Origin of the sequence: Pseudomonas zeae, from assembly GCF_014268485.2 — a bacterium.
Lineage (GTDB): Bacteria > Pseudomonadota > Gammaproteobacteria > Pseudomonadales > Pseudomonadaceae > Aquipseudomonas > Aquipseudomonas neuropathica.
Map to the genome: position 1 here is coordinate 2212429 of NZ_CP077090.1, position 115343 is coordinate 2327771.

At 58.8% G+C, this 115343-nt stretch carries 102 protein-coding genes and 5 tRNA genes (2 of these 107 only partly in view); 50 read left to right on the top strand and 57 right to left on the bottom strand.

What is annotated here, in order from left to right; all coding sequences use genetic code 11:
• Positions 1-70: the end of an SEL1-like repeat protein gene (locus tag HU754_RS09835; RefSeq protein ID WP_186624892.1), read on the top strand. The gene continues 254 nt to the left of window position 1, outside the view; the window shows 70 of its 324 coding nt (coding positions 255-324); the start codon falls outside the window, past its left edge; the stop codon is at positions 68-70.
• A gap of 175 nt (positions 71-245) precedes the next feature.
• Entirely contained in the window at positions 246-1610 is a 1365-nt protein-coding gene (locus tag HU754_RS09840; RefSeq protein WP_186624899.1) for a DNA recombination protein RmuC, read from the top strand.
• A gap of 87 nt (positions 1611-1697) precedes the next feature.
• Here HU754_RS09840 and HU754_RS09845 read toward each other — a convergent pair whose 3' ends face one another.
• Positions 1698-5168, bottom strand: a complete 3471-nt coding sequence (locus HU754_RS09845; RefSeq protein ID WP_186624893.1) for a hybrid sensor histidine kinase/response regulator — start codon at positions 5166-5168, stop codon at positions 1698-1700.
• 222 nt (positions 5169-5390) lie between these two features.
• Entirely contained in the window at positions 5391-5933 is a 543-nt protein-coding gene (locus tag HU754_RS09850; RefSeq protein WP_186624894.1) for a TetR/AcrR family transcriptional regulator, read from the bottom strand.
• Positions 5934-6024: 91 nt separating this feature from the next.
• Here HU754_RS09850 and HU754_RS09855 point away from each other — a divergent pair, with 91 nt between their 5' ends.
• From HU754_RS09855 to HU754_RS09870, 4 genes are all read left to right on the top strand, one after another.
• Positions 6025-7212, top strand: coding sequence for an MFS transporter (locus HU754_RS09855; protein ID WP_186624895.1), 1188 nt, complete (start codon positions 6025-6027; stop codon positions 7210-7212).
• A 51-nt stretch (positions 7213-7263) separates the two neighbouring features.
• Positions 7264-7575, top strand: coding sequence for a cupin domain-containing protein (locus HU754_RS09860; protein ID WP_186624896.1), 312 nt, complete (start codon positions 7264-7266; stop codon positions 7573-7575).
• Between the two features lie 105 nt (positions 7576-7680).
• Positions 7681-8832, top strand: a complete 1152-nt coding sequence (locus HU754_RS09865; protein WP_186624900.1) for a TDT family transporter — start codon at positions 7681-7683, stop codon at positions 8830-8832.
• Positions 8833-8931: 99 nt separating this feature from the next.
• On the top strand, positions 8932-10806 hold the full coding sequence (locus HU754_RS09870) for an MFS transporter (protein ID WP_186624897.1): 1875 nt from the start codon (positions 8932-8934) through the stop codon (positions 10804-10806).
• 114 nt (positions 10807-10920) lie between these two features.
• On the opposite strand, the gene sugE is transcribed toward HU754_RS09870, so the two are convergent.
• The 3 genes from sugE to rdgC form a co-directional block, all read right to left on the bottom strand.
• Entirely contained in the window at positions 10921-11235 is a 315-nt protein-coding gene (gene sugE / locus HU754_RS09875; RefSeq protein ID WP_003223093.1) for a quaternary ammonium compound efflux SMR transporter SugE, read from the bottom strand.
• A gap of 119 nt (positions 11236-11354) precedes the next feature.
• Positions 11355-12320: a bile acid:sodium symporter family protein gene (locus HU754_RS09880; RefSeq protein WP_186624898.1), complete on the bottom strand. Its 966-nt coding sequence runs from the start codon at positions 12318-12320 to the stop codon at positions 11355-11357.
• Positions 12321-12468: 148 nt separating this feature from the next.
• The gene (gene rdgC / locus HU754_RS09885; RefSeq protein ID WP_064390914.1) at positions 12469-13389 is read right to left on the bottom strand and encodes a recombination-associated protein RdgC; all 921 of its coding nucleotides are present in this window, start codon (positions 13387-13389) and stop codon (positions 12469-12471) included.
• Between the two features lie 159 nt (positions 13390-13548).
• On the opposite strand from rdgC, the gene HU754_RS09890 reads away from it, so the two are divergent.
• The 4 genes from HU754_RS09890 to HU754_RS09905 all read left to right on the top strand — a co-directional run bounded on the left by HU754_RS09890 (position 13549) and on the right by HU754_RS09905 (position 14084).
• Positions 13549-13624 (top strand) — tRNA-Val (locus tag HU754_RS09890).
• Positions 13625-13643: 19 nt separating this feature from the next.
• Positions 13644-13720 (top strand) — tRNA-Asp (locus tag HU754_RS09895).
• Positions 13721-13912: 192 nt separating this feature from the next.
• Positions 13913-13988: transfer RNA gene (locus tag HU754_RS09900), tRNA-Val, on the top strand.
• A gap of 19 nt (positions 13989-14007) precedes the next feature.
• A tRNA-Asp gene (locus HU754_RS09905) sits at positions 14008-14084 on the top strand.
• Between the two features lie 114 nt (positions 14085-14198).
• Here the strand turns inward: HU754_RS09905 and HU754_RS09910 are convergent.
• Both HU754_RS09910 and HU754_RS09915 read right to left on the bottom strand, forming a co-directional pair.
• Entirely contained in the window at positions 14199-15368 is a 1170-nt protein-coding gene (locus HU754_RS09910) for a catalase family protein (RefSeq protein WP_186624401.1), read from the bottom strand.
• Positions 15365-17173 (bottom strand): di-heme-cytochrome C peroxidase, encoded by a 1809-nt coding sequence (locus tag HU754_RS09915; RefSeq protein WP_186624400.1) that lies wholly within the window; start codon positions 17171-17173, stop codon positions 15365-15367. Before HU754_RS09915 ends, HU754_RS09910 begins: the two co-directional genes overlap by 4 nt.
• 270 nt (positions 17174-17443) lie before the next feature.
• On the opposite strand from HU754_RS09915, the gene bamJ reads away from it, so the two are divergent.
• The 7 genes from bamJ to HU754_RS09950 all read left to right on the top strand — a co-directional run bounded on the left by bamJ (position 17444) and on the right by HU754_RS09950 (position 25582).
• Positions 17444-18160 (top strand): BamJ family beta-barrel-assembly machinery protein, encoded by a 717-nt coding sequence (gene bamJ, locus HU754_RS09920; RefSeq protein WP_007919751.1) that lies wholly within the window; start codon positions 17444-17446, stop codon positions 18158-18160.
• A 294-nt stretch (positions 18161-18454) separates the two neighbouring features.
• Positions 18455-18910 carry a YkvA family protein gene (locus HU754_RS09925; RefSeq protein ID WP_007919749.1) on the top strand — a complete coding sequence of 152 codons (456 nt, stop codon included), beginning with the start codon at positions 18455-18457 and terminating at the stop codon, positions 18908-18910.
• Between the two features lie 112 nt (positions 18911-19022).
• On the top strand, positions 19023-19364 hold the full coding sequence (locus HU754_RS09930; protein WP_186624399.1) for a helix-turn-helix domain-containing protein: 342 nt from the start codon (positions 19023-19025) through the stop codon (positions 19362-19364).
• The gene (locus HU754_RS09935; protein ID WP_003223109.1) at positions 19361-19732 is read left to right on the top strand and encodes a hypothetical protein; all 372 of its coding nucleotides are present in this window, start codon (positions 19361-19363) and stop codon (positions 19730-19732) included. The genes HU754_RS09930 and HU754_RS09935 overlap by 4 nt, the downstream gene beginning before the upstream one ends.
• Positions 19733-20140 carry a tetratricopeptide repeat protein gene (locus HU754_RS09940; protein ID WP_095051101.1) on the top strand — a complete coding sequence of 136 codons (408 nt, stop codon included), beginning with the start codon at positions 19733-19735 and terminating at the stop codon, positions 20138-20140.
• Between the two features lie 241 nt (positions 20141-20381).
• A complete protein-coding gene (locus tag HU754_RS09945; RefSeq protein ID WP_186624398.1) occupies positions 20382-25166 on the top strand; it encodes an RHS repeat-associated core domain-containing protein in 4785 nt (1594 codons plus the stop codon).
• Positions 25166-25582 (top strand): hypothetical protein, encoded by a 417-nt coding sequence (locus HU754_RS09950; protein ID WP_186624397.1) that lies wholly within the window; start codon positions 25166-25168, stop codon positions 25580-25582. The genes HU754_RS09945 and HU754_RS09950 overlap by 1 nt, the downstream gene beginning before the upstream one ends.
• 131 nt (positions 25583-25713) lie before the next feature.
• On the opposite strand, the gene HU754_RS09955 is transcribed toward HU754_RS09950, so the two are convergent.
• Positions 25714-27504 carry a bifunctional diguanylate cyclase/phosphodiesterase gene (locus HU754_RS09955; protein WP_186624396.1) on the bottom strand — a complete coding sequence of 597 codons (1791 nt, stop codon included), beginning with the start codon at positions 27502-27504 and terminating at the stop codon, positions 25714-25716.
• A 134-nt stretch (positions 27505-27638) separates the two neighbouring features.
• A complete protein-coding gene (locus tag HU754_RS09960; protein ID WP_175559678.1) occupies positions 27639-29723 on the bottom strand; it encodes a carboxy terminal-processing peptidase in 2085 nt (694 codons plus the stop codon).
• A 138-nt stretch (positions 29724-29861) separates the two neighbouring features.
• Between HU754_RS09960 and HU754_RS09965 the strand changes: the two genes are divergently transcribed.
• Positions 29862-30824: a zinc-binding dehydrogenase gene (locus HU754_RS09965; RefSeq protein WP_186624395.1), complete on the top strand. Its 963-nt coding sequence runs from the start codon at positions 29862-29864 to the stop codon at positions 30822-30824.
• A gap of 142 nt (positions 30825-30966) precedes the next feature.
• Here HU754_RS09965 and HU754_RS09970 read toward each other — a convergent pair whose 3' ends face one another.
• The 6 genes from HU754_RS09970 to HU754_RS09995 form a co-directional block, all read right to left on the bottom strand.
• On the bottom strand, positions 30967-31620 hold the full coding sequence (locus HU754_RS09970) for an HAD family hydrolase (protein ID WP_093441602.1): 654 nt from the start codon (positions 31618-31620) through the stop codon (positions 30967-30969).
• A 34-nt stretch (positions 31621-31654) separates the two neighbouring features.
• The gene (locus HU754_RS09975) at positions 31655-32644 is read right to left on the bottom strand and encodes an ABC transporter ATP-binding protein (RefSeq protein WP_099758418.1); all 990 of its coding nucleotides are present in this window, start codon (positions 32642-32644) and stop codon (positions 31655-31657) included.
• Positions 32641-33441, bottom strand: coding sequence for an ABC transporter permease (locus HU754_RS09980; RefSeq protein ID WP_007916333.1), 801 nt, complete (start codon positions 33439-33441; stop codon positions 32641-32643). The genes HU754_RS09975 and HU754_RS09980 overlap by 4 nt, the downstream gene beginning before the upstream one ends.
• Positions 33428-34264: an ABC transporter permease gene (locus HU754_RS09985; protein ID WP_178087434.1), complete on the bottom strand. Its 837-nt coding sequence runs from the start codon at positions 34262-34264 to the stop codon at positions 33428-33430. The genes HU754_RS09980 and HU754_RS09985 overlap by 14 nt, the downstream gene beginning before the upstream one ends.
• A gap of 5 nt (positions 34265-34269) precedes the next feature.
• Positions 34270-35076 carry an alkaline phosphatase family protein gene (locus HU754_RS09990; protein ID WP_186624394.1) on the bottom strand — a complete coding sequence of 269 codons (807 nt, stop codon included), beginning with the start codon at positions 35074-35076 and terminating at the stop codon, positions 34270-34272.
• A gap of 180 nt (positions 35077-35256) precedes the next feature.
• Complete coding sequence (locus tag HU754_RS09995) at positions 35257-36324, bottom strand: ABC transporter substrate-binding protein (protein ID WP_007916337.1); 1068 nt, start codon at positions 36322-36324, stop codon at positions 35257-35259.
• Positions 36325-36675: 351 nt separating this feature from the next.
• Between HU754_RS09995 and HU754_RS10000 the strand changes: the two genes are divergently transcribed.
• Positions 36676-37389 carry a UTRA domain-containing protein gene (locus HU754_RS10000; protein WP_064121017.1) on the top strand — a complete coding sequence of 238 codons (714 nt, stop codon included), beginning with the start codon at positions 36676-36678 and terminating at the stop codon, positions 37387-37389.
• 506 nt (positions 37390-37895) lie between these two features.
• Here HU754_RS10000 and HU754_RS10005 read toward each other — a convergent pair.
• The 8 genes from HU754_RS10005 to minC form a co-directional block, all read right to left on the bottom strand.
• Positions 37896-39230 carry an amidohydrolase gene (locus tag HU754_RS10005; RefSeq protein WP_186624393.1) on the bottom strand — a complete coding sequence of 445 codons (1335 nt, stop codon included), beginning with the start codon at positions 39228-39230 and terminating at the stop codon, positions 37896-37898.
• 64 nt (positions 39231-39294) lie between these two features.
• Complete coding sequence (locus HU754_RS10010) at positions 39295-41448, bottom strand: mechanosensitive ion channel family protein (RefSeq protein ID WP_186624392.1); 2154 nt, start codon at positions 41446-41448, stop codon at positions 39295-39297.
• A gap of 77 nt (positions 41449-41525) precedes the next feature.
• Complete coding sequence (locus HU754_RS10015; RefSeq protein WP_007919198.1) at positions 41526-41702, bottom strand: hypothetical protein; 177 nt, start codon at positions 41700-41702, stop codon at positions 41526-41528.
• Positions 41703-41914: 212 nt separating this feature from the next.
• The gene (locus HU754_RS10020) at positions 41915-43204 is read right to left on the bottom strand and encodes a M18 family aminopeptidase (protein ID WP_007919200.1); all 1290 of its coding nucleotides are present in this window, start codon (positions 43202-43204) and stop codon (positions 41915-41917) included.
• 116 nt (positions 43205-43320) lie between these two features.
• The gene (locus HU754_RS10025; RefSeq protein ID WP_007960625.1) at positions 43321-43956 is read right to left on the bottom strand and encodes an RluA family pseudouridine synthase; all 636 of its coding nucleotides are present in this window, start codon (positions 43954-43956) and stop codon (positions 43321-43323) included.
• A 90-nt stretch (positions 43957-44046) separates the two neighbouring features.
• Positions 44047-44301 carry a cell division topological specificity factor MinE gene (gene minE / locus HU754_RS10030; protein ID WP_003223146.1) on the bottom strand — a complete coding sequence of 85 codons (255 nt, stop codon included), beginning with the start codon at positions 44299-44301 and terminating at the stop codon, positions 44047-44049.
• Positions 44301-45113, bottom strand: a complete 813-nt coding sequence (gene minD / locus HU754_RS10035; RefSeq protein WP_007913953.1) for a septum site-determining protein MinD — start codon at positions 45111-45113, stop codon at positions 44301-44303. The genes minE and minD overlap by 1 nt, the downstream gene beginning before the upstream one ends.
• Before the next feature lie 169 nt (positions 45114-45282).
• Positions 45283-46020 carry a septum site-determining protein MinC gene (gene minC, locus HU754_RS10040; protein WP_026000431.1) on the bottom strand — a complete coding sequence of 246 codons (738 nt, stop codon included), beginning with the start codon at positions 46018-46020 and terminating at the stop codon, positions 45283-45285.
• A gap of 117 nt (positions 46021-46137) precedes the next feature.
• On the opposite strand from minC, the gene HU754_RS10045 reads away from it, so the two are divergent.
• Both HU754_RS10045 and HU754_RS10050 read left to right on the top strand, forming a co-directional pair.
• On the top strand, positions 46138-47070 hold the full coding sequence (locus HU754_RS10045) for a lipid A biosynthesis lauroyl acyltransferase (RefSeq protein WP_093441635.1): 933 nt from the start codon (positions 46138-46140) through the stop codon (positions 47068-47070).
• A gap of 35 nt (positions 47071-47105) precedes the next feature.
• Entirely contained in the window at positions 47106-48278 is a 1173-nt protein-coding gene (locus HU754_RS10050; RefSeq protein WP_186624391.1) for a patatin-like phospholipase family protein, read from the top strand.
• A gap of 89 nt (positions 48279-48367) precedes the next feature.
• On the opposite strand, the gene HU754_RS10055 is transcribed toward HU754_RS10050, so the two are convergent.
• The 8 genes from HU754_RS10055 to puuE all read right to left on the bottom strand — a co-directional run bounded on the left by HU754_RS10055 (position 48368) and on the right by puuE (position 56511).
• Entirely contained in the window at positions 48368-49153 is a 786-nt protein-coding gene (locus HU754_RS10055; protein ID WP_093441644.1) for an outer membrane protein OmpK, read from the bottom strand.
• A gap of 373 nt (positions 49154-49526) precedes the next feature.
• Positions 49527-50312, bottom strand: coding sequence for an outer membrane protein OmpK (locus HU754_RS10060; RefSeq protein ID WP_099758422.1), 786 nt, complete (start codon positions 50310-50312; stop codon positions 49527-49529).
• 162 nt (positions 50313-50474) lie between these two features.
• Complete coding sequence (locus HU754_RS10065) at positions 50475-51833, bottom strand: nucleobase:cation symporter-2 family protein (protein WP_186624390.1); 1359 nt, start codon at positions 51831-51833, stop codon at positions 50475-50477.
• Between the two features lie 168 nt (positions 51834-52001).
• Positions 52002-53315 carry a urate hydroxylase PuuD gene (locus HU754_RS10070; protein WP_186624389.1) on the bottom strand — a complete coding sequence of 438 codons (1314 nt, stop codon included), beginning with the start codon at positions 53313-53315 and terminating at the stop codon, positions 52002-52004.
• Positions 53316-53366: 51 nt separating this feature from the next.
• Positions 53367-53870 (bottom strand): ureidoglycolate lyase, encoded by a 504-nt coding sequence (locus HU754_RS10075; RefSeq protein ID WP_034151759.1) that lies wholly within the window; start codon positions 53868-53870, stop codon positions 53367-53369.
• Positions 53871-53989: 119 nt separating this feature from the next.
• Positions 53990-54985, bottom strand: a complete 996-nt coding sequence (gene alc / locus HU754_RS10080) for an allantoicase (RefSeq protein ID WP_007913974.1) — start codon at positions 54983-54985, stop codon at positions 53990-53992.
• Between the two features lie 87 nt (positions 54986-55072).
• Entirely contained in the window at positions 55073-55588 is a 516-nt protein-coding gene (gene uraD, locus HU754_RS10085; protein WP_064391195.1) for a 2-oxo-4-hydroxy-4-carboxy-5-ureidoimidazoline decarboxylase, read from the bottom strand.
• A complete protein-coding gene (puuE, locus tag HU754_RS10090) occupies positions 55585-56511 on the bottom strand; it encodes an allantoinase PuuE (protein ID WP_093441662.1) in 927 nt (308 codons plus the stop codon). Before puuE ends, uraD begins: the two co-directional genes overlap by 4 nt.
• A 421-nt stretch (positions 56512-56932) precedes the next feature.
• Here puuE and uraH point away from each other — a divergent pair, with 421 nt between their 5' ends.
• Complete coding sequence (gene uraH / locus HU754_RS10095; protein ID WP_003223171.1) at positions 56933-57286, top strand: hydroxyisourate hydrolase; 354 nt, start codon at positions 56933-56935, stop codon at positions 57284-57286.
• A 133-nt stretch (positions 57287-57419) separates the two neighbouring features.
• Here the strand turns inward: uraH and HU754_RS10100 are convergent, their stop codons facing one another.
• The 8 genes from HU754_RS10100 to HU754_RS10135 form a co-directional block, all read right to left on the bottom strand.
• Entirely contained in the window at positions 57420-59306 is a 1887-nt protein-coding gene (locus HU754_RS10100) for a hypothetical protein (protein ID WP_186624388.1), read from the bottom strand.
• Positions 59307-59356: 50 nt separating this feature from the next.
• A complete protein-coding gene (locus HU754_RS10105; protein WP_186624387.1) occupies positions 59357-61201 on the bottom strand; it encodes a response regulator in 1845 nt (614 codons plus the stop codon).
• Between the two features lie 80 nt (positions 61202-61281).
• The gene (locus HU754_RS10110; RefSeq protein WP_186624386.1) at positions 61282-62955 is read right to left on the bottom strand and encodes a hypothetical protein; all 1674 of its coding nucleotides are present in this window, start codon (positions 62953-62955) and stop codon (positions 61282-61284) included.
• A 247-nt stretch (positions 62956-63202) separates the two neighbouring features.
• Complete coding sequence (locus tag HU754_RS10115; RefSeq protein WP_186624385.1) at positions 63203-65047, bottom strand: hypothetical protein; 1845 nt, start codon at positions 65045-65047, stop codon at positions 63203-63205.
• A gap of 150 nt (positions 65048-65197) precedes the next feature.
• Entirely contained in the window at positions 65198-68743 is a 3546-nt protein-coding gene (locus HU754_RS29405) for a calcium-binding protein (RefSeq protein WP_225919971.1), read from the bottom strand.
• 234 nt (positions 68744-68977) lie between these two features.
• Positions 68978-69607 (bottom strand): LysE family translocator, encoded by a 630-nt coding sequence (locus HU754_RS10125; protein ID WP_186624384.1) that lies wholly within the window; start codon positions 69605-69607, stop codon positions 68978-68980.
• A 90-nt stretch (positions 69608-69697) separates the two neighbouring features.
• Positions 69698-71047, bottom strand: coding sequence for an NCS2 family permease (locus HU754_RS10130; RefSeq protein ID WP_007914003.1), 1350 nt, complete (start codon positions 71045-71047; stop codon positions 69698-69700).
• A 291-nt stretch (positions 71048-71338) separates the two neighbouring features.
• Complete coding sequence (locus HU754_RS10135) at positions 71339-71785, bottom strand: MarR family winged helix-turn-helix transcriptional regulator (RefSeq protein WP_093441687.1); 447 nt, start codon at positions 71783-71785, stop codon at positions 71339-71341.
• An 82-nt stretch (positions 71786-71867) separates the two neighbouring features.
• On the opposite strand from HU754_RS10135, the gene HU754_RS10140 reads away from it, so the two are divergent.
• On the top strand, positions 71868-73034 hold the full coding sequence (locus HU754_RS10140; protein ID WP_116256627.1) for an aminotransferase-like domain-containing protein: 1167 nt from the start codon (positions 71868-71870) through the stop codon (positions 73032-73034).
• 161 nt (positions 73035-73195) lie between these two features.
• Here the strand turns inward: HU754_RS10140 and HU754_RS10145 are convergent, their stop codons facing one another.
• From HU754_RS10145 to HU754_RS10165, 5 genes are all read right to left on the bottom strand, one after another.
• Positions 73196-73567, bottom strand: coding sequence for a glutathione S-transferase N-terminal domain-containing protein (locus HU754_RS10145; RefSeq protein ID WP_093441696.1), 372 nt, complete (start codon positions 73565-73567; stop codon positions 73196-73198).
• Between the two features lie 104 nt (positions 73568-73671).
• Entirely contained in the window at positions 73672-74217 is a 546-nt protein-coding gene (gene folE / locus HU754_RS10150; protein WP_003442011.1) for a GTP cyclohydrolase I FolE, read from the bottom strand.
• A 77-nt stretch (positions 74218-74294) separates the two neighbouring features.
• Entirely contained in the window at positions 74295-74852 is a 558-nt protein-coding gene (locus HU754_RS10155; RefSeq protein ID WP_186624383.1) for a Smr/MutS family protein, read from the bottom strand.
• Between the two features lie 74 nt (positions 74853-74926).
• Entirely contained in the window at positions 74927-75247 is a 321-nt protein-coding gene (locus HU754_RS10160; protein ID WP_007914024.1) for a hypothetical protein, read from the bottom strand.
• Positions 75248-75377: 130 nt separating this feature from the next.
• Complete coding sequence (locus HU754_RS10165; protein ID WP_007914026.1) at positions 75378-75968, bottom strand: cysteine hydrolase family protein; 591 nt, start codon at positions 75966-75968, stop codon at positions 75378-75380.
• Positions 75969-76207: 239 nt separating this feature from the next.
• Between HU754_RS10165 and prmB the strand changes: the two genes are divergently transcribed.
• Positions 76208-77116, top strand: a complete 909-nt coding sequence (gene prmB, locus HU754_RS10170; protein ID WP_186624382.1) for a 50S ribosomal protein L3 N(5)-glutamine methyltransferase — start codon at positions 76208-76210, stop codon at positions 77114-77116.
• A 100-nt stretch (positions 77117-77216) separates the two neighbouring features.
• Here prmB and HU754_RS10175 read toward each other — a convergent pair whose 3' ends face one another.
• On the bottom strand, positions 77217-78008 hold the full coding sequence (locus HU754_RS10175) for a hypothetical protein (RefSeq protein WP_093441710.1): 792 nt from the start codon (positions 78006-78008) through the stop codon (positions 77217-77219).
• A gap of 99 nt (positions 78009-78107) precedes the next feature.
• The gene (locus HU754_RS10180) at positions 78108-79061 is read right to left on the bottom strand and encodes an alpha/beta hydrolase (RefSeq protein WP_186624381.1); all 954 of its coding nucleotides are present in this window, start codon (positions 79059-79061) and stop codon (positions 78108-78110) included.
• A gap of 130 nt (positions 79062-79191) precedes the next feature.
• Here HU754_RS10180 and aroC point away from each other — a divergent pair, with 130 nt between their 5' ends.
• The 5 genes from aroC (at position 79192) to mtnC (ending at position 83414) form a co-directional block, all read left to right on the top strand.
• Positions 79192-80283 (top strand): chorismate synthase, encoded by a 1092-nt coding sequence (gene aroC / locus HU754_RS10185; protein WP_099758435.1) that lies wholly within the window; start codon positions 79192-79194, stop codon positions 80281-80283.
• A gap of 34 nt (positions 80284-80317) precedes the next feature.
• Positions 80318-81463, top strand: coding sequence for an MFS transporter (locus HU754_RS10190; RefSeq protein WP_093441720.1), 1146 nt, complete (start codon positions 80318-80320; stop codon positions 81461-81463).
• Positions 81460-82086: a methylthioribulose 1-phosphate dehydratase gene (locus tag HU754_RS10195; RefSeq protein ID WP_186624380.1), complete on the top strand. Its 627-nt coding sequence runs from the start codon at positions 81460-81462 to the stop codon at positions 82084-82086. The genes HU754_RS10190 and HU754_RS10195 overlap by 4 nt, the downstream gene beginning before the upstream one ends.
• Positions 82087-82180: 94 nt before the next feature.
• On the top strand, positions 82181-82726 hold the full coding sequence (locus HU754_RS10200) for a 1,2-dihydroxy-3-keto-5-methylthiopentene dioxygenase (protein ID WP_039763876.1): 546 nt from the start codon (positions 82181-82183) through the stop codon (positions 82724-82726).
• A gap of 4 nt (positions 82727-82730) precedes the next feature.
• Positions 82731-83414 carry an acireductone synthase gene (gene mtnC, locus HU754_RS10205; RefSeq protein WP_186624379.1) on the top strand — a complete coding sequence of 228 codons (684 nt, stop codon included), beginning with the start codon at positions 82731-82733 and terminating at the stop codon, positions 83412-83414.
• A gap of 184 nt (positions 83415-83598) precedes the next feature.
• On the opposite strand, the gene HU754_RS10210 is transcribed toward mtnC, so the two are convergent.
• The gene (locus HU754_RS10210; protein ID WP_008080936.1) at positions 83599-83877 is read right to left on the bottom strand and encodes a DUF3509 domain-containing protein; all 279 of its coding nucleotides are present in this window, start codon (positions 83875-83877) and stop codon (positions 83599-83601) included.
• A gap of 390 nt (positions 83878-84267) precedes the next feature.
• Between HU754_RS10210 and HU754_RS10215 the strand changes: the two genes are divergently transcribed.
• The 10 genes from HU754_RS10215 (at position 84268) to HU754_RS10260 (ending at position 93490) form a co-directional block, all read left to right on the top strand.
• A complete protein-coding gene (locus HU754_RS10215; protein WP_186624378.1) occupies positions 84268-86106 on the top strand; it encodes a long-chain-acyl-CoA synthetase in 1839 nt (612 codons plus the stop codon).
• A gap of 97 nt (positions 86107-86203) precedes the next feature.
• On the top strand, positions 86204-86722 hold the full coding sequence (locus HU754_RS10220) for an ankyrin repeat domain-containing protein (RefSeq protein WP_186624377.1): 519 nt from the start codon (positions 86204-86206) through the stop codon (positions 86720-86722).
• A 165-nt stretch (positions 86723-86887) separates the two neighbouring features.
• On the top strand, positions 86888-87418 hold the full coding sequence (locus HU754_RS10225; RefSeq protein ID WP_186624376.1) for a hypothetical protein: 531 nt from the start codon (positions 86888-86890) through the stop codon (positions 87416-87418).
• A gap of 77 nt (positions 87419-87495) precedes the next feature.
• Positions 87496-87687, top strand: coding sequence for a PLDc N-terminal domain-containing protein (locus HU754_RS10230; protein WP_007914053.1), 192 nt, complete (start codon positions 87496-87498; stop codon positions 87685-87687).
• Between the two features lie 240 nt (positions 87688-87927).
• Entirely contained in the window at positions 87928-88803 is an 876-nt protein-coding gene (gene speE / locus HU754_RS10235; RefSeq protein WP_186624375.1) for a polyamine aminopropyltransferase, read from the top strand.
• A gap of 237 nt (positions 88804-89040) precedes the next feature.
• Positions 89041-89274 carry a hypothetical protein gene (locus HU754_RS10240; protein ID WP_123449605.1) on the top strand — a complete coding sequence of 78 codons (234 nt, stop codon included), beginning with the start codon at positions 89041-89043 and terminating at the stop codon, positions 89272-89274.
• Between the two features lie 208 nt (positions 89275-89482).
• Entirely contained in the window at positions 89483-89830 is a 348-nt protein-coding gene (locus tag HU754_RS10245) for a ribonuclease E inhibitor RraB (protein WP_093441760.1), read from the top strand.
• A 487-nt stretch (positions 89831-90317) separates the two neighbouring features.
• Positions 90318-91727 carry a circularly permuted type 2 ATP-grasp protein gene (locus tag HU754_RS10250; protein ID WP_007914061.1) on the top strand — a complete coding sequence of 470 codons (1410 nt, stop codon included), beginning with the start codon at positions 90318-90320 and terminating at the stop codon, positions 91725-91727.
• A gap of 12 nt (positions 91728-91739) precedes the next feature.
• Entirely contained in the window at positions 91740-92690 is a 951-nt protein-coding gene (locus tag HU754_RS10255; RefSeq protein ID WP_016982907.1) for an alpha-E domain-containing protein, read from the top strand.
• The gene (locus tag HU754_RS10260; RefSeq protein WP_007914065.1) at positions 92687-93490 is read left to right on the top strand and encodes a transglutaminase family protein; all 804 of its coding nucleotides are present in this window, start codon (positions 92687-92689) and stop codon (positions 93488-93490) included. Before HU754_RS10255 ends, HU754_RS10260 begins: the two co-directional genes overlap by 4 nt.
• Positions 93491-93603: 113 nt before the next feature.
• On the opposite strand, the gene HU754_RS10265 is transcribed toward HU754_RS10260, so the two are convergent.
• Positions 93604-94425: a c-type cytochrome gene (locus HU754_RS10265; protein WP_186624402.1), complete on the bottom strand. Its 822-nt coding sequence runs from the start codon at positions 94423-94425 to the stop codon at positions 93604-93606.
• Between the two features lie 585 nt (positions 94426-95010).
• Here HU754_RS10265 and HU754_RS10270 point away from each other — a divergent pair.
• From HU754_RS10270 to HU754_RS10280, 3 genes are all read left to right on the top strand, one after another.
• Positions 95011-96216, top strand: coding sequence for an acetyl-CoA C-acetyltransferase (locus tag HU754_RS10270; protein ID WP_093441775.1), 1206 nt, complete (start codon positions 95011-95013; stop codon positions 96214-96216).
• Positions 96217-96240: 24 nt separating this feature from the next.
• Positions 96241-98385: a 3-hydroxyacyl-CoA dehydrogenase NAD-binding domain-containing protein gene (locus HU754_RS10275; RefSeq protein ID WP_186624374.1), complete on the top strand. Its 2145-nt coding sequence runs from the start codon at positions 96241-96243 to the stop codon at positions 98383-98385.
• Positions 98386-98477: 92 nt separating this feature from the next.
• Entirely contained in the window at positions 98478-99200 is a 723-nt protein-coding gene (locus HU754_RS10280) for an amidotransferase (protein WP_186624373.1), read from the top strand.
• Positions 99201-99308: 108 nt separating this feature from the next.
• Here HU754_RS10280 and HU754_RS10285 read toward each other — a convergent pair whose 3' ends face one another.
• The 3 genes from HU754_RS10285 to HU754_RS10295 all read right to left on the bottom strand — a co-directional run bounded on the left by HU754_RS10285 (position 99309) and on the right by HU754_RS10295 (position 102040).
• The gene (locus tag HU754_RS10285) at positions 99309-100280 is read right to left on the bottom strand and encodes a magnesium and cobalt transport protein CorA (RefSeq protein ID WP_093441790.1); all 972 of its coding nucleotides are present in this window, start codon (positions 100278-100280) and stop codon (positions 99309-99311) included.
• Positions 100281-100414: 134 nt separating this feature from the next.
• Complete coding sequence (locus tag HU754_RS10290; protein ID WP_077571798.1) at positions 100415-101137, bottom strand: lysophospholipid acyltransferase family protein; 723 nt, start codon at positions 101135-101137, stop codon at positions 100415-100417.
• Positions 101138-101350: 213 nt separating this feature from the next.
• Entirely contained in the window at positions 101351-102040 is a 690-nt protein-coding gene (locus HU754_RS10295; protein WP_034151725.1) for a crotonase/enoyl-CoA hydratase family protein, read from the bottom strand.
• Positions 102041-102335: 295 nt separating this feature from the next.
• Here HU754_RS10295 and HU754_RS10300 point away from each other — a divergent pair.
• A tRNA-Ser gene (locus tag HU754_RS10300) sits at positions 102336-102425 on the top strand.
• 143 nt (positions 102426-102568) lie between these two features.
• Positions 102569-102889, top strand: coding sequence for a YbjQ family protein (locus HU754_RS10305; protein WP_099758444.1), 321 nt, complete (start codon positions 102569-102571; stop codon positions 102887-102889).
• A gap of 61 nt (positions 102890-102950) precedes the next feature.
• On the opposite strand, the gene HU754_RS10310 is transcribed toward HU754_RS10305, so the two are convergent.
• Complete coding sequence (locus HU754_RS10310) at positions 102951-103355, bottom strand: hypothetical protein (RefSeq protein WP_225919972.1); 405 nt, start codon at positions 103353-103355, stop codon at positions 102951-102953.
• 119 nt (positions 103356-103474) lie between these two features.
• On the opposite strand from HU754_RS10310, the gene HU754_RS10315 reads away from it, so the two are divergent.
• The 4 genes from HU754_RS10315 to HU754_RS10330 all read left to right on the top strand — a co-directional run bounded on the left by HU754_RS10315 (position 103475) and on the right by HU754_RS10330 (position 105205).
• Positions 103475-103663 (top strand): hypothetical protein, encoded by a 189-nt coding sequence (locus HU754_RS10315; protein WP_093441821.1) that lies wholly within the window; start codon positions 103475-103477, stop codon positions 103661-103663.
• Between the two features lie 324 nt (positions 103664-103987).
• Complete coding sequence (locus tag HU754_RS10320; RefSeq protein ID WP_016983669.1) at positions 103988-104359, top strand: glycine zipper domain-containing protein; 372 nt, start codon at positions 103988-103990, stop codon at positions 104357-104359.
• Positions 104360-104496: 137 nt separating this feature from the next.
• On the top strand, positions 104497-104916 hold the full coding sequence (locus HU754_RS10325) for a glycine zipper domain-containing protein (protein WP_007914081.1): 420 nt from the start codon (positions 104497-104499) through the stop codon (positions 104914-104916).
• 121 nt (positions 104917-105037) lie between these two features.
• On the top strand, positions 105038-105205 hold the full coding sequence (locus HU754_RS10330; RefSeq protein WP_186624372.1) for a hypothetical protein: 168 nt from the start codon (positions 105038-105040) through the stop codon (positions 105203-105205).
• Between the two features lie 290 nt (positions 105206-105495).
• On the opposite strand, the gene HU754_RS10335 is transcribed toward HU754_RS10330, so the two are convergent.
• Positions 105496-105891 (bottom strand): Imm50 family immunity protein, encoded by a 396-nt coding sequence (locus HU754_RS10335; protein WP_158561689.1) that lies wholly within the window; start codon positions 105889-105891, stop codon positions 105496-105498.
• Between the two features lie 2 nt (positions 105892-105893).
• The gene (locus tag HU754_RS10340; protein ID WP_217827615.1) at positions 105894-110678 is read right to left on the bottom strand and encodes an RHS repeat-associated core domain-containing protein; all 4785 of its coding nucleotides are present in this window, start codon (positions 110676-110678) and stop codon (positions 105894-105896) included.
• Positions 110679-110921: 243 nt separating this feature from the next.
• Here HU754_RS10340 and HU754_RS10345 point away from each other — a divergent pair, with 243 nt between their 5' ends.
• Positions 110922-111617, top strand: coding sequence for an HAD-IA family hydrolase (locus HU754_RS10345; protein ID WP_186625687.1), 696 nt, complete (start codon positions 110922-110924; stop codon positions 111615-111617).
• Between the two features lie 73 nt (positions 111618-111690).
• Here the strand turns inward: HU754_RS10345 and HU754_RS10350 are convergent, their stop codons facing one another.
• Positions 111691-112437 carry a 3-oxoacyl-ACP reductase family protein gene (locus HU754_RS10350; RefSeq protein ID WP_186625685.1) on the bottom strand — a complete coding sequence of 249 codons (747 nt, stop codon included), beginning with the start codon at positions 112435-112437 and terminating at the stop codon, positions 111691-111693.
• Positions 112438-112563: 126 nt separating this feature from the next.
• Here HU754_RS10350 and HU754_RS10355 point away from each other — a divergent pair, with 126 nt between their 5' ends.
• Positions 112564-113487, top strand: coding sequence for a LysR family transcriptional regulator (locus tag HU754_RS10355; RefSeq protein WP_186625683.1), 924 nt, complete (start codon positions 112564-112566; stop codon positions 113485-113487).
• A 119-nt stretch (positions 113488-113606) separates the two neighbouring features.
• Here the strand turns inward: HU754_RS10355 and HU754_RS10360 are convergent, their stop codons facing one another.
• Together HU754_RS10360 and HU754_RS10365 are read right to left on the bottom strand one after the other, a co-directional pair.
• A complete protein-coding gene (locus HU754_RS10360; protein WP_186625681.1) occupies positions 113607-114335 on the bottom strand; it encodes an aspartate/glutamate racemase family protein in 729 nt (242 codons plus the stop codon).
• Between the two features lie 55 nt (positions 114336-114390).
• Positions 114391-115343: the 3' portion of an NCS1 family nucleobase:cation symporter-1 gene (locus tag HU754_RS10365; RefSeq protein ID WP_099758447.1), read on the bottom strand. Its footprint extends 586 nt past the window's final position; only the last 953 of its 1539 coding nucleotides appear in the window; its start codon lies beyond the right edge, outside the window; it ends in the stop codon at positions 114391-114393.

Consider the following 115343-nt stretch of genomic DNA (forward strand, 5'->3'; position numbering starts at 1 on the left):
TCTGCTGCGCCAGGCCGCGCGTGCCGGTGACCGTCGTGCGCAACAGGAACTCGGTCTGCTCGAAGACTGAGCTGTCCAAGACCTGACACCTTGGTTAACCTTCAGGCTTTATAAGATCGGCGGGAGTGGCTATGGCGATGGACTTGACCAGCGTATTGCTGGGGCTTGCAGGGGCGGGATTGCCACTGCTGGCGCTGGCTTGGCAACTGCAACGCCGGGCGAGTAACGGCCAGGCCGAGGTCGCCTTGCTCGAAGAGCGGCTGGCCATGGCGCAACTGGCGCAGGACGGACTCAACGCGCAGCTCGACGCCAGTCGCGATGAAGTCGCCGATCTCGGCCAGGCCAACGCCGCCAAGCAAGCTGATCTGGCAGCGCTGCGCCGGGAAGTCGAGCTGCTGCAGATCGAGCGTGATGACGCCCGCGATGCCTCCCACGCCTGGAACCTCGAACGCGCGAACAAGGAAGCTGAGCTGCGCCGCCTCGACGCACAAGCCGCTTCACTGAACGCCGAACTGCGCGAGCAACAGGAAAGCCACCAGCAACGCCTCAACGACCTGCAAGGCTCGCGCGATGAACTGCGTGCGCAGTTTGCCGAACTGGCCGGGAAGATTTTCGATGAGCGCGAGCAGCGCTTTGCCGAGACCAGTCAGCAGCGGCTCGGGCAGTTGCTTGATCCGCTCAAGGAGCGCATCCAGTCCTTCGAAAAACGGGTGGAAGAAAGTTATCAGGCCGAGGCCCGCGAGCGCTTCTCGCTGGCCAAGGAACTGGAACGTTTGCAGGCGCTCAATCTGCGCCTGAGCGACGAAGCCACCAACCTCACCCGCGCCCTCAAAGGCCAGAAAACCCAAGGTAACTGGGGCGAGCTGATTCTTGAACGTGTGCTCGAACACGCCGGTCTGGAGAAGGGCCGCGAGTATCAGACCCAAGTCAACCTTAAAGGCCCGGATGGCGAGCGCTTCCAGCCTGACGTGATCATTTACCTGCCCGGCGACAAGCAAGTCGTGGTGGACTCCAAGGTGAGTCTCACCGCCTATCAGCAGTACGTTGCAGCCGACGACGACAGCCTCGGGCAGATCGCGATCAAGCAGCATGTATTGTCGTTGCGCAATCACGTCAAAGGCCTGGCCGGCAAGGATTACAAACGTCTTGAAGGCCTGCACAGCCTCGATTTCGTTTTGCTCTTCGTGCCGATCGAGGCCGCATTTTCGGCAGCCTTGCAGGCTGAGCCATCGCTGTTTCAGGAAGCCTACGACCGCAACATCGTGATCGTCAGCCCGACGACGTTGCTGGCGACGTTGCGCGTGATCGACAGTCTGTGGAAGCAGGAGCGCCAGAGCCAGAACGCCCGGGAAATCGCCGAGCGCGCTGGGTGGCTGTACGACAAGTTCGTGCTGTTCATTCAGGATCTGGATGAGGTCGGCAATCGCCTGCAGCAGCTGGACAAAGCCTACAGCTCAGCGCGCAACAAGCTGACAGAAGGACGCGGTAATCTGGTCAGTCGCAGTGAGCAACTGAAATTGCTCGGCGCCCGGGCGAGCAAGAGCTTGCCGGCGGATTTGCTGGAGCGGGCGATGACCGATGTCGATGGTCTCGTTGAACTCCCTGAATAAAGATCAAAAGATCGCAGTCTCCGGCAGCTCCCACAGGATGTACGCCATACCAATGTAGGAGCCGCCGGAGGCTGCGATTTTTTGCTTCTACAGCGGTAAATACCGACTCAACAACGCCCGCAACGCCGCCGGCTTCACCGGTTTGGCCAGATAATCCAGCCCCGCCGCATGCACCTGGGCGACCATCTCCGGTCGCCCGTCAGCGCTGATCACCACCCCCGGCACCGGCTCACCCAGGCTCGTGCGCAACCACGCCATCAGCTCAGTGCCGGTATCGCCGTGGTCAAGGTGATAGTCGACCAACGCCAGTTGCGGTCGCACGCCGTCATTTAACAGTGCTGCACATTCTTCGCGATTGCGCGCTGTCCACACCTGACATCCCCAGCGACTGAGCAGGCTGTTCATGCCGATCAGAATGCTGTCTTCATTGTCGATGCACAGTACCCGCGCGCCGCTTGGCAACCTGCCATTCATTTCGGCTGCAGCGCTTGCCGGTTGGGCCTGCGAGTGAGTGAGCGGCACGCTGACGCTGAACACACTGCCGCGACCCGGCCACGAGCGCACCCGCAAGGTGTGACCGAGCACCCGGCACAAACCATCGGCAATTGCCAAACCCAGGCCGAGGCCTTTTTCAGCGCGGGTCTGATGACTGTCGAGGCGTTTGAACTCTTCGAAAATCACTTGCTGTTTATCTTCTGGAATCCCTGGCCCGCGATCCCACACCTCCAGGCACAGTTCGCCGCCACGTCGACGCACACCGAGCAACACCGGACCCTTGGCATAACGGAAGGCGTTGGTGAGGAAGTTCTGCAGAATCCGCCGCAGCAATTTGATGTCGCTGTCGATGCGCAAATGGCTGCTGCGCACACGGAAAGTCAGACCTTGTTCCTGTGCCAGTGCCTTGAATTCCGCGCCGAGCGTGTCAAACAGTTCATTGACCGCAAACGGCTTGCGATCGGGGTTGATCTTGCCGTTTTCCAGGCGGGAAATATCCAGTAGATCGCTGATCAAGTCCTCAGCCGAACGCAGTGAGCTGTCGAGGTGCTGCACCAGTTTCTGCGCCTCGCTGCTCAAGCCGTCGTCCTGATGGGAGAGGGCAGCGGAGAACAGTCGAGCGGCATTCAGTGGTTGCATCAAGTCATGGCTGACCGCCGCGAGAAAGCGGGTTTTCGACTGATTGGCGGCTTCGGCGGTGCCCTTCGCCTCGGTCAGCGCGACGTTGAGTTGCGACAGTTCCTGAGTGCGTTCGCTGACCCGTTGTTCCAGCCCTTCATTGGCTTCGGTGAGTGCCTGCTCGGCTTCGCGGAACGCGGTGATGTCGGTGAAACTCATGACGAAACCGCCCCCCGGCATCGGGTTGCCGATCAGCTCGATCACCCGGCCGTTGGGGAACAGCCGTTCAGAGGTGTGCGCGCGGCCCTGACGCATCCAGTGCAAGCGGCGGGCAACGTGGACTTCCGCTTCGCCGGGGCCGCACAGGCCGCGCTCGGCGTTGTAGCGAATGATGTCGGCAATCGGCCGGCCGACGCTGATCAGACCATCCGGGTAATTGAACAACTCCAGATAGCGCCGGTTCCAGGCCACCAGTTTCAGCGACTGGTCGACCACGCTGATGCCTTGGGTGATGTTCTCGATCGCACCCTGCAGCAAGGCACGGTTGAACTGCAGCACCTCGGAGGCTTCGTCGGCGATGCGGACGACGTCCTCCAGCTGCATTTCCCGACCTTCGATGGCGGCTTTTACTACAGCACGCGTCGAAGAAGCGCCGAGCACACCGGCCAACAACCGCTCGGTATGGGCGATCCATTCGCCGTCGGCATTCTGGTTGGGGTTGAAGCCTTTGCCTTGGCGATAGGCGAAGCGAATGAAGCTTTGGCGCGCACGTTCCTCACCGACAAAACGCGCGGCCAATTGCAGCAAGTCGTCGATTTGCACCGCCAGCATCGAGCGTGCGCTCGGCCGCGCACTGATCTCCTGACCGATGAAACGTCCGGCCTGCCAGTGTTCCGATACGCGGGTACGCGACAGCACCGAAACCCAGGCGAACAGGGTGAAGTTGCCGGCCAGCGACAGCACTACGCCTTGGGTCAGCGGGCTAATCGGCAGGTTCAGCGGATTGCTGTGCAACCATGCCAGCCCTGGAAAACTGCTTAACGACCAGCCGAGGCTGTGCGCGGCGATCGGCAGGATCAAGGTGTAGAACCACAGGAAAGTACCGGCGGCCAAACCGGCGAAGACGCCGCGACGGTTGGCCTGTTTCCAGTACAGCGCACCGAGCATGGCGGGCGCCAGTTGAGTCACGGCGGCGAACGCAATCTGGCCGATGGTCGCCAGGCTTGCCGTCGAGCCGAGCAAGCGGTAGCTGACATAGGCGAGCAACAGAATCACCACGATGCTGACGCGGCGCACCGAGAGCATCCACTGGCGGAACACCTCGAACGGGCGCTCGGCGTTGTTGCGCCGCAGCAACCACGGCAACAGCATGTCGTTGGACACCATGGTCGACAACGCCACACTGGCGACAATCACCATGCCGGTCGCCGCCGACGCGCCACCGATAAAGGCCAGCACCGCCAAGGCCGGGTGCGCCTGGGCCAACGGCAGGCTGATCACGAACGAGTCGGGCAAGACGTCGCTCGGCAGCAGCATCTGTCCGGCCAGCGCGATCGGCACGACGAACAGTGCGGCCAACGCCAGATAAGCGGGAAACACCCATTTGGCCAGCCGCAGGTCCTGCGGATCGATGTTCTCCACCACCGTCACGTGGAACTGCCGTGGCAGGCAAATGATCGCCATCATCGCCACGCCGGTCTGCACCACCATCGACGGCCAGTTAATGGTTTCTTTCCAGTATTCCTCAAGCCGCGGGGCGAGCATCGCCTGATTGAACAGGTCGTCGAAACCGTCATACAGGCCAAACGTGACGAAGGCGCCGACGGCGAGAAAGGCAAACAGTTTGACCAGTGATTCGAAGGCAATCGCCAGCACCATGCCACGGTGGTGCTCGGTGGCGTCGAGGTTGCGTGTGCCGAAGACGATGGTGAACAGCGCCAGCACCAGCGACACGATCAGCGCGGTGTCCTGGGCGCGGGTGCCCATGGCATCGGCACCGGCGCCGATCAGCAGGTTCACGCCGAGGACGATGCCTTTGAGTTGCAGGGCGATATAGGGGAGAACGCCGACCAGACAGATCAGCGCGACGACCACCGCCAGCGATTGCGATTTGCCGTAGCGCGCGGCGATAAAGTCAGCGATGGAGGTGATGTTCTCCTGTTTGCTGATCATCACCATTTTCTGCAGGACCCACGGCGCGCCGACCAGCAGCAGGATTGGCCCGAGGTAAATCGGCAGGAATGACCACAGTTGCTCGGCGGCTTGACCGACAGCGCCGAAGAACGTCCAGCTGGTGCAATAAACTGCCAGCGACAGGCTGTACACCCAGGCACGCACGCGCGGCGGCAACGGCGCGCTGCGGCGGTCGCCGTAGAAGGCGATGGCGAACATGATGGCCATATAGGCCAGGGCGACGGCGGCGATCAGCCCGGTGGACAGCGACATGCAACACTCCCGACAAAAGACTCCCCGGCACTCCTGCCCGGGCGGACAGTCTCGCATGCGCGGGGCGGTTAGTCAGTGTCGACCAAGGTCGTGGCGTGGTGGGGTGTCGCAGGCGGGGAAGCCCTCTGTTTCTGGGGTGACCGGGTGGGGCCCTTCGCGAGCAGGCTCGCTCCCACATTTGCGATGCATTCCGCTGTGGGAGTGAGCCTGCTCGCGAAGGCGTCAGTCCTGACGCAGCGCAATATCGATCAGCCGATGCAGTTCATCCACCTCCAGCGCCGCCGCCGAAAACAGAATCCGGAACACCACCGGCGCAACCACCAGGTTGATCAACCGATCAACACTCGGCGCCACTTCATCCGGATGCCGCTCAACGATCGTCTGCAATTGCGCACCAATGATCGTCACGCAATACCCCGGCGTAGCACTGGCCTGCACGTCGCGCATCATGTTGCGCCCAGGCTCCGAACTCATCTCGTCGAGATATTGCTCAGCCCACGCACGAATATCGCTGCGCAAACTGCCGGTTTGCGCCGGCTCGCTGTCGGGGCGCATGCGGGCGAGGGCGACGTCGGCCAACAATGCCGACAGGTCACCCCAACGCCGGTAAATCGTCGACGGCGTCACCCCGGCGCGTGCGGCGATTTGCGGGACGGTCACGCTCGAGCGCTCCTGTTCTTGCAGGAGAGCACGGACTGCCGAATGAATTGCATCTTGCACCCGGGCACTGCGGCCGCCGGGGCGTAAACCTTCTTTAATAGCCATGCGGCAGACCTTAACACAAAGAATTTGCTTTAAGCGCGAGGCAGTAGCACACTCCGCAAAAGCAAAAAATTAGCTTTTGCGGAGTGTGCCCATGACCAGCCTTGCTTCCAATCGATCCAGCCTGTGGTTTCTGGCGATGACTTTACTGAGTTTTCTCGCCGCCTCCACGGCGCCAACGCCGCTGTATCACCTGTATCAGGATCAGCTGCACTTCTCGGCAACCATGCTGACGCTGATCTTCGGCGTCTATGCGCTCAGTCTGTTGGCGGCGCTATTAACTGTCGGCTCGCTTTCCGACCACTTGGGACGCAAACCGGTGATCTTCGCCGCCGTGCTGCTCAACGCGTTGGCGATGCTGCTGTTTATCTACGCCGACAGCGTGGCGTGGCTGATCAGCGCGCGTGTTCTGCAAGGATTTGCCACCGGCATGGCCACCGCTGTTTTAAGCGCGACCCTGCTCGACACGGATCGTCAGCAGGGGCCGTTGATCAACAGTGTCGCGCCGTTGCTCGGCATGGCCTTGGGCGGCATGGGTTGCGGTTTGCTGGCGGAGTTTGCGCCGGCACCTATGCAGCTGACCTATTGGCTGCTGCTCGCACTGTTTGTATTGCAAGGCATTTATGTCTGGCGCTTACCGGAAAGCGTCACTCCGCAAGCGGGGGCGTGGGCCTCGTTGCGGCCGACACTGCACGTGCCGATTCAAGCGCGGGCCACCTTGTGGCGCGTGTTGCCACTGAACACGGCAACCTGGGCGCTCGGCGGTTTCTACGCCTCGTTGGCACCGTCATTGGTGCGCACCGCCACCGGTTCGACTTCCAATCTGATCGGCGGCGCAACCGTGGCCGCCCTGACAGTGACCGGTGCATTGATGATTTTCACGCTGCGCAATCGTCCCGCCGCACGGGCGTTGCAGTTGGGTGCGAGCCTGCTGCCGATCGGTCTGGTATTGATTCTGCTGGGCGTGCACAGCGCCAGCCTGTCGCTGTTTTTCCTCGGCACGCTGGTGGCCGGTTGCGGCTTTGGCTCGGGATTCCTCGGCGCCGTGCGCAGCCTGGTGCCGCTGGCCTTGCCCCATGAGCGGGCAGGATTGATGGCGGCCTATTACGTGCTCAGTTATCTGGCGTTCTGTCTGCCGGCGTTGCTCGCCGGGCACTTGTCGCGTAGCTACGGTTTGCTGGCAACCACCGATGGTTACGGGGTTGTGTTGATCGTGTTGGCCATTGGCGCGCTGTTACTCAGCCTGCGCCCAGCCGCAGCCAAAGTGTGCCGCGCTCCATAACCCCCTCGATTTCGGTTAGCCTTGCCCAGCCTTCTTCTCACGGATCGACTCATGAAGATTATTCGCAGCAAGACCTTCACCGCCGAGCGCGCCTGGGGCGCGCTGGACATTGCCAACATGAACGGCATCACCACGCGCCTGCACTGGACGGATCAGCCGTACAAATGGCACATCAACGACGGCGAGGAAGTGTTTGTGGTGCTGGATGGTCAAGTGCTGATGCATTACCGCGATCTGGGCGAAGAAAAACAGGTGCGGCTTGAGGTCGGTGACATCTTCTATGCGAGTGTCGGCACCGAGCATGTCGCCCATCCGCAAGGTGCAGCGCGGATTCTGGTGATCGAGAGCGAAGGCAGCGTCTGACTGCTTATTGGTAAAACAGATAACAGTTAGAGAAATTACCCGTTATATAGATATTCGATTCGGTTCTACCATGGACTCAACCTCACCAGAGGAGAGGACTCCATGATGACTTGCCCCAACAGCGCCAAACCCGGCATCAAACCGTTCCGCCAGCTTCAGCACCCGCGTGAAGTGATCCGCCAGTTCACCCCCAACTGGTTCGCAGCGACTATGGGCACTGGTGTGCTGGCGTTGGCGTTGGCGCAACTGCCATTGGCCATTCCAGGCCTGCACGCCATTGCTGAAGGTTTGTGGTTGTTCAACATTCTGTTATTCAGCCTGTTTACCGTTGCCTACGCCGCGCGCTGGATTCTGTTCTTTGATGAAGCGCGGCGGATTTTCGGCCACTCCACGGTATCGATGTTCTTCGGCACGATTCCCATGGGCCTGGCGACGATCATCAACGGCTTTCTGCTGTTTGGCCTGCCGCGCTGGGGTGACGGCGTGATTCACCTCGCCGAAGTGCTGTGGTGGATTGATGTGGCCATGTCGCTGGCTTGCGGCGTGTTGATCCCTTACATGATGTTTACCCGTCAGGAACACAGCATTGATCAGATGACCGCCGTCTGGTTGCTGCCGGTCGTGGCGGCAGAGGTGGCGGCGGCCAGCGGTGGTTTGCTCGCACCGCATCTCACCGATGCCCACTCACAACTGGTGGTACTGACGACAAGCTACGTGCTCTGGGCCTTTTCGCTACCGGTAGCGTTCAGCATTCTGACCATCCTGCTGCTGCGCATGGCCCTGCACAAACTGCCCCACGAAAATATGGCGGCCTCGAGCTGGCTGGCCCTCGGCCCGATCGGCACCGGTGCGCTGGGCATGTTGCTGTTGGGCGATGATGCGCCGGCGATATTCGCGGCGAACGGTCTGCCCGGTATCGGTGAAATTGCCTCGGGTGTTGGGCTTATTGCCGGGATAACCCTGTGGGGCTTCGGACTGTGGTGGATGCTGATGGCGCTGCTGATCACCGTGCGTTACTTGCGCGACGGCATCCCGTTCAACCTTGGCTGGTGGGGCTTCACCTTCCCGTTGGGCGTGTATTCGCTGGCAACCCTGAAACTGGCGAGCACTCTGAACCTGACGTTTTTCAGTGTCGTCGGCACGCTGTTGGTGATGTTGCTGGCGCTGATGTGGCTGATCGTCGGCAAACGTACCGTGCAAGGCGCCTGGCGGGGCGAGCTGTTTGTCTCGCCGTGCATCGCAGGTTTGAAGAAATAACCGGAAAAGTTTAGGTAAGGTGTGGCCTGGATCGCTGTTCGAGAATCCAATAAGCAGTACCCAGGCCTCTCTACCTTAAACATCAGGGAAACACGGAAGATGAGTCACCCCTCACAGTTCAACCTGCTGCGCACCCGGCGCTTCCTGCCATTCTTCATCACGCAGTCGCTCGGCGCGTTCAACGACAACGTGTTCAAACAGTCGCTGATCCTCGCCATTCTCTATCGGCTGACCATCGAGGGTGACCGTTCGATCTGGGTCAACCTGTGTGCGTTGCTGTTTATCCTACCGTTTTTCCTGTTCTCGGCACTGGCCGGGCAGTTTGGCGAAAAATTCGCCAAGGACGCGCTGATCCGTCTGATCAAACTCGCGGAAATCGCGATCATGGCCGTAGGATCGATCGGTTTTCTCTTCGATCACTTGTCGCTGATGCTGGTGGCGCTGTTCGCCATGGGGACCCATTCGGCGCTGTTCGGGCCGGTGAAGTATTCGATCCTGCCGCAGGCTTTGCGCGAGGATGAGCTGGTGGGCGGCAACGGCCTGGTGGAAATGGGCACGTTTCTGGCGATTCTCGCCGGGACGATTGGTGCCGGGGTCATCATGTCCTCTTCGCACTATGCACCGTTGGTGTCCTGCGCCATCGTCGGGATCGCCGTGCTGGGTTATCTGGCCAGCCGCAGCATTCCGCGCGCGGCGGCATCCTCCCCGGAAATGCGCCTGAACTGGAACATTTTCAGTCAATCCTGGGCCACGCTGAAACTCGGTCTGGGCCAGACGCCAGCGGTGTCGCGCTCGATTGTCGGCAATTCGTGGTTCTGGTTTGTCGGGGCGATTTACCTGACGCAGATTCCCGCCTACGCCAAGGAATGGATGCACGGCGATGAGACCGTGGTCACCCTGATTCTCACCGTGTTCTCGGTCGGGATTGCGCTGGGTTCGATGCTTTGCGAGAAGCTGTCCGGGCGCAAGGTCGAGATCGGTCTGGTGCCCTTCGGTTCGTTCGGTCTGACCGTATTCGGTTTGCTGCTGTGGTGGCATTCCGGCGGGATTCCCGACAGCGTCAGCGGCCACAGCTGGATTGAAGTGCTGGGCTTCGTGCACACCTGGGCGGTGTTGGTCGACATCCTCGGCCTCGGCATTTTCGGTGGTTTCTACATCGTGCCGTTGTATGCCTTGATCCAGTCGCGCACCGCCGAGAACGAGCGGGCAAGGGTGATTGCCGCCAACAACATTCTCAACGCATTGTTTATGGTGGTCTCGGCCATCGTCTCGATTGTGCTGTTGAGTGTGGCCAAGCTGTCGATCCCGCAGTTGTTCCTGGTGGTGTCGCTGCTGAATATTGGCGTCAACGCCTACATCTTCAAAATCGTCCCCGAGTTCAGCATGCGCTTCATGATCTGGCTGCTCAGCCATTCCATGTACCGCGTCGAGCACCGCAACCTTGAAGCCATTCCGGATGAAGGCGCGGCATTGCTGGTGTGCAACCACGTGTCGTTCGTCGATGCGTTGTTGATTGGTGGCGCGGTGCGTCGGCCGATTCGCTTTGTCATGTACTACAAGATCTACAACCTGCCGGTGCTGAACTTTATCTTCCGCACGGCGGGGGCGATTCCGATTGCCGGACGGAATGAAGACATCCAGATCTACGAAAAGGCTTTCACCCGGATTGCTCAGTATTTGAAGGACGGTGAGCTGGTGTGCATCTTCCCGGAAGGCAAGTTGACGGCGGACGGCGAGATGAATGAGTTCCGGGGCGGTTTAACGCGGATTCTTGAAGAGACGCCGGTGCCGGTGATTCCGCTGGCGTTGCAAGGGCTGTGGGGGAGTTTCTTCAGCCGCGATCCGAACAAAGGGTTTTTTCACCGATTGTGGTCGCGGGTGACACTGGTGGCAGGAGCGCCAGTGGGCGTTGATGCTGCTGAGCCGGCGACGTTGCAGGTGTTGGTCGGGGAGTTGCGCGGGGCAGTCAGATAGCCGGCGATTTTAAGGGCCTCTTCGCGAGCAGGCTCGCTCCCACATTCGATCGCGTTTCGTCAGAGGAGTACGATCAACTGTGGGAGCGAGCCTGCTCGCGAAAGCGGTAGTGGCCTAAGCGCTGACCTTGAGGCCAATCAGCCCGGTAATGATCAACGCCACACTCGCCAGGCGAATCAACGCCATCGACTCGCCAAACAGGATGATTCCGGCAATCACCGTGCCCACGGCACCGACGCCGGTCCAGATCGCATAGGCGGTGCCCAACGGCAATTCCTTCATCGCAAGGCCGAGCAGGCCAAGGCTGATGGCCATGGCCGCAACGGTCAGAACGGTGGGGAGCGGGCGGGTGAAACCGTCGGTGTATTTCAGGCCGACGGCCCAGCCGACTTCAAACAGGCCGGCGAAAAACAGAATGATCCAGGACATGAAAGACCTCCATCGATAGACGGGGTCGTCCCCAGATTAATAACTCGATCGAGCCGCAGGGTCGTCCCCGCGTTGCGCAATAGTGTGACGAGCATTAACCCGGGGATCAAGTTTGCGCCTCAGTCGGCCGCCTGTTGCGCCAGTGCCTCGCGGTCTTGTTTTTCACTCATGCGCCGGAAGTACGTCGACAGCAACGCGCCGGAGATATTGTGCCAGACGCTGAACAGCGCGCTCGGCACCGCCGCCAATGGCGAAAAATGCGCACTGGCCAGCGCGGCGCCCAACCCGGAATTCTGCATGCCGACTTCCAGCGCCAGCGATTTGCGCTGGGCCAACGGCAACTTGAACAGGCGCCCGGTGAAATAACCCAGCAGATAACCGAAGCTGTTGTGCAGCATCACCACGGCCATGATCAACAGGCCGGATTCGGCGATTTTCGCCTGACTGGCGGCTACCACGGCGGTGACAATGATCACGATGCTGACCACCGATACCAGCGGCAATACATCTACTGCGTGGCGCACTCGGTCACCAAGCACACGCTGGGCAACCACGCCGAGAATGATCGGCAGCAGCACCACTTGCAGGATCGACCAGAACAGCTCCATGAACGACACCGGCAACCACGCCGAAGCCAGCAGCCAGATCAGTGCCGGGGTCAGCAGCGGGGCGAGGAGGGTGGTCACGGCAGCAATGGCCACCGACAACGCCAGATCACCTCGGGCCAGCCAGGTCATCACGTTGGACGAGGTGCCGCTCGGGCAGCAACCGACCAGAATCACCCCGACGGCGATTTCCGGCGGCAGGTGAAACACTTGGCAGAGCAACCACGCCACACCGGGCATGATCACGAAATGTGCAACCACGCCCAGCGCTACGCGCCATGGATGGCGGGCGACAGCAGCGAAGTCGTCGAGTTTGAGGGTCAGGCCCATGCCGAACATCACCAGCCCGAGCAGCGGCACGATCGCGCTTTTCAGGCCGAGGAACCACGCCGGTTGCAGGAACGCAATCACCGCGAAAAGCAGAACCCAGTAAGCGAAGGTATTGCCGACAAAGCGGCTGAGTGCAGCCAGTGCGCGCATGGCCTGTTCCTTATTATTAAATGAACACCACAAAACAAATGTAGGAGTGAGCCTGCTCGCGATAGCGGTCTTTCAATCAACACATTAGTTGAATGTCAGTCCCTCATCGCGAGCAGGCTCACTCCTACAGTTTTGACATCACAAGGCTTTAGATGCCTTGGGGAGTCTCTTCCCCACCCAACGCTTCAACCAGCGCTGGCAGGAAATCACCGAAGGTCAGCATCATCAGCGTGAAGCTGGCATCCAGTTGACCCAGCGCCTCGTCGCCACCGTCCTGCTCCGCCTGATCCTGCAACAGATCTTCGAACTTCAGACGTTTGACCGTCATCTTGTCGTCGAGCATGAACGACAGTTTGTCCTGCCAGGCCAACGACAATTGAGTGACGACTTTGCCAGTGCTCAGGTGCAGCTGGATTTCTTCGCTGGTCAGATCCTGACGCTTGCAACGCACGATACCGCCATCTTCGTGGGTGTCGCGCAGTTCGCACTCGTCCAGTACATAGAAGTCATCAGCGGCTTTTTGGGTGGTGACCCAGTCAGTCATGACCGCAGTCGGTGCCATTTTCACGGTCAACGGACGGACGGGCAGGGTGCCGATCACTTCACGCAGGGTCGACAGCAGGTCTTCGGCACGTTTCGGGCTGGCCGAGTTGACCAGGATCAGGCCCTGTTTCGGCGCGATAGCGGCAAAGGTCGACGAGCGACGGATGAAGGCGCGCGGCAGGAACGCCTGGATGATTTCATCCTTGATCTGATCGCGTTCCTTCTTATAGACCTTGCGCATCTGTTCGGCTTCGATCTCTTCGACCTTTTCCTTGACCGCGTCACGCACGACGCTGCCCGGCAGAATGCGTTCTTCTTTACGCGCGGAAATCAGCAGGAAGTCACCGCTGACGTGTACCAGTGGAGCATCTTCGCCTTTGCCGAACGGCGCGACGAAACCGTAGGTGGTCAACTCCTGGCTTGCACATGGACGCGCCAGTTTGGTGGCCAGTGCAGTTTCCAGCGCCTCGGCATCGACAGGCAGGTCTTGGGTCAGGCGATAGATAAGCAGGTTTTTGAACCACATGGGGTGAGTCTCTCCTTTATACAAAGGGGGGCATTATTGTCTTCGCCGTCCCATAGGCCAACCCTTCTCTAAGCCTTTGGAAGGCCTGAGAAAATTATTTAAAAAAGTGCTTGCCAGAGGTTGGGTCGCTCCGTAGAATGCGCGCCACACCGAAGCGAAGGGTGATTAGCTCAGCTGGGAGAGCGTCTGCCTTACAAGCAGAATGTCGGCGGTTCGATCCCGTCATCACCCACCATTCGTTTCAAGTGTTTAGCGCAGCGGTAGTTCAGTCGGTTAGAATACCGGCCTGTCACGCCGGGGGTCGCGGGTTCGAGTCCCGTCCGCTGCGCCATATTCGGTAACCTGGACCACTGAACGCCAGGTCACCACGGAAAAACCCGCCAAGGCGGGTTTTTTTCTGCTCCAAGGTTGTACCCGCGGGATGTGTCGTTTTATTGGTTTTCGGATTTATTTGAAAAAAAACTTCAATTAAATCAACACTTTACGAAAACTTGTGGCATAATGCGTCCCGTAACGAAGCGAAGGGTGATTAGCTCAGCTGGGAGAGCGTCTGCCTTACAAGCAGAATGTCGGCGGTTCGATCCCGTCATCACCCACCATTCGTTTCAAGCGTTTCGCGCAGCGGTAGTTCAGTCGGTTAGAATACCGGCCTGTCACGCCGGGGGTCGCGGGTTCGAGTCCCGTCCGCTGCGCCATATTCGGAATCTGGAACACTGAACGCCAGATTCCACAGAAAGCCCGCCTAGTGCGGGCTTTTTGCTGTCCGGGATTTATTGATCCCATGTCCTCAAAGGTGCTTTGACACCGTTCTACTGCGCGGCATTCTGGCTGTGCCGATAGTCGCTCACCGCCTCATACACCGCTTTACGCAAGCGGTTGATCCCGCCAATCGGCCGATGCGCCTCAATCCCGAACCACGGATTGAACGAAAGATTGTCACACGCCAGATTCAGCGCCGGTGTATCGAAGTCCTGCGGTGGCAGAGTGATCCGCGCCACGGTTTCAAACGGCGATTCCTGCTCGCGCCATTCGATGCTGGTGTCTTCGATCGGCATGTACTTGTTGGCATCCTGACGCTGGATCTGCAGGACGAAACACGCCGGTATCCGGTCCGTCGACAGTTGCTGGTTTAAGGCGCTGCGCAAGAAGTTCGGTAAATCATGATTCTGTTTTGGCAGTGTGTAGTCCGGGCAGTTGTCCGGGGCGGGCGCCACCCGAAACTTTGCATTGGCTTCACCAAATTTGTACGGCGATACCGAAAAATAAGTGGTCGCGGTCGGACTGTCCGGCGGCGGTGACAGGGTTGCCAGTGCAATAAACAAATGGCGGACCTGCCATGTGCGCGGGTCCCATCCCGGAAAAAATGCCATGACCTTTTTGCCGTCAGCCTGCGCCGACACGTTCTGACGATACTCGGCGACGTCACTGACAAAAAAGTTCGGGTGGCTAAACATCACAAAATCCTGCTCAGGCTGTGACTGGCGGTTGCCGAGCAGTTGTTTTCCCGAAACGTCCAGCAGTTTGATCGCCATCCCCCGGGCGTCGCGCAGGCTGTCGAACTGTGGATAGGCATTGCCATTGGACAGGCGAATCATCGCTTGCCAGGTTTTTCCGGGCTCACTGAACACGCCTTGTCGCAGCGACTGCGCCAGTTGCGGCAACACCTGCACCTGAGCTTTTACACAACCATGAGCCTTGGCATGGGCGTCGCGCAGATAACGGGTGCTTTCTCGGTGTTGATCGACGATGCGTACGGCGGTCTGGATCACGTCCTGGGTCATCGCCGCTTCGCCGGGCGGAACCTGCTCCAGCGCTGACACCGGGCCGCGGTGATGCCAAGTAAACCATGCCGTGGCAATGGCCCAGCCGAGCAAGGCAATGGCGAGTAATACCAGCAACGTCTTGCCGAGCAAACGTCCCAGCCACAACCACACCCGGGCCAACAACGGCAGTTCCTTTTTAAAGGTCGGCATGATCATGGCAGTTGCGCCTCCAGTGGGCCGCCGAGGACTTTCAGGTACTCAAGAAGTGCCCAGCGTTCTTCGGGCTGCAATAGCCGGCCAATAACGCCGTTGCCACGTTCGCCGGCACGGAATTCATGGCCGCTGTTGTGGTTGCCGGTGATGCGCGTGTCGAACAGGAAGCCATTGGTAAACGCTTCGGTGCGATACCCCAAATGTCGCGGATCGTATTCGAAGGTGCCTTTGAAAAAGGTCGTGACGCGTTCATCCTGCGGCGACAACAACTGATAAATACTCGGCACTGAACCGTTGTGCAAAAACGGCGCGGTGGCCCAGACACCCGCCAGTGGGCGCGCCTTGTAAGCGACTTTTTCGCGTACGCCGATGGGTAGGGCGAAGCCGTCCAGGCGTGGTTTTTCCTGCGGCGTGACGTTGGCTTCGCGATAGGCGCGGTCTTCGACGAAGGCGGTGACGTAAGCCAAGCCCTTGGCCACCGACATTTGGCTCAGATCCAGTGGCGCCTTGGGTGTCGGATGCAGTTTGACGTCCATTTTTTCCAGCTCTTTCAGATCCCACTGCAGGGCTGTCAGGTCGAAACGGTGGTTGGCGATATTGTCGGCAGCGGTCGGGTCGGTGCCGATGACAGCGACCGGCAGCATGTGCAAATGCTGCACCCAGCGCTCACCTTCCTGAGTCTGGCGCGGTACGTGACAACCGGCGCAGTTCTCGACAAACAGCGTGCGGCCCTTGGTTGCCAAGGGTTTGTCGATGGCGCCAAACAGATCCTCTGGCCAGGCTGGTGGCTTGAGCCTTTGCAGGGTTTCTTCGATTTTGTGCAGATCACGCACGCGCACACTTGAGGCATAGCGTGCTTCGCCTTGCAGTGGCTGGCCGTTGTCATCGAAAAAATTCAGGGTGGCGCCGACGCCCAACGCTTCACCGATATTGCGCGCCATCGGCTGCTGCGCCGAGCCGTTCCACTGCACCCAGTCGAATGACCACATATCCCAGAGCTGCGGATAATCCACCGGGGCATTGGCCACGCGGTAGTTGGCGGGGGAAATCGCATCGCCAAACGTCGCGTTGGCAATGCGTCCGAAGGCATCGGCGCGGCCGGGGCCTTCTTCGGTCGGGTAGAGGCCGCGATGGGTATCGTTCCAGGCGACTTTGAGGAATGTATTCAGTGAGGTTTTGAAGTCTTTGCGCAATTGCTCGTGACGCGCGTCGTATTCGTCGCCCAGCACGGTTCTGGCGAAACGTTCGAATTTCCATGGGTTGTAGTAAGTCGCGGTCAGACTTGCCACCAATGCCTGTCCGAAACTGCCGCCGCGCCAAGTCGGCACACTGGACGGCAGCACATGTTGCGCGGTACCCCCGTCAATTCGCACGGCCTGACCTTTGAAGCGCAATTCGCCGGTGTGGCAAGCGGCGCAAGTGATGTCCAGATATTGCTCGGTGCTGCCGGGATTCTGATGTCGGGCAAAACCGACGGGGAGGTTGCCGGGGTTGGTCGTCGTGGCTTTCTGCTGCGGGTCGACCAGAAAACCGAAACGCGCCAGGTAATCAGGCGAGGCGAAACGTTGCGCCGAGAAGGGCAGTTCCAGCGCCAGGAACCACTCATAGCGCAGGCCTTTGACCTGCGTACCCTGAGGCGTGAAATAGTAGGTTTGCCGGTCTTCGTCACTCCACTGATTGAGGTAATGCACCTGCTCGGCGGGGGTGTAGAAGGGCAGTTTCGGATTGGCGACGTAATACAGGACTACAGCGAGAACCAGTCCCAGCAGCACGATGATCAGGGTCAGCACACGGAATAAGAGGCGCAAGATAAACATCCTTGTCGATTTGTTCCGCTGTTATGCCTGAGCCTGGCCCTATGCGGCAAGTGGCCATTACGCCAGATGATGCGAGAAGAAACGACGCCGATTGCCGGGACGAGATGACAGAAGCTTCATCGTCGCTTCGCGCCAATGCGTTTTAATCCCTGAACTTATCGGAAGATTCCTGCTCTCATGCCGGTAGCCATTGGTCGTGGCGGCCTGATAAGCTCGCGGCTTTACTCGATTGCCCTTTCGGCGCATGAACAAGGAAATAGCATGAAACAGCATCGGTTGGCGGCGGCGGTTGCCCTGGTTAGCCTGGTCCTCGCGGGTTGTGATTCGCAGACCAGCGTAGAGCTGAAAACCCCGGCGCAAAAAGCTTCCTACGGTATCGGCCTGAACATGGGCAAGAGCCTGGCTCAGGAAGGCATGGATGATCTGGACTCCAAAGCGGTAGCCCAGGGCATCGAAGATGCCGTCGGCAAGAAAGAACAGAAGCTGAAAGATGAAGAACTGGTCGAAGCCTTCGCCGCGCTGCAGAAGCGTGCTGAAGAGCGTATGGCCAAGATGAGCGAAGAGTCGGCAGCCGCCGGCAAGAAATTCCTCGAAGAAAATGGCAAGAAAGCTGGTGTGACAACCACCGCTTCCGGCCTGCAGTATGAAGTCGTCAAGAAAGCTGATGGCCCACAGCCTAAGCCGACTGACGTAGTGACCGTTCACTACACCGGTAAGCTGACCAACGGCACCGTCTTCGACAGCTCCGTCGAGCGCGGCAGCCCGATCGATCTGCCGGTGAGCGGCGTGATCCCGGGTTGGGTTGAAGGTCTGCAACTGATGCACGTTGGCGAGAAGTACAAACTGTACATCCCTAGCGATCTGGCTTACGGCGCACAGTCGCCAAGCCCGGCAATCCCGGCCAACTCGGTTCTGGTCTTCGACCTGGAACTGCTGGCCATCAAGGATCCAGCCAAAGAAGCCGCTGCTGCCAAGTAATCGGTAACGGGTCTGTCAACAACGCCTCGCTTATGCGGGGCGTTGTTGCATCTGGACCTTGGCAAGGGTAAACAGAGCGAACCGATGGCGGTCGGGAGAGTCATAGCCAATGAGACTGCCATCGCTAGCCGCCCTGAGCAGCCAAGTCAATGAAATATTGGGGTTTTTTATGTGAGTAAAAAACGCCCGATCTGAGCGCAGCCCTTATGAAACGGGGCTTTCAGCGCTGAAATGCAGCTCTGTTCACAAGGTTATCCACAATTTGTGTGGATAACATTTCAACGGGAGGAATAGATGAAAGCTCCGTGGAATTTCGCTCGATTCCTGCCCTTGGCCGGCCGTCTGTTGGCGCGTGGCCGTTTACCGACCTTACTGTTTGCGGTTGCCAGCAAAGGCGCCGCGCAAGGCAATCGTCTCGGTAAACTCAAGGACGATTTACGCTTGCTTCAGGCATTGTGCCTGGCCTACTGGCGCGGCGAGTACCGCGCTATCAGTGGCAAAGCCCTGGTGTCGGTGGTGGCGGGTTTGATGTACTTCCTCAGTCCGGTGGATGCGATTCCGGATTTCATTCCCGTGTTTGGCATGCTCGACGACATCGCCGTCCTCGCCTGGCTGATGAAAACCCTCGACGATGAACTCAATGCGTTTCGCCTGTGGCGCAACCGTCAGCAACCGGAAAAACTGGCAGTCGTCGAACGCCTGCCGGATACCCCCGAGCAACTGCAACTGCAGGGGCCGAAAAAAACCTGATTCTCAGCACCCACCTACAGATAGATACCCCCCGCGACCTTGGCCGCTGTTAGGATTACACTTCTAGGGAAAAGTGCCGACTCGCTAAGTGTTGTTGTCCTACGGGGTAGTCATGGATATTCAGATAATTGCACGCGATGGCGAACCCGAATACGCGGTTCTGCCGTGGGCTCAGTATCAGGCTCTACTAAAAGCAGCAGGCATCAACGAAACACCGTCGCGTCCGGCAGCCAAGCCGCTCGCGGCCTCACCAGACGCGATTCTTCCAGGTCTGGATCAACTACGCAGTTTGCGCGAAGGGAAGGGCATCGCCATTGAGGCGCTGGCCCGCACGGTAGGCATCAGCCCGTCTTATCTGGCCATGATCGAAAGTGGCGAGCGTCAGCCCGACGCCGCGATTCGCCGCAGCCTGGCCTGGGAATTGACGGTGCCAGGGTGGAGGGATGAATCGTGAGCGTACGCATCAGTCGTCAACATTGGGACGGATTGCTCGGGGAACTTGATCAGGCGCGTCGCCAGCGCCATCTGCTGACTTATCGGGCCTTGCTCGAGCGGTTGCAATTGCCGACGCCGGCCATGCAAACCCTGACGGCCGCGCTTGAACATCTGGCCGCGCTGGATGCCAAGGCCGAACAACCGTTGCGCAGTTCGCTGGTGATCAGCCAGGGCGCGAGTCGCCTGCCGCGCACGGGTTTCTTTGAATGCGTTGAACGTCTGGGGCGTTTTTCCGGGCCATCCGACGGCGTTGCCGCGGCTTCCTGGCATGCCTCGGAAGTGGTCAGGGTCTTCGAGTACGAGTACCCGGAATCGGCAGAGGCCTGAGTGTTTTTACGACTCAAGGCGCGGGCCAGTTATTGGCTGGCGCGCAGGCTGTTTCACTGGTCGTGGTTTGTCCGCCAACCGCGAGGCTGGCGCTGGCTTGAAGGGCAGTTTGCGCGCATGGCCAACCTTGGCGATGTTGGTGCACAAAGCTTCTACGGGCACATCCTGACCTTTCGTGGTGTCGGCCTGGGTGCACGTGAAGAAGGTGTGCGCCTGTTGCGGCTGGCCGCGCTCGCGGGTGATGGCAAAGCGGCTTATCAGGTCGGCGTGATCAGTTTGGCCGGAACGCCGAGCAAACCGCCGGATCCTGTCGAAGCCGCCCGCTGGTGGGGCATGGCGGCCAAAGCCGGGCACCCGTTGGCGGAGCTCAAATTGAAAGAGCTGAGTACTCGCGACTCAACACTGTAAATCCATTTATGTCTGCCCGAACAAACGCGGCGTGAGGTTTTCCTCACGCCGCGTTTGCGTTTTTGCGCGGTTGTTTATCTGTGAGTTGTTTTTTACAGACAAGTCCTACAGTCATCGCCTACTTGCCTGACTTCTTTCCCGATTGATCCCCCGCACAGTTCCCGCGCCTAATTTTTTTGCGCGAGGGAACGCCCATGTTTGATCCGCTTATCCAGCCCACTTCGCCCACCCGCGTGCGTTGATGGACGCCGTCACCCGCATCGAGCAAGCACTCGACAGCTTTCCCGACACCCTCAGCGTTTACCGCGAACAGCTCAAGCATTGGGCCAGTCGCGCGGCGGACGAGGTCAGCCACGCGGCGGATCTGCCGTCACTGGTGGGCATGGAGCGGATCATTCGCTTCGGCTCCGATAGCACTGCCGTCAGCAGCACCGACAACGCGTTTTTCTCCGGTGTCGTCCAGTGCCCGAAGAGTGGCCCGATGCTGATCGAAAGCAAATTCGAGTCGGTCTACCACATTCCGCTGGGCAATATCGTGGTCGATGTGATCGCCATGGACAGTGGCGAAACCACCCCCATCACCCTTGATGCGCAAGGCAAGGGCTCATTCAAAGGAATACCTGGCAAATTCTACCGGGTGCAGGTGCACAGCGCTGTCACTTCGGGTCAGGTCGAGGACCTGTTCAAAGCCTATGACGGCCTGACTGCTGAGCTGGATGGCTGGCTGCGCAGTGAATGGCAGGGTTTAAAGCCGCAATGGTCGCAGTCGGTGGCGACGGCGGCGGGCAACGGCATGCTGGCCGGGAGTTGGGCGGCGATCGAGGGCGTGTGGGACAGCATTGGCTTGCTCTCGGACATTCTCAAGGATCCCGGTCAGTTTGCTGAGCGCTTGGGCAGTGGTGCGGCGGATCTGATCGAGCTGGCGAAAACCGCGCCCGAGGTCATGGAGAAGCTGCAACTGCTGGTCAGTGACGAGGCGGCGCTGTGTCTATTGCTGCGCACTGCCAGCCTTTGGCTGGAGATGCTGCCACCCAGTGAAATCGCCGGCAAAACTGCTGAAGCGGCGTCGATGATGATGGTGCAGTTGCTCATCGATGTGCTGATCAGCGTCGTCTTGACGTTCGTCAGTGGTGGCGCAGGCATCGCTTATCTGACGCTGCGTCTGGCGGATCGCGCCGTGCAATTGCTGTCGGCGGTAAAGCGTTTGGTGAAGGCGATGTTCGGCATCGTCGAAGGGTTCATCAAATACGTCGATCAATACAAAACCGTTGCCGCCCGTGGCATCGCCGCCGGGGTAAAAAAAGGCCGGATGCAATTGCGCTGGAATGCGCAGCGCAACACCTTGTTGAAGAAAGACGAGCATCACGACGACTCACCGGACCAGGCGAAAAACCCCAACGGCGACAGCGCCGATTGTGTGCCGCGTACCTGCGCCAATGGCTGCCCGGTGTCGATGGTCACCGGCGAAGAACTGCTGACTCTGAGCGACGCGGTGCTCGATGGCGTATTGCCGTTTGAGTTCACCCGTTTGTATCGCTCCAGCGCCGCCGAAATCGATGTTGGGTTGGGGTTTGGCTGGAGTCATTCGCTGGCGCATCGGCTGGCGTTTGAAGGCGACTTTGTGGTCTGGGTCGACCACGAAAACCGTCGCACCCGTTTTCCGTTGCCGAGCGTTGAGCGGCCGGCGATTCACAACAGTTTGTCGCGGGCGGCGATTTTTCTGGGCGATGAACCGGAAGAACTGATCCTCGCGCTGGCCGGGGACGCGGCGCGGTTTTATCACTTTCGTGCGGGAAGGCTGACGGCGATCAGCGATGCCTATGGCAATCGTCTGACGGTGCAGCGCGATCGGTCTGACCGGGTGCAGCGCTTGGACAACGGCGCCGGGCGTTCGCTGTTGTTGCGCTATGACCGCGCGCAGTTGGTTGGTGTGGATTACCAGGTGTTTCGCGACGGTGCCTGGAGCACTGAACAAGCGCTGGTCAGTTACCGCTACGACGCCTATCAGCACCTGATCGAAGCGAGCAACGCCGTCGGTGACAGCGAGCGCTACGACTACGACGACGCTCACGTGATTCTGCAGCGGCAACTGGCTGGCGGTGCGAGCTTCTTCTGGGAGTGGGAGCGTTCGGGGAAAGCCGCGCGCTGCGTGCGCCACTGGGCGTCGTTCTCGCAGATGGACACGCGTTACGTCTGGAATGACGACGGCAGCGTCGCAGTGCATTACGTCGACGGCACTGAAGAGACCTACGTTCACGACGAGCGTGCGCGACTAGTGCGTCAAGTCTCGGCGGATGGTGGCGAGCAGCTCAAGGCCTATGACGATGCCGGGCGCTTGATCGCCGAGCAGGATGCCTTGGGCGCTGTCACCGAATACCGCTACGACGAAGTCGGACGGCTCATCGCGCTGATTCCACCGGATGAGGCGCCCACGTCCTACGAGTATCGCAACGGTTTCCTGCATCGGCGTTCGCGTGGCGAGGCGGTGTGGATCTACCGGCGCAATGCCGAGGGCAATGTCACCGAAGCGGTCGACCCCGACGGTCAGGTCACCCATTACTACTACGACACCCGGGGGCAATTGCTGTCGATCCGCTACCCGGACAGCAGCCGGCATCGCTTGGTCTGGAATAGCCTCGGCCAGTTGACCGAAGAGACCTTGCCCGACGGTGGCGTGCGGCGTTTTTCCTACGACGCACTGGGGCGACGGACCACGACTGCGGACGAACACGGTGCAGTCACCCGTCAGCACTGGGACGCCGTTGGCCGACTGATTCAGACGACATTTCCTGGCGGCAGCACCCGCGCCTACAGCTACGGCGCCTACGGTCAGGTCACCGCCGAGCGCGATGAACAGGGGCACATCACCCGTTATGAGTATGACGACGATCTGCACCTGGTTTCGCGGCGGATCAACCCCGACGGCACGCGGGTGCAGTACCGCTATGACCATGCGCAACTGCTGCTCACCGAGATTGAAAACGAATCCGGGGAAAAGTACCGGCTGGATTACACCACCACCGGGCTGATTCGTCAGGAAAGCGGTTTTGACGGCCGCCGCACCGCGTACGCCTATGACCTCAACGGCCATCTGCTGGAGAAGACCGAGTTCGGCGATGACGGTTCACAGTTAGTCACTGCTTATGAGCGCGATGCTGCCGGCCGCCTGCTGGTCAAAACCCTGCCCGACGGGATCAAGGTCACCTACCAATACGACCGACTCGGTCGTTTGATTGGGGTCGATGACGGCCAGCAACATCCTTTGGCGTTCGAGTACGACCGTCAGGACCGGCTGATCACCGAGCATCAGGGCTGGGGCACCCTGCGTTACCGCTACGACGCCTGCGGCCAGCTCAAACGCATGCGTCTGCCGGACAACAGCGTGCTCGACTACCGCCACGCCAAAGGCGGCGCGCTGAACGGGATTGACCTCAACGGCGCGCCGCTGACCCGCCATGTCTACCAGTCCGGTCGCGAACTGCAACGCCAACAAGGTCTGCTGCTCAGCGAATATTCCTACGACGATCAGGGACGATTACTCGCCCACGCCGTAGGCCATCAGCGCGATGCGTTGTACCGCCGCGATTATGCCTACAGCGCCAACGGCAATCTCGCGCACATCGCCGACAGCCGCCACGGCCAGCGCACCTACGGCTACGACGCCCTCGACCGCCTCATCCGCGTACGCCACTCGCGTGACGAACTGCCGGAAAGCTTCGCCCACGACCCGGCCGGCAACCTGCTGATGCAGGACCGCCCCGGCCCCAGTCAGATAAAAGGCAATCGCCTGCTGATGCAAGGCGACCGCCACTACGACTACGACGCCTTCGGCAACCTGATCCGCGAACGCCGCGGCCGCGCCCAGACCCTCGTCACCGAATACCGCTACGACTGCCAGCACCGCCTGATCGGCCTGACCCGCCCCGACGGACAAACCGCGTCTTACAAGTACGACGCTTTCGGCCGACGCATCAGCAAAACCGTCAACGGCGAGACCACCGAGTTCTTCTGGCAAGGCGACCACCTCGTCGCCGAAAGCAGCGAACACGAATACCGCAGCTACGTCTACGAACCCGGCACCTTCCGCCCGCTGGCACTGCTCGACGGCAAAGGCCCGAAAAAAGCCTGCCCCTTCTACTACCAACTCGACCACCTCGGCACCCCGCAGGAACTCACCGACTACAGCGGCGACATCGTCTGGTCCGCGCAATACGACGCCTACGGCAAAGTCGCCACGCTGACACTGGCCGGCGAGGACTATCTGAACCAGCTGCTGCGCTTTCAGGGGCAGTACTTCGACGGCGAAAGCGGGCTGCATTACAACCGGCATCGGTACTACGACCCCCGGCTGGGGCGGTATCTGACGCCGGATCCGATCAAGTTGGCCGGTGGCTTGAATCAGTACCAGTACGTGCCGAATCCGACGGGGTGGGTGGATCCGTTGGGGTTGAACTCCAACTGCCCGCCGCCGAAGAAGCCTGGGTGTGAGGTGCCGGGTGGGATTGGTGGGGCTAAGGTTGACGAGGGTGAGCCCGCGCTGCCGAAGATGACGGCGCAGGAGCGTAGAGCGAGGATTGATGAACTAGCGGAGGAAAATGCGAAACGACGGGTAACTGAATATGAAGATCTTTATGACATGCACACTGTGAAAAAGCACAGTTCCGAAATTCCCGATCGAGCCCTAAAACAGCGAGCTATCAATGGGGCTGATCCTCACACTGGCGTCGTTCCAATACCACCCAGAGGAAACCCAAGCTCACAATTTCATAATTGGCGAATGCATTTAGGTGCATTAAACAAGGCGATGACTAGGGATAAAAATGGCTTAATTATGCATACGGGGCAGGATCAGAATGAAACTCCGATAGTCAGGTTCGAATTGCCTGGTGCAGGGCGAGGCTACAAACCGAACAGGAACGATCCGCAAAATCCGATTCTGAATGAGAATATGAACTGGTTTGAGGTTAAATTTGACAAGACAAACATGCAAGAGCCGTTTACAGGTTTTCCTTCGGAGAAAAAGTGATGTTGAAAGATCCGTATTTAAATAAGGCTTTCAATCCAAGATTTAGCTGGTTTGTTGGCGTTTTTGATGTCTATGACCGAGAGGAGACTCGAGGTGTTGAACTCGGAGTATATAATCCGAATATTTCTGATGATAGAGAGAAGCTTATAAGGAGCTATTGTCTAAATCTGCCATATCTATCATATAGGCATAAGCTGGTTTTATTTGAGGCTTTAGAGTCAGCGTTAGAAGATTCTAACTATGATTTCAGTAGTCTGTTTGAGATTGATGACTGCGAAACATCCAGCTGGCCTAGAGGGGAATGGTATTCTTTAAACAGTTCGCGTTGTTTTTTTGAAGAGATCTACCGCTTGGCGAAAGAGGTCTGGAGGGAAGATCTTGAGAAGGCTGCTGGTGAGGACAGATCTACTTGGTGAGGGCGATATTTTCATAAATATGGTCACTCTTGATTTTTCTCGTTTAACTAGTGTCAACGTAAGCAATTAGATGCGTCAACTTATCCTGCGGGGGGCAGTCTTGCCCCCATAGGGATATGGTCGCTATTTAATCAACGTTGTCCGATTAGCTGCGCAGGATGTAGCTCGGCAGAAGCGAGGCTATCAATCACATGCACGCTATACCCCGGAACATTCTTCGCATGATGCTTCGCCTGGGAAGCCATTTCCGCGAGTTGACTGGCATCGAGTTGTGCGCAGGCCTCAGGGTGAAGATGCACCACGCCAATGGAAAGCGACAACAAAGGAAACTCCTGCCGCACCCCTTGGCGATTCGGCGCAATAAAACATCCCGCCTCAAGGTGTTCAGGGCGATAGAAGCGTCGGCACTGACTCTGGAAGTCATCAAGCAGTTGATTGAGACGTTTGCGCCAGTCTTCCGGGCCGAGGACGAGCAGGAAGTCGTCGCCGCCAATATGGCCCACGAAGTCGCGGCTCGGGTCGACGCGCTCGTTGAGGCATTGCGCCAGACACAGCAGGACTTCATCGCCGCGCCCGTAGCCATAAATGTCATTGAAGGGTTTGAAACTGTCGATGTCGACGTAGCAGATGACCGACTCGCGACCCTGCTGTAACAGGCGAGTCAGGCATTGTTGAATCGGCACATTACCCGGCAGCAAGGTTAGCGGGTTAGCGTAACGCGCCTGTTGGATCTTCAGTTCGGTGATCAGTTTGAGTACGTCGATCACCCGGCCAAGACCCAGGTAGCCGCCGTTAAGAGTAATGATGAAGTCTTCTTCGATGCGTTGCCGCGCGCGGCTAGTGATCAGGCGGCTGACCTGTTGCAGTGACTGGCTCATTTCCACGGCGAGGAAATCGTCGTTCATCAGGCGGCTGATCGGTTTACGCGCGAACAGGTCGGTGGCGAACGGTTTGAGCAGGGCATCCGACAACGAGTGGCGGTGGACGATGCCGCAGGGTTGGCCTTGTTCGTCGAGTACCGCCAGTGAGTTGAGGTTGGCCTGGCGGCGGAAGGCCTCCAGGACGTTGGCGGTGGGTGTGTCGCGGTGCACGGCCGGTTGGTCGTTGAGCAGGGCGCTGAGGTCGCTGCCTTCGTCGTTCAGCGCAACGCTGCTGCTGTCGTGTTTGGGCATCAAGGCGCGGGCGTCGCGGGGCGGATGTTCCTGAGGACGACCGAGCAAGTAACCCTGCACCAGATCGACACCCATTTCCGTCAGCACCGCGAGCTCTTCCGGCAGCTCGATGCCTTCGGCGATGACTTGCGCGCGAGAGGCTTTGGCGATTTGCAGAATCGAGCCGACGAACTCACGCTTCAATGCGTCCTGATGAATGCCATCGATGAAGTGTCTATCGATCTTCACGTAGTCCGGGCGCAATTCCGACCACAGACGCAAGCTTGAATAGCCGGCACCGAGATCATCCAGTGCAATGGAAAAACCCATGGCTCGGTAGTGATGCAAGGCGGTTTGCAGCAACTGGAAATCGTCGATGGGCGTCTGTTCGGTCAGTTCGATGACCACCTGACTGGGCGGAATGCCGAAATCCTGCAGCAACTGCAATGTGCGCCCCGGTTGGTGGGCGGCTTCAAGCAAGGATTCCGGCGAGACGTTGAGGAACAGTTTGCCCGGCAGTTGTTGCTCGTTGAAACGACGGCAAGCGCTTTGGCGGCAGGCGATTTCCAGCTCGCTCAAACGCCCGGCCTGACGGGCCACGGCGAACAGCGCGATCGGCGAGTGAAGAGGGCTGTTGGAAGGGCCGCGCGTGAGCGCTTCGTAGCCGAGAATGCGCCGTTCCGAGAGACAAATGATCGGTTGGAACAGGCTGTGTAAACCGCTTTGAGTCAGGATCGAGCTCAAGGCACTCAGCTGTTCGGTCGTGGTCATGGCAATCTCTGGCGATAAAAAAAGGACTGGGAGCGTTCTCGATGAAGAGAATGGCTCCCAGTCCTTTATTGCACGACAGAATGATGACTGTTTGATGACGATCCGGGGATCGTCAGCACTAAATTGCCATCACCTTACTTCTTGGCCACCTGATTGCTCAGCTTCAGATAATCCAGCAGCACGCGACCGGTTTCGCTCAGGTAGGCATCGTCTTCCGGTTTGACCTTGTCCGGGTCAGCGGCCGCAAGGGCGTCTTCGTCTTCCTTCTTCAACTCTTTGAGCGGCTCTTCGCCTTTGGCCTTGCGACGGATGTTTTCCATCGTCAGCTGTTTGGCGTCGATATCGGCGTGCTGGGCACGGCGCTCGGCTTCGTTGAGGCTGACGGTTTTTTCTTCCATCAGTTTCTGCGCCAGGGCGAGCTTGTCACGGATGAACACGAACTCGGCATCCTTGGCGGTGCGCGTGTCATGTTCGGACTTGAGCTGAGCCAGGAACGGCTTGAACGGATCGGCCGCCGGTTTGATCGCTGCGCGGATGGTGTCCCACGGCATGGCTTCCGGCAGTGCGCTCTCGCCGATTTCCTTGGTGTCGATCAGCGACGGGTAGTCGATGTCCGGCAACACGCCCTGATGCTGGGTGCTCTGACCGGAAACCCGGTAGAACTTGGCCAGAGTCAGCTTCAGTTCGCCATGGTTCAGCGGCTGAATGGTCTGCACGGTGCCTTTACCGAAGGTCTGGCCACCGATGATCAGCGCGCGGTGGTAGTCCTGCATGGCGCCGGCGAAGATCTCCGAAGCCGAGGCGGACAAGCGGTTGACCAGCAACGCCATCGGACCTTTGTAGAACGCGCCCGGGTTTTCATCTTCGAGGACGTCGACACGGCCATCGGCATTACGCACGAGGACGGTCGGCCCCTTGTCGATAAACAGACTGGTCAGCTCGGTGGCTTCCTGCAGGGAACCGCCGCCGTTGTTGCGCAGGTCGATGACCACGCCGTCGACTTTGTCTTTCTGCAGTTCGGTCAGCAGTTTCTTGACGTCGCGAGTGGTGCTCTTGTAGTCCGGATCACCAGCGCGGAACGCCTTGAAGTCGAGGTAGAAGGCCGGGATCTCGATCACGCCGAGTTTGTAGTCCTTGCCGTCCTGTTTCAGGTTGAGCACGGACTTCTTCACGGCCTGGTCTTCAAGCTTCACCGCTTCACGGGTGATCGGCACGATCTTGGTGGTCTGGTCGTTCGGCGCATTGCTCGCCGGAATCACTTCCAGACGCACCACGGTGCCTTTCGGACCACGGATCAGTTTGACCACTTCGTCCAGACGCCAGCCGACCACGTCGACCATCTCTTTGTTGCCTTGGGCAACACCGATGATCTTGTCGGCCGGGGCAACCTGTTTGGTCTTGTCAGCCGGGCCTGCCGGCACCAGACGCACGACTTTCACCTGGTCGTTGTCGCTTTGCAACACGGCACCGATGCCCTCGAGAGACAGGCTCATGTTGATGTCGAAGTTTTCCGCGTTATCCGGCGACAGATAGTTGGTGTGCGGGTCGTACGACATGGCGAAGGTGTTGATGTACGCCTGGAAGATGTCTTCCGGACGGGTCTGGTCCAGGCGCGCCAACTGGTTCTTGTAGCGCTTGGTCAGGGTTTCCTGGATCTGCTTCGGCTCTTTGCCGGCGATCTTCATCCGCAGCACTTCGTCCTTGACGCGTTTGCGCCACAGGTCGTCGAGTTCAGCGGTGGATTTGAGCCAAGGTGCGTCCTTGCGATCGATCAGCAAGGTCTCCTTGGTGGTGAAGTCCATCTTGTCGACGCCTTTGTTCAGCTCGGCAAGGGCGAAGTCCAGACGCGCCTTGACGCGGTCCAGATAGCGCTTGTAGATGGTGAACCCGGCGTTGAGGTCGCCGCTTTTGAGGAAGTCGTCGAACTGGGTCTTCCACTTGTCGAATTCGGTGATGTCGCTGGCCATGAAGTAGCTGCGCGACGGATCCAGCAGCTTGAGGTAGCTGTCGTAGATGATCACCGAGCGCGCATCGTCGAGCGGCGGCTTGCTGTAGTGGTGACGCTTGAGCAACTCGACGACGTTCAGGCTGGCGATGACTTCATCGCGATCAGGCTGCAACTTGTCCCAGCTGTTGGCTGCGAATGTAGTGCCCGACACCGGCAACAAACCGATACCGATGAAAAGAGCGAGGGCGGTGCTGGGGAGCAAATGCTTCATGCTGATTCGACGCGGGGACAATTGATAACGCATATTAGGCCGTCTTTGAAGTCGCCGGTTCTACGAGAGCCGGTCGCATAATGCAAAAAGCCCGGCGCTACAGCTTCGGGCTCAGTCCAGACTCACTATGGAGGCACTGTGAAGGCATTGCAAGGCGTTGACGGTCAAGTGGCATGGGTTGAAGAGCCGAGTCCTACGTGCGATGTAGGACAAGTCCGCATCCGAGTGGCGGCAGCGGGCCTTAATCGCGCTGATTTATTACAGAAAGCGGGGCTTTATCCGCCACCACCAGGTGCCAGCCAAGTGCTCGGTCTTGAGTGCTCCGGGGTGATCAGCGAGGTCGGCGCGGGGAGTGCGTGGCAGGTCGGTGATCGGGTTTGCGCCTTGTTGGCCGGGGGCGGGATGGCCGAAGAGGTGGTCGTCGACGGGCGGCACGTGCTGCCGGTTCCCGAAGGCGTCTCGCTGATCGAGGCCGCCGCATTGCCTGAGGTTTATGCAACAGTCTGGCTGAATGTGTTTCAACTTGCGGCGCTCAAACCAGGTGAGAAAGTTCTCCTGCATGCCGGCGCAAGTGGAATCGGTTCAGCCGCCATTCAGTTGTGCAAGGCGTTCGGCAATCCGTGCTGGGTCAGCGTCGGTTCGGCCGAGCGTCTGGCCTACTGCGAAGCACTCGGCGCGCAGGGCGGGGTGGTGCGCACCGATGATCTGGAGAGCCTGCGTGATTTCGGGCCGTTCAATGTGATTCTCGATCCGGTCGGCGGTAATTATTCGGCGCTGAACCTGAAGCTGATGGCGCTCGATGGGCGCTGGGTGTTGATCGGTTTGATGGGCGGCCGTGAGGCCAAACTGGATCTGGCGCAGGTCTTGGCCAAGCGTGTGCAACTGCTGGGCTCGACGTTGCGCAGTCGTGACGATCAGTTCAAGGCGGATCTGTTGAGTGATCTGGGCCAGCAGGTGTGGCCGTTGTTTGCCGAAGGGCGGTTGAGTCCGCAGTTGGCCAAGGCTTTTGCGGTGAAGGATGCCGAGGCGGCGTTTGCGGAGCTGGCGAGCAACAAAGTATCTGGAAAGCTGGTATTGGTGATTGACGACAGCCTGAGCTAAGACCTGAAAAAGCCCCTCACCCTAACCCTCTCCCAAAGGGAGAGGGGACTGACTGAGTTGTTCTGTCGAGGTACATCGACCTGACACATGGTGTCGAACTCGGGTTCGGAATGTCAGCCTGCAATTGCAGATTAAATCTTTGTCATTTCCAGAGGTGGATTGGCCAGTTGGCCTTTTCGGCGTGTTCCAGCAGCACTGGGTCCGGATTCACCACGTGTGGGAAATCCACCTTCAGCAACAGCGGCAGATCATTGCGCGAGTCGGAATAGAAACTCGCACCTTCCAGGTTCTCTTCTTCAGCATCCAGCCATTCCAGCAAACGGGTGATCTTGCCTTCGCGGTAGGTCAGGGTGCCGACGGTATGGCCGCTGTAAACGCCATGGGCGACTTCCAGTTCGATCCCCAGAATTTCATCGATGCCCAAGCGCTCGGCAATCGGTTTGACCAGATGCGTGCCCGACGCCGAGATCACCAGAATCCGGTCGCCTGCCTTACGGTGGGCGGCGATGGTCTTGGTCGCGTCGCTGAAGATGATCGGTTCGATAAAGTCTTCCACCCACGGGCCGACCAGATGATCGACTTCTTCTGGCGTACGGCCGATCAGCGGTTCGAGGCTGAACTCCATGTACTCTTCCATGCGCAATTTGCCATGGCTGTAGGCGTCCATCAGCTCGTTGTTCTTGCGCATGAACGATTCGGGATCGACCCAGCCCAGGCGCCCCATCTGCTCGCTCCAGAGGGTGGCGCAGTCGCCGTGGATCAACGTTTCGTCCAGATCAAAAATTGCCAGGGCCATCAGTGCAGTTCTCTCTTCAACGTCAGCAAAGTCATCAGGCTACCTCACACAGGGCCGTTGGATCGATGGAAAGTGCCAGTCGCTGACCGTCGGGATGCAGATCGGCCGCCGAGCGGTTGAGCACATCCACCACCAGTTCGACACCGCGCGCTTCGATCCGGTAGCGGATGACATTGCCGAGCAGGCTGTGGCTGCGAATCTGCGCGTCGAGTTCGCCGTCAAGGCTCAGTTCGATGGCTTCCGGGCGAATGGCGATGCGGTGGTTGATCGGGCGCTGCAACAGCTTTGATGCATCGTCGGCATCAAGCAGGTTGTAGTTGCCGATGAAGCCGGCGGCGAACACATCGACCGGTGCGGTGTAGAGGGTTTCGGCATCGCCGCTCTGGACGATTTTTCCCTGATTCATCAGGAAAATCCGGTCAGACATGGTCAGCGCTTCTTCCTGATCATGGGTGACGAAAATCGTCGTCAGGCCGAGTTCGCGTTGAATCTGCCGGATCTGTTCACGCAAGTGTTTACGAATTCGTGCATCAAGGGCCGACAGCGGCTCATCCAGCAGCAGCAATCGCGGACGCGTCACCAGCGAACGGGCAAGGGCAACACGCTGACATTGGCCGCCGGACAACTGATGCGGATAGCGGCTGGCGAAGTCGTTCAGTTCAACCAGTTTCAACACTTCCGAAACGCGTTTATGGCTGTCGTCGGCATTAACCTTTTGCATGCGCAAACCGAAGGCGACGTTTTGCTCGACGGTCATGTTGGGGAACAGCGCGTAGCTCTGGAACACCATGCCGATCCCGCGTTTCTGCGGACTCAACGGCACGATATCGACACCATCGAGCAGGATCTTGCCGCCATCGACTGGCGTCAGTCCGGCGATGCAACGTAGCAGGGTGGACTTGCCGCAACCGGACGGGCCGAGCAGGGTGACGAACTCGCCCTTGTTGATCTCGCAATTGATGTCGCTGAACACGGTCGTGCCAGCGTAGTTTTTCTGCAGGTGTTGGACGCTGACATAGCTCATTCGCTTTTGTCCTTGTTCAAGATGTTGGCGATCCAGGTCAGGACCAGCACGAAAAAGAAATATGAGATAACCAGGGCACTGGTGAAGTGGCCGCTGCTGTTGCGCATGTTGTTCAGGTACACCTGCAGGGTTTCGTAGCGCGTGCCGACCAGAATGTTGGCAAACACGAACTCACCGAACAGGAACGAGAACGACAGCAGCAACGCGACCATCAGGCCTTTGCGCAGGTTCGGCAGCACCACCAGAAACGCCGCCTGAAAGGTGCTGGCGCCGAGCAGTTGTGCGGCGTCCATCAGGTCGCGCAGGTTGATCGCTTGCAGGTTGTTGGTGATTGCCCGGTACATGAACGGCAGTGCCACGGTGAAGTAGCAGCCAATCAGGATCCACGGTGTACCGACCATGGCCATCGGCCCGGAACCGTAAAGTTGCAACAGTCCCACCGACGACACCACCGGCGGCACCGCGAAGGGCAGCAGGATGAGGATGTTCATCAGCGCATCGAGTTTCGGAAAGTGGTAATGCACCACGAACAGCAGCGGCAGGATCAGCACCACTGAAAGCACCAGTGCGCCGACGCAGACCAGCAACGATTGACCGAAGGCGTGCAGGAAACGTGGATCGCTCCACAACTGGATGTACCACTTGAAGGTGAAACCGCTGGGCAGGATGGTCGCTGACCAACTGCTGGCGATCGAATAAACCAGCGTGCCCACGAGTGGCAGCAAGAGTATGGCGAACAACAGATAAACCACGACGCGGTGGTAGAGGCCGGCCGGGCCGGATTCAGCGCGAGACATGGTAGCTCCTCTTCAACAGCAGTTGATGCACGACAGTGACGATGGTCATCAGCGCCACCAGCACCACGGCCAGAGCGCTGGCCAGATTCGGGTCGAGGGAAATATCGCCGGAGACCATCGCTGCAATACGGATCGGCAGCACGTTGAAGTTGCCCGTCGTCAGCGCGTACACCGTAGCGTAGGCGCCTAGGGCGTTGGCCAGCAGGATCACGAACGTACCGAGCAACGCCGGGGTCAGCACGGGCAAACCGATGTGCCGCCAGAACTGCCAGCCGTTGGCGCCAAGCAGCGCAGCGGACTCGCGCCAGTCTTCACGCAAGGCGTCAAAGGCTGGGTAGAGCAGCAGCACGCCGAGGGGAATCTGGAAGTAGGTATAGAGGATGATCAGGCCGGTTTTCGAGTACAGGTTGAAGTCCTGAATGATCCCCGACTGCTTCAACATGATGGTGATGCTGCCGTTGAAACCGAGCAGGATGATGAACGCGAACGCCAAAGGCACACCGGCGAAGTTGCTGGTCATGTTGGCGAAGGCATTCACGAAGTTGCGCAATTTCGAATCGACCCGACGCAGGGAGTAGGCACCGAGAACGGCGATGACGATACCGAACACGCTCGACCAGAAACTGATTTCGAGGCTGTACTGGATCGCTTGCAAATAGAACTTCGAGCTGAAGATCTTGCTGAAGTTGGCCAAACCCCAGCCGAACTCTTCCGATTGCAAGCTGTTGATCATCACCCAGACCAGCGGGGCGATTTCAAAGACGATAAAGAACAGCGCGAAGGGCACCAGGCACAGCGCCGCCAGCCATTTGCCGCGAGTCATCGAGTTCACTTGAGCAACCCCCGGCACACAGGTTTGTCGTGGGGCACGCCGAGCAATTCGCAGACGGTGCCGCAGATTTCGGTCTGCTTGGGTGCGGCGCCAGCGTCGAGGCTGAACGCGTCACCGAGGACAAACAGCGGCACCTGGCGTTCTTCCGGCAACAGGCCGTTGTGCGAGCGATCGTTGTTCATGCCGTGATCGGCGGTCACCAATACCTGATAGCCAGCGTCGAGCCAGCTCTGCAAGTAGTCGGCGAGGATGATGTCGGCCGAGCGGGCGCTGTTGCGGTATTGCGAGCTGTCGAGGCCGTGCTTGTGCCCGGCGTCGTCGATGTTCATCGGGTGGATCAGCAGGAAATTCGGATCGTGGCGCAGGCGCAGGTTTTCGGCGTCGGCGAACAGGTGCGAATCCGGGTAGTGATCGCTCCAGTAGAAATGCCCGTGCTGGATCGGCAGCGACAGATTGTCGGTGTGGCGGTCGCGGGCGGCGACGAAGGGCGAGCGGTTGTACAACTCGCTGACCCAGTGATACGCCGCCGCAGCGGTTTTCAGACCGGCGTCGCGCGCGTAGTGATAAATGCTGCGCTGGTTGGACAAGCGCGAGACGTTGTTGTGGACGATGCCGCTGTCGATCGGCGGCACGCCGGTGAGGATGCATTCATAAAGCGGTCGGGACAGGGCCGGCAGTTCGCACTCCAACTGATAGAGCGCGGCGCGTCCTGCGCCAACATAAGCCTGCAGATGCCCCATGGCGTGACGTGCGACCTCGTAGTTGAGACCGTCGAGCACGACAAGGATGACGTTGTGCTTCATAGGGGCAAAAACTCCGCGAAATTCAAATATTCCGAAATCAACTCAATCCCCCTGTGGGAGCGAGCCTGCTCGCGAAAGCGTCATTTCAGTCACATGATTGTTGAATGACACACCGCATTCGCGAGCAGGCTCGCTCCCACATTTGGAACTCCAGCGGATCCCGAAGAGGGATCTACAGGCTTATTTCATCTCTACGATGACTTCCTCGTTCCACTGCTGTGGCAGGGCTTTCGAAGTTTTTTCCCACGCATCGGCGTCTTTGATCGGGGTGACCTTTTTGTACTGTTCGTTCGGCAGCAGTTTGGCCTTCACGTCTTCCGGCAGTTGCAGGTGTTCGGCGCGGATCGGACGGGCGTTGCCGCGCGCGAGGTTGGTCTGGCCGGCGTCGCTGAAGATGTATTCGCGGGTCAGCTTGGCGGCGTTCGGGTTTTTCGCGTACTTGTTGATGATCGTGGTGTAGCCGGAAATCACCGAACCGTCGGATGGGATCAGCACCACATAGTCATCCGGGTTGGCCATTTTGGCTTTGTAGCTCAGGCCGTTGAAGTCCCAGACCACGCCGACTTCGATCTCGCCTTTTTCCATGGTGGCGATGGTTGGGTTGGCCATCGACAGGCGACCTTGCTTGGCGATGTCGGCGAACAGCAGCAGCGCAGGCTTGATGTTTTTCTCGTCGCCACCGTTGGCCAGTGCCGCAGCCAGAACGCCGTTGGCGGCTTGGGCGGCGGTGCTCACGTCACCAATGGAGACCTTGTATTTGCCGCCCTTGAGGTCAGCCCATTTGGTTGGCACTTCGGAGCCGTGCAGCAGCTTTTTGTTGACGATGAAGGCGATGGTGCCGGTGTAGGCCAGCGCCCAGTTGCCGTCCTTGTCCTTGGCCCAGTCCGGGACTTGATCCCAGGTGCTTGGCTTGTACGGTTGCACCACGCCTTGCTTGACCGCGATCGGGCCGAAGGCCGCACCGACGTCGCCGATGTCAGCAGTGGCGTTGTCTTTTTCGGCGGCAAACTTGGCGATTTCCTGGGCCGAGCTCATGTCGGTGTCGATGTGCTTCAGGCCGTAGGTCTTGGCCAGGTCTTCCCAGGTGCCTTTCCAGTTGGCCCAGTCATCGGGCATGCCGACGCTGTTGACGGCGCCTTCCGCTTTCGCAGCGGCTTCGAGGGTTTTCAGATCGGTGCCGGCCGCCATGGCGGAGGTGCACATTGCAATGGTCGAGCCTAACAGTGTTGCCAGGAAAAGCTGTTTCATTCCGAAGCTCCTTGGTCGTGTTCAACGCTGCGATTGCGGTGTGTGTTGGTCTAGGTCAGCAATACCTGAGCCAATTTAAGGGGGCTGGATGACACTTTGATGTCGGCGGCCTTGTGTCAGGCCTTTTATTTGCCTGGTATTGGCGGCCGCCAGATAAGCGTAGACCATGCCCAAAGGCCCGCAGAGCAAGGGACTTGGCCGATGTATTGCAAGTCGTGAAGACGACCGTTCGGTAGTTTTGTCATCTCTTGGTCATCTGCACTGCCTAGGCTTGCAACATCAGGAAACGGCTTGATCGCCGTGCAGTTTTGCCCCGAAACAGTGCTGGTCTAGTCCAGATAGGTAACGTTGATGCGCGATGAGGCAACAAAAGCGGTGACAGCGATTGGCCAGGTGTTGCAGGAGCAACTCGATCACGGGTTGCTGGCGGCGGGCAGCAAGTTGCCGGCCGAGCGCAAGCTCAGTGAGTTGTTCGGTACGACGCGGATTACCGTGCGTGAGGCGTTGTTGCAGTTGGAGGCGCAGGGGCAGATTTATCGTGAGGAGCGCCGTGGCTGGTTCGTGTCGCCGCCGCGTCTGGCCTATAACCTGATGCAGCGCAGCCACTTTCACGCGATGGTCAGTGCGCAGGGGCGGGTGCCGTCGACCGAGGTGATTTCGGCGCGGTTGCAGCCGGCGTCGGCGGCGGTGTGTGCGTGGTTGCAGTTGCCGGCGTTGTCGAGCGTGATTCAGATTTGCCGGTCGCGGCGCATTGATGGGCGGTTGGTGTTGTATGTGGAGCACTATTTGAATCCGCAGTTTTTTCCGGGGATTCTTGAGTTTGATTTGAATCAGTCGATCACCGAGTTGTATGCGCGGCATTACGATTTGCACTATGGGCGGGTGCGCTTTGAGATTGTGCCGACGTCATTGTCGGTGGATGCGGCGGCGGCTTTGCGGGTGTCGGTGGGGAGTCCGGGGTTGCGGATTGCTCGGGTCAATTACGATCAGCATGAGCGGTTGATTGATTGTGATCTGGAGTTTTGGCGGCATGATGCGATTCACGTTGGGGTTGATGTGGTTTGATCGTTTTGGGGGCATATCCGTTGCTGCGGTAACGGCGGCTTAGGGTTTCGCCCTTACGGCGACTCACTTTTTTACAAACGCCTAAAAAAAGTAAGCAAAAAAACGCTTGCTCCTACGTGCGGCCCGCTCGCTGAGGCTCGGGGTTCCTTCGCTGCGGGATCGATCCGGGCAGCGCCTACGGTTTGCTTCGCTGCACCTCCTCTCGCTGTGTTTGGCTGCGCCAAACGGTCGCTGCGCTCCCACCCCCGGATCAATCCCTCCACTCAGCCTTCCAACGTCGCCCGTGGATCAAGATCAAAAGCGGTACTCGAGCTAACGCTCATTGTGTTGAGTGGGGCGGCTTTGCCGCATGGGTGTTCGAAAATTAAAACTGTGGGCGCTGCGGTGCGACGGTTCGACCTGCCAGCGATGACGGCCTGACAGCCGACCTGTTTCTGGCAGGCTGTACACGGTCCAAATGTGGGAGCGAGCTTGCTCGCGAAGGCGCCCCCACAATCACCTCATCCCTATTTGCCTGCCCCCGCATTGGCATACAGATAATCCGTCGCCAACGAGGCCAATGTTCTCACGCCTACCACCAGCGCCGACTCATCGACAAAGAACCCCGGATTGTGATTCGGCGCTGCCTTGCTCATGTCCTGGTCTCTTGGCGTCACGCCGAGAAACACAAACAGTCCCGGCACTTCCTTGGCAAAGAACGAGAAGTCTTCCGCGCCACCCACCAGCGGTGCATTCACCACATCATCCTTGGCCGCCCACTTCAACGTCGGCAGCATTTTTTCCGTCAGTGCCGGGTTGTTGATGGTCGGGTCGTATTTTTCGATGATGGTGACGTCGGCTTTGGCGCCGCCGCTTTCGGCGATTTTTTCCACGGTCTGGCGGACGTCGGCATGCAGTTTCTGGCGGATGCCGTAGTCGTAGGAGCGGATCGTGCCGGTCATGTCGACGGATTCGGGAATGATGTTGTAGCGCGTCCCGCCGTTGATGGTGCCGATGCTGACCACTGACGGATAAGACGAGATATCGGTGCGGCGGCTGACCACGGTTTGCAGGCCGACGATGGTTTGCGCGCCGACGGTGATCGGGTCGATGCCGTCCCATGGGCGGCCGGCGTGGGTCTGTTTGCCGAGGATTTTGATGCGCAGGTCGTCGGAGCTGGCGAGGGTCGCGCCGGGGCGGTAGGCGATCTGGCCGGCGGGGACACCGGCCCAGACGTGCAGGCCGAAAACGGCGTCGGGTTTCGGTGATTTCATCACGCCTTCCTCGATCATCATTTTCGCGCCCCAGGTGTTCTTGCCGTCGGGGATGAAGTCGCTTGGGCCTTCTTCGGCGGGCTGGAAGTAGAACACCACGGTGCCGGGCAGGGTGTCGCGCATACCGGTGAGAATTTTCGCTGTGCTCAGCAGGATGGCGGTGTGCGCATCGTGGCCGCAGGCGTGCATGACGTCGACTTCTTTGTCGAGGTAGGTGCCTCTGGCTTTCGAGGCGAAGGGCAGGTCGGCGACTTCCTTGACCGGCAGCGCGTCCATGTCGGCACGCAGGGCCACGGTCGGGCCGGGCAGGGCGCCTTTGAGGACGGCGACTACACCGGTGCGGGCGACGCCGGTTTTGACTTCGAGGCCCAGAGCTTGCAGTTGTTTGGCGACCAGTTCGGCGGTGCGCTTTTCGGTGTTGCCGAGTTCCGGTTGGGCATGGATATCGCGGCGGGTTTCGAGCAGTTCGGGCTCGAGCTTTTGCGCTTGTTCGGCGATCGTTGTGCGGGTGCTTTCCAGCGTCGCGGCGCCAGCGTGGCTGGCGAACAGGGTGAGTAGAACGGCTTGGGCAATGCGCGTCAGTTGCATCGGGTTCTCCTTGCTTATTGTTGTCGGGCTTCCCTGCCTGTGACTGCAACCGCGTGCCTGAGTGCTATTCCTTCGGCTGGCCGCCACCGGCAGTGATCACTTGCACGCTCATGCGCGGCGTTGCCAGATCGAGTCCGGCTTCGTCGAGGTGGCGTTTGAGCGACAGATTGAAGGCTCGGGACACTTCCCATTGTTTGATCGGCGCGGTCTTGAACCGGGCGCGCAGAATCGCGCTGCCGGATTCGAAACTCTCGACACCCTGAATCTCCAGCGGCGACCAGATGTTGCGCCGTTGCAGCGGATCGGTGCGCATCTTCTGGCCGACTTCGCGCATCAGTTTGATCGCGTCGTCGATTTCCATGTTGTACGGCACCGCGACACGGAAGATCGCGTAACCGAACTCCCGCGAGTAGTTCTTGATGCTTTTGATTTCGCTGAACGGGATGGTGTGGACGATGCCGTCGATATCGCGCAGGCGCACGGTGCGGATGGTCAGGCCTTCGACAGTGCCGAGGTGGCCGCCGACATCCACGTAGTCATCGATGGCCAGCGAGTCTTCGATGATGATGAAGAGGCCGGTGATCAAGTCCGCCACCAGCGACTGCGCACCGAAACCGATGGCCAGACCGATCACGCCGGCACCGGCCAGCAGTGGTGTGACGTTCATGCCCATGTTCGCCAGGGCGACGATCAGCGCGATGATGAAAATCGCCACGAACAGCACGTTACGGATCAGCGGCATCATGGTTTGCGCCCGCGCATTGGCCAGGCCTTTGCGTGAGCGGGTCAGGGCGTGATGCACGGCGGTGTCGGCGAGGATCCAGATCAGCCAGGAGAAAATCAGTGTGCCGATCAGGCTGAACAGTTTGACGCTGACATCATGCCCCTCACCTTCGGCGAAACCGATCAACGACTGGCCCCAGACGCGCAGGCCGAGTTCGATAAAGACCAGCCAGACCAGCAGGTGCGCGAGGGTATAAAAGAAGTTTTTCAGACGCTCGGAGTAGAGCGCGTGGCGTTTCGGCCCGCGTTGCGGTTTGAGCGAATGACGGCGCACGAGGCCGTTGATCACCATGCACAACACCAGCAGCACGGTGCAGATCAGCGACTGACGCAGTGCGGTGCTGGTGTCGCCGGCGGAGACGAACGTGGCGAACAGCGAGATGCCGACCAGCACCAGCGCCGGCACGTACCAGAAGGTGCCGAGGATTTCGATGGTATCGCTGAGGGCGCGGCGGGTCAGGCGTCGTGACAGCGGCTGGTTGCGAATCAAGTGCGCGATCGGCCGGCGGAAACGCAGGATAAACAGACCGGTCGACAGTGCCGCGAGGACATTGGCGATGGTCGCGGCGGTGTGGGCCAGGTGCACGCCGAGGCTTTCGATCAGGCGCGGATCATTCAGCGCTTCACCGAACGCGGCGAAGCTGCCGATCAGCCACAGCGGCCGGAAGGCCTGATGGCGCAGGATGTACAGCGCGCGATGGCGGTGCGGGCCGTCGAGCAGGGAAAACGCGATCACGCAGATCGCCGAGAAACAGGTGCCGACCACCAGCGCATAGGCCAGCACCATCGCCAGGCTTTTGCCCAGTGACGACGGCAGCGCGTAGCTCATGTAGACGGTCATTACCAAAGCGATCAGCCACGGCCCGAGCTTGCGTAAAGCGAAGCGCAGCATGTCGAGAGCCTTGGGGTGTTGCGGCAGTTCTTCGGTGAGGCCGAAGCGCATGCGTACCCGGTGACTGAGCCAGATCAGCGCGGCGGCGAGCAGGCTCCAGACCATCAGGATCATGGCGAAACCGAAAATGATCGGCAGCCACTCGTTGGCCGGTAGCAGCATCGCGCTCAGTTCGTCCTTGGCCAGGTCGAACTCGTTGCCCCAGCGGTTGAGCGGGCTGTCGGCACCGGTGAATTGCTTTTCGAAGTTGGCGAGGGTCCCGCCGATCAGGCCGAGTACGCCTTCTTCGGGGCTGGCCTGGGCCTTTTTGGTGGCGTCGCGCAGCTTCTTCAGGTCGGTCAGCAGTTGCGCGCGTTGCTTGTCGTTTTCCAGCGACTTGATGACTTCGTCGAGGGACTGGCCGAGCGGTTCCTGGGCTTCGGGTTGCGCTTTGTTGGTGTTGAGCAGGCCCGGCAGACCGACCGCGTGGGCGGGCGCCATCGGCAGCAGTGTCATCAGGCAGACAAGGAACAGACTGGGCAAAGCAAAAAGACGAGCGAACACTAGGCGGTCAACCTCGCAACGGGCGGATTCGCTGGAGTGTACGAGGCCCACCCATTCAATGCGAGCCGGGCGCGGATTTATTCGTTGAGTTTGGCGAGGATCTTGTAGACCACGGTGGCGAGGATCATCAGCATGCCGACCCACATGGCGAACACGCCGGCGTTCTTGTCACGGAAGTTGAACCCGATCGCCAGCAGGATCATTCCGCACAGGATGGGAATGAGCATGGCGTGGAACGAAGACATCGAAATCATGGAGACTGCCTTGTCGAAATGAATGATGTAAGTCTAGGTCGGTTTTGCTTGAGCTGTTCTGATGTGTATCAGAGTTGAGCCGGTTTCAAAATGAAATTTGTGCTGGCTGAACTGACGCTTTCGCGAGCAGGCTCGCTCCCACATTGGAATGCATTTCAAACTGTGGGAGCGACGGTGCGACGATTCGACCTGCTCGCGAAGCTTTTAAGCTTTTAGGGCAATTCGCGGCAGGCGTAGAACGCGCTCAGCACTTTGACCAGATGCGCCAGATCATGGCTGCCGCACAGTTCGCGGATCGAGTGCATGGCGAAGGTCGGCAGGCCGATGTCGACAGTGCGCACGCCGAGGTGGCTGGCGGTGATCGGGCCGATGGTCGAGCCGCAGCCCATATCGCTGCGCACCACGAAGCTCTGTACCGGGACTTCTTCGGCCATGCACAGATGGCGGAAGAAGCCGGCGGTTTCGCTGTTGGTGGCGTAGCGCTGGTTGCTGTTGACCTTGATCACCGGGCCGGCGTTGAGTTTCGGGCCGTGGTTGGCGTCGTGCTTTTCTGCGTAGTTGGGGTGCACGCCGTGGGCGTTGTCGGCCGAGACCAGCAGGGATTTCTGGATGGTGCGGACGAACTCGTCACCTTCCGGCAGCAGACGACGCAGGGTCTGTTCGAGCATCGGGCCATCGGCGCCGCAGGCCGAGCAGGAACCGACTTCTTCGTGGTCGTTGCACACCAGCACGCAGGTTTCGTCGGTTTCGGCGGTCAGCAAGGCTTGCAGGCCGGCGTAGCACGACAGCAGGTTGTCGAGGCGCGCGCCGGCAATGAAGTCGCCGTTGAGGCCGATCACTGCAGCGCTTTGCGTGTCGTAGAAACTCAGCTCGTAATCGAGCACGACGTCGGCGTTCAAGCCATGCTCGCGGGCCAGTTGATCGGTGAGCACGGCGCGGAAGTCGACGCGCTCGTCACCGGCGAATTGCGCGAGGATCGGTGGCAGTTCGGTCTGCGCGTTGATCGCCCAGCCCTGATTGGCTTCACGGTTGAGGTGAATGGCCAGGTTGGGAATGATCGCGATTGGCGCCTTGAAGTCGATCAACTGGCTTTCGACTTTGCCGTCGCGGCGGAAGGTCACGCGGCCGGCCAGCGACAGATCACGGTCGAACCACGGCGCCAGGAGGGCACCGCCGTAGACTTCAACACCCAGTTGCCAGAAGCCCTGACGCTGCAGTTCCGGCTGCGGTTTGACCCGCAGGCACGGGCTGTCGGTGTGCGCGCCAACCAGGCGGATACCACCGTGCAGTGGCGAGGTGCGGCCCATTTTGATCGCGACGATCGAAGAGTCGTTACGAGTGACGTAATAGCGGCCGTTCGGCTCGGTGGTCCATGGCTCGCGCTCGTCGAGGCGCACGAAACCGGCAGCCTCCAGACGCTGCACCAGACTGGCGGTGGCGTGGAACGGGGTAGGGGAGGCCTTGAGAAAGTCGATCAGGCCTTGGTTCAACTCTTCGCGCATAAGAAACTCCAGACAGCAGTGGGCGGGAGTTTAACGCATCGGCCGGGGAATTGAATCTGCACCGAACCCATGTGGGAGCGAGCAGGCTCGCTCCCACATGGGTTCGGTGGTGCTTGTCAGAACGGCGCAGGGCACTCGAAACGCAGGCGTTCGCCGGTTTGCGGATGGGTGAAGCTGAGCATGCTCGCGTGCAGGCACAGGCGTGGCCATGCCGCCAGCGCCTGCTCGTGGGCGTAGAGGCCATCACCGAGCAGCGGATGCCCGATCGACAGCATGTGCACGCGCAACTGATGCGAGCGGCCGGTGATCGGTGTCAGCTCAACGCGGCACCAGTCACCGCAACGCTCCAGCACACGCCAGAAGGTCAGCGCGTGTTTGCCGAATTCGTGGTCGACGACATGGCGCGGTTTGGTCGGCGGGTCGTAACGCAAGGGCAAATCGATGCTGCCACTGTCCAGTTCCGGCTGACCCCAGGCCAGCGCGGTGTAGGCCTTTTCAGTTTCGCGGTCATGAAACTGCCGCGACAGTTCGCGATGCGTATCGGCATCACGCGCCAGCAAAATGATGCCGGAGGTTTCCCAGTCCAGGCGATGGACGATGCGCGCTTCGGGGTAGCCGTTTTCCTGCAGGCGGGTAATCAGGCAATCCTTGTTGTCGTCGGCGCGACCGGGCACCGAGAGCAGCAACGTCGGTTTGTCGACCACCAGTACGGCGGCGTCCTGATGGATGATGCGGATGTTGGACAGCGGCATTAAAACAGCCTCGTAACAAATGCCAACGGCGGTTCAGGGCCATCCCGCATGGGGATGGCCCTGAACCGCCGTCGTACCTGCCGGATCGACTCAGCGATCAGGCAGGGTGATGTTGAGTTCCAGAATCGAGCAACTGCCCTGGCTTTCCAGTGCAACATGTACGTCGTCGTTGCCGATGTTGACGTACTTGCGGATCACGTCGACCAGTTCCTTCTGCAAGGCTGGCAAGTAATCCGGCGTGCTGCGCTGGCCGCGCTCATGCGCCACGATGATCTGTAGACGCTCTTTCGCTACCGAGGCGGTACTTGGCTTTTTGTTGGCACGAAAGAAGTCAAAAAGGTTCATTACCTACCTCCAAACAGGCGCTCGAAGAATCCCTTCTTCTCGACATCGAGGAAACGGTGGGCTTTTTCTTTGCCCAGCAAACGGTCGACGGTATCGCTGTAGGCCTGACCGGCATCGCTCTGGTCGTCGAGAATCACCGGGACGCCCTGGTTGGATGCCTTGAGCACTGCCTGGGATTCCGGGATCACGCCGAGCAGGGTTACCGAGAGGATTTCCTTGACGTCTTCAACGCCCAGCATTTCGCCCTTTTCAACACGCTCTGGATGGTAGCGAGTGATCAGCAAGTGTTCCTTGATCGGGTCTTCGCCACGTTCGGCGCGGCGCGATTTGCTGGCCAGCAGGCCCAGCATGCGGTCCGAATCTCGTACCGAGGACACTTCCGGGTTGGTCACGACGATCGCTTCATCAGCGAAGTACATGGCCAGGTGAGCACCTTTTTCAATGCCCGCCGGGGAGTCGCAGACGACGAACTCGAATTGTTCCTTGAGCTCCATCAGGACTTTTTCCACGCCTTCGACAGTCAGCGCGTCTTTGTCGCGGGTCTGACTGGCGGCCAGTACGTAGAGGTTTTCCAGGCGCTTGTCTTTGATCAGAGCCTGTTGCAGGTTGGCTTCGCCGTTGACCACGTTGACGAAGTCATACACCACGCGGCGTTCGCAACCCATGATCAGGTCAAGGTTACGCAAGCCCACGTCGAAGTCGACGATCACTGTTTTGTGGCCGCGCAGAGCGAGGCCGGTACCGATAGCGGCGCTGGTGGTGGTCTTACCCACACCACCCTTGCCGGATGTAACCACGAGAATCTTGGCCAAGGTGTTTCACCCCTAAGGAAGAAGGACTTTTTAGCCCCTGAAAAACATCTCTTGAAAACTACTGCAGTCGGACAGCCTTGGCTGGAATTCGGCGTTGAGCCTTTTTCCTACTTCGTTTGAGCCGTTTTCGCTACGTTTTAGAGATGCTTGGAAAATGCGGCAGTATCCGTTAAAGCCGAATGATGTTCAACACGTCGCCCGACAGGCTGACCTGTACGCCCGAGCCCCACATAGGGTCGCGGCGCAAATCTTCGGAAACCTTGTAATGACCGGCGATGGAGATCAGTTCAGCGCTCAATTGCTGACAGAAAATCCGTGCCTTGGTATCACCCTTCACGCCGGCCAGCGCACGGCCACGCATCGGGCCGTATACATGGATGTTGCCATCGGCGAGAAGTTCCGCCCCCGGACTGACCGAGGACACCACGACCAAATCGCCACCCTGGGCATATATCTGTTGGCCACCACGTACTGGCGTGGTGATGACGCGGGTCGGTTTGACCGTTGGCTCCGGCGGTTTTTCCGGCTTCTTTTTGACCTCGGCTTCGGGGGTTTCCAGCGGTCGTTCACGGGCGCCCGACGGCGGCAGCACCGGAATGTCGATAGCGATGGCGGCGGCGATGTCTTCGATACGGCTGGCGCGAATCGCCAGGGTGCGCAGGCCATGTTGACGGCAGACGCGCATCAGGCCTGGCAGATCGACGGCGCCTTCGCTTGGCGGCAGTTTGTCCAGCGCCAGAACCAGCGGCGCGTTGCTGAAGAAGTTCGGCGCCTGGGCAACTTTGGCGGCCAATTGCCGATCGAGGCTTTCGAGGTCGTTACGGGCCAGTTCCAGCACAGTAATGGCCAGCATGCTGCCCTTGAGCTGGAATACGGGATCTTGGTCTAACGGTTCGGTTTGGCTCATGTCGGCATACAACGGCTTGTCACTAAAAGTGCCGAGACTTATAACGAGAACGCCCGCAGGCCGCAAGCCGGGTCGAACGATGTAGAATGCGCGGCCACTGCATTTACGGAAGCTTTAATGGATCGCCCGCGTTTTCGAACAGCCTTTTTATCGCCACGCTTCTGGCCGCTCTGGTGCGGTCTGGGGCTTTTGTGGCTGATCGTCCAGTTGCCGTATCCGGTCTTGCTGACCATCGGTCGTGTTTTGGGTGCGTTGATGTATCGCGTGGCCGGCGACCGGCGGCGCATCGCCAAGCGCAATCTTGAACTGTGCTTCCCGGAAAAATCCGCCGCTGAGCGCAAACGCCTGCTCAAGGAGAATTTCGCCTCCACCGGTATCGCCTTTTTTGAAATGGCCATGAGCTGGTGGTGGTCGCGCGAGCGTCTGGCCAAGCTGGCCCACGTTGAAGGCCTGGAGCATTTGCAAAAGGCCCAGCGCGAAGGCAAAGGCGTGATTCTGATGGCCGCGCATTTCACCACGCTGGAAATCGGCGCGGCGTTGCTCGGTCAGCAGCACACGATTGATGGCATGTACCGCGAACACAAAAACCCGCTGTTCGACTTCGTCCAGCGTCGCGGTCGCGAGCGGCACAATCTCGACTCGCTGGCCGTGGAGCGTGACGACGTGCGCGGCATGCTCAAACTGCTGCGCTCCGGTCGCGCGATCTGGTATGCGCCGGATCAGGACTATGGCGCCAAGCAGAGTATCTTCGTGCCGCTGTTCGGCATTCAGGCGGCGACGGTGACAGCGACGACGAAATTTGCGCGTCTGGGCAAGGCGCTGGTCGTGCCGTTCACCCAGGAGCGTCTCGCCGACGGCAGCGGTTATCGCTTGGTGATTCATCCGCCGCTGGAAGATTTCCCCGGCGAAACCGAAGAAGCCGACTGCATCCGCATCAATCAGTGGGTCGAGAGTGCGTTGCGTGCCTGCCCCGAGCAGTACCTGTGGGCGCATCGACGCTTCAAGAGCCGGCCACCGGGCGAGCCGAAGCTGTACGCCAAACGCGGTTGATTCCCCCATCCTTTCAAGCACCATGGAGTGTTGCGATGAGCCCAACTGAACCGGTCACAGGTTTGATTCTTTCCGGCGGCGGGGCTCGGGCGGCGTATCAGGTGGGCGTGTTGGCGGCGATTGCCGAATTGCTGCCGTTGGGTGCGGACAATCCGTTTCCGGTGATCGTCGGCACCTCGGCCGGGGCGATCAACGCCGTCAGCCTCGCCAGTGGCGCTAGCGACTTTCGCGCCGCCATCGAACGCCTGACCTTGTTCTGGCAGGGCTTTCGCAGCGATCGCGTGCTGCGCAGTGACTGGCCCGGGGTTATCCGTCAGGCCAGCCGCTTTGTCAGCCACAGCCTGCTCGGCCTCGGTCGGCAACTGCCGGTGGCGTTGCTCAACAGTTCGCCGCTGCGCGCACTGCTCAATGAAAAACTGCACATGCCCGGTATCGCCGAATCGATCGCGCGCAAGCAATTGCATGCGGTGGCGGTGACGGCGTTCGGCTACGAATCCGGGCAAGCGGTGACGTTCTATCAGGGCGGCGGCAAGATCGATTCATGGCTGCGGCATCGGCGCATTGGCGTGCCGACGGAACTGACGGTGGAGCACCTGCTGGCCAGTTCGGCGATCCCGTTGCTGTTCGCGCCGGTCAAACTCGGCGATGAATATTTTGGCGACGGCGCGGTGCGGCAATCGGCACCGATCAGCCCGGCGCTGCACCTGGGCGCGAGCCGAGTGCTGGTGGTGGGCGTCAGTGGCAACCCGCGCGGGTTTGATCCGCAGCAGCCGCTGGAACGCGCTTATACGGGGCAACAGCCGACGCTGGCGCAGATTGGCGGGCACATGCTCAACAGCACATTCATTGACAGCCTGGAGAGCGACATCGAGTTACTTCAGCGTCTCAACCAGTTCAGCCATTTGATGCCCGCCGGCACGCCGACCCGTGAGTTGGGTGTGGCGCCGGTGGAGGTGCTGGTGATCTCGCCGAGCCAGCCGATCGATGAAATCGCGGCACGGCATCGCCAGGAGTTGCCGGCGGCGTTGCGCTTGTTCTTGCGCGGACCGGGCGCGACCAAGACCAGCGGGGCAGGGGTGTTGAGTTATCTGTTGTTCGAGGCGGGGTATTGCAGCGAGTTGATTGATCTGGGGCGGCGGGATGCGTTGGCCAAGCGCGAGGAGCTGTGCCGGTTTCTCGGACTATCCGAAGCGGTGGTTCCGGCCTGAAATCTGCGCTGAGGCCTTCGCGAGCAGGCTCGCTCCACATTGGAACTCGGTCGAATGTGGGAGCGAGCCAGCTCGCGAAGCTCTTGAAATCAGAAGTGGTACTTCACCAGGAAGCTGGTGTTGCTCTGATTGGTCTTGAACGCACCGGTATCGTCGATGCCGTACTTGTCTTTCCAGTAGTCGTATTCCACACCGACGTACAACTGCTTCTCGCCGAGACGCAGCGCTTTGCCCAGGTCATATTTGATCTGTGGGTTGAAGTGCAGGTTGGCGTGGTACTCGCCCTTTTTGTTGACGTCGTTGTCGCTGACCCAGTCCATGAAACCGTCGATCAGGATGTTCGAATTGCCGACCGGAATGGTGTACGACCACACCGGGGTGATCTGCCAGACGTTGTCGCCCGCACGTGGGCCTTCGGTGTGGCGCTGATAGAAGTTCAACTGGAAGTAGTCGAAGCCCGGGATGGCCAGGTCGAAACCAGGGCCGATCAGGTAAGACTCGACATCACCTTCACCGAACTCGTAGGTCATCGCCAGCAGTACGTCTTTGATCGGGCCGAATTCGATCTTCTGGTCGAGGATCTTGCCCAGCGACAGGCGCGGGCTGAACTCGCCGTAATACGTGTTGTTGCCGACGCCGCTGTCAGGCTTGCCGTTGTAGAAGATCTTGTCGACGAACAGGAAGTTGTCCCCGTACTTCCACGCATCGGCGTGCTCGAAGGTGACGGTCTGCTGGATGCGCGGGTTGACCTGGAAGTCCTTGCCATAGAGGTAGGTCAGGCTGTTGTTCTGCCACTGCAGCAGGCCTTCGGCCATGGCCTGGCCGCCGGCCAACATCGATCCCGCGAGCATCAGGCTGGTGCACATACGTTTCATTCGGTTGCTCCCAAAGTAGGTGTTCCACGTTATTTTTTTAAGATCGGCGCTCTGGTGTGGCGCCTTTTTTCGTTGCTGCAAAAACTCATCCGATCGGTCAGCTTCGTTGCTGTTAGCAAGAGCTGAGCCAAGGCTTTCGAAAAGCAAAAAAACACCCGCTCGGCTGCTGAAAAACAGTCGATTGAGTGTGTTTTCGGGATGCCTCGGTACTGACCGGGGCCGGGATATGTTGGCTTTTCGGTCAGGAATTAAATCCGGGCTTTTTTTTAGACCGAATTCAGAAGGCCGCGGAGAATACTGACTCCTCGGCCAGCTCTCAAGTGCCCCGCAACAGAGCACCGACGACAGGTATGGGGCACGGTTGCGGGCCATCTTAGAAATGCACCTTTACCAGCAGGCTGGCGGTGTTCTGATTGGTGTCGAAGTTGTGCGTGTTTTCGATGCCATATTTATTTTTCCAATAGCTGTATTCGGTGCCGACATACAGTTGCTTCTGGCTCCAGCCCAAAGCTTTGCCCAGGTCATATTTGATCTGCGGATTGATGTGCAGGTTGGCGTGGTAGGTGCCGCGTGAGTTCTCATCGTTGTCGACTACCCAATCGAGGTAGCCGTCGATCAGCACATCGGAATTGCCCAGGGGAAAGCTGTAGGACCAGCCGGGGGTGATCTGCCAGACGCCATCGCCGGGGCGCGGGCCTTCGGTCTGGCGGCGAAAGATGTTCAGGGTGACGTAGTTGAAACCGGGCACCTTGAGGTCGAAACCTGGGCCGATCAGGTAGGCCTCGCTGTCGCCTTCGCCGTACTCGTAAGTCATGGCGAGCAGGACGTCTTTGATCGGGCCGAACTCGAGCTTCTGGTCGAAGATCTTGCCGAACGAGAAGCGCGGGGTGAATTCACCGTAGAACGCGTGCGGGCCTTTGTTCGCGTCTTCCTTGCCGTTGTAGAAGATTTTGTCGACGAACAGGAAGTTGTCGCCGTACTTCCATTTGTCGGCGTGCTCGAAGGTCAGCGTCTGCTGGATCGATGGGTTGATTGCGAAATTCTTGCCGTACAGATAGCTCAGGCTGTTGGTCTGCCACAGCAGTAAATCGCCGGCCATGGCCTGACTCGCGGCCAGCAGGCCGCCACTCAACAGAACGTTGGTTTGCGTGCGAATCATCTGTTGCTCCCTCTTGTTTTTATTGTTTGAGGCGCAGAGCTGTTGCGCGCCCTTGTAGGAGTGAGCCTGCTCGCGATAGCGGTGAATCAGTCAACGAATCTGTTGAATCTGATAACGACATCGCGAGCAGGCTCACTCCTACAGGGGGATAGCGTTTTTCAGTTAATGCTGGTGCGCGTGGCAGTCATTGATCGCCGCGCGCTCTTTGCCGCCGAGAATGTTGAACAGCAGGTTCAGCGTCAGCGCACTGAGCGTTGCCATGGCGATGCCGCTGTGGGTAATCGGGCTCATCCACATCGGCAAATGCGCAAAAAACTCCGGACGCACCACCGGGATCAGGCCCATGCCGATGCTCACCGCGACCAGCAACTGGTTGCGCCGGTCACCGATGTCGGCTTCCTGGAGAATCTTGATTCCGGTCGCGGCGACCATGCCGAACATTGCAATCGCTGCGCCGCCCAAAACCGCTGGAGGAATAGATGCAACGAGGAATGCCGCTTTCGGCAGCAGGCTCAACACGATCAGCAAGCCACCGGCAACGATGGTCACCGAGCGGCAGCGCACGCCGGTCATCTGCACCAGGCCGATGTTCTGCGCGAACGAGGAGTGGGTGAAGGTGTTGAAGAAACCAGCGACAAACGAGGCGCCGGCATCACACAGCAAGCCGCGACGCAGCATGCGCGGGCAGACTTCCTGGCCGGTGATCTTGCCCAGCGCGAGGAACATCCCGGTGGATTCAACAAAGATGATCACCACTACCAGGCACATCGACAGAATCGGTGCCAGTTCGAATTTCGGCATGCCGAAATGCAGCGGAGTGACGAACTGAACCCATGGCGCGCTGGCCATGCCGCTCAGGTCGACCATGCCAATCGCGCCGCACAGGATGTAGCCGAAGCACATGCCGATCAGTACGGAAATGTTGACCCAGAAACCGCGCATGAAGCGGTGGACCAGCAGAATAGTGCCCAACACCAATGCGGCGATGGCCAGATAAATCGGTGAGCCGAATTGCGCAGCGGCAGCGCCACCACCGGCCCAATTCACGGCCACGGGGAACAGCGACAAACCGATCGAGGTGATGACCGTGCCGGTCACCAGCGGCGGGAAGAAGCGCACGACCTTGGACATGAACGGCGCGATGAGCATGCCGAAGAAACCGGCAGCGATCGTCGCACCGAAGATGCCTTGCAGGCCGATACCGGGCATGCCGGCCATGGCGACCATGCTGCCGACTGCAGCAAAACTGGCGCCCATCATCACCGGCATGCGAATGCCCATCGGGCCTATGCCCATGGATTGCACGATGGTGGCGATACCGGCGACCAGCAGGTCGGCGTTGATCAGGAAGGCAATTTCTTCACGACTCAGGCCAGCGGCCTGTCCAATGATCAGCGGCACCGCGATGGCACCGCCGTACATCAGCAGAACATGTTGCAAACCGACCAGGATCAGTTGCAAAAGGGGCAATCGCTGAATGGCGGGTGCGTCGGGGATGCGCGCTTTGGACAGCTCGGACATGCAACACCTCGGATCTTTTTTATTCTTGTGATTGAACAGCTGCCGGGTTGCTCACAGCTGTTTCTTTGCATCAGGTAAAACCGCGTTAAGGCGATTCGCGAGCAGGCTCGCTCCCACAGGAAATGCGCGATCTCTGTGGGAGCGAGCTTGCTCGCGAAGCTTTGTTGCTTAGTTGGTCTGTGCTCCCTGGGCGATCCATGCACCGATCAGGTCACGTTCCTGCTGGGTCATCTGCGTGATGTTGCCCAGCGGCATGATCTGCGTGGTGATGGCTTGCGCCTGGATGCGCGCCGCGTTCTGGCGAATTTGCTCTGGGGTGTCGAACATCACACCGGCAGGCGCCGCACTGAACAGCGGGCTGGTCGGTTTGGCCGAGTGGCAAACCGCGCAACGTTCCTGAATCACGTTGTGCACTTTGTCGAAGGCCGGACCTGCATTGGAGGCTTGCGCCGGTGCTGCTGCAGGGGCTGCGGGTGCAGCAGGTGCCACCGCTTCAGCCGGTTTCGCGCCACCGCCCAGTGCCGTTTCCGGCAGCGGTTGGTACTCGATTTTGGCTGGTGCCTTGGCCACTTCCGGTGCGGTCGACATCGGCGTTGGGCCGGTGACGTACGCCAGGGTGATCATGCCCACCGCTGCAACCGGCAGAGTCCAGGCAAACTTGTGGCTGTCATGACGGGTGTTGAAGTAGTGACGCACCAACACCGCCAACACCGCGATCCCGGCGAGGATCAACCAGTTGTACTGGCTGCCATAGGTGCTCGGGAAGTGGTTGCTGATCATGATGAACAGCACCGGCAAGGTGAAGTAGTTGTTGTGACGCGAACGCAGCAAGCCTTTGGCTGGCAGCGCCGGGTCCGGCGTGCGGTTCTCGGCAATTGCGGCAACCAGTGCACGCTGTGCCGGCATGATGATGCGGAACACGTTACCGACCATGATGGTGCCGATGATCGCGCCGACGTGCAGGTACGCACCACGACCGCTGAACACTTTGCTGAAGCCATACGCTGCGCCGATGATCAGCACGAACAGAATGAAGCCGAGCAGAGCAGGGCGTTTGCCCAGGGCCGAGTCGCACAGGAAGGAGTAGATGAACCAGCCGATAAACAGCGAGCCAATACCGATGGCCACGCCTTCAGGGCCGCTCAGGGTGCTGCCCGGAGCCAGCAGGTAGAGCGTTGGGTTGGAGTAGAACACCACGCACAGCAGCGCGATACCCGACATCCAGGTGAAGTAGGCTTCCCATTTGAACCAGTGCAGGTTCTCCGGCATCGCCGGTGGGGCCAGTTTGTATTTTTCCAGGTGATAGATACCGCCACCGTGGATCGCCCACAGGTCACCGGCCAGGCCGGTTTTCGGGTTGACGCGGTTGAGGTTGTTCTCCAGCCAGACGAAGTAGAACGACGCGCCGATCCAGGCCACGCCAGTAATCATGTGAACCCAGCGCACGCTCAGGTTCAGCCATTCCAACAGATGTGCTTCCACAGTCTTTACCTCTCGCCTGTCACTCTTGTTGTCGAGTGATCAGACCTTCTCTTATTGGTGGGGGGCGAGGATCAAACGCTCATCCTCTTTGAAAAAATGCTCATCGCAGTTATTGCCTGTGCCACTGCGATCAACCACCAGGAAGTCATCCCGCTTTTCGATCGTCAGCACCGGATGGTGCCAAACGCCGCGATGGTAATTAATGCCCTGCCTGCCGTTGGTGACGAAGGCGCGGACCAAGCCTGATACAGGTTCATCGCCAACTGGCGCGACCACGATCAGAAAGGGGTTGCCGAGCAGCGGAATGAAAGCCTGGCTGCCCAGCGGATGGCGTTCCAGCATGCAAACGGTCAGCGGCATGTCCTGCGCGTCGGCGCGGAAGATGCTGATGATCGCGTTGTCCTCAGGCTGAGCGGTTTCGACCGTCGCCAGTTTATGGAAGCGCATGGTCGAACCGTTGTTGATCATGAAGTGATCGCTGCCGTCGGTTTCGATCACGTCACCGAAAGGGGCGAAGGCTTCTTTGCTCAGCGGTTCAATCGTTAGTGTGCGCATGCTGTTCTTCTTATCCGAATTCTGTGTTGACTGTTCTGACGCCTTCGCGAGCAGGTTCGCTCCCACCTGTGGAATGCAATACCTTGTGGGAGCGAGCTTGCTCGCGAATGGGTTCAACCTTATTTAGCGACCTTGCCCAAAACGCGCAGGCGACTCACACCACCATCCGGGAACACGTTCAGGCGAATGTGGGTGATCGGGCCCAGCGCCTTGATCTGCTCGACGAAGGTGTGTTCGGCGTGCATTTCCAGCTTCTGGCTTGGCAGCAGTTCACGCCAGAACAGCGACTGGGTTTCGATCTGGCTGTCAGTACCACCTTTGACGAACGCACCCTGGATCGAGCAAGTGTCCGGGTAGTTGCCTTTGAAGTGCAGGGTGTCGACGACGATCTTCTCGATCTCGCCCGGGTGACCCAGCGCGACGATGACCCAGTCATTGCCTGGCGTGCGACGACGTGCAGTTTCCCAGCCGTCGCCCATGTTGATGCCACGGCCCGGGTTGAGGATGTTGCTCATGCGGCCGAAGTGTTCGTCGGAGCAGGCGAGGGCGCGGCCACCATTCAGGGCTGCTGCCAGATCGACTTGCTCGTTGTCACCCACAGCGGACCAATCGCGGAACGGAATGCCGTACACGCGCAGACGGGCGACACCGCCGTCCGGGTAGATGTTGAAGCGCAGGTGGCTGAACGCTTGGTCGTTGCTGATTTCGTGGTAGTGGTGGCTGTTGCCCTGCAGCTCGACGGCCGACAGCACTTCAGTCCACTGGGTGTTTTCATCAGGCTCGCCCGACGCCAGGAAGCACGCTTCCAGAGAGGCCGATGGCGGGAAGTTGCCGGTGAAGAATGAAGTATCGATGTCCACGCCTTTGATCGAGCCCGGTACGCCCAGACGGATTACGGCGCTGTCGAAGCCTTCGAAGCGCTTGCGGCGTGATTCCCAGCCGTCCATCCACTTGCCGTTGTCATCGAACACGCCCTCCTTCCATACGGCCGGGGTCGGTTGGAACAGACGATTGGCGTCTGCGAACCAGTCATCGGTGACCGAAATGATTTTGGTGCCCAGACGGGCATCGGCCAGGTTGACGAATTTTTCGAAAGGTACGGCGTAAGCTTTCATTCTTCTTGTCTGCCTTTAAAAAAGTGGCTGGGGATGCTTGCAGGACCCTGGGTACTCTCCGCGTTTGATGTACTCGGGTCAGGCTTGCTAAAGAGTCAGTAAACGGAACAGGGCGATCTTGTTGATCTCCGCCAGCGCGCATTTGAACTCGGTGTCTTGCGAGTTGTGAATGCGCGTTTCGAACGCCGCGAGGATCTGATGCCGGTTGCTGCCTTTTACCGCCATGATGAAGGGAAACTTGAACTTGGCTTTGTAGGCGTCGTTCAGCTCGGTGAAGCGTTGGAACTCTTCGGCCGTGCATTGGTGAATACCGGCGCCAGCCTGTTCATTGGTGCTGGCTTCGGTCAGTTGGCCCTGGACGGCCGCTTTGCCGGCCAGGTCCGGGTGAGCGTTGATCAGTGCCAGCTGACTGGCGTGATCAGCGCTCAACAGGATGTCGCTCATGCGCTGGTGCAGGGTTTCGATCTCGTCGATCGAAGCGTCCGCACCCAGGTCGTAGGCCTTCTCGGCCACCCATGGCGAATGTTCGTAGATGTCGGCGAAGGCGTTGACGAAAGCGTCGCGGCTCAGGGTCGACGGTTGCAGGGTTTGAAAGCGGCTCATTTCGCGGCCTCTTGGTACGGGTGGGTTTCGTGCCAGTGACGCGCGATGTCGACGCGACGGCTGAACCACACCTGTTCATGACTTTTGGCGTATTCGATAAAGCGTTTGAGCGAAGCGAGGCGACCCGGACGGCCGATCAGGCGGCAGTGCAGACCGATCGAGAGCATCTTCGGCGCTTCGGCACCTTCGGCGTAAAGCACGTCGAACGCGTCTTTGAGGTATTCGAAGAAGTCGTCACCCTTGTTGAAACCTTGCACCTGGGTGAAGCGCATGTCGTTGGTGTCGAGGGTGTACGGGATCACCAGATGCGGCTTGCCGGTCGGGTTGTTCGGTTCCCAGTAGGGCAGGTCATCGTCGTAAGTGTCGCAGTCGTAGAGGAAACCACCTTCTTCCATGACCAGGCGACGGGTGTTCGGGCCAGTGCGGCCGGTGTACCAGCCCAGTGGGCGCTCGCCGGTGATTTCGGTGAGGACGCGGATCGCTTCGAGCATGTGCTCACGCTCCTGCGCTTCGTCCATGTACTGATAGTCGATCCAGCGGTAGCCGTGGCTGCAGATCTCGTGGCCGGCATCAACCATCGCGCGGATCACATCCGGGTGGCGCTGAGCGGCCATGGCCACGGCGAAGATGGTCAACGGAATGTCGAATTCCTTGAACAGTTTCAGAATCCGCCAGACGCCGGCGCGGCTGCCATACTCGTAAAGCGATTCCATGCTCATGTTACGCGCGCCTTGCAGCGGCTGAGCGGCAACCATTTCGGAGAGGAAGGCTTCGGATTCTTTGTCGCCGTGCAGGATATTGCGCTCGCCGCCTTCTTCGTAATTGAGTACGAACGACAGAGCGATGCGGGCATTGCCCGGCCAGTGTGGGTGAGGAGGGTTACTGCCGTAACCGATCAGGTCGCGTGGGTAGTCAGCGCTCACTGCAGTCTTCCTTCTTATTCGTTGACAGATGGGTGTGGCGGCCTGGCAGGCTGGCGTCACAGCGATGGGCTGATTGTATACAACTTTATTCGCAATTTGTAAGCCTGAATTTTCGCATTTTTCGCCGACTGTCATCTTTTCCTGGTATTGGCGTGAGCCTGCAAGAAACCTGCCTGACCAGTCAGTTAATGGATAGGAGGTGCAATGTATAGGCGTGTTGCTGGCAGAACGCGGGGAAACCCCCGATTGGCGGGGGTGGTGTGAAAAATGTCGTTTTTATTGTGTACAATTTTTTTGAGAAGTGTCTTAATCAGTCGCTCGCCGCAGCTTTTCGTGCTCCGAATCGGTGCGGTCTCCTTTTTATCTGACTTCGGGAGGCGCGAGGTCTGACTGCTTCCACGCAGGCAGGCGCGCAGAATCAATGGGACGTTTGACAACACACGTTTTGGACGCTGCACACGGTTGCCCGGGCAGTTCGATCAAGGTCGAGCTGTACCGCGTTGAAGGTTCGCACCTGGAATTGGTCGCCAGTGCGATAACCAACAGCGATGGCCGGGTCGATGCGCCGCTGCTGCAAGGCGATGATTATCGTACCGGGGTTTATCAGGTTCAGTTCCACGCTGGCGATTACTACCGCGCCCGCGGCGTTCAGTTGCCGGAGCCGGCATTTCTGGACGTGGTTGTACTGCGCTTCGGCATCTCTGCCGAACAGGATCACTACCACGTGCCATTGCTGATTTCGCCTTACAGCTATTCCACGTACCGGGGCAGCTGACCCCCAAGCAGCTGCCCCCCACCGGGAAGCGACTGCGCATATAGCTTCTTTGGTCTTTCGCCCGCTCACACTGCGGGCTTTTTTATGCCTGAGTAATCTGCCCGCCTGTGCTGCAGAGAACTCCGGAGCTCATTCAGCTGTGTCGGGTGACAATAAGGTTATGTTCGTGAGTGGGGAGAGGCTCGTTGGTGCCCAGCAAAAAAACGATTCTGTTGGTGTGCAAATGCACCATCAACTCGTCTTTGACCTGTACGTCCATGTTGTCGACAAAGACTCTTTTCTTCAGCCAGGCAACTGGATCAGGGAGAAAAACAGTGTTGTTTTGAATCCTGTCCATGAACAGGATGAAAACAGGATCAACCCCCGTTCGCTTGATCAATAAGGCATTCCCCTGGTTGGCGCCGAAATCATGGGCAATGGAGTAGCCGTGTGCACTAAGAAGATCTTTGAACAGTGTTCGCGTTGTTCGGCGACCCCTTTGGTGTTGCGAGCCGGAGAACAGTTTCGGGTTGAAGTCGATTCTTCGCAGACCTTCAGCGGAAGGTAGCGGCATACGCATGTAACCATTTACGTCAGTCGCAAGCGGCGAGAGGAGCATCAGCGGGTCGCTCAAGTCTTGACGAGCGACTCTGTTATCACCCGTGAAAATAGAGCGATTTTCCCAGTACTTGAACGTCTCGAACAATGCACTGATCCCGGACCCTGTTATTTTCTCGGAGTGACTGGCTCGGTTGAACATCTCCCGTGCGGCTTTACTTGCAGAGTGATCGGAAAGATAGGGGAACTGATCGCTGACATATTGAGTCAGGCTTTTCTCAAATGGCCGACTCTCCACGATTCTCCATGCCTGACTGCCATGCCCCGTATTGCCCTCCCACTTCACTGCCGCCCTGGGTTGCAACTCAGGATTGCTCAGCAGCAACTGTTCGAAAGCATCGAAACGAGTAGCAGAAAACTGTGGCGGCTTGATGAAGGCAAAGGCGTCAATGGCGTGGCTCGGCTGGTCAAGTATCGCAAAGTGCTTGCCGCCGATTTCGATGGAGTCGCCGGCTGACGGTTTCGTCGTGGTTCCCCAGCCTTTCCATAATTCACTGATGCCCATGAGTACGAAGGGATTGAGAGGATCACTGTCTTCTGGCAGTCGAGGGCGTTTACTTGGACTCGGGCCGGGCTTTTGTGACCGGGGCAGGGCACGGGAACTGCCTGCTTGTGGAGCTTGTTGTGTCTCTGTAGTCGTCTGCAATTTACGGCGCCAGACGAATTGCCCGGGAATCTGCTCGAACGCTATATCCGGCACATTGATCGTTGTTGCTGAAGCCAGTTTGTATTCGCCTTGTTCGTTCCTGCGAACCAGGACGGTTCCTTCGGCGATATCGACATAGGTTTTCCCACGCGGCCCTTTGCGAATACCGTCCAGGGACTCCCGCGCGGCAGGCAGAAGGGTCGCCAGGTGCGGGTCGACGAGGATGATCGCTTGTAGTGGTTCGGCAGTCCGTGGCTGCGCAGACAGACTCCTCTGTCTGGAGTGAGCCGCGTACCACTGTGCCTCGATGCGCCAACGTGACTGGCCGTGGATTTTTTTCAGAATGGGTGGTGTCACGCCCGGAGCCGCGGGCCAGGGAATCTGGTAGTGACCGGCGGTGTTGAGTTCAACCCGGTAATGCCGGCCGTCTTCCAGGTGCGCGTAAATCTGGCCGCCCGGGGCCACGAATAACCCGTCGACGGATTTGTGCGGCTGTAGAAGAGCGGCTTGTAATATCGGCAGGGATATCTCGGCCAGTCTGGCATTGGTTTCGGTGAGCAGCGGATCCGTTATGTAACTCACCACCACGCGTGGGGCGCCTGCCATTTCACTGCCAGACGTACCGGGATTAGAAGTGTCGGGCAGTTGTTTCGTACCTGGCGCAAAAATGTCAGAACCCTGAGTGTTTTTGAGGCTGCCATTGCCAGCGGCAGATCTGTTGATCGCCGAGGTGTCGGGCGAAGCAGGGCGGACTGTAGTCTTTGTGGGTTTGGTCATTTGAAGTATCTCTAAGCTGTTCATGTTTTTTGGTTGACTGTCCTGCGCGGTCATTGGTCTTTGAAAATGAACAGCGTTGTCTGCCCCAGAACATCTGTCTGGGTGCCGCCGAGCAGGTAGCTGATCTTTTTTTCTGTGCGGTAAGTCGACAAAGGCTTTGGTTCGCTGCTGGATGTTTGCAGCACGACTTCATTGTTCTCAAAACGCTCAGGCCGAAATCGCTGCAGGCGCCCGTCGTTAACAGGTGGCAGTTTCAGTACGAACACGTGATCGATTTTCTCGCGGTAAAACAACAATTCGTTTTCCGCAAGCGTGTTTGTCGGGTTGCTCACCACGTAACCGTCATCCTCCAGAATCTGTCGGAACAGCCTGCGCAGATTGGCCGCAGTGGGCGTCGTGGCGTACTCGTTCCAGTGGCGAGAGAAGCGCCCGGGATCAAAATCCAGTCGCATCAGGCCTTCACCCAGCGAAGCAGGAATCGCCAAGGTGGGTTCCGGTCCGGACAGAGGGCGCAACATGAGGAGCGGGTCGGCCAGCTCTCGATTCGGTGCTCTGCGCCGATCCCTGTTGGCCCAGTAACCAAACACCTGGTTCATCAGCGCCAGACCTGGGGCAATGATGATTTCCGATCGGTTCGCCTGATTGAACATGGCCCGGGCGAGTGAATTGACGGATTGATCCGACAAGTATTTGAAGGTTCTGGCGATGTACCGGGTGATCGGCATCTCGAAGGGCACGACACTGTCGAGGACCGTCCATTGGTGGTTTTGTTTAACCGCCCACTTGGGCTGCAGCGACGGGTTGTCCCGCAGCATGTATTCGAAAGCGTCATACAGGGCGGGCGAGAACAACGGATGCTGCAGGTAAACCAGTCGCGGGTTGGCATTCAGGTCTTGTTGCATCACCCGGTAATACTGCCCGTCGATCTCGATATGCTGACCCAACGCTGGTCGGACACGGTGTCCCCAGTTTCGCCATAAACCGAAACTCAAGTTGATCGCGTCAGGGTTGTCCGAGAGCAGGCTTTCGGTCAGCGCCCGGGTGGCGTCTGTCCCTTCTTCCTGATGCGGGCGTTTGCTGGGGCCGGCCATGGGGTCCGACGTCTCGGTCGAGGTTTTGCGTTTTTCCTGCGGCGGGCGTTGCGCAGGCAAATCGGTTAGCCCGGTCTTGCGGCGCCACAGTCGCGTCCCGGGAATCTGTTCGAACAATAGAGCGGATACTTCGCGCGCCGTCGCGGAGGTCTGCTGATAGTGACCGTTGGCGTTTTTACGCACCATGACGGTTCCTTCTGCGGTATCGATATAGGTTTTTCGGTGCTTGTCGTAGCGAACGCCGTCCGGTGTTTGCAGGCGGGGGGAGAGCAGGGCGGCGGCATCGGGGGCGAGGTAGATCGGCTGTTCCCCGGGGATACGCTCAGCGGCTGCAGCTGGCCCGTCATTGTCTGGGTTGTGCGCCAGCCAACTGGGTCGTTCGAAGGTCCAGACTGGCTGGCGCTCGGTTTTGATCAGGAAAGGACCCGCCAGATGCGGAGTGAAGTTGAAGGGAATCCGGAAGCGGCCATCGTGATGGATTTCGACCAGCAGATGCCCCGCATTTTCAACATGGGCGTACAGTTTTCCCTCCGGGCTGGTGAACAATCCGCTGTCGGGATCCAGCCGTTGTAGCAGGTGCACTTGATCGGCAGGCCAGCTGATGGCGCGCAGAGCGGCCGCTACCGACACGGGGTAGACGGCAGATGCCTCGTGGACCTGCACTGGCTGTTGACGCCCGGAATTGCTCGGCAGGTCTGCAGAGGATTGCGTGGTTTCGCCGGGGATTCTGGGGACAATGCCAGCGGCATTTGGGCGTGTGTCAGGCGCAATAACACCGGCCACACGCTTTGGTGGTTTGACCATTAACTGAATCTCTTGATTTGGATTGTGGGGGTGCAGGTGTCCGGACTTGCGGACGTACCGTTCAGGCGTTCAGCAGCGGCTCAGCCCTCTCTCACAATGAACAGCGTCGGGTAATCAGCGGATATGGGTTGTATACCCCCCACCAGATGGATGACTTCGGTGTGAGCCAACTGGCCCTCCAGCATCTGTTTTTGCGACACGCTGAGCCTCGTCAGATAGGCGGGGTCGATGAGTTCGGTACCTGCGGGTGTGGTGCGAGTAACCTGATTGCCAGCGATGGGTGGCAGCTTCAACACGAATAGAGCGGCAACGCCTGGGCGGTAAAAAATCAATGCACCTTCACTGAGTCGGTGCGTGGTCGGATTAATGCTGTAGCCGTTGTGTTGCAGAATGGTCGCCATCAATCCGCGCAGGTTTCCTGGCGTCGGCGCTGCTGCATAGGAGGCCCACTCCTGAGGAAACCGTTGTGGGTCGAAATCCAGGCGCTGTAATACGGCTGAGTTGTGCGCAGGCAGTGTGAGCAAGCGGCCGCCTGCCAGATGGCCGGGCGATGTCGGCAGTTTTGGCAGCATCATCAAAGGGTCCGCCAGTCCGTGTAGCGGGGGCTCGTGATTCACCCTGTCCAGCCAGTGGCGGAAGGTCAGCGCCATCGCCGAAAGTCCATGGGCGTTGATGCCCTGAGGCAGTGAAAGCCGATCGAATACCGCCCGCGCGAGGTTGCTGGTCGCCTGCTCGGACAGATAGTTGCAGGCGGCGGAAACATATTGAGTGGCGGACATTTCGAACGGTGGAGCGTTGTCCAGAACCTTCCATTGGCCTTCGCGTTTCAGTGCCCATTTCGGTTGGCGCGAAGGCTCGTGACGCAGCATGTTTTCGAACGCGTCATAGCGGTCCGGTGCAAATCCCGGGTGTTGCAAATAGACCAGTTCGGTATCGGCACTGACACCTTGCGTGACGATCTGAAAGTGTTGCCCGTCGATCTCTATCGACTCGCCTGAATCGGGTTTTGTGGACTTCCCCCAGTTTCTCCACTGACCGGCGGAAAGATCCAGGGCGACGCCCGGCTGGGCTAACAGATGTTCGACCAGCGTGCTGGTACCGGTCGCAACATGGCTCTGTTCGTCCAGGCGTTGGCGCTTGCTCGGGCCGGGTACGGCATCGGGCCTTTCGGTGGACAGTGGATTGATTACGGCTGGGTCGCCTTGCTGCGGCGTGTCGATTTCACGCCAGAGTTTTGTCCCCGGAATCTGTTCCACTCTTTGTCCCGTCGGGGTTGATTCCCCGGCATGTGTCTGTCGCCAGCCTTCCGCAGCTTTGCTCACCATGACCATGCCGCCGAGCATTTCGACGTAGGGTTTCTTGCGTTTGTCGTAGCGAAACCCTTCTTCAGACCCTGGTTGCAGCTTCAGTCGGGTGGCCGATTCGGGGTCGATATAGACCGGATGCGCTGGCCTTTCGCTGCTGGAAGCACCGGCCAGCGCAGACTGTCCGGTTTCGATGGATTGCTGCCTCACCCAATCAGAGGTTCGCGCTTCGCTCAATTGGCGATGCCGGGTGAACGGACGACCGACGATGACGCTGGGGCGGTCGGCGGGCGCTTCTGGCAACGCGTGTGATGAAGTGGCTTCGGTGTGGGGAGTGGAATGACCCGGTTCACCGGGAAGTGCTGCCAGTGGAACAGGTAAAGGATTGGTTGCTCGGCCAGACGCCTCAGGTGACGCCGTGCGAGGAATTTTCCTGGGTGGTTTTGCCATGGATTTGCTCCGATGAATCGCTGATCAGTGATGCGGCCGGATATTCGGGAAGCGGATTCGATGTGCAATTGCGCGGCATCGTGTTTGCCCGACCCATTGGCTTCAAAGGCGTGATGTTCGGCAAAAACTCGCCACGGCGTGCGGTATATATGTATGGCGATGAGGGCAATTGCTGCAGGGTGTTTCGAGGCGTTCGAAAGTCATGCCGACTCGCGCCGGCAGGGCCGGTGCGAGTCGTAGCGGGATCTCAGCGCTCCCTGAGCACGAACACCGAATCCGGAGTCGACTCAACCTTCAATACGCCCCCGATGAGCCAGACCACTTTGTTTTCCATGGTCGCGGTGGCCAGGGCGTGAAACGCCTCGTTGCCTATCCTGGCCGGCAGGCTGGGTTCTGCCAGTTCATTGCCGGGGGTATGGGACAGGCCGACATGATCCACCACACCCAGTTTCATGAAATAAATCCGCTCACTGGTTCCGCGCCTGAATACCAGCGTTGGCATGCGGTGTTCGTATGTCAGGGGAAATATGTCATAGCCGCTGCGAACCAACAGGGCGCCAAGCAGGCGTCTGAGGTTCAGGTCGGTCGGGTAGGTTTTGTAGTGGTTCCACTCGACGGGAAAATGCTTGGGATCGAAGCTGAGTCGTTGCAGTTCGCCGTCGACCTGGGAGGGTATGCGGATGAGTTTTTTCCCGTTGAAATCGATGGCGGGTGCCACTGCCAGCATGTTCAGCGGGTCGGCATACGCAGGTGCGGTGGGAAATGGCCGTTGTTTCCACTGATGCAGGACTGCCTGAATGTTGACCAGCCCGGTGCCGGTAATCATCGGTGTGTTGTCCGCGAGTTCGAACAGCCTTCTGGCGACAGCCCGTGCCGTGTCATCAGAGAAATCAGGGAATGTCTTGGCTACCGACTGCGATATCGGTTCATCGAAGAAACGTTTTCCAGGGTGTATTTCTCCCGGATCGTTACCGATGCGAAATGTTGCAACAGGCTGCATCGAGGGCGCCGTACGGAGCATTTGTTCAAACGCATCGAAGTGTGTTGGCACAAAGTCAGGATGTTGCACAAAGAAGACTTTGGGGTTAGGGGTGGAACCCTTCGGCACCACCGGATAATGAAACCAGCCGAGCTGCACCGACTCCACCTGCGCTGGTTTGTTCAGATGGCCCCAGGGTAGCCAGAAAAACGGTGTTTGCTCGGCTGGAGCGCTGGCGCCTAAGGTTATTGGTGCTAGTGGTTGTTCGGGGACGTTGACCCGCGCGCGTTTGCTTGGGCCGGGTTGCGGTTCGTCTGCTTCGGCCATTGGCCGCGACCTGCCTGCAGCGGGATGGTCGGGGGTTGGCAAGTGCGGATGCTTGCGGCGCCAGAGCACCGTTCCGGGAATCTGTTGAAAAAATACATCGGGCAAGTCTCTGCTTGTTGCCGAGGTCAATTGATATTCACCTTGCTGGTTTTTCCGAACCATGACTGTGCCGTCTGCGGTATCGACGAAGGCATGTTTGAGTTTGTTGTATCGAAGTCCCCCCGTTGAGAGTTCTGCTCTGGTCAGCGTTTTTGCGTCATCAGGCGCAAGGTAGGAGAGGGACGGTGGCGTGGCAGGGGTGTCGGGGCGAGACTGTGTTGATTGCCAGCCGGGGCGCTGGATGTGCCAGCTGGCCTGGCCTTCAATCCTGGTCAGTACCGGGCCGGGAACACCCGGTGCAAAGGTCAGCGGAACGTAATAGTTGCCTTGCAGATCCCGTTCGACGACAAACCGGCCTTCGTTGCCGATTTGCGCGTAGGTTCGTTGATCCGGGCCGGTGAACAGACCCGTGTTTTCTCCGCTTGGTATCAGCTCGTGCAATCGATCCTGTGGCCAGGCGATTGCACTGCGGGCGGCACGGTAGGTATCGGGCATATCACTGACGATGACGGCGGGCGGGCGAGTGGTGGCGATACCGGGAGGTCCCGTGGTCGAGTCGACGCCCGGCAGCGCTGGGTCAGGCAGGTTTGCAGTGACGCGAGTCCCCGAGCCTGGCTGTGCAGGTCTGGTTGTAACAGGGGTATCTGCTGCCACTGTCACAGGAACTTTTTTGGGTTGTTTGGCCATGTGAAGTTACTCGTTGAGTGATGATGCGCGGGCACGTAAGTGCCTCAGCGCATTTTTCAGGCGCACTCGTCCGCATCCCTGTGGAGATGTTCGGTTACTGCACTTCGGAGTGCGCACGCGGTTATCGGTTTTTGACGGGTGTGTGGCGCGTCAAGCAGGGGGAACAGTCATCAACGGCGGCTGTGCAAAGAGGGTGAGGTCTTGATGGCTGCACCGATTGACCACTTGCAGTGCTGAGTATTCAACGCGAGATTTGTCTCTGCGCAGGATCCAGCCGTGTGCGGGAAAGTTGTAGCTCAGTGCCTCGGGACGATTGTCGGCGAGCACGATGTTTCTCACTTTGATCTCTTGATTGGCCATTGCTGCAAGGGCCTCGGGCAAGTCTTTTGCCGAGTCGGGGTCTTCAAAGAAGCGGGCATCCAGACCATCCAGGTAAACCCTGTCGAAAGAAAGATCGACGGTATGGACAACCCCTTTCTCGGTAATGACACGGACCTGATCGATCAGGTCTTCGCTTTCGTACTCGGGCAAATGAATAATGCAGGTGCCGATGTGCAGCTGGTTATTTTCCAGCCTGATCTCGACCTTGCCGAGTTTCGTCGCGTCGAGGTCCCAGGTGGAAGAGTAAGGCAGTCTGGCAGGGGCGTTTGCGAGTGCTCCCGGGGTAGACAATCTGATTGCTATATCGGCAACCAGGTGAATCAGGTAGGTGGAACCAGTACCTTCAAGATTCTGGATCGAGGTTTGCTCGGGATAGGAAAAAAGCGAACCGCATCCCGCCCTGTCGAATTTGAAGGGTTTGGTTTCAGGTAACTCAAAAGGCGTCTGATCTGTGCGCCGTGGCAGTGGTAGTGAGAGCTGCGTCGTCCAAGTATCAAAATCATTCGGATTATGGCTTTCAAGGGGGCAAACATCGGTTTCCGGTGTCAGCTGCAAATTGACCGTGACGCCACCTTTAAAAATGAGCACAACCCGGTAGTTGGGACGTGCGGCCATGGTTCGCAAGATCCTGATCATGTTTCTGGGATCAAATCCACCTTCCGCATAGGCGAACAAGCCAAATTTCAGTGTGTTTTGGCCGAAGTGATAAATCAGGTCGCATCCCGCAAAAAGTTCTCCATTTGACTTCTTCTCTCCCGAGGTAAAGTGCGCTTCAACCTGTGTCAGTTCGCTGATGTCGTAATCAAGATGCAGACGAACCACCGCTTCAGCACGTTTCACCAACCGGAGTGTCGTGTTTTTCCTGGACCTTGGCAGGTAGTAACTCGCATCACGCTGATGATCGATCAGGCACTCGGGAGCGTGGAGGATAAGGGGTCTTTCGGGTGTTCCTTTTTTTACAACGACGACTTCGATTTCGAGGTTGTGGCCATTTTCGATGCTGTCGGGCAGGTCGGGGACGTCAGGCAGTTTTAACGAGTAGCCGTCGCCGGTCATGAACGTGAATTTATTATTCTGCAATACGAAGTTGTTTGCGTCTTTCTTATACAGGCCTTGAATGATCACGACACTTTTCGGGTCGTCCGCAAATGCGAATCGGGAACTGATGATCAGCGCGCCATTCTCGATTGCCCAGCTTTCGATCAGTTCGTATTTCCAGTTGAGCAGAACAATACTTTCTTCTGTGCCGTCTTCGATGATGGCAATACGGCCTGGTTTGTGGTCAATGATGTATTCGTCAATGCCAGCCTCACCCGAGGCTGTTGCTCCGGGATACGTCAGATGGATTTGATCATTTCCGGGCCCCGCATTGATGGTGTCCTGGCCGCGCGAATTAATGATGTTGCGTTTATCCGAACCGGTCACAACACTGATGGCCCCGCTGACCGTTTCAACATTCTCGATACTTTCCAGAAGGCTGTGGAGAGTATATTTTTCACCCTCTTCGGCAGACGGATCGGTTGCGATTACCTGCAGGGTTTGGGCCAGCAGATCGACGTCATAGCCTTTTCTATCGGTGCGGCGGGTGTAATTGCTTCCAGCCAGAACAAGCGTGTCGTTGCCTGCGCCGCCTTTCAGTGTTGAATACTCAGAAATCTGGGCATCCTGTACAAGCAGATCCCCTGCACCCTCGAACACGAAGCGGTCGTCTTTCTCACCCCCGGTCAGCTGTTTTTTTCCCGATCGGTAGTGAAAGCTGTTGGGTTTGTTTTCAACGCCCTTGATTGAGTCCTGGCCCTCGCTGATGAACCAGAGAATGCCCTTGTTTTCGCCAACCGTACCCAACTCTGCACCAGGCGTATCCTTGGAAACCCCGTTGCGGGCGTCAATGATGTCATCGCCTCCCTTGATCTCGGGAACCTGGATCGTTTCCCAACTGTCTCGTTTGGTCCACCAGTTACGCTTGCGCACTCGGGAGGGTTTGAGGTGGACTTCAAACTTGCCATTAACGATGGCTTCGGTTGTGTCCTTTAGTTGCCCATCCAACAGTTTTCTGGCTGTTTCTTTCAATTGTTTCGCGTGTTGGAGCCTGGTTTTTGCCAGCAGATAGCGGTTTTGCACGGCCTGGTCAGGGTCCATCATGCAGAACGAAAACCAGCCTGTGCGCCAGCGCTCGTCCAGCGTCAGTTCGATGTAGTCATCAATGTCGTCGACCACGCGTACCGCGCCATAAATTTGCGATCCGATGGCCAGGATTGCTCCAGCTGCAAGCCCGACCGGGCCTGCAAATGAAAAGCCTGCCAACGCTGCCGCACCGAGGATGACCGTCATGGCCGCGCTGGTAATACTCAATCCAGCGCTCACGTAATGGTCCATGGCTTCTTTTCCGACGGCATTTTCAGCGGCATTGATCGATCTGACAGCGGTGAAGATATCGAACGGCAATGTCAGTGCGCCGCCGATCAAACCGCCGGAGCGACCCAGCCTCAGGGCAAACCGGGTTTTGGCAAAATCCATCAGGGCGCCTTGCCCGGCCGAGAGCATATTCGACGCAATTTTGCTGACGGCGATGTCAACAACAATGGAACCCACTTCCGTACCAATACCCAAGCTGTTGATGGCGACTTCGGTGGTGTTGTTTGCTTTGATAGCATCCACCACACCGCGTAAACCCATGAATATGCCGAAAGCCTGGATGCCGACACTCGAACCGAGCGCGGCGTAACTTTTCGCCAGGGACACCCAGCGAGGATTATGTTTGGGCAGGTTTGCGTGATACAGGTCCAGTTTCTGTGCGGAATCCAGTAGTTTTACCAATTTGCTACGGTAGTTACCTTCGTCTGTAGAGACTTGCGAACTTTCTCTTATCAGATGAGGGGCCGTCAGTGGGCGTTCGCTGGCCATTTCGAAAAGCAGTGTCGTCAACAAATAACTGTCCTTGCCTGTTGACGATTTCATATGGTGTTCAATGTCGACAGCACTGAACTGCAACGCGTTGATGAAAGATCGCTTGGGTACCCGGAAAAAGGTGCTTTTGCCGCTCAGTGGCTGGCCGTCAAACGTGGCGCCCAAGGCATCAAGTGACACTCGTGTTATTGAAATACTGCCGATTTGCAGCGGGCCGAATACGGAGTCGACTATTTTCAATTGATCGACTTTGCTTTTTACTTTGATGCTGGTTGTTTCATCAGTTTCGGGTTTGAAGTCAATGGTCGAAAGATGATGTTCATTGCTCTCGAAACGCATGTCGGCGATGACGACGGCGTCGGTGATTTCTGCAGTTTCCAATGACGCTTTACGTATCAGGGTGGCCATGTGAACTTCCTTGTTCTGGCGGGTTTTTATTTATTTGAGTCGTGATAGTACGGTCGCCTTTTGAACGATGTACATCAACGGGTTGTTGCTGTGTATTGCGCTTGAGGGATGCAGTTGTGGCGGCGGGGAGATGTCGCGAGCAACACGAGCGGTCGCTGCGAATGCCATCCCTGACCTGAGTTTTTCAAGTCAGGTATGGCTACAGATAAATAAAAAGTTTGTGATCCAAATGTCTCAGTGACTGCTGAGCAACGATGCTGCGCCGGCGCCTCCGAACAAGCCGGCACTGATCCGGTTGAACCAGCTCTGTCCTTTGCCACTGCGCAAGTAACGCGCTGCGCCGTGGGCTCCGAGTCCGTAGGCCAGCTTGCACAGCAGATCCAGCAGGGTCCAGGTGGCGATCATCACCAGCAACTGCGGCAGGAAGGGCTGTTCGGCGCTGAGGAATTGCGGCAGGAAAGCGGCGAAGAACAGGATGTCTTTCGGGTTGCTGGCGCCCAGTACAAAGGCGCGCCCGAACAACGCGCGAAACCGTGGAACGGCGGCAGCTTGTGGCACGACGGCGCCGACTGATGGCTGGCGCGATTGCTGCCAGCTCTGCCAGGCCAGATAGAACAGATAGAGTCCGCCGACGATTTTCAGGGCACTGAACAGTTGCTCCGATGCCAGCAACAAGGCACCCAGCCCCAACGCCGAAGCACTGAGCAGGCAGATAGAGGCGAATACGCCACCGAGAAATGCCGGATAAGAACGGCGCAACCCATAATTCAGACTGTTGCTGATCATCAACAACGACAGTGGCCCCGGAATCAGGATCACCACCAATGCAGCGCCGTTGAACAGCAGCCAGGTTTCCAGACTCATCACTTTCCTCCTTTTTTTGTTGTACTCAAGAATGTGCAAAAGCCCCACCCGATTGGGTGAGGCTGTGTTGAAGCTTGAACCGCGTGACGCTTACAAGAAGATGAACTTGGCGATGAAGATCGCGCAGAGCACCCACAGGCTCACGGAAATTTCCTTGTACTTGCCGGTACCGGCCTTCAACGCCACGTAGGTGATGAAGCCCAGCGCGATGCCGTCGGCGACCGAAAAGGTCAGTGGCATCATGATCGCGGTGACGATGGCCGGGATGGCGTCAGTGGCTTCGTCCCATTCGATGTGGGCCATGCCGCCCATCATCAGCATCGCCACATAGATCAGTGCACCGGCGGTGGCGTAAGCGGGAATCATGCCGGCCAGCGGTGCGAAGAACATCGCCGCTATAAATAGCACACCTACGGTGACTGCGGTAAGACCAGTCCGACCACCAGCGGCTACACCAGCGGCACTTTCTACATAACTGGTGACTGGCGGAACACCGACCACGGCACCGAACACGCTGGACGCACTGTCGGCTTTCATCGCGCGGGAGAGGTTTTCGATACGGCCGTCAGCATTCACCAGATTGGCGCGCTGGGCGACGCCCATCAGCGTGCCGGCGGTGTCGAACATGTGCACAAAGAGAAAGGCCAGTACCACGCTGATCATGCTGACGTTAAACACGCCGGCGACGTTCATGGCCATGAAGGTCGGAGCCAGACTTGGCGGGGTCGACATGATCCCTTCGTAGTGCACGATGCCCAGGCCCCAACCGGCCAGGGTCACGGTGATGATGCTGATGAGGATTGCGCCGAAAACTCGGTGGTAGCTGAGGATCGCGATCATCAGAAAGCAGATGGCCGCGAGCAGTGGGCCGGGTTCGCGCAGGGAGCCGAGTTTGATCAGTGTGGCCGGGCTATCGACGACGATACCCGCGGTTTTCAGGCCGATCAGGCCAAGAAACAGACCGACACCGGCACCCATCGCAAAGCGCAGGCTGACTGGAATGCTGTTCAGCAGCCACTCGCGAATCCGCGAGAAAGTCAGGATCATGAACAGCACACCGGAGACGAACACCGCACCCAGTGCAGTTTCCCAGTTGTAGCCCATGGTGCCGACCACGGTGTAAGTGAAGAACGCGTTGAGGCCCATGCCCGGCGCCAGACCCACTGGCCAGTTGGCGTACAGGCCCATCAACAGGCAGCCCAGCGCGGCGGCGATACAGGTGGCGACGAAGGCTGCACCATGGTCGATCCCGGCATCGGCCATGATGTTCGGGTTGACGAAGATGATGTAAGCCATGGTGATGAAGGTTGTCAGACCGGCAATCAGCTCGGTCTTCACCGTGGTGCCATGCAAGCTGAGTTTAAACAGACGTTCCAGCAAGCCACTGCGTAATGGCGGCGAGAGGTCCAGCGTCGATGCTTCGGATTTGCGGCTTTCCACAGCGAGTACTCCTCAAGAGTTTTATTGTTATTTCCAGGGCCGGACCCATGAGGGGTGGCAGCGGCCCTTTGAGGCATACGCGAATTTGTTGACCATGCGGTCAGGAACTCGCACGCTGTGGATTATGCTTTTGTGTACAAATAAAGCAAATATTGTTTTTGGTTTTGTTTACGAAAGTTCCGTCAATAGGGGTATATCGCCTGCACTGGCCCCTTCGCGAGCAGGCTCGCTCCCACGTTTGGAATGCGTTCCCCTGTGGGAGCGAGCTTGCCCGCGAAGAGGCAGTCCCATTCAATCGAGAGCCGTCTGACTTTTCCCCAGTGCCATATTCACCGCCAACCAGCCATTCACCGCCGCCTCGCCAGCCTCGGCAAACACTCGCTCCAGTAATTTCACCTGCTCACGCCGCAGCGCCTGTTCAAACTTCGCGCCTTCGGCCGTCAATTCCAGCAGACGCTTTCGCTTGTCGGCCTCGGACGCCACGCTGTCGACCAGATGCATTTCCTGTAACTGCCGCAACGGCATGTTCAAGGCCTGCTTGCTCACGCCAAGCAATCCCAGCAATTCCTTCACGCTCAAATTCGGGTATCGAGCGATGAAAAACACAATTCGCTGATGTACCCGCGACAGCCCGCGGCGCTCGAGCATTTCATCAGCCTTGGCGGTGAAGGCTTGATAGCCGAAGAAAAACGCTTCCATCGCCTGTTGTTGGCTCGCGGGGTTTTTAAGGTCAAGCATATTGACGTACTCGCTCAAGCTGTCGTAATTTCAGTCAACCAGTTTGACTCATTTTTCCCATGCCTCGCTACCGGTGACTTCCATGGCTTTTTCCGAACGTGTCGCGCGCCTTAAAAGTTCTTTGATCCGTGAAATCCTTGCCGCCGCCCAGCGTCCGGAGGTCATGTCGTTCGCTGGTGGCTTGCCGGCCGAAGCGATGCTGCCGAAGGTCGAGTGGGCTGACATGCCGCTGTCGCTCGGCCAATACGGCATGAGCGAAGGCGAACCGGCATTGCGCGAAGCCTTGGCAGCGGAGGCGAGGGCGCTGGGCCTGGAGTGCACCGCAAGTCAGGTACTGGTGGTCAGCGGCTCGCAGCAAACCCTCGATCTGGCGGCCAAGCTGTACATCGACAAGGGCACGGAAATTCTGCTTGAAGCGCCGACCTATCTCGCTGCATTGCAGATTTTCCAGCTGTTCGGCGCCGATTGCCTGACCGTGCCGCAAGAAGCCGACGGCCCGAATCTGGCGCAATTGCGCAGTCGTCTCGAACAGCACCGGCCAGCGTTCATTTACCTGATCCCGACGTTCCAGAATCCGTCCGCCGTGCGTTACAGCGAAGCCAAGCGTGCAGCCGTAGCGGCATTGCTCGACGAATTCGGCGTCACCCTGATCGAGGACGAACCCTACCGCGAGCTGACTTTCGATGGTGGCAGCGCCAAGCCGATTGCCGGGCGTCTGCAGAAGGCGAGCTGGATCTACACCGGCACCGTGTCGAAAACCTTGTTGCCCGGTTTACGCGTCGGCTACCTGATCGCCAGCCCGGACCTGTTCCCGCATCTGCTCAAACTCAAGCAATCGGCAGATCTGCATACCAACCGCATCGGTCAGTGGCAGGCCCTGCAATGGATCGGCAGCGACAAGTATCAGCAGCATCTGAGCGAGTTGCGCGGCTTCTATCGGCAACGGCGCGATGCCTTCCAGGCGGCGCTGGAAACGCACTTTGCTGATCTGGCCGACTGGAACATGCCGCAGGGCGGGCTGTTTTTCTGGCTGACGTTGAAGCAGCCGCTGGATACGCGAACGTTGCTCAATGAGGCGTTGGCCAATGACGTGGCGTTTATGCCGGGGGAGCCGTTCTTTCCGGATCCGGATAACAACCTTGGGCATTTGCGCTTGAATTTCAGCCACATCGATCCGGCACGACTGGATGAAGGGCTCAAGCGATTGGCGGCGGTGGTGCGCCAGGCGCTGCTAGAGAAAGCGGCCTGAAAACAAATAAACCGGCTCATGGGCCGGTTTATTTTTGTCTGGGATTTGCGGTGGCTGAGAGGGCCCCTTCGCGAGCAGGCTCGCGCCCACAGTGGAAATGCATTCCAAAGGGTGGGAGCGAGCCTGCTCGCGAAAGCGTCAATCAACCCACCACATAATCATCAGACCGCCGCAAACCGCTTATCCAGATAATCAATAATCACCTTGGACTCATACATCCAGGTTGTCTGGCCATTCTCTTCAATGCGCAGGCAAGGCACCTTGATCCGGCCGCCCTGATCCAGCAGCGTCTGACGATCCTGCTCGTTGTTCTTCGCATCCTTCAGCGCCACCGGCACATTCAGGCGACGCAGCGTGCGGCGGGTTTTCACGCAGAACGGGCAGGCATGGAACTGATACAGCGTCAGGCCTTGCGCGGCGGCATTGACCTGGGCCTGAGTTTCGGCAGGACGCTGTTTCTTGCCCGGGCGGGTGATGAAGTCGATGAAGATAACCAGTTGGCCGAGGCCGACACGAAGCGCTTTGACGAACACGTTTAAAGCCTCACGGTGGAAATTGAGAAAGGCGCGCAGCTTACCCGATTTTTCACGGACGAAAAAAAACCGGCGATGAATGCCGGTTTTCTTCGGGCAACGAATTACTTGATGAGGCTGAGGAATTCGCTGCGGGTCGCTGCGTTTTCGCGGAACTCACCGAGCATCACCGAAGTGATCATCGACGAATTCTGCTTCTCGACACCGCGCATCATCATGCACATGTGCTTGGCCTCGATCACCACGGCTACGCCCAGCGCGCCGGTGACTTGCATCACTGCATCGGCGATCTGGCGGCTGAGGTTTTCCTGGATCTGCAGGCGACGGGCGTACATGTCGACGATCCGCGCGACCTTCGACAGGCCCAGCACTTTGCCGCTCGGGATGTAGGCGACGTGCGCCTTGCCGATGAACGGCAGAAGGTGGTGTTCGCACAACGAGTACAACTCGATGTCCTTGACCAGCACCATTTCGCTGTTGTCGGAGCTGAACAGGGCACCGTTGGTGACCTCTTCGAGCGTCTGTTCATAACCGCGGCAGAGGTACTGCATGGCTTTGGCGGCACGCTTTGGCGTGTCGAGCAGGCCCTCGCGGGACACGTCCTCGCCCAATTGGCCGAGAATCGCGGTGTAATTCTGTTCCAGGGACATGAAACTACCTGTGGGGATTTTCGCAAAGGGCAAGGGTACGGTGGCGGACACAACCCTGCAAGTTCGGTGTAACGGGATTATTCGTCGCGGCCTTCCATCATGGTGCGTTTGAGCATCACGTAAACCGCACCAGCCCCGCCGTGTTTGGCCTGGCACGAGCAGAAGCCCAGCACTTGGGCATGCTGGCGCAACCAGGTGTTGACGTGGCTTTTGATCATTGGCCGCTTGCCGTCCAGGCGCACAGCCTTGCCGTGGGTGACGCGGACGCAGCGGATTTCGAATTTAGTCGCTTCGGCAAGAAAGGCCCAGAGGGTTTCGCGGGCCTTTTCCACGCTCATGCCGTGCAGGTCGAGGCTGCCTTCGAACGGGATCTGGCCGACCTTGAGCTTGCGTATCTGACTTTCCTGCACGCCGTCACGGGACCACATCAACTCGTCTTCCGGGCCGACGTCGATCACGAACTGGTCGGACAGACCGTCAACGGTGGTGGCATCGGTGCGCACGGTGGCGGACTGGCGCAGCTTGGCGATCTGTGCGCGGTCAGCCTTGGGTTTGCCGGTGTCGGCGCGGTCGTGCTTGATCGGCTTGACGCCTTGGATCGCACTTTTGAACAGGGAAAAATCGTCGTCTTGCATGTCAGCCTCCGCGAAGGGCGGCCAGTTTACCCAAGTCGAAACAAAACGGCCCGGCAAAAAGCCAGGCCGGTGATTCAGTCGTGTTTTTTCATCAGGTGCGGGGACATGTTCAGTTCCCGCGATTGCCGGGCGCGACGCCGGCAGCGACGCCACAAAGCGACACCAAAATACAGAAACAGCAAACCGACCGCCAGAATGATTGCCGAGCCCATTGGCGTGGCATTCAAGTCACCGAGCGCTGGTGGGCGCCCGAGCAGGCTGGCCGCCCCGGCCATCGCCAGCAGCACACCGAACGTCGCCAGAATGGCGGCAATCGCCGCGCCGAATCGAAAACGCCAGTTGCTTTGGCCTTTGGGCCGCAAGCGGCGTGCGTCAAATCCATCGGATAACTTCATTCCGACCTTCCTCAATGGGTATCGGCCCTTCGACCGGGAGTTGACCGGGTTGTTCCTGAGGCTATGGCATTTGCGGCAAATGAGAGGATTTTGCGGATGAGCGGCGCCGTGAGCCGCTCATCAGGGTCGATCAGATCAGGTCTTGCGTCAGCGCGAGGGTGGCGAAGTTGTCCGCCATGATCGCCATTTCGGCTTCCTGTACCACAGCGGCGCTGAGCACGCGGCCCTTGAACGGCAGGTCGCGGGTGGCGCAGGCGTCTTCGACCAGGGTGCAGCGGAAACCCAGATTCTTCGCCGCACGTACGGTGGTGCTGACACTGGAGTGGCTCATGAAACCGCAGACGATCAGGTCCAGTGAGCCAAGGTTTTGCAAACGGTCCAGCAACTCGGTGCCGTGGAACGCGCTCGGCAGCAGTTTGCCGATAATGGTTTCATCGCCCTGTGGCTCGAGGCCAGGGATGAATTCGCCGCGTTCGCCCTGCGGGTCGAACAGGCCGCCGACGGTGCCGAGGTGACGCACGTGCACGATCGGCCGACCGGCTGCACGGGCTGCGGCAACCACTTGCTTGATGTTTGCGACGGCCGCGTCCATGCCGCTCAGGGCCAGCGGGCCACTGAGATATTCTTTCTGGGCATCGATGATGACCACGGTGGCATGGCTCAGTGTGGCCGCTGCGTAACCGCGACCGCTGAGTTGAAACATCGTTTTTGGAACGGACATTCTGGGGCTCCTTGGGGTGGGGCTTTTGCGACATTGTCCTCTGGCTGAGCGGTTCTGTGAATCGCTACCATCGTAGGCACCGTCGTTATTGGCCTGCAGCCTTGTCAAGTTACACGTTCTGTTCAATAGCCGATGCAAAAAACAGAAAACTCCTACCGTCGGTGCGATGTTTTTCCTGCGTCGTCGTCGCGCGTTTTGGCTGCTAGAATCGCCAGTCGTTTTTTCTGGAGTTCTGCGCCGTGATCACTTCCCGCCTTCGTACCCTGCGTGACCATATCCGTTGGGCCGTCAGCCGCTTCCATGGGGAGGATCTGTTTTTCGGCCATGGCACCGACAATGCCTGGGACGAAGCCCGGCAACTCGTACTCGGCGCGTTGCACCTGCCGTGGGAAATCGCCGACAGCTACCTCGATTGCGCGCTGGAAGACGACGAGTTGGTTAACCTGCAACGCCTGCTCAAGCGCCGTATCGAAGAACGCATTCCCACCGCTTACCTGTTGGGTGAGGCATGGTTCTGCGGCATGTCGTTCATCGTCGATGAGCGCGTGTTGATCCCGCGCTCGCCGATTGGCGAACTGATCGAAAACCGTTTCGCCCCGTGGATCGGCAACGAGCCTGCGCGGATTCTCGACCTGTGCACCGGTTCCGGTTGCATCGGTATCGCCTGCGGCTACGAGTTTCAGAACGCCGAAGTGGTGCTGGCCGATCTGTCGTTCGAAGCGCTGGAAGTGGCCAACCAGAACATCGAGCGCCATGGCGTCGATGAGCGCGTCTATACCGTGCAGGGCGATGGGTTTGATGGCTTGCCGGGCCAGCGTTTCGACCTGATCGTGTCGAACCCGCCTTACGTTGATGCGGAGGATTTCGCCGACATGCCGGACGAATATCAGCATGAACCGGAGCTGGGTCTGGCTTGCGGTGATGATGGGTTGAACCTGGTGCGACGCATGCTCGCTGAAGCGGCGGATCACCTGACCGAGAAGGGCTTGCTGATCGTTGAAGTGGGCAACAGTCAGGTGCACGTTGACGCGCTGTACCCGGAAGTCGATTTCGCCTGGCTCGAATTCGAGCGCGGCGGGCATGGTGTGTTCATGCTGACGGCGGAGCAGTGCCGCGATCATCAGGCGCTGTTCGCTTCCCGCGTCTAAAGCCTAAAAGCTTCGCAAGCAAGCTCGGTCCCACCTATGGAATGCATTTCCCTGTGGGAGCGAGCCTGCTCGCGAATCGCCGCACTGCGGTCTCAAGCCATCAGCGATGCGTGGCAATCCAGATCAACAACCCCGCCTGAAACACCGCAAACGCCACCAGACAGGTGATGGTGAAACGCAGCCCGGCGTCTTCACGCTTGAACTTGCTGACCTTCTCTTCCTGTTTCTTCAGCTTCACTTCCTGCTCGGCCAGATTCTGTTCGGCCTGCTGAAGCATCTGCGCCGCTTCAAGAATCTCGACGATCTGCAGCTTCTCGCTGTTCCAGTCGCCGAGCAAATCGCCGACCAACACATCCTTGACGCTGCCCTTCAAGTGCTGGGCATCGGCGTACACCACATCAAAACCATGCACCCGCAGGAAATGATCGCGACGCAGGCGGGTGTCTTCGTTCAGCGCGTCCTTGTTGTTCAAGTCCATGCCGTCAACGGTGTAGGTCGGCCAGCGCTTTTTCGCCCAATTGATGCCTTGCGCGGCCATGTAACGGCCGATGCCACGGTTCATTGGTTCGATCTGCAAGCCACTGTCGGGGCCGAAGTGCACACGTTTGGTCGTGTGATCAACCCACACGTCCAGCTGATTCTGCTCTTTGCGCACACGCTGGCCGGGCAGCTTGATCGTCATGCGCATCAGGCTTTTTTCTTTGCTGTTGCGTTCGGCATAGCCGAATTCGACGAAGCGCAAGGGGCGGCCGCCAGTGTTGCGGTCAGTCTGCAGCGGGGCCAGGCGGAGCATCTTGTGGTGCTCGACGTGGACATCCGCCCACGGCAGCTCGACCGCTGGCGGTGCGTCTTTTTCAGCGGTGGTGTCGGGTGAAGTCGGGGTATCAGTCATAACGGCGAGATCCTGTCCAAGCCCTGCTTGTCGCCAGCCGTTGCGCTGGCGACAAAGGCTTATCGGCCGTTTTTTGCAGGACTAGAGGGCAAACAACCGTTAACGGGTGCGAAGTCCGTCAATAAACTCGATGATCTTCGCGCCAAGTTCCGCCGCCAGTGGCAAATTCGGATCCTTGTACGAAGCCAATTGCCGCTTCATATCGTTATGGACGATGCGCATGACGTGGTTCATGCCGTCGATCACCGCCAGTTCGGCGTCGGGTTTGGCAGCTTTCAGCGCCCGCGCATCGCCAACGCCGACCTGCATGTCGTTGCTGCCCTGGACGATCAGCGCCGGCATCTTCAATTGCGCGAAGGCTTTCGCGGGATCCTGACGGAACAGCGAAATCAAATACGGCTGCACGCTCGGGCGGAAAATCACCTGCAACGGTTGCGGCACATTGTCGTCAGTGTGGCCGGCCTTGAGGCTGTCGAGCAGTTCATTGCTGCGTAGCATCAGCGGAGGTGGGAGGCTGCGGGCCAGTTGCTCGCGGATCACCTGATCGACCGGGCGGGCGCTGCCGGACAGGGAGATCACCGCAGCGGCATCCACTTTCGGCGCGGCGAGGCTGGCAATCAGCGCGCCTTCACTGTGGCCGAGCAGGATCAATCTGCCGAAACGCGGATCGGCCTTGAGCTTCTGCCCCCATGCCACCGCGTCCGCCGCATAGGCCTCCACCGATAAATTGCGCTCATCCGGCGTTGCCGCCAGACTCGCCGCAACACCGCGTTTGTCGTAACGCACACTGGCAATGTTGTGTTTGGCCAGCACCCACGCCAGGCGCTTGAGGCTGTCGTTGCGCCCGCCGTCGGGGTTGTTTCCGTCGCGATCCGTAGGACCGGAGCCAGAAATAATCAGGACAACCGGCACCGGATTGTCGGACTTTGGCAGCAGCAGCGAACCGAAAAGTTCGCCGGTGCCGGTATCCAGAGTGACCGGGCGTTGTAGGACCGTCGCTTGGGCAAAGCCCGTAAAGAGGGTAAGACTCAAGATCAAAACTCGCAGCATCATCACGCCATCATTCGCCAAGGTGCCGGTTGGACTCGCCAGCACCACTAAGGTTCGAGGATGAACTACTCGGTTAGCCTGCGTATACTGGCGCGCATCACGAATTTGGGTTTGATTTCACGGAGCGTCCTGCATGTCCGGCAATACCTACGGCAAGTTGTTCACTGTCACCACCGCTGGCGAAAGCCATGGTCCGGCGTTGGTCGCCATTGTCGACGGCTGCCCGCCGGGCCTGGAGATCTCCCTCGAAGACCTGCAGCGCGACCTCGATCGCCGCAAGCCAGGCACCAGCCGCCACACCACCCAGCGTCAGGAAGCCGACGAAGTCGAAATCCTCTCTGGCGTATTCGAAGGGCGCACCACCGGTTGCTCGATCGGCCTGCTGATCCGCAACACCGACCAGAAGTCCAAGGACTACTCGGCGATCAAGGATCTGTTCCGCCCGGCCCACGCCGACTACACCTACCACCACAAATACGGTGAGCGCGACTACCGTGGCGGTGGTCGCAGCTCGGCGCGCGAGACCGCAATGCGCGTAGCGGCCGGTGCGATCGCGAAGAAATACCTGGCCACCCAAGGCATTGTCATTCGTGGCTACATGAGCCAGCTCGGCCCGATCGAAATCCCGTTCAAGACCTGGGATTCGGTGGAAGACAACGCTTTCTTCAGCCCCGATCCGGACAAAGTCCCGGAGCTGGAAGCCTACATGGATCAATTGCGCCGCGATCAGGACTCGGTCGGGGCGAAGATCACCGTCGTTGCCGAAGGCGTGATGCCGGGTCTGGGCGAGCCGATTTTCGACCGTCTCGACGCTGAGCTGGCGCATGCGCTGATGAGCATCAACGCAGTCAAAGGCGTGGAAATCGGTGCCGGTTTTGCCTCGGTCGCCCAGCGCGGCACCGAACACCGCGATGAAATGACCCCGGAAGGTTTCCTCAGCAACAACGCGGGCGGCATCCTCGGTGGTATTTCGTCCGGTCAGCCGATCGTTGCGCATCTGGCCTTGAAGCCGACGTCGAGCATCACCACCCCGGGCCGTTCGATCGACATCCACGGCAATCCGGTCGATGTGATCACCAAGGGCCGTCACGATCCGTGCGTCGGCATCCGTGCCACGCCGATTGCCGAAGCGATGATGGCCATTGTGCTGATGGATCACTTGCTGCGTCACCGTGGCCAGAATGCCGATGTGCGCGTGAGCACGCCGGTGCTGGGCCAGCTTTGATGGCAGGCCTTAAAGCCGTCGCGGCATAACCGGCGTGGCGGCGCTCCCTTACTGGCGGCTGTCCAGTTTCTATCTGTTCTATTTCGCCTTGCTCGGGTCGACAGCGCCGTTTCTGGCGCTGTACTTCGACCACCTCGGCTTCAGTCCTGCGCGGATCGGTGAGCTGGTCGCGATCCCGATGCTGATGCGCTGTGTGGCGCCGAACATCTGGGGCTGGCTCGGTGATTACACCGGCAAACGCCTGGCTATCGTGCGTTTCGGCGCGGTGTGTACGCTGTTGACGTTTTCACTGATCTTCGTCAGCAAGACCTACGCCTGGTTGGCGATGGTCATGGCCTTGCACGCGTTCTTCTGGCACGCGGTGCTGCCGCAGTTCGAAGTCATCACCCTGGCGCATTTGCAGGGGCAGACCTCGCGCTACAGCCAAATCCGCTTATGGGGCTCGATCGGTTTCATCATCACCGTGGTTGCACTCGGCCGATTGTTCGAATGGCTCAGCCTCGACATCTACCCGGCGGCGCTGGTGTTGATCATGGCCGGCATCGTCCTTAGCAGTCTGTGGGTGCCGAACGCGCAGCCGCCGCAAGGCAATCGGCCGAGCGGTGAGGGCTTTCTCACACAACTGCGCAATCCCGGCGTGCTGGCGTTTTACGGCTGCGTCGCGCTGATGCAAATGAGCCACGGCCCGTATTACACCTTTCTGACCCTGCACCTTGAGCGTCTCGGCTACACCCGCGGCACCATCGGCATGCTGTGGGCCGTGGGTGTCGTTGCCGAAGTGCTGATGTTCATGGCAATGAGCCGGATTCTCGCGCGGTTTTCCCTGCGCCGGGTGCTGATGGCAAGTTTTCTGCTGGCGGCGCTGCGCTGGTTGTTACTAGGTTCGTTCGCCGAGTTCCTGTGGGTGCTGTTGTTTGCGCAGGTGCTTCACGCGGCGACCTTCGGCAGTTTTCACGCCGCTGCCATCGCTTTCGTGCAACGTAGCTTCGGCGCGCGCCAGCAAGGGCAGGGCCAGGCGTTGTACGCCGCACTGGCCGGCACCGGCGGCGCCATGGGCGCGTTGTATTCCGGCTACAGCTGGAATGCCCTCGGCGCGACATTGACCTTTAGTATTGCCAGTCTCGCGGCGCTCGCTGCTGCCGTTATCATTGCCACACGTATGCAAGAGGACCGGCCATGAGCCTTACGCGTGAACAACTCGCCCAGCAAATCGTCGATGCCGGGCGCTTTCTTTATGGTCGCGGCTGGTCGCCGGCCACCAGCAGCAACTATTCGGCGCGCCTGTCGCCAAGCGAAGCGCTGCTGACCGTGTCGGGCAAGCACAAGGGCCAGTTGAGTGTGGACGATGTGCTCGCCACCGACCTCTCCGGCACTAGCCTGGAGCCGGGCAAAAAGCCGTCCGCCGAAACCCTGCTGCACACCCAACTGTATAGCTGGCGGCCGGAGATCGGCGCAGTGCTGCACACCCATTCGGTCAACGCCACGGTGCTGTCGCGCCTGACTCCGCAGGACTTTATCGAGTTCGAAGACTACGAGTTGCAAAAAGCCTTCAGCGGCATCTCGACCCATGAATCGCGGGTGCGCGTGCCGATTTTCGACAACGATCAGGACATTGCGCGCCTCGCCGCCAAGGTGCAGCCTTGGCTCGACGCCCATCCTGATTGTGTCGGTTACCTGATTCGCGGCCACGGCCTCTACACCTGGGGCGCGCAGATGAGCGACGCGCTGCGGCAGATCGAGGCCTTTGAATTTCTGTTTGAATGCGAGTTGAAAACCCGCAGCGTCATGAACCGCCAAGGCTGACTTCACCAGAAGTAGCCCATTTGCCTGATGAAATGCTGTGCCCGACCGGTCTGCAAGAACCGGACGGCAAGGCCGATACCGAGGAATTGCCCCAATGAGCAGCCTGTCCGTCTATCACGTCTCAAGCCCTGAGATTCCGAACAAGGTGCTGACCCACTTTGAAGACATCGCCTCGACCCTGGCCGAGCAGGGCGTGCGCTTCGACCGCTGGCAAGCCGCCGCGAAAATCCAGCCCGGCGCCACCCAGGAAGAGGTGATCAGTGCTTATAAAGAGCAGATCGATAAGCTGATGACCGAGCGCGGTTACATCACTGTCGACGTCATCAGCCTGAACAGCGATCACCCGCAAAAAGCCGAGCTGCGCGCCAAGTTTCTCGAAGAGCATCGCCATGGCGAAGACGAAGTCAGATTTTTCGTCGCCGGCCGTGGGTTGTTTACCCTGCACATCGACGATTACGTTTATGCCGTGCTTTGTGAGAAGAACGACCTGATCTCGGTACCGGCCGGCACCAAGCACTGGTTCGACATGGGCGAGCATCCGCACTTTGTCGCGATTCGCCTTTTCAACAACCCGGAAGGCTGGGTTGCCAATTTCACCGGCGAAGACATCGCCGGCCGCTTCCCGCGTCTGGAGGACTGATTCGATGTCGATCAAAGCCATCGTCACTGACATCGAAGGCACCACTAGCGCGGTAAGTTTCGTGTTTGACGTGCTGTTTCCGTACGCGGCCAAACATTTACCGGATTTCGTGCGGCAGAACGCCGAACGCGCCGATGTGGCCGAACAACTCGAAGCTGTGCGCCGTGACAGCAATGCGCCGCAGGCTGATGTTGAGCGGGTTGTCGAGATTCTCTTGAGCTGGATTGAGGAAGATCGCAAAGCCACGCCGCTCAAGGCCTTGCAAGGCATGGTCTGGGCGCAGGGTTATCACGCCGGGCAGTTGAAGGGGCATGTTTACCCGGATGCCGTTGAAGCACTGCAGCGCTGGCATGCTGCCGGTTATCAACTGTTTGTGTACTCGTCGGGATCGATTCAGGCGCAGAAACTGATTTTCGGCTGCTCGGAGGCGGGGGATCTGACGCCGTTGTTCAGCGGTTATTTCGACACGACTTCAGGGCCCAAGCGCGAGGCGCGGTCGTACACCAATATCCAGCAAGCCATCGGTGTTGAAGCGGGGGAGATCCTGTTTCTCTCGGACGTTGTTGAAGAACTCGACGCCGCGCAAGAGGCTGGCCTGCAAACCTGCGGCCTGGCCCGCGAAGGCGGGGAGTTGGGCAGCCACATCACCGTCGAAACTTTCACCGGCATCGAACCCGAAGCCTTCTAACCACACCAAAACCCAATGTGGGAGCGAGCCTGCTCGCGAAAGAGTCCGTTCAGCCAACCTATTCAGTGGCTGACACATAGCCTTCGCGAGCAGGCTCGCTCCCACAGGAATTGGCGTCAGGCATAAAAAAACAGGCCGTGAAGCGGAAGCTCCACGGCCTGTTTTGTTTAATGCGTTTGAAAAGTTACAGCGAGTGATATGTCGGCAGAGCAAAACGCTGCTGGCTCTGCAGCATGGCAATTTGCGGCAACTCACTGGCTTGTTCTGCCAGGTCACGACGAATTGCACTGATCGCCCACGACAGTTGGTCGCCGGCATGCAGTTGTTGATAAGTCAGTGCGCGTTTGAACACTTTACCGTCGCTGCTGCGCAGGGTCAGCAGGATCCCGCCATCGGGACGTGGCGCAGTGGTGACGTCGAAGTTGGAGAACAGGGAGGTAAATTTTTCTTGGATCAGGCTCATGTCTTTCAGCTCCGTATGCACTTGAATGGCAAGCATGCAGAGGAGGTTGCAGCGATTGTGCCAGCATTTGAAAATAAATAAATCGTTATAAATCAATGATTTAAAAATAATGAAAATTCAGGTGGTCGTGCAAACTGCATGAATGGCCATCGTGCATCCTGCATTTTGCGGGATCGATATCGATTCGATGGAACCAATCGCAGATCCGCAGATCCGCTGCGCTCGCTAAAGAGCAGCGGATACAAAACATTGCAAAAACCGCGTGTACAGCCCGAGAAGCGCTGACGTATTTTCGACCTCGACCCGTGCTCGAATGCGCCGGTTGGTTCAAGTCAAAGCCCGAAAAATAAAAACATCGACCTGCACGTCAAGGTTGAACGGGGAGCTTCCATGAGTCACGCGCCAAGCGACACGATTACCTGGGGCATGATGCTCCGCAAACTGCCGATGATTGCCAAAGCCATCCCGCGGGTGGTCAAGGGCATGAAGGTGGCCAACGTCACGGATCCGACCCAAAGCTGTGGCCTTGGCTGGACATTCGAGCAAGCGACGCTGCGCAATCCCGAGGGGCCGGCGCTATTGCACGGCGATGTGCGGCTGACCTATGCGCAGGTCAACCAGTGGGCCAACCGCATCGCTCACTATCTGAACGGGCAGGGTATCGGCAAGGGCGACGTGGTCGCAGTGTTCATCGAAAACCGCCCGGAACTGCTGGTGACCATTCTGGCGCTGGCCAAGGTCGGTGCGGTCAGCGCGCTGCTCAACACCTCGCAGACGCGTGACACCCTTGTCCACAGCGTGAATCTGGTGGCGCCGGTGGCGATCATTGTGGGCGAAGAACTGCTTGCAGCGTATGCGGCGATTCGCGATCAAGTAGCGATCACTGCACCGCGCACCTGGTTTGTCGCCGATCAGGACACATACAGCCATCCGGGCATTGCGCCCGACGGGTACGTCAATCTGATCAGCGCCAGTGCCGACGCCTCCAGCGAGAATCCGCCGAGCAGCCAGCAGATCTTCTTTGACGATCCGTGTTTCTACATTTATACCTCCGGCACCACCGGCCTGCCCAAGGCCGGGGTGTTCAAGCATGGGCGCTGGATGCGCAGCTCCGCCAGTTTCGGCATGATCGCTCTCAATATGAGCCCCGACGACGTCGTGTATTGCACCTTGCCGCTGTACCACGCCACCGGTCTCTGCGTGTGCTGGGGTTCTGCGGTCAACGGTGCTTCGGGTTTCGCGATCCGCCGCAAGTTCAGCGCCAGTCAATTCTGGAACGATGTGCGCCGCTATCGCGCGACCACCCTCGGTTATGTCGGCGAGTTGTGCCGTTATCTGGTCGATCAACCGGCCAGTGCCGATGACAGCCGTCACGATGTGCGCAAGATGATTGGCAACGGCTTGCGCCCCGGCGCCTGGGCCGAGTTCAAGACACGTTTCGCCGTCGAGCACATCTGTGAGCTGTACGCGGCGAGCGACGGCAACATCGGATTCACCAACATTCTCAACTTCGACAACACCATCGGTTTCTCCCTGATGGCCTGGGAATTGGTCGCCTACGACCATCACAGCGGCGAGCCAATCCGCAGTCCTGACGGATTCATGCGCAAGGTCGGCAAAGGCGAGCAGGGTCTACTGTTGGCGCGGATCGACGAAAAAGCCCCACTGGACGGCTACACCGATCCACAGAAAACCGCCAAGGTCGTGTTGCAGGACGTGTTTAGCAAAGGCGATCGTTTTTTCAACACCGGCGACCTGCTGCGCAACATCGGCTTCGGCCACGCTCAATTTGTCGATCGCCTCGGCGACACCTATCGCTGGAAGGGCGAAAACGTCTCGACCACCGAAGTCGAAAATCTTCTGCTGCAACACCCGCAGATTTCCGAGGCGGTGGCTTATGGCGTGGAGATCTGCAATACCAACGGCCGCGCCGGTATGGCGGCGATCACGCCAGCGGAATCCCTTGCGACGCTGGATTTCGCCGAGTTGCTGACTTTTGCCCGGGAGCGCATGCCAGCCTATGCCGTGCCATTGTTCCTGCGAGTGAAGGTCAAGATGGAGACCACCGGCACCTTCAAATACCAGAAAACCCGACTCAAGAACGAAGGCTTCGACCCCGGCCAGACGGGGGATGACCCGATCTTCGCATGGCTGCCCGGCACGCAGACTTACGTTCGGGTCACCGATGAAGTGTTGGCAGAAATTCATCAGGGCAAGCATCGTTATTGAATCTGGCTATGGCTCGACTTGAGAAAAAGGGGGTGACAGCCAGCGCCTCGCTCGGGAAACTGTCGGCTTTCCGATTGACCGAAAGTGGAGTTGCCCCATGTCCGACCAAAGCCGCCAGATGACCCCTGAAGAAGCTGCCGAATTCACCGAGCAGGTTTTCAACAAGGCGCGCGACGGTGATGCCGAGATGCTTGATCGCCTGGTCACGGCCGGTTTGCCAGTCAACCTGAAGAACAGCAAGGGTGACACGTTGTTGATGTTGGCCAGCTATTACGGCCATCTGGATGCGGTGCAGGTGTTGCTTAAACACAAGGCCGACCCGGAAATGCGCAATGGCAACGGCCAGAGCCCGATTGCCGGCGCCGCGTTCAAAGGCGATCTGCCGGTGATCAAGGCGCTGGTCGAAGCGGGCGCAGAGATTGAAGGCTCGTCGTTTGATGGTCGTACGGCGCTGATGATGGCGGCGATGTTCAACCGCGTTGAAATCGTTGATTACCTGATCAGCAAGGGGGCCAATGCGCAAGCCAAGGACGCCAATGGCGTGACGGCGCTGGATGCGGCCCGCACGATGGGGGCGGTTGATACCACCGCTCAGTTGGAAAAACTGCTGGCCTGACGGGCGTCAAAAGATCGCAGCCTGCGCCAGCTCCTCCATTGAACGCGTTGGCCTGCCATTCCGTGGATGAGCGCTGAGCGTAGGCGCTGCCGAGGCTGCGATCTTTTGCTTTGTGCGCTATCCTCCGCGCCCTCGAAATTCACCTTCGCCACAGGATCCGCCCTCATGAAAGCCGCACTCGTCGAACTCATCAGCAAAATCAGCTCCGGCTGCATGGGCGAGGACGAGATCCTGAAAGTGGCTGACGAAGCCGCGCAAGCTTACGCCGATGCGGGTGCCTTTCTGGCAGCCAACCCGGACATCAACTACGACGACACATTCCCGATTGCGTTGGGCGAATGGGTCGTGGTCGGCAGCCTGCCGGAAACCGTGCTGTTCCAGGCCGACACCTACGTTGACCTGTTTGCGCAGATCGTCGCCTCGTTTGGCCCGGGCGTGGATTTCAACCTCAAGCCCAAGCAACTGGCCAAGACCGAAGCGCTGACCGCGCTCAATCGCATCCAGGTGCAGATGAGCAGCATGAACAAGGAAAACGGCGGTTACACACTGATGAACTTCAGCCAGTTGCTCGACGACGAACTGCAGGTGGTGCTGGTCTACGGCAACGACGTGCCACGGGTGCTGGAGCTGTGCGCCGAAGTCGGTATCGCCGCTGCGCCATCGCTCGAAGCGCTGAAGATCGCTGTGCACGTCTGAGCGAGATAGCAATAAAAGGGAACCCTGCGCGCGACCGTCTATCCTAAAAGTGCATGCCACTATTCTGGAGCGACACCATGGGTTCCACGTTCAACGGTCTGATCGGTCTGATCATCCTCGCCCTCGACATCTGGGCCATCATCAATGTGCTGAAAAGCGGCGCCACCACCGGGATGAAAATCGTCTGGGTGCTGCTGATCATCCTCCTGCCAGTGCTGGGCCTGATCATCTGGGCGATTGCCGGACCGCGGGGCAACGTGCGGATCTGACGCTGATCCCGAGAACACCGCAATACCCTGTAGGAGTGAGCCTGCTCGCGATAGCTATCCTCCAGTCAATGAGTCAGTGACTGAAAAACCGCTATCGCGAGCAGGCTCACTGCTACAAGGGATTGCGATTTGCTGATGAAGGGAGGTTCTACCTGTCATCTTCGGCAACGTAGAATGCGCGCCTTTCCCGGGCAATCGCCCCCACGATTGGCGCCCGCGCATTCATCGGAGCACTTGACCATGACCGTCACCAAAACCAGCGAGTACCTGGAAACCCTCTACGAAGGTTACGGCCAGCGCTTTCGCATGGAAAAACTGCTGCACGAAGTGCGCACCGAACACCAGCACCTGGTGATTTTCCAGAACCGGCGAATGGGCCGGGTCATGGCGCTGGACGGCGTGATCCAGACCACTGAAGCCGACGAATTCATCTACCACGAAATGCTCACCCACGTGCCAATCCTTGCCCACGGCAGCGCCAAGCGCGTGCTGATCATTGGTGGCGGTGACGGCGGCATGCTCCGTGAAGTGAGCAAGCACGCCAGTGTCGAGCACATCACCATGGTCGAGATCGACGGCACCGTGGTCGATATGTGCAAAGAGTTCCTGCCGAACCACTCCAGCGGCGCCTACAACGATCCGCGCCTGAACCTGGTGATTGACGACGGCATGCGTTTCGTCGCCACCACCACGGAAAAATTCGACGTGATCATCTCCGATTCCACCGACCCGATCGGCCCGGGCGAAGTGCTGTTCTCGGAGAACTTCTATCAGGCCTGCCATCGCTGCCTGAACGAGGGCGGCATCCTCGTGACCCAGAACGGCACACCGTTCATGCAGATTGACGAAGTGAAAACCACTGCCGGTCGCCTGAGCAGCCTGTTCCCGGACTGGCACTTCTATCAGGCCGCCGTGCCGACCTACATCGGCGGCTCGATGACTTTCGCCTGGGGCTCGACCAATCCGGCGTACCGCAAACTGAGCCGTGAAACCCTGCAACAGCGCTTCATCGGCAGCGGCATCGTCACCCGCTACTACAACCCTGAAATCCATATCGGCGCGTTCGCCTTGCCGCAATACGTGCTGCAGGCGATCAACAAGCCAGGCAACGATTAAAGAACACTGCAATATCCCTGTGGGAGCAAGCTTGCTCGCGAAGGCGTCAGGTCAGTCAAAGAATATGTCGACTGGACAGGCCCCTTCGCGAGCAGGCTCGCTCCCACATTTGTTTGCTCCACACGATAGATGTCGTTTTTTTCATCTTCCCCCGCTGTAATCCTTTTGAACCAACCCTCTGCGTCTAAAGTCGAGATAGATGTAAGCCCATTTGCGGGTTTGATCGAGGAGGCACTGATGCAAAAGTGGAAAGTCACTTTCGTGGATGATCACGGTGAAATTCTTGATGAAGTCTTCGAACGTGAGGAATGCCCGTCCGATGATGAAGCAGCGCGGCTTATCAAGGAGCGGCTTCTTCCGGTCGCCGCCAAGCTGGATCTGAATGATCTGGAAGGGCGCACCGCCGATGCTGGGGTGAAAAACCTCAAAACCCAGAATGGCATCGAAATCCGCAGCATCACACCCGTCTGACAGTTCCTGTCATCTCTTGAAACCAGGCCTTGGCAGCAGCTCTATCTTGGGGCTACTCTGCAAGCGAGATCAGCGAACGGATCGCTAAGGTCTGGTCTTGTCAGCTACATGCTTGTTCCCGCGTGCAACCACGTTGCCGTCGTACTTTGGCCAAAGGCCCGGGGCGGGAATACGGAAAGTCTATCCATCTATGCGAGGGGGACGATTCATGAGCACAGCCTATCAAGAAGACATCAGCAGCAATGTTCTGCGCCGCATGAAAGAAGGCGGTTTCGATTTTTCCCGATTCCATCCCATCGAGTTCTACGCGATTTTCCCGGACGAGGAGCGGGCGCGCAGGGCGGCAGGCAAATTTCGCGGTGAATCCATCAATGCCCAGGTCAGTCTGCGTGATGACGGTGCGTGGGCGCTGGAATTGAGCAAAGTGATGTACGCGACATATGACGATATCGGCGACTTCGAGCAGGGATTCTCTGCCGTGGTCGAGCCGCTGGGCGGCATCATCGAAGGCTGGGGCGTGAAGCAGGAGGTGCGCAACCGCCATCGTTTGAACTGATCTCTGGTTTCATTTGTTGAGCAACGGCTGACCTTCGGGTTGGCCGTTGTCATTTCCGGCATAAGCAAAACGCTGTGGCAAAACCCTGAAACAAGAAACCGAGGCAAAAAAAAGCCACCGGAGAGGGTGGCTAAAAGGGAAGACCGATAAGGAGAGGAAACCGGTCAGGGTTGCAGCGGGGCGGGCCGCTGAGGCGATCCCAATCAGTTGAGCTGGCCGCTTCATGGCGCCGGGGCCGGTGAAGTTTTGCAGCGGATGTGCGGATTATCCGCAGGCAGCACCGGGCAGTGAAATCAACTCTGACTATGCTGGTGATAGGCGATGCAGTGCGTCGCAATGAAGCGGGGGCAATCCGGTTGGGGCATTTGCCGCACAGGAATGGTGCGGTGCCTGCGGCGTGTATTTCCAACCGATTGAAATCAAAGCGTTTATGCCGATGGCACGGGCCTTGCGAAGGCCTGTAGGTCCGGGTGACAAGGAGTACGGCATGATCCGCACCTATTTTGATGAGATGTACGATGCCGGCGGCCAGGTTCGCCCGCATTATCGGGAGTTCGCCCGATGGCTGGCCGACACGCCTGACGAGCTGCTGGCTCAACGGCGACGCGAGGCCGATCTGCTTTTCCATCGCGCCGGCATCACGTTCACGCTCTATGGCGACGAGCAGGGCACCGAGCGCCTGATTCCTTTCGACACCATCCCGCGCAGCATTCCTGCCAGTGAATGGCGAATCGTTGAGCGCGGCTGCATCCAGCGGGTCAAGGCGTTGAACATGTTCCTCGCCGACCTTTATCACGAGCAACGCATTATCAAGGCCGGGATCATTCCCGCCGAACAGGTGCTGGCCAACGAGCAATATCAGTTGGCGATGCAAGGCCTGGATCTGCACCGCGATATCTATTCGCACATCTCCGGCGTCGATCTGGTGCGCGACGGCGACGGCACTTATTACGTGCTCGAAGACAACTTGCGAACACCGAGCGGCGTCAGCTATATGCTCGAAGACCGCAAGATGATGATGCGCCTGTTCCCGGAGCTGTTCGCCGCCCAGCGTATTGCCCCGATCGATCACTACCCGAACCTGCTGCTCGACACCCTGAAAAGCTCAAGTCCGATCGATGACCCGAGCGTGGTGGTGCTGACGCCGGGGCGCTTCAACAGTGCGTTCTTCGAGCACGCATTCCTGGCGCGGGAAATGGGCGTTGAACTGGTCGAGGGCGCGGATCTGTTCGTTCGCGACGACAAAGTCTTCATGCGCACTACGGACGGCCCGAAAGCGGTAGACGTTATCTACCGTCGGCTCGACGACGCGTTCCTCGATCCATTGGCGTTCAACCCCGACTCGATGCTCGGTGTGCCGGGGCTGCTGTCCTCTTATCGCTCGGGCAACGTGGTGCTGGCCAACGCCATCGGCACCGGCGTAGCGGACGACAAATCGGTGTATCCGTTCGTTACTGACATGATCCGGTTCTACCTCGACGAAGAGCCGATTTTGAAGAACGTACCGACCTGGCAATGCCGCAACCCGTCTGAACTTTCTCACGTGCTGGCCAATCTTCCAGATCTGGTGGTCAAGGAAACCCAAGGCTCAGGCGGTTACGGGATGTTGGTGGGGCCGGCATCGACGAAAGCGGAAATCGATGCTTTCCGCGAACGGATCAAAGCCAAACCCCACGCGTACATCGCGCAACCGACGCTGTCGCTGTCGACTTGTCCGACCTTTGTCGAAAACGGCATTGCGCCGCGCCATATCGACTTGCGTCCGTTTGTCTTGTCCGGGCGCGAAACCCGGGTAGTGCCCGGCGGTTTGACCCGCGTTGCGTTGCGCGAAGGCTCCTTGGTGGTGAATTCCTCCCAGGGTGGCGGAACCAAGGACACCTGGGTGGTCGAGGATTGAAGGAAGCTTGCCATGTTAAGTAGAACTGCCTCGGATCTGTATTGGATGTCGCGTTACCTGGAGCGGGCGGAAAACCTCGCGCGGATGCTCGACATCAGTTATTCGCTGTCGCTGATGCCGCAGGACGGTCGCGGCGACGGTTTGCACGAATTGGCCATGCCGCTGCTGATCACCGGTACCCTCGACGATTACCTCGAGCGCCATGGCGCGCTGCATGCTGAGCGTCTGCTGCACTTTTTTGCCCTCGATGCGGCTAACCCGGCGAGCATTTACAGCTGCCTCGGCGCGGCTCGGGCCAGCGCCCATGCGGTGCGTGGGCGGATCACGGCGGACATGTGGGAGAACATCAATTCGACGTGGCTGGAAATTCGCGGAATCGCCGAGCAGGGCCTCAGTCGCTATGGCATGAGCCGTTTCTGCGAATGGATCAAGGAGCGTTCGCACCTGTTCCGTGGCGCGTCGTACGGCACGATCATGCGTAACGATGCATTTCGCTTTATTCGCCTCGGCACCTTTATCGAACGCGCGGACAACACGCTGCGATTGCTCGATGCGCGCTATGAAATGGCCGGCGATCAGGCTGAAGCAGTCAGCGACGGTACGGCCCACGCCTACTACCAATGGAGCGCCTTGCTGCGCGCCTTGTCGTCATTCGAGGCCTACACCGAAATCTATCGCGATGCGCCGGGGGCGCGGCATGTTGCCGAGTTGCTGTTGTTGCGCGCCGATGTGCCGCGCTCGCTGCGGGCCTGCACCGAGGAGATCGATCAGATTCTTGCGCAGTTGCCCGGTGCCAACGGTCGACCGGCACAACGTCTGGCGGCAGAAATGGACGCGCGCCTGCGCTACACCGGCATCAACGAAATTCTCGAGGAAGGCCTGCACGCCTGGCTGACCGAATTCATCCCGCTGGTGCGCCAGCTGGGCAACGCCATTCACAGTTCCTACCTGGAGGCTGCATGAGACTTTCCATAAGCCACGAGACCACCTATCACTACGAAGATCAGGTGCGGGCGAGCATCCAGTACCTGCGGCTGACCCCACACGACAGCGAGCGTCAGCACGTGTTGAGCTGGCAGCTCGATCTGCCGCGCCCGGTGCGTGCGCAACTCGATCCGTTCGGCAATATTCTGCATGTGCTGACCATGGATGAACCGCACGAGGCGATCATCATCGGTGCGCGCGGTCAGGTCGATATCGACGAACTGCGCGAGGCCGAGCATGAGAGCCAGTCGGCGCTGCCGTTCCTGCGCTTTACCCGTTTGACCGAGGCGGATGAGGCGTTACGTGCGTTCGCCGAGAAATCCTGCAAGCAGCGGCGTGATCGCACGGCGCTGATCGATCTGATGCACGGCTTGAATCAGCACATGACCTACACGCCGGGGTCCACCGAGGTCGATACCAGCGCCGCTGAGGCCTTCGCCGGGCGTGCGGGTGTTTGCCAGGATCATGCTCACGCGTTTCTGGCTTGCGCACGCAGTCTCGGGATTCCGTCGCGTTATGTGTCGGGGTATCTGTACAGCGAGGATTGCGAGCATCTAGCCAGCCATGCATGGGCTGAAGCGTGGCTGGATGATGCCTGGTACAGCTTTGATGTGACCAATGAACTGGCGCGGCCGGAGCGTCATCTGAAACTGGCGGTGGGTCTGGATTATCTGGATGCCTGCCCGGTGCGCGGCATGCGCCGTGGCGGTGGGTGTGAGCAGATGCATGCGAAAGTGTTCGTCTCGCCAACCCCGATCATCTCGGTGCAACAGCAGTAAACGCCGTACCCCTGTGGGAGCGAGCCTGCTCGCGATAGCGGTCGGTCAGTTACAAATGTGCTGACTGATACACCGCTATCGCGAGCAGGCTCGCTCCCACAAGGGAAATGGCGTTACGGCTTAACCTTGCGTCCGGCCATGTGCTTGAGATACCCCACCAGCATTTCCAGATCCCCCTCTGGTAACACCTCCACCGAAAACCCCGGCATCTTCGCCTGCGGCCACTGACGCAAACTCTGCGGATCCCGAATGTAGCGCTTGAGGAAATCCGCGCCGAAATACTCGGTCGGGCTGTAAGGAATATTCAGGTCCGGCCCGAATTGCGCATCCCCCGCACCGTTCAACCGGTGACACGCCAGACAGTTTTTCTGAAACAGCGCAAACCCTTGATTCACCGGGTCATCTGCTTTCAACGCAGGATCCGGCAGTAGGGCAGGGAAACGCTCCGCCACTGGCGCCATGCGCTTGATGCTCGCGACTTCGAACGGCCATTGCTCCGGACTGATATTGCCGGCCTGCGGATCGGTCCAGACCAGATAAAACGGCCCGGCGCTGTGCTTGCCTTCCGACAGCGATGGCCACGGCTGCGCCGGATCTTCGATGGCCAGCCATGCTCGCGCACCTGTTGTATTAAGCAACGGCGCAGCTGACAACTCGGCGGCAAACCCGTCCAGTGCCACCGCTTGCAGGTGATCCTGCGGTTTGATCCCTGTCAGCAATGCGGCCACAGGCACGGCGCGATAGGTCATGTCCTTCTTGTAGGACACATCGTTTTTGATCGTCAGGGTTTGCACTTGAGGATGCTTGAGCAATTCCTCGGTCTGCCAGGTGCGGCTGCTTGCGCCCAGTTGCAGATCCAACTGTGCGGCAGACAAGGGCATGCTCAGCAGCATGGCCCCGAACACAATGAGCGCTTTCAAATGATCGCCGTCCATGTCGTGGGAGTGCGCCAAGGTTGGCACAGCCACGCTGGCCCGGGTAGCGGGCCAGTCACATTTTCAGTGGCGATGAGCAGCGCCCGGCGCTCGACTCAGCCGATGACCTTGGTCAGATTCGGCAAAATCAACAACAGCGTCGTGGCGAAAAGAATGAGCCCTGCTTGACGAACTTTCGGTTGTTTGAACATGGCTTGACCGCCTTTATTGTTATTTCCTGATGCCTGCCTGCATATCCATGACGGCAAGCGCTGCACTTCCTGTTGAAGAACGTCTGCCTCGGCAAAACCCGACGACCCTGACGTACATGTTCTACATTAGGGGCCGCGTCACGCTTGGCTTAGATCCATTTCATATGGAGTACTTGCCAGATGCGATAAAAAAAGCATGAGGCTTATTGCCAGCTTCTTTGCCGCCCGCTGGCTAGACAACTCGCCGACCTGAACCGGTTCACCCAGCCGCCGATGACCGTCCGTCTGAGCGTGTGCGTCAACCGCATTGAGCGCTGTGGTCATTGAATCCATGGCCGCTCGGGTCAAGAGTGGAGGTACAAGCAATCACTCCCCGCACAGGTTCGAGGACGTCATGACCCAAGCTTTGATATTCGATGCGTTACGCACGCCCCGTGGCAAAGGCAAGGCCGATGGCGCCCTGCACAGCGTCAAACCGGTGAATCTGGTCGCTGGTCTGCTCAACGCGCTGCAAGAACGCTCCTCGCTGGACACCAGTCAGGTCGATGACGTAGTGCTCGGCTGCGTGACGCCGATTGGCGATCAAGGCTCGGACATCGCCAAAACCGCCGTGCAAGTGGCCGATTGGGATGTCAGCGTTGCCGGTGTGCAGATCAATCGTTTTTGCGCCTCGGGTCTGGAAGCGGTCAACCTCGGCGCGATGAAAGTGCGCTCGGGTTTCGAAGATCTTGTAGTGGTCGGCGGTGTCGAGTCGATGTCGCGGGTGCCCATGGGCAGCGACGGCGGCGCCTGGGCGCTCGATCCGCAGACTAATCTGCACAGTCATTTCACTCCGCAAGGCGTCGGTGCCGACCTGATCGCTACGCTTGAGGGCTTCAGTCGTCACGACGTCGATGCCTACGCGCTGCACTCGCAGCAGAAAGCCGCGCGGGCGCGGGCCGATGGCTCGTTTAACAAGTCGTTGGTGTCGGTGCGGGATCAGAACGGCATCATTCTGCTCGATCACGATGAGTTCATTCGCGCCGAATCGACCCTTGAGGGCTTGGGCAAGCTCAAACCGAGTTTCGAAATGATAGGGCAGATGGGTTTTGACGCCACCGCGCTGCGGGTCTACAGCCATGTCGAGCGGATCAATCACGTGCACACACCGGGTAACAGTTCCGGGATCGTCGACGGTGCAGCACTGATGCTGATCGGCTCCGAATCCAAGGGGCGTGCGCTGGGCCTGCAACCTCGGGCGCGGATTGTCGCCACGGCGGTCACCAGCACCGATCCGACCATCATGCTCACCGGCCCGGCGCCGGCAACGCGAAAGGCACTGGCCAAGGCCGGGCTGCGCGTTGAAGACATCGACCTGTTCGAGGTCAACGAAGCGTTTGCCTCGGTGGTGCTGAAGTTCATCAAGGACATGGCAGTCGACCCGGACAAGGTCAACGTCAACGGCGGTTCCATCGCTATGGGCCACCCGCTGGGCGCGACCGGTTGCGCGATCCTCGGCACCTTGCTCGATGAGCTGGAAGCGCGGCGCCTGCGCTATGGCTTGGCGACGCTGTGCGTCGGCGGCGGCATGGGCATTGCCACCATCATCGAACGCCTCTGAGCCCCGAATTCAAGGAACCTTGTTATGAGCGAAGCCATTCGTTACGAAAAAGGCCAGGACGCGATCGTCGTGCTGACCATCGACATGCCGGGCCAGAGCGCCAACACCATGAACGCTGTGTACCGCGAGGCCATGGCCTCGTGCGTCGCCCGGCTGGTGGCGGAAAAAGACGACATTGCCGGGGTGATCATTACGTCGGCAAAGAAAACCTTCTTTGCCGGCGGTGATCTCAATGAGTTGATCAAGGTCGGCAAGCCCGAAGCCAAAGCCTTCTACGACATGGTGCTGACCCTCAAAGCGCAGTTGCGCACCCTGGAAACCCTCGGCAAACCGGTGGTCGCGGCGATCAACGGCGCGGCGCTGGGCGGCGGCTGGGAAATCTGCCTGGCCTGTCACCACCGGGTGGCATTGGACGACGCGTCGGTACAGCTCGGTCTGCCGGAAGTGACCCTCGGCCTGTTGCCGGGCGGCGGCGGAGTGGTACGCATGGTGCGCATGCTCGGTCTCGAAAAAGCGCTGCCCTATCTGCTAGAGGGCAAGAAGGTGCGTCCACAGCAGGCATTGCAGGCCGGTTTGATTGATGAGCTGGCGGCGAATCGCGATGAATTGCTGGCCAAGGCGCGCGCCTGGATCGTCGCCAATCCGATGGCGGTACAACGTTGGGATGTGAAGGGTTATCAGATTCCGGGCGGCACGCCGTCGAATCCGAAAGTGGCGCAGATGCTGGCGATTGCGCCGTCGATTCTGCGTAGCAAGACCCAAGGGACAATGCCGGCGCCGGAGAAAATCCTCTGCGCGGCAGTCGAGGGCGCTCAGGTCGATTTCGACACCGCGCACTTGATCGAAACCCGTTATTTCACCGAACTGACCACCGGGCAGATCTCGAAAAACCTGATCGGCACGTTCTGGTTTCAACTCAATGAGATCAACGCCGGAGGTTCGCGGCCGCAGGGCTTTGCGCCGTATGTCACGCGTAAGGTCGGCGTGCTTGGCGCAGGGATGATGGGCGCGGGGATTGCCTTTGTCAGCGCTTCGGCGGGTATTGAAGTGGTGCTCAAGGATGTCAATCTGGCTGCCGCCGAGAAAGGCAAAGCAAATTCTGCGGCGTTGCTGGACAAAAAAGTCGCTCGCGGACAGATGGATGCTGAGAAGCGTGATGAGGTGTTGGCGCGGATCAAGCCGTCCGAAAGTGATGCGGATCTCGCGGGTTGCGATCTGATCATCGAAGCGGTGTTTGAGGATCGCGATCTCAAGGCCAGGGTCTCTGCTGCAGCCCAGCGGGTTGTTGGCGCCGAAGCGGTCATCGCTTCGAATACATCGACGTTGCCTATTACCGGGCTGGCAAAGGCTGTGCCTGATCCTGGCAAATTCATCGGTCTGCATTTCTTCAGCCCGGTGGAAAAAATGCCGCTGGTGGAAATTATCAAAGGTGCACAGAGCAGCGATGAAACCCTCGCGCGCGGTTTCGACTTCGTGCTGCAAATCAAGAAAACCCCGATCGTCGTCAACGACAGTCGCGGCTTCTTTACTTCACGCGTCTTCGGCACCTTCACCAACGAAGGCATCGCCATGCTCGGCGAAGGCGTGAGCGCGCCGATGATCGAGACCGAAGCGCGCAAGGCCGGGATGCCGGTCGGGCCTCTGGCGATCTCTGACGAAGTTTCCCTCAGCCTGATGAGCCATATCCGTCAGCAAACCGCCAAGGACCTACAGGCAGAAGGGAAACCGCTGATTGAGCACCCGGCCTTCGCCGTGATTGACTTGCTGCTTAACGAATACAAGCGTCCGGGCAAAGCGGCGGGTGGCGGCTTTTACGATTACCCAGCTGGTGGGCAGAAACATCTGTGGCCCGAGTTGAAGGCGCGCTTCGAGAAGCCCGACGGGCAGATTTCGCCTAAAGACGTGCGTGATCGGCTGTTGTTCGTGCAGGCCATTGAAACGGTGCGTTGTGTGGAGGAGGGTGTGCTGACCTCGACGGCGGACGCCAACGTTGGCTCGATCTTCGGTATCGGTTTTGCAGCGTGGACTGGCGGCGCATTGCAGTTCATCAACCAATACGGGGTGAAGGATTTCGTCGCCCGTGCGCAGTATCTGGCCGAGCAGTATGGCGAGCGTTTCGCGCCGCCAGCGTTGCTGCTGGATAAAGCGGCAAAAGGTGAAATGTTCTAAGGGCAACGAGCATTCCGGGGCTTGCCTTGCCAGGGGGTTTCAAGGCAGGCTCTGGGGTGTTCATTATTCCCATCACGTGTCAGGTATTTTTTATGTCGCTACGCATCTGCATTCTGGAAACCGACATCCTGCGTCCAGAACTGGTCGATCAATATCAGGGTTACGGGCAGATGTTCCAGCGCCTGTTCTCACAGCAACCGATTGCCGCCGAGTTCATCGTCTACAACGTGATGCAGGGCGAATACCCAAGCGACGACCAAACCTTCGACGCGTACTTGGTCACCGGCAGCAAGGCTGACTCGTTTGGTACTGATCCGTGGATCCAGACCCTGAAGGAATACCTGCTGACTCGCTACGAGCGTGGCGACAAACTGCTCGGCGTGTGCTTCGGCCATCAACTGCTGGCGCTGCTGCTTGGCGGCAAGAGCGAGCGGGCGACCCAGGGTTGGGGTGTCGGTACCCACAACTACAAACTCGCGGCGAAGGCGCCGTGGATGAACCCGGTGCGTGAGGAACTGACGCTGCTGATCAGCCATCAGGACCAGGTCACAGCGCTGCCGGAAAACGCCACGGTGATTGCTTCCAGCGATTTCTGCCCGTTCGCGGCCTATCACATCAACGATCAGGTGTTGTGCTTCCAGGGCCACCCGGAGTTCATTCACGATTACTCGCGGGCGCTGCTCGATCTGCGTCAGGAAGCGTTGGGTTCGCAGATCTACAGCAACGGTGTGGCCAGTCTCGAGCAGGAACACCATGGTGCGACAGTCGCGGAATGGATGATGCGTTTTGTGGCGCATAAGCCAGAAACTGTCTAAGGCCAAAAGCTTCGCGAGCAGGCTCGCTCACATATTGGATTTCCGGTGCGCTGCCGATCAATGTGGGAGCGAGCCTGCTCGCGAATGTTCCAGACAACTCGGTTTGCTCTACAACCACCCAGACCTCTTGAAACTTGCCCACAAACTCACACACCCCACCGTAATAAACCCCAGCACACCGAAATAGCCGTAGTGCCAGCTCAACTCCGGCATGTTCTGGAAATTCATCCCGTAGATCCCCGCCACCGCCGTCGGAAACGCCAGAATCGCCGCCCAGGCAGCAAACTTGCGTTGCACCACGCTTTGCCGTGATGCCTCGAGCAACACACCAATTTCGATGGTCTGGCTGGCAATGTCGGCCAAGGTGGTCAGGTCTTCCATTTGCCGCGTGACGTGAATCTGCACATCACGGAAGTACGGGCGCATGTTCTTGTCGATAAACGGGAAACTCAGCTTCTGCAGTTCCTCGCCAATCTCCACCATCGGTGCCGCGTACCGACGCAGGCGTACGACATCGCGGCGCAAGCCATGCAGCTTCTGAATGTCATGCTCATTCAACGCGCTGCACAACACGTTGCGCTCCAGCTCATCGATCTCGGCATGGATCGCTTCGCCGACTGGCTGATAGTTCTCGATGACAAAATCGAGCAACGCATAAAGTACGAAATCTTCCCCGTGCTCCAGCAACAGCGGACGCGCCTCACAACGTTGGCGAACATGGGCGTAGGACGCCGAGTGGCCATTACGCGCGGTGATGATGTAGCCCTTGCCCGCAAAGATATGCGTCTCGATAAATTGCAGAACGCCGTTCTCGCGGATGGGTGAGTAGGTGACGATAAACAAAGCGTCGCCAAAGGTTTCGAGCTTCGGTCGACTGTGTTTTTCCAGGGCGTCTTCAATGGCCAGTTCGTGCAGGTTGAACTGACGTTGCAGGTTGGACAGCTCTTGAGCGTCCGGCTCTTCCAGGCCGATCCACACGAAGTGGCCGGTTTTCGCAGCCCAGGCAGCGCCTTCGTCGAGGGTAATATTGGTGACTTTCTTGCCTGCGCTGTACACCGCAGCAGCAACAACTCGACCCATGGTGGTGATTCACTTCTACTTGGCAGGTGGCAGGGAATTCAAGGCTTCAGCTTAGCCGTGTCGCTGCTTGAGAGTCAGTGAAATCTGTACAGTTCACCGGGCAAAAGAAAACCCGCACAGGGCGGGTTGTCTTTTCAGGCAGCTTGCAGTTGCCGATCCATCGATTCAATGCACTCGCGCATCTGCTCGCGACACTGATTGATGAGCATGGGCATGTCGTCCATGGTCAATCCGGCTGTAGGAATCGCCGGCAACGAGCGTATGAGGATTTTCCCGCTGCGCCAGCGATTCAGGCGCATGTGCTTGATGTAACTGCTGACGCAAACCGGAACGATCGGTACACCAGCGGCAATTGCCATCTGGAACGCACCTTTCTTGAAGGGCAGCAATTCTTCGCCGAGGTTGCGTGTGCCTTCCGGGAACACCCAGATCGAGGTGTCTTCGTTCTGCAAGGTATTGGTGGTGGTCAGCATCGACTGGCGTGCCTTGTGCGCATTGCCACGGTCGATCAACACATTGCCGGCCAGCCAGAACAGTTGCCCGAACAGTGGCACCCACTTGAGGCTCTTCTTGCCGATGCACACGGTACGGCGCGGCACGACGTTTCCGAACACGAACAGATCATAGTTGGACTGGTGGTTGGCGATGATCACGCAGCTGTCGGGTTTGTTCAGCAAACCGCTGACATCGGATTTCACCCGTAAACGCAAAATACACATCGCTGGTAGCGCATAGAGGCGGGCGCACAGACGGCTGTTGTCCGGATTGAACGGGCGGCAGATGCCGAGAATCACCCCGAGCACGCCGGCGAGAATAAAGTGCAGGCCCATCAATAACATACGAAACACGAACAGCATTTTCAGGCCCCACCGGGACAAAAGGTGGCGCAGTGTACGGATGTGCACTGTTTTCGGCAATTGCCGCTATAGAGTGCGGAGATAGCCGATGTTTAAGCGCATGTTTCAGAATGGAGGGTCAGACCTGTCCTAGAGCGGTCGCGGACTTTTAAACCAAGCGTGCAAGAAAAAGCCCGACACGACGGTCGGGCTTCTTTTGCGCATCAGCCGGGCTTAGCCCAGATGCTCCTGATCCTGGATGATCGCGTTATCCAGAGCTTCCAGCAGTGCTTTACGCACCTTCAACTTGGTGTTCTTGTGCGCGAGCATGTTGATCTTCTTCAACTGACGCGCAGCGGCGAGGGCGGCACCTTGCAGCTCTTCGGCGGCAACCACCTTGTCGAGGAACCCGGCATCCACGGCGCTTTTTGGATCGAACATCTCGCCGTTGATCACCGAGCGGTGGAACGCCGAGCGACGCAGGCGATCGCGAGCCAGTTCGATACCCGCGTGGTGCATGGTCATGCCGATCTGCACTTCGTTCAGACCGATGCTGAACGGGCCGTCGACACCAATGCGGTAATCAGCAGACAACAGAATGAAAGCGCCTTTCGCCACCGCGTGACCTGGGCATGCGACGATCACCGGGAACGGGTGAGAGAGCAGGCGCCGGGCCAAGGTCGACCCCGCGGTTACCAGCGACACAGCTTCTTTAGGACCGGCGGTCATGACTTTCAGGTCATAGCCGCCGGACAGAATCCCTGGCTGACCGGTGATGATCACGATGGCACGATCAGTCACCGCCTGATCCAGCGCCGCGTTGAATGCCGCAATCACGTCCGGAGAAATGGCATTGACCTTGCCGTTGCTCAAGGTCAGGGTCGCGATACCGTCTTCGAGGTGGTAGGAAATCAACTCACTCATGACGCTATTCCTTGTAAGAAAGATGGGCAGACGTTACCCACCGCCGCAGGCCAGGTAAAGCGCCATGACTGACCCGCCAGTCACCGTTTCCCGACCCACCCTGCATGGCTAGGCGTTCAGCTTCTATATAGAAGGGCCGCGCCCACCGAAGATTGGCCGGTTTGCCATGGCCTGCTAGCGGGCAAAACGACTTTTTCTCTTAACCGCATGAAAATTCTGAAAAAAAGTTTGCCATCGGAAAAGCTTTCGACTACATTAGCGCGCCTCGACAGACAGAACATGTTTGAAGAGATACGGTGAAGTGTCCGAGTGGCTTAAGGAGCACGCCTGGAAAGTGTGTATACAGGAAACTGTATCGAGAGTTCGAATCTCTCCTTCACCGCCATATTCAGTACACAAAACCCCTGATTTCGAAAGAAGTCAGGGGTTTTGTGGTTTCTGGTGTCTGGATTTTATTGGCAGCGGCGTGAAGTCTGCTTTGAGCTATTACAATCGCGAATTTATTCATCCTTGTAGGGACGACACTCCATGATCATTTCCACCACTCACGCCATTGAAGGCCGGCAGATCGCGGCCTACCTGGATATCGTCAGTGCCGAATCGGTGCAGGGCGTCAATGTGATCCGTGACATGTTCGCTGGTATGCGCGACTTTTTTGGCGGCCGCTCGCAGACGCTGGAGCGGGCTTTGAAGGAGGCGCGTATTCAGGCGACCGAAGAAATACGGGAGCGTGCGCGCGCTCTGCAGGCGGATGCGGTGGTCGGGGTGGACTTTGAGATCAGTATGCCCGGCGGGAAGGGCGGGATGGTTGTTGTGTTTGCGACGGGTACGGCGGTGAAGTTGCGCTGAGTTTGTTTGACGGGTGTGTAAGCCCATTCAGAGGTTGAATGGGCTCAATCTTGCGGTGCAATCAGCCTTGTGGCTTGAGGATCACGGTGCCTCTTTCGTCATAGGTCAGTGGTGTGTCGACGGCGACGAGAGGGGGTGTATCAGAAGGCGGGTTGGGTTCGACTGGCTTGCTGGGATGGTAAATGACCCCTGGTTGCAGAACCGGTGTGTCCGGACCCGGATACTTGATGGTGATTTCACCGGAAGCGATCTTCTCCTTGAGTTTTTCCGCGCCAGCCTTGCCGGCTGCGATCTGTTCGTCCGTGAGTTTTACGACAGGCATATTGGGGAATCCGTTGATTTGCATGTTCTCTCCTTGAGATTCATTTGTATGAAAAAGGGCAACGGCCTGGCTTTGGAATTCTTTAGCAATCTGGGACCAATGGTTCATCGTCTGTTTAAATTTTTCAGGCCATTCGTCGGGCATCAGGGGATCTGAATCACAAGTCCAGGAATGACCAGCTAGTCTGAAAAGCCATGGAGGTCGATATTTTTTCAGGCAAAAGGGTTTTTGCCGGTGTCGATCTGTTGCGACGGGGCGAAGGTATGACTGATCCGTATATCGAAGACGATGGCGCTGAATTTTCCTTCAATAACTGCGTACGGTGCGGCCAGACCGAGTATCAGTCAGGTTTTGGCGAGGATCCGGTGCAGATCGGCAAAATCAAATCCGCGGCACCCAAGGGACCCAAGGCGAAATTTCTCCCCAGAGTCACCACGCGTTCCAGGAAATAATCGTTCTCTGCATAACCCTGCTACTGAGCGGGGTTTTTTATGGTTGTGGGTTTGAAGAATTTTCCTACAGGTGATGACGGAAAATCAGTCTACTTTCACAAACTTTTCACGTCTGCCGCAGTAGGGTGAAGCCATCCGTTAGAAAGCAAGTCTCCAGCCCGTTTCCCCAGCGGGCTTTTTTTTGCCTGCCACAAAACCTTTTCCAGAATTGCTGTCCAATCGGCGCCGAGTGCGCGCGAGATCCGTGATTTTGGCTGGACTTTCGCGCGACGACGGCATTAAATCCCGGCCCTTTTTGTCATCCCAATTGTTGAGGTTTTCGTCATGCGTTTAACACTGCCTGCTCTGGTTCTGGGGCTTCTGGTTGCTCAAGGTGCAATGGCTGCCGGTGATGGCACTGCTGCGTTGGGCGGTGGTCTGGGTGGCGCACTGGGTAATGTCGTCGGCCAGAAAATGGGCGGCAGCACTGGCGCGGCCATTGGCGCCGGCGTAGCAGGCGCGGCGGGCAGCGCAATGGCGGCGCGCAAGGGTAGCCGGACCAAAGCGGCGATTGGCGGCGGCGTTGGCGCAGCCGGTGGTTCGGTGATCGGCAACAGCCTGGGCGGCAGAACCGGCGCCACGATTGGTGCAGGCCTGGGTGGCGCAGCTGGCGGCGCAGTGGGCAGCAACTTGTCCAAAGGTCACAAGCGTCACTGAGACTAATCCCTTGTCAGAAAAAGCCCGGCTCGATGTCGGGCTTTTTCATGGCTGAACGTTTTCCCCGTTTGCGTCTCCAATCTCACATAGGCCCATGTCTGGGCGGACTGTCCCGCTTCGGGAACTGTGAGGTTCATATGCGCTTGTCATTATCTGCACTGTTTTTCGGTTTGCTGGTAGCACAAGGGGCGATGGCCGCTGGTGATGGTACCGCCGCTGTGGGTGGCGGCTTGGGCGGCGCGCTCGGCAATGTGGTCGGTGGACAACTCGGTGGCAGTACTGGCGCGGCGGTAGGTGCCGGTGTTGGTGGCGCGGCCGGCAGTGCCGTCGGGGCGAATAAACGCAATCGAACTGAAGCGGCTATTGGCGGTGGTCTCGGCGCGGCAGGTGGCTCGGTCGTTGGCAACAGCCTTGGCGGGTCTACGGGTTCGACCATTGGCGCAGGGTTGGGCGGCGCGGCGGGTGGTGCGGTCGGTAATAACCTGGGTGACGATGGCGGATCTCATTCGGGTGGCGGTCACAAGCACAAGAACAAACATAAAAACCGCCATCATTGATGGAGGGTTAAGCGGAAACCCGGCTTTTTGCCGGGTTTTTTGCATTTGATCGTCAGACACCGGAACGATTGACTGTAGGGCTTTTCGAACGTCATACACTCCCTGAAATGACGAGGTTGCCATGACTCCTGAAACCGAAGGCAAGGAAGAGAAAGGTTCGAGTGGACTGCCGTTTATTAATGATCCGGGGAATGAGGATCCGGGGTCGTTGATGGATGATGCGACGGTGCCGTTGAATGATTCGGATGAGGCGGGTATGGAGTATGAAGAGGATGAGGATGAGCAGTGATCGGATGTTTGAGAAAATCTGAGCGTCTGAATCCGGATTTTAAGGGCCTGAGTTCAAGAGGTCCTACAAATTTGTTAGTGACTAAAAATGGCTGCCCACCAGTCATTGATCTGGTGAGCGAGTCTAGGTATAGGCGTTTTTTTGTAGTGCTAACAATGTGAAATCTCGGATTTAGAGAATTCCAAATTGTCTAGAATCATGCTGAGCAACTGGATGTCGAACTGTTCTCTGTATCTATATAAAATTTTATGATGCCTCACGGTAATAGAGCACCCGTCGCTCAATAAATTTTAGAAAGGTAACTCTGTTAAATATACGCTAGGTTCTCGCAGTCTTAATGATGATGTGGTAAACGTTACTTTCGAAGTGCTTGATACAGCTGAAATCAGATATCTGTCTCCAATTGGTTGTATGGATAGACTTAAGTTTTTTTGAGTTGGAATGTTGGATGTCGTCAACTCTCTAATTTCACAGCATGTTATTCCGATTCGGCAAGCATTGTATCCTATGGATTCCCATTTTTTCGGAGGAGTGTCCGGCATTTCTCTAATATCAAATGCCAAGGTCAATGTTGAAAGGTTGTTGTCCATGTTTAAAGCGAATAGCTTGATCTCCCCAACGGGTATATTTCTGCTGAATACCATGTTGAAGAGTTTGCCTCCTTCTATTTCATTCCAGTATTTCATGGTCATTCCTTGAATGGATAATGATCGCTCGTATTTTTTACTTTGCCATTGCGTGTGTCATCAGCGGGTCGTATGTTTATGTGAGGTCCTTGATCTCCTCGGTTATTTATATCTCCATACTTGTGTCCCGCTGAGTGGTCTTGGAGTGTCAATATAAAACCATCCTCTCGGGTGAATCTATATTCTCTGGTTATAATCGGCTTTCCACTGCTGTCTAGAATGTTATTTCCTTTTCTATCCGTCATGTTGACATAGGTGAACTGCTTCTGCCTGCCACTTACCTCATCAATTTGAATATCTGGCTGTTGCCCTTTCGGAATTCCTGCATCAACTTTTGCCTGTCTGAATGCACCGCGCCTGGAAACCTGTGGTAGCTCAACATCATCAGGTTTTGAACAATTGATCGATTTTCGGCCTTTGGGCGGACAATTGGAACTCAACCCCAACGGATCCACCCACCCCGTCGGATTCGGCACGTACTGGTACTGATTCAACCCACCGGCCAACTTGATCGGATCCGGCGTCAGATACCGTCCCAACCTCGGGTCGTAATACCGGTGCCGGTTGTAATGCAGCCCGCTTTCCCCGTCGAAGTACTGCCCCTGAAAGCGCAGCGGCTGGTTCAGGTAGTCGTCGCCAGCCAGGGTCAGTGCGGCGACTTTGCCGTAGGCGTCGTATTGCGCGGACCAGACGATGTCGCCGCTGTAGTCGGTGAGTTCCTGCGGGGTGCCGAGGTGGTCGAGCTGGTAATAAAACGGGCAGGCCTTTTTCGGGCCTTTGCCGTCGAGCAGTGCCAGCGGACGGAAGGTGCCGGGTTCGTAGACGTAGCTGCGGTATTCGCTTTCGCTGCTTTCGGCGACGAGGTGGTCGCCTTGCCAGAAGAATTCGGTGATCTCGCCGTTGACGGTTTTGCGGATGCGTCGGCCGAAGGCGTCGTATTGGTAACTGGCGGTTTGGCCGTCGGGGCGCGTCAGGCCGATCAGGCGGTGCTGGCTGTCGTAGCGGTATTCGGTGACGAGAGTCTGCGCGCGGCCGCGACGTTCGCGGATCAGGTTGCCGAAGGCGTCGTAGTCGTAATGACGGTCGCCTTGCATCAGCAAGCGATTGCCCTGGATCTGGCTGGGGCCGGGGCGGTCCTGCATCAGCAGGTTGCCGGCCGGGTCGTGGGCGAAGCTTTCCGGCAGTTCATCGCGTGAGTGGCGGACGCGGATCAGCCGGTCGAGGGCGTCGTAGCCGTAGGTGCGCTGGCCGTGGCGGCTGTCGGCGATGTGCGCGAGATTGCCGTTGGCGCTGTAGGCATAATCGCGGCGGTACAACGCATCGCGCTGATGGCCTACGGCGTGGGCGAGTAATCGTCCCTGATCGTCGTAGGAATATTCGCTGAGCAGCAGGCCTTGCTGGCGCTGCAGTTCGCGACCGGACTGGTAGACATGGCGGGTCAGCGGCGTGCCGTTGAGGTCAATCCCGTTCAGCGCGCCGCCTTTGGCGTGGCGGTAGTCGAGCACGCTGTTGTCCGGCAGACGCATGCGTTTGAGCTGGCCGCAGGCGTCGTAGCGGTAACGCAGGGTGCCCCAGCCCTGATGCTCGGTGATCAAGCGGTCCTGGCGGTCGTACTCGAAGGCCAGCGGGTGTTGCTGGCCGTCGTCGACGCCAATCAAACGGCCGAGACGGTCGTATTGGTAGGTGACCTTGATGCCGTCGGGCAGGGTTTTGACCAGCAGCCGGCCAGCAGCATCGCGCTCATAAGCAGTGAGCAAACAAGAGCCGTCATCACCGAACTCGGTCTTTTCCAGCAGATGCCCATTGAGGTCATAGGCGTACGCGGTACGCCGACCGTCAAAACCGCTTTCCTGACGAATCAGTCCGGTCGGCGTGTAGTCCAGCCGGTACTTTTCCCCGGACTCGTTTTCGATCTCGGTGAGCAGCAGTTGCGCATGGTCGTAGCGGTACTGCACCCGCGTGCCGTCGGGGTTGATCCGCCGCGAGACCAGGTGCAGATCGTCGTCATACTCATAACGGGTGATGTGCCCCTGTTCGTCGCGCTCGGCGGTGACCTGACCGTAGGCGCCGTAGCTGTAGGCGCGGGTGCTGCCGCCAGGAAATGTCGTCTGAATCAGTCGGCCAACGGCGTCCCAGTGCTGACGGGTGACTGCACCGTGTTCGTCCGCAGTCGTGGTCCGTCGCCCCAGCGCGTCGTAGGAAAAACGCCGTACGCCACCGTCGGGCAAGGTCTCTTCGGTCAACTGGCCGAGGCTATTCCAGACCAAGCGATGCCGGCTGCTGTCCGGGTAGCGGATCGACAGCAATTGCCCACGGGTGTCGTAGTAGTAATGGGTGACATGGCCGTCGGGATCGACCGCTTCGGTGACATCGCCCTCGGCATTGCGCCGGTAGATCCACACCGCCTCGCCGCGAGAGCGTTTATGCAGGAAACCGTTGCGATACTCGTAGGACGTGGGCGCCTCATCCGGTGGAATCAGCGTCACCAGCCGTCCGACGTCGTCGTAGCGGTATTCGGTGACAGCGCCTAACGCATCCTGCTCGGCGATCAGCCGCCCCGAGGCGTCATAGGCCTTGAGCTGCTCGCCACCATCCGCCGAGACTTGACGCACCAGCCGCGCACGCTCGTCGTGGACGTAGGTCTCTTCGGTGCCATCGACGTAATGCACCGCGACACTGCCGTCATCGTTCCAGACGTAGCGCGTGTCCATCTGCGAGAACGACGCCCAGTGACGCACGCAGCGCGCCGATTTCCCTGAGCGCTCCCACTCCCAGAAGAAGCTCGCGCCGCCAGCAAGTTGCCGCTGCAGAATCACGTGAGCGTCGTCGTAGTCGTAACGCTCGCTGTCACCAACGGCGTTAGTGGCTTCGATCAGGTGTTGATAAGCGTCGTAGCGGTAACTGACCAGCGCCTGTTCGGTACTCCAGGCACCGTCGCGAAACACCTGATAATCCACACCAACCAACTTCGCGCGGTCATAGCGCAACAACAGCGAACGCCCGGCGCCATTGTCCAGGCGCTGCACCCGGTCAGACCGATCGCGCTGCACCGTCAGACGATTGCCATAGGCATCGCTGATCGCCGTCAGCCGTCCTGCGCGAAAGTGATAAAAACGCGCCGCGTCCCCGGCCAGCGCGAGAATCAGCTCCTCCGGTTCATCACCGAGAAAAATCGCCGCCCGCGACAAACTGTTGTGAATCGCCGGCCGCTCAATACTCGGCAGCGGAAAACGGGTGCGCCGGTTTTCGTGATCGACCCAAACCATCTCATCAGCGAAAAACTCCAGCCGATGCGCCAGCGAATGGCTCCAGCCAAACCCCAGCCCGACGTCGATTTCGGCGGCGCTGGAGCGATACAAGCGGGTGAACTCAAACGGCAACACGCCATCGAGCACCGCATCGCTCAGAGTCAGCAGTTCTTCACCGGTGACCATCGACACCGGGCAGCCGTTGGTGCAGGTACGCGGCACACAATCGGCGCTGTCGCCGTTGGGGTTTTTCGCCTGATCCGGTGAGTCGTCGTGAGGCTCATGCCGTTGCAACCGGCTCGAAGCACCAGACTTGTCCCGCGCCAGTGGCGCCGGATTCGGCACCGTCAACACCAGCGAATCGGCCTGACGAATATTCAGCGGTATCGACGGTGTCGGTTTCAACTCAACGTCACGCACATTGAGCATCAGCGGCTTCAAAACGCTGGCATGCCGCGTCAAATCCGCCGAGGACGTCAGTTCGGCCAGCCGCAACGCCGAGGCCGCCAGCCACTCCCGCGCGCGCGGCGACTTGATCTTCGCCAGCACCTTGCTGCTCAAACGCAGCGGCACGCCGATGCCACCCGACACGCCCATCAACAGGAAGCTGATCAGCAATTCGACCCGCACCTCGGCCACCACTTCAGCCAGATACTGCGGCGGCAGCATCTTCAGCCAACTGGTAAACGCGGCCAGATGAATGAACAGCAGCGGCTCGTCACTGAGGATCAACAGACCGTTGGCGATGGCGTCGCTGGAAGCATTCAATAACGCCTCAAGCTCGGCCTCGCTGAGGTATTCCAGCAACTTTTCACTGTTGGCCTGCAAGTCGGCGAGCAGGGCGAATACCTGGTGGATGTCATCCCAAACACCATTCAGGGCTTTCTCGAATCCACGCCAGTCGGCCTGTTGCAACTGACCGTAACGCTCAAGAAATCCGGCGCTGGAAAATTCCTTCCACTGCGGCTGAAATTCACTCCATTCCCCGCGCAACCAGCCCTCCAGGCCATCGATGATGCCCTGATAGGAGGCGTACAACGTCTGCACATGGTCCGTGGACACATCGGGAAAGAAGGTGATGCGATAACGCTGGCCCCGATCGCAGTCGGTCACTTGCAGAATGCCGCTGGGGCCGATGGTGTAATGCAGCGGCTCACCGAAAGTCAGCACGCCGCCGACATCGGCAAGCACCGGTTCGAGGGTTACCGGGGTGTTGCCAATCGGCACAAACCGCGCGGCCTCGAACATATGCACCAGCTTCATCGACCCGCTGGCCGAGCACATGACCACCGATGAACTGAGCGGCTGGCGCGACGTGATCGGCGCGCTGAGGCGCACGTCGTTACCGACGGTGAAGACCTGTTCGACATCCAGCGCCGTCCCGGTCCAGAACTGCTCGGCCCAGGCGTCGTAGTGGTTCAGGCACAGGCGGAATTCGCGGATCAGGTTGTCAAAAGCCGGCTCGTCGGGATTCAGGGCGGCAACAACGAGCAGGCCGATGCTGTTGTTCAGGGCCAGCAGCTGATCGGTTGGAAGCATTCGCAGTCTCTCGCGCACATCAAAAAGGTGCGGGGACTTTGCGGGGGATCAATCAGGAAAGAAGTCGGGCGAGTAGGCGATGTCTGTAGGATGTTTCGCCAAATATCTGCGAGTAGTTCATCGCTCAATAAACATTGGCCGTTGCTCAATGTCTGTCGCGCTCGTTATGCTGCTGAACCCTTTAATCAGATCCGAGCAGCGGTTCACCTGCCGCCTGGGATGTCTTTGTTAACGGATCCGATGATGAATGCACCGCTGAAGGCGTTCGGCCCGATCAAGGCCGTGATTTTCGATATGGACGGTTTGCTGCTGGACACCGAGGGCATTTACACCGAAGTCACTTCGCTGATTGCCCAGCGCTACGGGCGTACCTTCGACTGGAGCGTCAAACAGAACATCATTGGTCGTGGAGCCAACGATCTGGCCAATTACGTGGTGCAGGCACTGGATCTGCCGATCACCGCCGAAGAGTTTCTGGTGATCCGCGAACCATTGATGCGCGAGCGTTTTCCCACGGCGCAAGCGATGCCGGGTGCCGAGGAGCTGATTCGCCACCTCAAGGCGCACAACATCCCCATCGCCGTCGGCACCAGTTCGTCGCGGCAATCGTTCGGACAAAAAACCACGCTGCACCGCGACTGGTTCGCGCTGTTCGACTTCGTTGTCACGGCGGACGATCCGGAAGTCGGCGCGGCGAAACCGGCACCGGATATCTTCCTGACCGCTGCCCGCCGTCTGGGTGTGGCACCTGAGGACTGCCTGGTGTTCGAGGATTCGCCGTTTGGCGTGACCGCAGCGAAAGCCGCAGGCATGACGGCCATCGCCATCCCCGATGCCGCCATGGCCGATGAAAAGTACGCACACGCTGACGGGATTCTTCGGAGTTTGAAAGCGTTCACGCCAAGTGCCTGTGGTTTGCCAGCGCTGGAATGGGTGTAAACATCTGAGACAAAAAAACGCCGCCCCTCTGTAAAAAGAGGAGCGGCGTTTTTCGTTCAGGCGACTCGGAAAATCAGGCGCCGAAACCACCGTCGATGGTCAGGCTGGCACCGGTGATGTAACCGGCTTCCGGGCCCGCCAGATAGGCGACGAAACTGGCGATTTCTTCGGCTTTACCGTAACGACCGACGGCCATCAACGGAATGAGGCTTTCGGCAAAGTCACCGTGCGCCGGGTTCATGTCGGTGTCGACCGGGCCAGGCTGGACGTTGTTGATGGTGATGCCGCGCGGGCCGAGGTCGCGGGCCAGACCTTTGGTCAAACCGACCAGCGCCGATTTGCTCATGGCGTACACACCGCCACCGGCGAAGGGCATGCGGTCGGCGTTGGTGCTGCCGATGTTGATGATGCGCGAACCTTCGCCCATGTGCTTGGCGGCTTCTTGCGAGGCGATGAATACGCTGCGCACGTTGATGGCCAGGGTCTGGTCGAAATCTTCCAGGGTGAAATCTTCCAGCGGAGCGACAGCCAGCACACCAGCGTTGTTGACCAGGATGTCGAGTCGGCCAAAGGCTTCGACCGTGGCGCTGACCGCGTGGCGGATCGCTGCGGCGTCGGCGCTGTCGGCCTTGATCGCCAGGGCTTTGCCGCCGTTGGCGGTGATGCTGTTCTGTAACTCTTCGGCTTTGGCGGTGGAGCTGACGTAAGTGAAGGCTACTGCAGCGCCTTCAGCGGCCAGGCGTTTGACGATGGCAGCGCCGATACCACGGGAACCGCCTTGAATCAGAGCGACTTTGCCGCCGAGGTGTTGAGTGGTCATGTTCGATCTCCAGACTATTCAAGGCGGGATGCCTTGTTGTTGGAGCCGAGTATCGGCCTCTGATCCACAACCGTGTAGACCCTGATTGCTATAGTCTGTGTAAACCAAAAGTTTATAGTGGCGGCCATGGAAACCTTCAGCAGTATCGAATGCTTTGTCCGTAGTGCTGAGGTCGGTAGCTTTGCCGAGGCGGCGCGGCGCTTGAGCCTGACCCCGGCAGCGGTTGGCAAAAGTGTCGCAAAGCTTGAGGCGCGGCTGGGTGTGCGGCTGTTTCAGCGCAGCACCCGCAGTCTGACGCTGACCGAGGCGGGGCAGCTGTTTTTGAGTGAAGTCAGTGCCAGTCTGACCACGATCCAGAATGCCGTGGCCAATCTGGCCAGCGCCGAAGGGCAGCCGATCGGCACCTTGAAAGTCAGCATGGGCACGGTGTTCGGGCGCCTTTATATAGTGCCGTTGCTCGGCGAGTTTCTGCGGCGCTTCCCGGCGATCAATCCGGACTGGCATTTCGATAATCGTCAGGTCGATCTGATCGGGCAGGGCTTTGATGCGGCGATTGGCGGCGGCTTTGAGCTGCCACAAGGTGTGGTAGCGCGCAGATTGACGCCAGCGCATCGGGTGTTGGTCGCTTCGCAGGATTATCTGAACGGCAATCCTGCGATCACTCATCCGGACGATCTCAAGCAGCACGACGGCATTCTGATTCGCTCACCGCAAACCGGGCGTGTGCGTTCATGGCAATTGACGCACCGCGATCAGCAGCACAGTCCGTTGATGCTCAAGGCCAGGATGACCATGAGCGATTCCGAAGCCGCGTGTGCGACAGCAGCGCAGGGCCTGGGGATTGCACTGGTGAGCATGCCGTTTGCGGTGGGGTATCTGCAGGCGGGTACGTTGCAGCGGGTGTTGCCGGACTGGTTCGTCGATGATGGCAACATCTCCATCTATTACGCCGAACACAAATTGTTGCCGGGCAAGACGCGGGCGTTTGTCGATTATGTGATTGAACAGTTTGCGGAACAGGGATTGGCGCGGCGCTTTAGTGCGATTTGAGCAACCTTGATACCGAGTTGCAGTCTTCGCGAGCGGGCTCGCTCCCACATTTGGAATGCATTTCCCCTGTGGGAGCGAGCTTGCTCGCGAATGGGGCGACTCGGTTTCCGATGATGAGCCTAGCGGGCAAACCGCCCCGGCCAGCCAATGATGTTCTTCGGTCGGGGTGTTGCATACGTTCGCACTTTCGACGTCGACAAGCGCAAGCGCACCAGCGATTCCGCAATCGTTACCGCCGCCGTGACGCCATCCACCACCGGCACGCCAGTGCGCCGACGAATCTGTTCATCCAGCCCGGCCATGCCGCCGCAACCCAGGCAGATCACCTCGGCTTTGTCCTGCGTCACCGCCAGTTCTGCCTGATGCACGATGGCTTCCAAGGCACGCTGTGGCTCGTGTTCCAGTTCCAGAACGGCCAGACCACTGGCCCGTACCGATGCACAACGATCCCACAGGCCGGAGAGTTTCAGCCGATCTTCGATCAGCGGTACGGTGCGATCCAGCGTTGTCACCACCGAATAGGCGTGGCCGAGAAACATCGCCGTGCTCGCGGCCGCATCGGTGATATCCACCACTGGCACGTTGAGCAATTCCTGCAGACCTTCGCGACCGTGCTCGCCGTAGCCGGCCTGAATCACGGCATCGAACGGCTGGTCGTAGGCCATCACCCGATCCATCACCGCGATGGCCGCCAGATAGCTTTCGTAATTGCCTTCAATCGAGTCGGCACCGAAGTACGGCGTCAAACCGACGATTTCGGTACCGGGCGAGGCGACAGCCTGCGCCGAGCGGGCAATGGCCTCGGTGATGGATTCGGTGGTGTTGACGTTGACCACGAGAATACGCATGGGGAAATCCTTATAGCGGGCAGTTCTGCGGCCCGAAGTCCGGGCCACGAGGGAGTTAATGGCAGACGTTGTCGACAGCGATCGATTCGCCGCTGATGTCGGCGTAGTGCGGCTGGCGTTTGGCGATGATCAGGTAGAGCATTCCGGCGATCCCGGCGCCGATCAGCCAGGAGAACGGGGAGACGCTGTGGAAACCCGGCACGAGCGCCAGGACGATGGCGATCAGTGCCGCAGGAATAAACGCCGCCACCGCACGGAAATTCACCCCACGGCTGTAGTAATAAGCGCCGTCGGGATCTTCGCTGTAGAGCTGCGGCACGTTGATCCGGCCTTTGCGGATCAGCCAGTAGTCGACCATGATCACGCCGTACAACGGGCCGAGCAGGGCGCCGAGGCCAGACAGGAAGTACACGATCACCAGCGGGCTGTTGTAGAGATTCCACGGCAGGATCAACACGGCGATGGTCGCGCTGATCAGTCCGGCGCGGCGGAAGGTCAGGTACTTCGGCGCCAGGTTGCTCAGCACGAATGCCGGGGCGACGAAGTTGGCCATGATGTTCACCGCCACGGTGACAATCAGGAATGCCAGGCAACCGAGCACCAGGAAGAAGGTGTTGGGAATCGAGGCGATGATCTCGGTCGGGCTCTCGATGATCCGGCCGTTGATCTGAAATTGCGCACCGCAGAGCAGCACGGTAATCGCGGCGAACACCAGAATATTCACCGGCAAACCCCAGAAGTTTCCTACTTTGATGGTCTTGCGGCACGGCGATGAGCGGGCGAAGTCGCAGAAATTCAGAATCAACGTGCCGTAGATCGCCAGCCACAGTGCGCCGCCGGCAAAAATGTTGCGCCACATCTCGCCACCGGTCAGTGGCTCGCGGATCGACCAGGCGATGGTCGCGTTGGCCTGGAAGTACATCCACGCGGCGAGGGCGGCAACGGTCAGCAGAATCACTGGCCCGGCAAACGCTTCGTAACGGCGGACCATTTCCATGCCGTAGGCGA

Coding starts and splice junctions, on each gene's coding strand:
- HU754_RS10280 (WP_186624373.1), top strand. CDS start 98,478: ATGTCGCTACGCATCTGCATTCTGGAAACCGACATCCTGCGTCCAGAA.
- bamJ (WP_007919751.1), top strand. CDS start 17,444: ATGAAACAGCATCGGTTGGCGGCGGCGGTTGCCCTGGTTAGCCTGGTC.
- HU754_RS10110 (WP_186624386.1), bottom strand. CDS start 62,955: ATGGCAAAACCACCCAGGAAAATTCCTCGCACGGCGTCACCTGAGGCG.
- HU754_RS10275 (WP_186624374.1), top strand. CDS start 96,241: ATGAGCGAAGCCATTCGTTACGAAAAAGGCCAGGACGCGATCGTCGTG.
- HU754_RS10335 (WP_158561689.1), bottom strand. CDS start 105,891: ATGAAATACTGGAATGAAATAGAAGGAGGCAAACTCTTCAACATGGTA.
- sugE (WP_003223093.1), bottom strand. CDS start 11,235: ATGTCCTGGATCATTCTGTTTTTCGCCGGCCTGTTTGAAGTCGGCTGG.
- HU754_RS10075 (WP_034151759.1), bottom strand. CDS start 53,870: ATGCGCACACTAACGATTGAACCGCTGAGCAAAGAAGCCTTCGCCCCT.
- HU754_RS09910 (WP_186624401.1), bottom strand. CDS start 15,368: ATGATCATGCCGACCTTTAAAAAGGAACTGCCGTTGTTGGCCCGGGTG.
- HU754_RS10100 (WP_186624388.1), bottom strand. CDS start 59,306: ATGACCAAACCCACAAAGACTACAGTCCGCCCTGCTTCGCCCGACACC.
- HU754_RS10015 (WP_007919198.1), bottom strand. CDS start 41,702: ATGATTTCGATGTCTTCGTTCCACGCCATGCTCATTCCCATCCTGTGC.
- HU754_RS10045 (WP_093441635.1), top strand. CDS start 46,138: ATGGATCGCCCGCGTTTTCGAACAGCCTTTTTATCGCCACGCTTCTGG.
- HU754_RS10000 (WP_064121017.1), top strand. CDS start 36,676: ATGCGCGATGAGGCAACAAAAGCGGTGACAGCGATTGGCCAGGTGTTG.
- HU754_RS09860 (WP_186624896.1), top strand. CDS start 7,264: ATGAAGATTATTCGCAGCAAGACCTTCACCGCCGAGCGCGCCTGGGGC.
- HU754_RS09970 (WP_093441602.1), bottom strand. CDS start 31,620: ATGGCCCTGGCAATTTTTGATCTGGACGAAACGTTGATCCACGGCGAC.
- HU754_RS10340 (WP_217827615.1), bottom strand. CDS start 110,678: ATGCTTCCAACCGATCAGCTGCTGGCCCTGAACAACAGCATCGGCCTG.
- HU754_RS09945 (WP_186624398.1), top strand. CDS start 20,382: ATGGACGCCGTCACCCGCATCGAGCAAGCACTCGACAGCTTTCCCGAC.
- HU754_RS10345 (WP_186625687.1), top strand. CDS start 110,922: ATGAATGCACCGCTGAAGGCGTTCGGCCCGATCAAGGCCGTGATTTTC.
- HU754_RS09950 (WP_186624397.1), top strand. CDS start 25,166: ATGTTGAAAGATCCGTATTTAAATAAGGCTTTCAATCCAAGATTTAGC.
- HU754_RS09880 (WP_186624898.1), bottom strand. CDS start 12,320: ATGCGCGCACTGGCTGCACTCAGCCGCTTTGTCGGCAATACCTTCGCT.
- HU754_RS10215 (WP_186624378.1), top strand. CDS start 84,268: ATGAGTCACGCGCCAAGCGACACGATTACCTGGGGCATGATGCTCCGC.
- HU754_RS09850 (WP_186624894.1), bottom strand. CDS start 5,933: ATGGCTATTAAAGAAGGTTTACGCCCCGGCGGCCGCAGTGCCCGGGTG.
- HU754_RS10165 (WP_007914026.1), bottom strand. CDS start 75,968: ATGTCCGTTCCAAAAACGATGTTTCAACTCAGCGGTCGCGGTTACGCA.
- HU754_RS10305 (WP_099758444.1), top strand. CDS start 102,569: ATGATCATTTCCACCACTCACGCCATTGAAGGCCGGCAGATCGCGGCC.
- HU754_RS10250 (WP_007914061.1), top strand. CDS start 90,318: ATGATCCGCACCTATTTTGATGAGATGTACGATGCCGGCGGCCAGGTT.
- HU754_RS10005 (WP_186624393.1), bottom strand. CDS start 39,230: ATGCAACTGACGCGCATTGCCCAAGCCGTTCTACTCACCCTGTTCGCC.
- HU754_RS09870 (WP_186624897.1), top strand. CDS start 8,932: ATGAGTCACCCCTCACAGTTCAACCTGCTGCGCACCCGGCGCTTCCTG.
- HU754_RS10060 (WP_099758422.1), bottom strand. CDS start 50,312: ATGATTCGCACGCAAACCAACGTTCTGTTGAGTGGCGGCCTGCTGGCC.
- HU754_RS09985 (WP_178087434.1), bottom strand. CDS start 34,264: ATGACTCGCGGCAAATGGCTGGCGGCGCTGTGCCTGGTGCCCTTCGCG.
- HU754_RS10330 (WP_186624372.1), top strand. CDS start 105,038: ATGACTCCTGAAACCGAAGGCAAGGAAGAGAAAGGTTCGAGTGGACTG.
- HU754_RS09855 (WP_186624895.1), top strand. CDS start 6,025: ATGACCAGCCTTGCTTCCAATCGATCCAGCCTGTGGTTTCTGGCGATG.
- rdgC (WP_064390914.1), bottom strand. CDS start 13,389: ATGTGGTTCAAAAACCTGCTTATCTATCGCCTGACCCAAGACCTGCCT.
- HU754_RS10230 (WP_007914053.1), top strand. CDS start 87,496: ATGGGTTCCACGTTCAACGGTCTGATCGGTCTGATCATCCTCGCCCTC.
- HU754_RS09975 (WP_099758418.1), bottom strand. CDS start 32,644: ATGAGCTATGTCAGCGTCCAACACCTGCAGAAAAACTACGCTGGCACG.
- folE (WP_003442011.1), bottom strand. CDS start 74,217: ATGTCCCTGGAACAGAATTACACCGCGATTCTCGGCCAATTGGGCGAG.
- alc (WP_007913974.1), bottom strand. CDS start 54,985: ATGAAAGCTTACGCCGTACCTTTCGAAAAATTCGTCAACCTGGCCGAT.
- HU754_RS09960 (WP_175559678.1), bottom strand. CDS start 29,723: ATGAAGCATTTGCTCCCCAGCACCGCCCTCGCTCTTTTCATCGGTATC.
- HU754_RS10125 (WP_186624384.1), bottom strand. CDS start 69,607: ATGAGTCTGGAAACCTGGCTGCTGTTCAACGGCGCTGCATTGGTGGTG.
- HU754_RS10360 (WP_186625681.1), bottom strand. CDS start 114,335: ATGCGTATTCTCGTGGTCAACGTCAACACCACCGAATCCATCACCGAG.
- HU754_RS10025 (WP_007960625.1), bottom strand. CDS start 43,956: ATGCCGCTGTCCAACATCCGCATCATCCATCAGGACGCCGCCGTACTG.
- HU754_RS09990 (WP_186624394.1), bottom strand. CDS start 35,076: ATGAAGCACAACGTCATCCTTGTCGTGCTCGACGGTCTCAACTACGAG.
- HU754_RS10245 (WP_093441760.1), top strand. CDS start 89,483: ATGAGCACAGCCTATCAAGAAGACATCAGCAGCAATGTTCTGCGCCGC.
- HU754_RS10265 (WP_186624402.1), bottom strand. CDS start 94,425: ATGGACGGCGATCATTTGAAAGCGCTCATTGTGTTCGGGGCCATGCTG.
- HU754_RS10255 (WP_016982907.1), top strand. CDS start 91,740: ATGTTAAGTAGAACTGCCTCGGATCTGTATTGGATGTCGCGTTACCTG.
- HU754_RS09955 (WP_186624396.1), bottom strand. CDS start 27,504: ATGACCACGACCGAACAGCTGAGTGCCTTGAGCTCGATCCTGACTCAA.
- HU754_RS10320 (WP_016983669.1), top strand. CDS start 103,988: ATGCGTTTAACACTGCCTGCTCTGGTTCTGGGGCTTCTGGTTGCTCAA.
- HU754_RS10260 (WP_007914065.1), top strand. CDS start 92,687: ATGAGACTTTCCATAAGCCACGAGACCACCTATCACTACGAAGATCAG.
- HU754_RS10355 (WP_186625683.1), top strand. CDS start 112,564: ATGGAAACCTTCAGCAGTATCGAATGCTTTGTCCGTAGTGCTGAGGTC.
- HU754_RS10065 (WP_186624390.1), bottom strand. CDS start 51,833: ATGTCCGAGCTGTCCAAAGCGCGCATCCCCGACGCACCCGCCATTCAG.
- HU754_RS10020 (WP_007919200.1), bottom strand. CDS start 43,204: ATGCGCGAAGAGTTGAACCAAGGCCTGATCGACTTTCTCAAGGCCTCC.
- uraH (WP_003223171.1), top strand. CDS start 56,933: ATGGGACGTTTGACAACACACGTTTTGGACGCTGCACACGGTTGCCCG.
- HU754_RS10200 (WP_039763876.1), top strand. CDS start 82,181: ATGAGCAGCCTGTCCGTCTATCACGTCTCAAGCCCTGAGATTCCGAAC.
- HU754_RS09925 (WP_007919749.1), top strand. CDS start 18,455: ATGAAAGCTCCGTGGAATTTCGCTCGATTCCTGCCCTTGGCCGGCCGT.
- HU754_RS10155 (WP_186624383.1), bottom strand. CDS start 74,852: ATGCAAGACGACGATTTTTCCCTGTTCAAAAGTGCGATCCAAGGCGTC.
- aroC (WP_099758435.1), top strand. CDS start 79,192: ATGTCCGGCAATACCTACGGCAAGTTGTTCACTGTCACCACCGCTGGC.
- HU754_RS09865 (WP_186624900.1), top strand. CDS start 7,681: ATGACTTGCCCCAACAGCGCCAAACCCGGCATCAAACCGTTCCGCCAG.
- HU754_RS10055 (WP_093441644.1), bottom strand. CDS start 49,153: ATGAAACGTATGTGCACCAGCCTGATGCTCGCGGGATCGATGTTGGCC.
- HU754_RS10160 (WP_007914024.1), bottom strand. CDS start 75,247: ATGAAGTTATCCGATGGATTTGACGCACGCCGCTTGCGGCCCAAAGGC.
- HU754_RS29405 (WP_225919971.1), bottom strand. CDS start 68,743: ATGGCCACCCTGATACGTAAAGCGTCATTGGAAACTGCAGAAATCACC.
- HU754_RS10315 (WP_093441821.1), top strand. CDS start 103,475: ATGACTGATCCGTATATCGAAGACGATGGCGCTGAATTTTCCTTCAAT.
- minE (WP_003223146.1), bottom strand. CDS start 44,301: ATGAACCTTTTTGACTTCTTTCGTGCCAACAAAAAGCCAAGTACCGCC.
- HU754_RS10140 (WP_116256627.1), top strand. CDS start 71,868: ATGGCTTTTTCCGAACGTGTCGCGCGCCTTAAAAGTTCTTTGATCCGT.
- HU754_RS10180 (WP_186624381.1), bottom strand. CDS start 79,061: ATGATGCTGCGAGTTTTGATCTTGAGTCTTACCCTCTTTACGGGCTTT.
- HU754_RS10135 (WP_093441687.1), bottom strand. CDS start 71,785: ATGCTTGACCTTAAAAACCCCGCGAGCCAACAACAGGCGATGGAAGCG.
- HU754_RS10270 (WP_093441775.1), top strand. CDS start 95,011: ATGACCCAAGCTTTGATATTCGATGCGTTACGCACGCCCCGTGGCAAA.
- HU754_RS10350 (WP_186625685.1), bottom strand. CDS start 112,437: ATGACCACTCAACACCTCGGCGGCAAAGTCGCTCTGATTCAAGGCGGT.
- HU754_RS10105 (WP_186624387.1), bottom strand. CDS start 61,201: ATGGTCAAACCACCAAAGCGTGTGGCCGGTGTTATTGCGCCTGACACA.
- HU754_RS10115 (WP_186624385.1), bottom strand. CDS start 65,047: ATGGCCAAACAACCCAAAAAAGTTCCTGTGACAGTGGCAGCAGATACC.
- HU754_RS10240 (WP_123449605.1), top strand. CDS start 89,041: ATGCAAAAGTGGAAAGTCACTTTCGTGGATGATCACGGTGAAATTCTT.
- HU754_RS10220 (WP_186624377.1), top strand. CDS start 86,204: ATGTCCGACCAAAGCCGCCAGATGACCCCTGAAGAAGCTGCCGAATTC.
- uraD (WP_064391195.1), bottom strand. CDS start 55,588: ATGAGCCGCTTTCAAACCCTGCAACCGTCGACCCTGAGCCGCGACGCT.
- HU754_RS10210 (WP_008080936.1), bottom strand. CDS start 83,877: ATGAGCCTGATCCAAGAAAAATTTACCTCCCTGTTCTCCAACTTCGAC.
- HU754_RS10290 (WP_077571798.1), bottom strand. CDS start 101,137: ATGCTGTTCGTGTTTCGTATGTTATTGATGGGCCTGCACTTTATTCTC.
- HU754_RS09980 (WP_007916333.1), bottom strand. CDS start 33,441: ATGTCTCGCGCTGAATCCGGCCCGGCCGGCCTCTACCACCGCGTCGTG.
- HU754_RS10325 (WP_007914081.1), top strand. CDS start 104,497: ATGCGCTTGTCATTATCTGCACTGTTTTTCGGTTTGCTGGTAGCACAA.
- speE (WP_186624375.1), top strand. CDS start 87,928: ATGACCGTCACCAAAACCAGCGAGTACCTGGAAACCCTCTACGAAGGT.
- HU754_RS10225 (WP_186624376.1), top strand. CDS start 86,888: ATGAAAGCCGCACTCGTCGAACTCATCAGCAAAATCAGCTCCGGCTGC.
- HU754_RS09845 (WP_186624893.1), bottom strand. CDS start 5,168: ATGTCGCTGTCCACCGGGCTGATCGCCGCCGTCGCCCTGGCCTATATG.
- HU754_RS10050 (WP_186624391.1), top strand. CDS start 47,106: ATGAGCCCAACTGAACCGGTCACAGGTTTGATTCTTTCCGGCGGCGGG.
- HU754_RS10310 (WP_225919972.1), bottom strand. CDS start 103,355: ATGCCCGACGAATGGCCTGAAAAATTTAAACAGACGATGAACCATTGG.
- minC (WP_026000431.1), bottom strand. CDS start 46,020: ATGAGCCAAACCGAACCGTTAGACCAAGATCCCGTATTCCAGCTCAAG.
- HU754_RS10285 (WP_093441790.1), bottom strand. CDS start 100,280: ATGGGTCGAGTTGTTGCTGCTGCGGTGTACAGCGCAGGCAAGAAAGTC.
- HU754_RS09995 (WP_007916337.1), bottom strand. CDS start 36,324: ATGAAACAGCTTTTCCTGGCAACACTGTTAGGCTCGACCATTGCAATG.
- HU754_RS10195 (WP_186624380.1), top strand. CDS start 81,460: ATGAGCCTTACGCGTGAACAACTCGCCCAGCAAATCGTCGATGCCGGG.
- mtnC (WP_186624379.1), top strand. CDS start 82,731: ATGTCGATCAAAGCCATCGTCACTGACATCGAAGGCACCACTAGCGCG.
- HU754_RS09930 (WP_186624399.1), top strand. CDS start 19,023: ATGGATATTCAGATAATTGCACGCGATGGCGAACCCGAATACGCGGTT.
- HU754_RS10295 (WP_034151725.1), bottom strand. CDS start 102,040: ATGAGTGAGTTGATTTCCTACCACCTCGAAGACGGTATCGCGACCCTG.
- HU754_RS10175 (WP_093441710.1), bottom strand. CDS start 78,008: ATGACTGATACCCCGACTTCACCCGACACCACCGCTGAAAAAGACGCA.